This is a genomic window from Shewanella oneidensis MR-1 (assembly GCF_000146165.2).
Taxonomy (GTDB): Bacteria; Pseudomonadota; Gammaproteobacteria; order Enterobacterales; family Shewanellaceae; genus Shewanella; species Shewanella oneidensis.
In genome coordinates this window covers 3229607-3344949 of the sequence record NC_004347.2, presented here as the reverse complement: position 1 = coordinate 3344949, position 115343 = coordinate 3229607, and the positions used below count along the sequence as shown (strand labels likewise).

Annotated in this window: 95 protein-coding genes, 13 tRNA genes, 3 pseudogenes and 1 riboswitch (1 of these 112 cut by a window edge); of the genes and pseudogenes, 69 read left to right on the top strand and 42 right to left on the bottom strand. The window is 43.6% G+C overall.

What is annotated here, in order from left to right:
- Positions 1-2: 2 nt before the first annotated feature.
- The 4 genes from SO_RS14945 (at position 3) to SO_RS14930 (ending at position 2804) form a co-directional block, all read left to right on the top strand.
- Positions 3-794: a ParA family protein gene (locus SO_RS14945; protein ID WP_011073090.1), complete on the top strand. Its 792-nt coding sequence runs from the start codon at positions 3-5 to the stop codon at positions 792-794.
- Positions 778-1758, top strand: coding sequence for a chemotaxis protein CheW (locus SO_RS14940; protein WP_011073089.1), 981 nt, complete (start codon positions 778-780; stop codon positions 1756-1758). Before SO_RS14945 ends, SO_RS14940 begins: the two co-directional genes overlap by 17 nt.
- Before the next feature lie 7 nt (positions 1759-1765).
- Complete coding sequence (locus SO_RS14935; RefSeq protein WP_011073088.1) at positions 1766-2260, top strand: chemotaxis protein CheW; 495 nt, start codon at positions 1766-1768, stop codon at positions 2258-2260.
- Between the two features lie 145 nt (positions 2261-2405).
- Positions 2406-2804 (top strand): DUF2802 domain-containing protein, encoded by a 399-nt coding sequence (locus tag SO_RS14930; protein ID WP_011073087.1) that lies wholly within the window; start codon positions 2406-2408, stop codon positions 2802-2804.
- 220 nt (positions 2805-3024) lie between these two features.
- Here the strand turns inward: SO_RS14930 and SO_RS14925 are convergent, their stop codons facing one another.
- Both SO_RS14925 and SO_RS14920 read right to left on the bottom strand, forming a co-directional pair.
- Complete coding sequence (locus SO_RS14925; RefSeq protein WP_011073086.1) at positions 3025-3333, bottom strand: EscU/YscU/HrcU family type III secretion system export apparatus switch protein; 309 nt, start codon at positions 3331-3333, stop codon at positions 3025-3027.
- Between the two features lie 14 nt (positions 3334-3347).
- Complete coding sequence (locus SO_RS14920; RefSeq protein ID WP_011073085.1) at positions 3348-5186, bottom strand: hypothetical protein; 1839 nt, start codon at positions 5184-5186, stop codon at positions 3348-3350.
- Positions 5187-5404: 218 nt separating this feature from the next.
- On the opposite strand from SO_RS14920, the gene SO_RS14915 reads away from it, so the two are divergent.
- Both SO_RS14915 and SO_RS14910 read left to right on the top strand, forming a co-directional pair.
- Positions 5405-6190 carry an MlaA family lipoprotein gene (locus SO_RS14915; RefSeq protein WP_011073084.1) on the top strand — a complete coding sequence of 262 codons (786 nt, stop codon included), beginning with the start codon at positions 5405-5407 and terminating at the stop codon, positions 6188-6190.
- 120 nt (positions 6191-6310) lie between these two features.
- Entirely contained in the window at positions 6311-7414 is a 1104-nt protein-coding gene (locus tag SO_RS14910) for a response regulator (RefSeq protein ID WP_011073083.1), read from the top strand.
- A 316-nt stretch (positions 7415-7730) separates the two neighbouring features.
- Here SO_RS14910 and SO_RS14905 read toward each other — a convergent pair whose 3' ends face one another.
- A complete protein-coding gene (locus SO_RS14905) occupies positions 7731-9233 on the bottom strand; it encodes a peptide MFS transporter (RefSeq protein WP_011073082.1) in 1503 nt (500 codons plus the stop codon).
- 474 nt (positions 9234-9707) lie between these two features.
- Between SO_RS14905 and rfaH the strand changes: the two genes are divergently transcribed.
- The 29 genes from rfaH (at position 9708) to rfbB (ending at position 42283) form a co-directional block, all read left to right on the top strand.
- On the top strand, positions 9708-10208 hold the full coding sequence (gene rfaH, locus SO_RS14900; protein WP_011073081.1) for a transcription/translation regulatory transformer protein RfaH: 501 nt from the start codon (positions 9708-9710) through the stop codon (positions 10206-10208).
- A gap of 668 nt (positions 10209-10876) precedes the next feature.
- Positions 10877-13642, top strand: a complete 2766-nt coding sequence (locus SO_RS14895) for an SLBB domain-containing protein (RefSeq protein ID WP_011073080.1) — start codon at positions 10877-10879, stop codon at positions 13640-13642.
- Positions 13643-13814: 172 nt separating this feature from the next.
- On the top strand, positions 13815-14168 hold the full coding sequence (locus SO_RS14890; protein WP_011073079.1) for a four helix bundle protein: 354 nt from the start codon (positions 13815-13817) through the stop codon (positions 14166-14168).
- 179 nt (positions 14169-14347) lie between these two features.
- Positions 14348-15337, top strand: coding sequence for a Wzz/FepE/Etk N-terminal domain-containing protein (locus tag SO_RS14885; protein WP_011073078.1), 990 nt, complete (start codon positions 14348-14350; stop codon positions 15335-15337).
- A 176-nt stretch (positions 15338-15513) separates the two neighbouring features.
- Positions 15514-16794 (top strand): Vi polysaccharide biosynthesis UDP-N-acetylglucosamine C-6 dehydrogenase TviB, encoded by a 1281-nt coding sequence (tviB, locus tag SO_RS14880; RefSeq protein ID WP_011073077.1) that lies wholly within the window; start codon positions 15514-15516, stop codon positions 16792-16794.
- Positions 16795-16880: 86 nt separating this feature from the next.
- On the top strand, positions 16881-17903 hold the full coding sequence (locus SO_RS14875; protein WP_011073076.1) for an NAD-dependent epimerase/dehydratase family protein: 1023 nt from the start codon (positions 16881-16883) through the stop codon (positions 17901-17903).
- A gap of 2 nt (positions 17904-17905) precedes the next feature.
- The gene (locus SO_RS14870; RefSeq protein ID WP_011073075.1) at positions 17906-19033 is read left to right on the top strand and encodes a dTDP-glucose 4,6-dehydratase; all 1128 of its coding nucleotides are present in this window, start codon (positions 17906-17908) and stop codon (positions 19031-19033) included.
- Positions 19034-19247: 214 nt separating this feature from the next.
- Positions 19248-19484: a four helix bundle protein gene (locus tag SO_RS23255; protein WP_274544484.1), complete on the top strand. Its 237-nt coding sequence runs from the start codon at positions 19248-19250 to the stop codon at positions 19482-19484.
- Between the two features lie 3 nt (positions 19485-19487).
- The gene (gene rfbA, locus SO_RS14860; RefSeq protein ID WP_011073074.1) at positions 19488-20402 is read left to right on the top strand and encodes a glucose-1-phosphate thymidylyltransferase RfbA; all 915 of its coding nucleotides are present in this window, start codon (positions 19488-19490) and stop codon (positions 20400-20402) included.
- Positions 20399-21475: a DegT/DnrJ/EryC1/StrS aminotransferase family protein gene (locus SO_RS14855; RefSeq protein WP_011073073.1), complete on the top strand. Its 1077-nt coding sequence runs from the start codon at positions 20399-20401 to the stop codon at positions 21473-21475. The genes rfbA and SO_RS14855 overlap by 4 nt, the downstream gene beginning before the upstream one ends.
- Positions 21475-22197, top strand: coding sequence for a WbqC family protein (locus SO_RS14850; RefSeq protein WP_011073072.1), 723 nt, complete (start codon positions 21475-21477; stop codon positions 22195-22197). The genes SO_RS14855 and SO_RS14850 overlap by 1 nt, the downstream gene beginning before the upstream one ends.
- 6 nt (positions 22198-22203) lie before the next feature.
- Positions 22204-23154, top strand: a complete 951-nt coding sequence (locus tag SO_RS14845; RefSeq protein WP_011073071.1) for a DegT/DnrJ/EryC1/StrS family aminotransferase — start codon at positions 22204-22206, stop codon at positions 23152-23154.
- On the top strand, positions 23135-23563 hold the full coding sequence (locus SO_RS14840; protein ID WP_011073070.1) for a GNAT family N-acetyltransferase: 429 nt from the start codon (positions 23135-23137) through the stop codon (positions 23561-23563). Before SO_RS14845 ends, SO_RS14840 begins: the two co-directional genes overlap by 20 nt.
- A 20-nt stretch (positions 23564-23583) precedes the next feature.
- A complete protein-coding gene (locus SO_RS14835; RefSeq protein WP_011073069.1) occupies positions 23584-25089 on the top strand; it encodes an oligosaccharide flippase family protein in 1506 nt (501 codons plus the stop codon).
- A complete protein-coding gene (locus SO_RS14830) occupies positions 25076-25972 on the top strand; it encodes a glycosyltransferase family 2 protein (protein WP_011073068.1) in 897 nt (298 codons plus the stop codon). Before SO_RS14835 ends, SO_RS14830 begins: the two co-directional genes overlap by 14 nt.
- Positions 25973-25980: 8 nt before the next feature.
- Positions 25981-26514 (top strand): serine O-acetyltransferase, encoded by a 534-nt coding sequence (locus SO_RS14825; protein WP_011073067.1) that lies wholly within the window; start codon positions 25981-25983, stop codon positions 26512-26514.
- Positions 26511-27764 (top strand): oligosaccharide repeat unit polymerase, encoded by a 1254-nt coding sequence (gene wzy / locus SO_RS14820; protein WP_011073066.1) that lies wholly within the window; start codon positions 26511-26513, stop codon positions 27762-27764. Before SO_RS14825 ends, wzy begins: the two co-directional genes overlap by 4 nt.
- Positions 27765-27783: 19 nt before the next feature.
- A complete protein-coding gene (locus SO_RS14815; protein ID WP_011073065.1) occupies positions 27784-28761 on the top strand; it encodes a polysaccharide deacetylase family protein in 978 nt (325 codons plus the stop codon).
- The gene (locus SO_RS14810; RefSeq protein ID WP_011073064.1) at positions 28754-29515 is read left to right on the top strand and encodes a formyl transferase; all 762 of its coding nucleotides are present in this window, start codon (positions 28754-28756) and stop codon (positions 29513-29515) included. The genes SO_RS14815 and SO_RS14810 overlap by 8 nt, the downstream gene beginning before the upstream one ends.
- 30 nt (positions 29516-29545) lie before the next feature.
- Entirely contained in the window at positions 29546-30667 is a 1122-nt protein-coding gene (locus SO_RS14805; RefSeq protein ID WP_011073063.1) for a glycosyltransferase family 4 protein, read from the top strand.
- Entirely contained in the window at positions 30668-32599 is a 1932-nt protein-coding gene (gene asnB, locus SO_RS14800) for an asparagine synthase (glutamine-hydrolyzing) (RefSeq protein WP_011073062.1), read from the top strand. It abuts the gene before it with no gap.
- A complete protein-coding gene (locus tag SO_RS14795; RefSeq protein WP_011073061.1) occupies positions 32596-33729 on the top strand; it encodes a glycosyltransferase family 4 protein in 1134 nt (377 codons plus the stop codon). Before asnB ends, SO_RS14795 begins: the two co-directional genes overlap by 4 nt.
- A 35-nt stretch (positions 33730-33764) precedes the next feature.
- Positions 33765-34694: a UDP-glucose 4-epimerase family protein gene (locus SO_RS14790; RefSeq protein ID WP_011073060.1), complete on the top strand. Its 930-nt coding sequence runs from the start codon at positions 33765-33767 to the stop codon at positions 34692-34694.
- A 5-nt stretch (positions 34695-34699) separates the two neighbouring features.
- On the top strand, positions 34700-35254 hold the full coding sequence (locus SO_RS14785) for a sugar transferase (RefSeq protein WP_164925892.1): 555 nt from the start codon (positions 34700-34702) through the stop codon (positions 35252-35254).
- 130 nt (positions 35255-35384) lie between these two features.
- Positions 35385-37325 (top strand): polysaccharide biosynthesis protein, encoded by a 1941-nt coding sequence (locus tag SO_RS14780; RefSeq protein WP_011073058.1) that lies wholly within the window; start codon positions 35385-35387, stop codon positions 37323-37325.
- Positions 37326-37840: 515 nt separating this feature from the next.
- Positions 37841-39208 carry a type II toxin-antitoxin system HipA family toxin gene (locus tag SO_RS14775; protein ID WP_011073057.1) on the top strand — a complete coding sequence of 456 codons (1368 nt, stop codon included), beginning with the start codon at positions 37841-37843 and terminating at the stop codon, positions 39206-39208.
- The gene (locus tag SO_RS14770; RefSeq protein WP_238560490.1) at positions 39205-39585 is read left to right on the top strand and encodes a helix-turn-helix transcriptional regulator; all 381 of its coding nucleotides are present in this window, start codon (positions 39205-39207) and stop codon (positions 39583-39585) included. Before SO_RS14775 ends, SO_RS14770 begins: the two co-directional genes overlap by 4 nt.
- A 194-nt stretch (positions 39586-39779) precedes the next feature.
- Positions 39780-40988, top strand: coding sequence for a molecular chaperone DnaJ (locus tag SO_RS14765; protein WP_011073055.1), 1209 nt, complete (start codon positions 39780-39782; stop codon positions 40986-40988).
- A gap of 263 nt (positions 40989-41251) precedes the next feature.
- Positions 41252-42283, top strand: a complete 1032-nt coding sequence (rfbB, locus tag SO_RS14760) for a dTDP-glucose 4,6-dehydratase (RefSeq protein ID WP_011073054.1) — start codon at positions 41252-41254, stop codon at positions 42281-42283.
- A 193-nt stretch (positions 42284-42476) separates the two neighbouring features.
- On the opposite strand, the gene SO_RS14755 is transcribed toward rfbB, so the two are convergent.
- The 4 genes from SO_RS14755 to SO_RS14740 all read right to left on the bottom strand — a co-directional run bounded on the left by SO_RS14755 (position 42477) and on the right by SO_RS14740 (position 44907).
- Positions 42477-42878, bottom strand: coding sequence for a type II toxin-antitoxin system toxin (locus tag SO_RS14755; protein WP_011073053.1), 402 nt, complete (start codon positions 42876-42878; stop codon positions 42477-42479).
- Positions 42875-43294: a type II toxin-antitoxin system antitoxin gene (locus SO_RS14750; protein WP_011073052.1), complete on the bottom strand. Its 420-nt coding sequence runs from the start codon at positions 43292-43294 to the stop codon at positions 42875-42877. Before SO_RS14750 ends, SO_RS14755 begins: the two co-directional genes overlap by 4 nt.
- A 105-nt stretch (positions 43295-43399) precedes the next feature.
- Positions 43400-44167, bottom strand: a complete 768-nt coding sequence (locus SO_RS14745) for a HutD/Ves family protein (RefSeq protein WP_011073051.1) — start codon at positions 44165-44167, stop codon at positions 43400-43402.
- 293 nt (positions 44168-44460) lie between these two features.
- On the bottom strand, positions 44461-44907 hold the full coding sequence (locus SO_RS14740; RefSeq protein WP_164925739.1) for a copper resistance protein NlpE: 447 nt from the start codon (positions 44905-44907) through the stop codon (positions 44461-44463).
- A 216-nt stretch (positions 44908-45123) separates the two neighbouring features.
- Between SO_RS14740 and SO_RS14735 the strand changes: the two genes are divergently transcribed.
- From SO_RS14735 to rfbC, 3 genes are all read left to right on the top strand, one after another.
- Positions 45124-46485 carry a sensor histidine kinase gene (locus tag SO_RS14735; protein ID WP_011073049.1) on the top strand — a complete coding sequence of 454 codons (1362 nt, stop codon included), beginning with the start codon at positions 45124-45126 and terminating at the stop codon, positions 46483-46485.
- A 192-nt stretch (positions 46486-46677) separates the two neighbouring features.
- Positions 46678-46872, top strand: coding sequence for a hypothetical protein (locus SO_RS14730; RefSeq protein ID WP_238560489.1), 195 nt, complete (start codon positions 46678-46680; stop codon positions 46870-46872).
- Positions 46859-47398 carry a dTDP-4-dehydrorhamnose 3,5-epimerase gene (gene rfbC / locus SO_RS14725; RefSeq protein WP_011073048.1) on the top strand — a complete coding sequence of 180 codons (540 nt, stop codon included), beginning with the start codon at positions 46859-46861 and terminating at the stop codon, positions 47396-47398. Before SO_RS14730 ends, rfbC begins: the two co-directional genes overlap by 14 nt.
- A gap of 19 nt (positions 47399-47417) precedes the next feature.
- On the opposite strand, the gene SO_RS14720 is transcribed toward rfbC, so the two are convergent.
- From SO_RS14720 to SO_RS14660, 13 genes are all read right to left on the bottom strand, one after another.
- The gene (locus SO_RS14720) at positions 47418-49796 is read right to left on the bottom strand and encodes a YjbH domain-containing protein (protein ID WP_011073047.1); all 2379 of its coding nucleotides are present in this window, start codon (positions 49794-49796) and stop codon (positions 47418-47420) included.
- The gene (locus SO_RS14715; protein WP_011073046.1) at positions 49796-50581 is read right to left on the bottom strand and encodes a capsule biosynthesis GfcC family protein; all 786 of its coding nucleotides are present in this window, start codon (positions 50579-50581) and stop codon (positions 49796-49798) included. The genes SO_RS14720 and SO_RS14715 overlap by 1 nt, the downstream gene beginning before the upstream one ends.
- A gap of 10 nt (positions 50582-50591) precedes the next feature.
- Positions 50592-51302 carry a YjbF family lipoprotein gene (locus SO_RS14710; RefSeq protein ID WP_011073045.1) on the bottom strand — a complete coding sequence of 237 codons (711 nt, stop codon included), beginning with the start codon at positions 51300-51302 and terminating at the stop codon, positions 50592-50594.
- Positions 51303-51451: 149 nt separating this feature from the next.
- Positions 51452-51694 (bottom strand): hypothetical protein, encoded by a 243-nt coding sequence (locus tag SO_RS14705; RefSeq protein WP_011073044.1) that lies wholly within the window; start codon positions 51692-51694, stop codon positions 51452-51454.
- Positions 51695-51962: 268 nt separating this feature from the next.
- Positions 51963-53087, bottom strand: coding sequence for a patatin-like phospholipase family protein (locus tag SO_RS14700; RefSeq protein ID WP_011073043.1), 1125 nt, complete (start codon positions 53085-53087; stop codon positions 51963-51965).
- Positions 53088-53362: 275 nt separating this feature from the next.
- Positions 53363-55075 (bottom strand): proline--tRNA ligase, encoded by a 1713-nt coding sequence (locus SO_RS14695; protein WP_011073042.1) that lies wholly within the window; start codon positions 55073-55075, stop codon positions 53363-53365.
- Positions 55076-55159: 84 nt separating this feature from the next.
- Positions 55160-55303: a hypothetical protein gene (locus SO_RS14690; protein ID WP_164925738.1), complete on the bottom strand. Its 144-nt coding sequence runs from the start codon at positions 55301-55303 to the stop codon at positions 55160-55162.
- A 27-nt stretch (positions 55304-55330) separates the two neighbouring features.
- On the bottom strand, positions 55331-55960 hold the full coding sequence (locus tag SO_RS14685; protein ID WP_011073041.1) for an acyltransferase: 630 nt from the start codon (positions 55958-55960) through the stop codon (positions 55331-55333).
- A complete protein-coding gene (gene tsaA / locus SO_RS14680) occupies positions 55961-56695 on the bottom strand; it encodes a tRNA (N6-threonylcarbamoyladenosine(37)-N6)-methyltransferase TrmO (protein ID WP_011073040.1) in 735 nt (244 codons plus the stop codon).
- 100 nt (positions 56696-56795) lie between these two features.
- Entirely contained in the window at positions 56796-57176 is a 381-nt protein-coding gene (rcsF, locus tag SO_RS14675; RefSeq protein ID WP_011073039.1) for an Rcs stress response system protein RcsF, read from the bottom strand.
- Positions 57177-57253: 77 nt separating this feature from the next.
- Positions 57254-58540 (bottom strand): amidohydrolase, encoded by a 1287-nt coding sequence (locus tag SO_RS14670; protein ID WP_011073038.1) that lies wholly within the window; start codon positions 58538-58540, stop codon positions 57254-57256.
- The gene (locus SO_RS14665; RefSeq protein ID WP_011073037.1) at positions 58540-61614 is read right to left on the bottom strand and encodes an amidohydrolase family protein; all 3075 of its coding nucleotides are present in this window, start codon (positions 61612-61614) and stop codon (positions 58540-58542) included. Before SO_RS14665 ends, SO_RS14670 begins: the two co-directional genes overlap by 1 nt.
- 199 nt (positions 61615-61813) lie before the next feature.
- The gene (locus SO_RS14660; protein ID WP_011073036.1) at positions 61814-62206 is read right to left on the bottom strand and encodes an H-NS histone family protein; all 393 of its coding nucleotides are present in this window, start codon (positions 62204-62206) and stop codon (positions 61814-61816) included.
- A gap of 310 nt (positions 62207-62516) precedes the next feature.
- Between SO_RS14660 and SO_RS14655 the strand changes: the two genes are divergently transcribed.
- The 3 genes and pseudogenes from SO_RS14655 to SO_RS14645 all read left to right on the top strand — a co-directional run bounded on the left by SO_RS14655 (position 62517) and on the right by SO_RS14645 (position 66123).
- Positions 62517-63266: an electron transfer flavoprotein subunit beta/FixA family protein gene (locus SO_RS14655; RefSeq protein ID WP_011073035.1), complete on the top strand. Its 750-nt coding sequence runs from the start codon at positions 62517-62519 to the stop codon at positions 63264-63266.
- On the top strand, positions 63267-64193 hold the full coding sequence (locus SO_RS14650; RefSeq protein WP_011073034.1) for an electron transfer flavoprotein subunit alpha/FixB family protein: 927 nt from the start codon (positions 63267-63269) through the stop codon (positions 64191-64193).
- A gap of 95 nt (positions 64194-64288) precedes the next feature.
- A riboswitch (Lysine riboswitch) is annotated at positions 64289-64485 on the top strand.
- Positions 64486-64564: 79 nt separating this feature from the next.
- Positions 64565-66123 (top strand): annotated as a pseudogene (locus SO_RS14645) (Na+/H+ antiporter NhaC family protein).
- 383 nt (positions 66124-66506) lie between these two features.
- On the opposite strand, the gene SO_RS14640 reads toward SO_RS14645, so the two are convergent.
- Both SO_RS14640 and SO_RS14635 read right to left on the bottom strand, forming a co-directional pair.
- Positions 66507-68657 (bottom strand): M3 family metallopeptidase, encoded by a 2151-nt coding sequence (locus tag SO_RS14640; protein ID WP_011073033.1) that lies wholly within the window; start codon positions 68655-68657, stop codon positions 66507-66509.
- A 221-nt stretch (positions 68658-68878) separates the two neighbouring features.
- A pseudogene (locus SO_RS14635) lies at positions 68879-70807 on the bottom strand (multiheme c-type cytochrome).
- Positions 70808-71343: 536 nt separating this feature from the next.
- Here SO_RS14635 and SO_RS14630 point away from each other — a divergent pair.
- Both SO_RS14630 and SO_RS14625 read left to right on the top strand, forming a co-directional pair.
- Positions 71344-71922, top strand: coding sequence for a thymidine kinase (locus tag SO_RS14630; RefSeq protein ID WP_011073032.1), 579 nt, complete (start codon positions 71344-71346; stop codon positions 71920-71922).
- 437 nt (positions 71923-72359) lie between these two features.
- Entirely contained in the window at positions 72360-75431 is a 3072-nt protein-coding gene (locus tag SO_RS14625; RefSeq protein ID WP_011073031.1) for a transglycosylase domain-containing protein, read from the top strand.
- 75 nt (positions 75432-75506) lie between these two features.
- Here SO_RS14625 and SO_RS14620 read toward each other — a convergent pair whose 3' ends face one another.
- From SO_RS14620 to SO_RS14570, 11 genes and pseudogenes are all read right to left on the bottom strand, one after another.
- Positions 75507-76886 (bottom strand): sigma-54-dependent transcriptional regulator, encoded by a 1380-nt coding sequence (locus SO_RS14620; RefSeq protein WP_011073030.1) that lies wholly within the window; start codon positions 76884-76886, stop codon positions 75507-75509.
- Positions 76883-78687 (bottom strand): annotated as a pseudogene (locus SO_RS14615) (sensor histidine kinase). Before SO_RS14615 ends, SO_RS14620 begins: the two are co-directional and overlap by 4 nt.
- Positions 78688-78786: 99 nt before the next feature.
- Positions 78787-80184 carry a TRAP transporter large permease gene (locus SO_RS14610; protein ID WP_011073029.1) on the bottom strand — a complete coding sequence of 466 codons (1398 nt, stop codon included), beginning with the start codon at positions 80182-80184 and terminating at the stop codon, positions 78787-78789.
- The gene (locus SO_RS14605; RefSeq protein WP_011073028.1) at positions 80184-80843 is read right to left on the bottom strand and encodes a TRAP transporter small permease; all 660 of its coding nucleotides are present in this window, start codon (positions 80841-80843) and stop codon (positions 80184-80186) included. The genes SO_RS14610 and SO_RS14605 overlap by 1 nt, the downstream gene beginning before the upstream one ends.
- 63 nt (positions 80844-80906) lie before the next feature.
- Complete coding sequence (locus tag SO_RS14600; RefSeq protein WP_011073027.1) at positions 80907-81926, bottom strand: TRAP transporter substrate-binding protein; 1020 nt, start codon at positions 81924-81926, stop codon at positions 80907-80909.
- 393 nt (positions 81927-82319) lie between these two features.
- Positions 82320-82550 (bottom strand): hypothetical protein, encoded by a 231-nt coding sequence (locus SO_RS14595; RefSeq protein ID WP_011073026.1) that lies wholly within the window; start codon positions 82548-82550, stop codon positions 82320-82322.
- A gap of 151 nt (positions 82551-82701) precedes the next feature.
- Positions 82702-82777, bottom strand: a tRNA-Val gene (locus SO_RS14590).
- Positions 82778-82803: 26 nt separating this feature from the next.
- A tRNA-Val gene (locus tag SO_RS14585) sits at positions 82804-82879 on the bottom strand.
- 45 nt (positions 82880-82924) lie between these two features.
- Positions 82925-83000, bottom strand: a tRNA-Val gene (locus tag SO_RS14580).
- Between the two features lie 27 nt (positions 83001-83027).
- A tRNA-Val gene (locus SO_RS14575) sits at positions 83028-83103 on the bottom strand.
- Positions 83104-83151: 48 nt separating this feature from the next.
- Positions 83152-83227 (bottom strand) — tRNA-Val (locus SO_RS14570).
- Between the two features lie 527 nt (positions 83228-83754).
- On the opposite strand from SO_RS14570, the gene gltX reads away from it, so the two are divergent.
- The 9 genes from gltX (at position 83755) to SO_RS14525 (ending at position 86485) form a co-directional block, all read left to right on the top strand.
- Positions 83755-85164 carry a glutamate--tRNA ligase gene (gene gltX / locus SO_RS14565; RefSeq protein WP_011073025.1) on the top strand — a complete coding sequence of 470 codons (1410 nt, stop codon included), beginning with the start codon at positions 83755-83757 and terminating at the stop codon, positions 85162-85164.
- Positions 85165-85268: 104 nt separating this feature from the next.
- A tRNA-Ala gene (locus SO_RS14560) sits at positions 85269-85344 on the top strand.
- 66 nt (positions 85345-85410) lie between these two features.
- Positions 85411-85486: transfer RNA gene (locus tag SO_RS14555), tRNA-Glu, on the top strand.
- Between the two features lie 107 nt (positions 85487-85593).
- Positions 85594-85669, top strand: a tRNA-Ala gene (locus SO_RS14550).
- A gap of 63 nt (positions 85670-85732) precedes the next feature.
- Positions 85733-85808 (top strand) — tRNA-Glu (locus tag SO_RS14545).
- A gap of 78 nt (positions 85809-85886) precedes the next feature.
- Positions 85887-85962: transfer RNA gene (locus tag SO_RS14540), tRNA-Glu, on the top strand.
- 98 nt (positions 85963-86060) lie between these two features.
- A tRNA-Glu gene (locus SO_RS14535) sits at positions 86061-86136 on the top strand.
- A 99-nt stretch (positions 86137-86235) separates the two neighbouring features.
- Positions 86236-86311 (top strand) — tRNA-Glu (locus SO_RS14530).
- A 98-nt stretch (positions 86312-86409) separates the two neighbouring features.
- Positions 86410-86485 (top strand) — tRNA-Glu (locus SO_RS14525).
- 493 nt (positions 86486-86978) lie between these two features.
- On the opposite strand, the gene SO_RS14520 is transcribed toward SO_RS14525, so the two are convergent.
- Positions 86979-88808: an ABC transporter ATP-binding protein gene (locus SO_RS14520; RefSeq protein WP_011073024.1), complete on the bottom strand. Its 1830-nt coding sequence runs from the start codon at positions 88806-88808 to the stop codon at positions 86979-86981.
- 177 nt (positions 88809-88985) lie between these two features.
- Here SO_RS14520 and SO_RS14515 point away from each other — a divergent pair, with 177 nt between their 5' ends.
- The 7 genes from SO_RS14515 to SO_RS14485 all read left to right on the top strand — a co-directional run bounded on the left by SO_RS14515 (position 88986) and on the right by SO_RS14485 (position 96117).
- Positions 88986-90614 carry a DNA-3-methyladenine glycosylase 2 family protein gene (locus tag SO_RS14515; RefSeq protein WP_011073023.1) on the top strand — a complete coding sequence of 543 codons (1629 nt, stop codon included), beginning with the start codon at positions 88986-88988 and terminating at the stop codon, positions 90612-90614.
- A 42-nt stretch (positions 90615-90656) separates the two neighbouring features.
- Complete coding sequence (locus SO_RS14510; protein WP_011073022.1) at positions 90657-91223, top strand: methylated-DNA--[protein]-cysteine S-methyltransferase; 567 nt, start codon at positions 90657-90659, stop codon at positions 91221-91223.
- Positions 91224-91260: 37 nt separating this feature from the next.
- On the top strand, positions 91261-92544 hold the full coding sequence (locus SO_RS14505) for a DEAD/DEAH box helicase (RefSeq protein WP_011073021.1): 1284 nt from the start codon (positions 91261-91263) through the stop codon (positions 92542-92544).
- Between the two features lie 66 nt (positions 92545-92610).
- Complete coding sequence (locus SO_RS14500; RefSeq protein ID WP_011073020.1) at positions 92611-93081, top strand: phosphatase domain-containing protein; 471 nt, start codon at positions 92611-92613, stop codon at positions 93079-93081.
- Positions 93082-93218: 137 nt separating this feature from the next.
- Positions 93219-94118, top strand: a complete 900-nt coding sequence (locus SO_RS14495) for a chemotaxis protein CheV (RefSeq protein WP_011073019.1) — start codon at positions 93219-93221, stop codon at positions 94116-94118.
- Between the two features lie 171 nt (positions 94119-94289).
- On the top strand, positions 94290-95516 hold the full coding sequence (gene sstT, locus SO_RS14490) for a serine/threonine transporter SstT (RefSeq protein WP_011073018.1): 1227 nt from the start codon (positions 94290-94292) through the stop codon (positions 95514-95516).
- A gap of 76 nt (positions 95517-95592) precedes the next feature.
- Complete coding sequence (locus SO_RS14485) at positions 95593-96117, top strand: CIA30 family protein (RefSeq protein WP_011073017.1); 525 nt, start codon at positions 95593-95595, stop codon at positions 96115-96117.
- 64 nt (positions 96118-96181) lie between these two features.
- Here the strand turns inward: SO_RS14485 and SO_RS14480 are convergent, their stop codons facing one another.
- Positions 96182-97561, bottom strand: a complete 1380-nt coding sequence (locus tag SO_RS14480; protein ID WP_011073016.1) for a Gfo/Idh/MocA family oxidoreductase — start codon at positions 97559-97561, stop codon at positions 96182-96184.
- Between the two features lie 330 nt (positions 97562-97891).
- Here SO_RS14480 and SO_RS14475 point away from each other — a divergent pair, with 330 nt between their 5' ends.
- Positions 97892-98326, top strand: coding sequence for a hypothetical protein (locus SO_RS14475; RefSeq protein WP_011073015.1), 435 nt, complete (start codon positions 97892-97894; stop codon positions 98324-98326).
- 102 nt (positions 98327-98428) lie between these two features.
- Here SO_RS14475 and SO_RS14470 read toward each other — a convergent pair whose 3' ends face one another.
- The 3 genes from SO_RS14470 to SO_RS14460 all read right to left on the bottom strand — a co-directional run bounded on the left by SO_RS14470 (position 98429) and on the right by SO_RS14460 (position 100446).
- Positions 98429-99100: an RluA family pseudouridine synthase gene (locus tag SO_RS14470; RefSeq protein WP_011073014.1), complete on the bottom strand. Its 672-nt coding sequence runs from the start codon at positions 99098-99100 to the stop codon at positions 98429-98431.
- A gap of 79 nt (positions 99101-99179) precedes the next feature.
- Positions 99180-99734: a protein disulfide oxidoreductase gene (locus SO_RS14465; RefSeq protein ID WP_011073013.1), complete on the bottom strand. Its 555-nt coding sequence runs from the start codon at positions 99732-99734 to the stop codon at positions 99180-99182.
- Between the two features lie 97 nt (positions 99735-99831).
- On the bottom strand, positions 99832-100446 hold the full coding sequence (locus tag SO_RS14460; RefSeq protein WP_011073012.1) for an acyl carrier protein phosphodiesterase: 615 nt from the start codon (positions 100444-100446) through the stop codon (positions 99832-99834).
- Between the two features lie 184 nt (positions 100447-100630).
- On the opposite strand from SO_RS14460, the gene SO_RS14455 reads away from it, so the two are divergent.
- From SO_RS14455 to SO_RS14415, 9 genes are all read left to right on the top strand, one after another.
- Positions 100631-100840, top strand: coding sequence for a hypothetical protein (locus SO_RS14455; protein ID WP_011073011.1), 210 nt, complete (start codon positions 100631-100633; stop codon positions 100838-100840).
- 64 nt (positions 100841-100904) lie between these two features.
- The gene (gene queA, locus SO_RS14450) at positions 100905-101942 is read left to right on the top strand and encodes a tRNA preQ1(34) S-adenosylmethionine ribosyltransferase-isomerase QueA (protein WP_011073010.1); all 1038 of its coding nucleotides are present in this window, start codon (positions 100905-100907) and stop codon (positions 101940-101942) included.
- A gap of 161 nt (positions 101943-102103) precedes the next feature.
- Positions 102104-103228, top strand: coding sequence for a tRNA guanosine(34) transglycosylase Tgt (gene tgt, locus SO_RS14445; RefSeq protein ID WP_011073009.1), 1125 nt, complete (start codon positions 102104-102106; stop codon positions 103226-103228).
- 26 nt (positions 103229-103254) lie between these two features.
- Positions 103255-103587, top strand: coding sequence for a preprotein translocase subunit YajC (gene yajC / locus SO_RS14440; protein ID WP_011073008.1), 333 nt, complete (start codon positions 103255-103257; stop codon positions 103585-103587).
- Positions 103588-103604: 17 nt separating this feature from the next.
- The gene (gene secD / locus SO_RS14435; RefSeq protein ID WP_011073007.1) at positions 103605-105455 is read left to right on the top strand and encodes a protein translocase subunit SecD; all 1851 of its coding nucleotides are present in this window, start codon (positions 103605-103607) and stop codon (positions 105453-105455) included.
- Positions 105456-105468: 13 nt separating this feature from the next.
- On the top strand, positions 105469-106416 hold the full coding sequence (secF, locus tag SO_RS14430) for a protein translocase subunit SecF (RefSeq protein ID WP_011073006.1): 948 nt from the start codon (positions 105469-105471) through the stop codon (positions 106414-106416).
- A gap of 261 nt (positions 106417-106677) precedes the next feature.
- Positions 106678-106995 (top strand): putative signal transducing protein, encoded by a 318-nt coding sequence (locus SO_RS14425; RefSeq protein WP_011073005.1) that lies wholly within the window; start codon positions 106678-106680, stop codon positions 106993-106995.
- Positions 106996-107330: 335 nt separating this feature from the next.
- A complete protein-coding gene (locus SO_RS14420) occupies positions 107331-108242 on the top strand; it encodes a precorrin-2 dehydrogenase/sirohydrochlorin ferrochelatase family protein (protein WP_011073004.1) in 912 nt (303 codons plus the stop codon).
- An 85-nt stretch (positions 108243-108327) separates the two neighbouring features.
- Positions 108328-108873, top strand: coding sequence for a YaeQ family protein (locus SO_RS14415; protein WP_011073003.1), 546 nt, complete (start codon positions 108328-108330; stop codon positions 108871-108873).
- Positions 108874-108983: 110 nt separating this feature from the next.
- On the opposite strand, the gene SO_RS14410 is transcribed toward SO_RS14415, so the two are convergent.
- From SO_RS14410 to SO_RS14395, 4 genes are all read right to left on the bottom strand, one after another.
- Positions 108984-111407 (bottom strand): S8 family serine peptidase, encoded by a 2424-nt coding sequence (locus SO_RS14410; RefSeq protein WP_011073002.1) that lies wholly within the window; start codon positions 111405-111407, stop codon positions 108984-108986.
- A 576-nt stretch (positions 111408-111983) separates the two neighbouring features.
- Entirely contained in the window at positions 111984-112382 is a 399-nt protein-coding gene (locus SO_RS14405; RefSeq protein WP_011073001.1) for a rhodanese-like domain-containing protein, read from the bottom strand.
- A gap of 25 nt (positions 112383-112407) precedes the next feature.
- Entirely contained in the window at positions 112408-112620 is a 213-nt protein-coding gene (locus tag SO_RS14400; RefSeq protein WP_011073000.1) for a YgaP family membrane protein, read from the bottom strand.
- Positions 112621-112661: 41 nt separating this feature from the next.
- Positions 112662-115343: the 3' portion of an efflux RND transporter permease subunit gene (locus SO_RS14395; protein ID WP_011072999.1), read on the bottom strand. 582 nt of this gene lie beyond the right edge of the window; only the last 2682 of its 3264 coding nucleotides appear in the window; its start codon lies beyond the right edge, outside the window; its stop codon occupies positions 112662-112664.

Genomic DNA, 115343 nt, shown 5'->3' with positions numbered 1-115343 from the left:
CTTTGAAAGTCTGGACCATTGCGAATCAAAAAGGTGGAGTCGGAAAAACCACTTCAGTAGCCAGTTTAGCGGGAGTGCTCGCTAAGCGGGGTCAGCGCGTCTTGATGATTGATACCGATCCCCACGCTTCACTTGGTTACTACCTTGGCATTGACTCGGAAGAGGTTCCAGGGTCACTTTTTGATGTGTTTATTGCGCACCAAAATCTCACAAAAGAGTTGGTTAAATCACATATAGTACCAACCTTAGTGGATGGCTTAGATTTATTACCAGCGACGATGGCGCTAGCTACTCTTGATAGAGCATTAGGTCATCAAGAAGGTATGGGGCTCGTCTTACGTAATCTACTGGCCCTCGTTGCTGATGAATATGATGTTGCCATTGTTGACTGTCCTCCCGTGTTGGGGGTGCTGATGGTGAATGCACTTGCTGCTAGCCAACATATTGTGATTCCAGTGCAAACCGAGTTCTTGGCTATTAAAGGACTTGAACGTATGGTGAAAACCATGGAAATCATGGGACGTTCTAAAAAGACTCGTTACAGTTATACCGTAGTGCCAACCATGTATGATAAACGTACCAAAGCCTCACCTGCTGCGCTGCAGTTGTTAAGTGAGCAGTATGGTGAGAGTCTATGGCGTGATGTGATCCCTGTCGATACTAAGTTTAGAGACGCAAGTTTAGCGCATTTACCTGCTTCCCATTATGCAAGTGGTTGTCGTGGTGTGAAAGCTTATGAAAGATTATTAGATTTTCTTTTAGCTGGGGAGTTTGGCCATGTCAAAATCGGTTGATGAAACTGTTTTTGATTTTTTTGAATTATTGCTGCACGAAGACGATAGTGCGTTTAGTGCTTCCCCAATTAAATCTCAAGCGAGTGCTACTTCAGCATTCGATGTCAGTATAAAAACGGAAGCTCAGCAGTTAAATGATGCCATTTTGGCTGAACACGAGCGGAGTAAAGTGGATGCTAGGGCCTCGATAGTGCCTGAGGCGCAATTGGCTCGAGCAAAAAGTATTGTTACTGTTTCAACTAAGGAAAATGCTGAGCCGTTGGTGAATAAACAGGCGCTAGAAAGACTTCTCGCGCCTGTGCTAAAAACGCAAGCGCCTGATATTCCTAAGCCCACAGAGCTTAACGAGCAGCCTTTACCGTTGCCAAAGCCTGTAGAAGCAATTGCAGTCACTAATGTTGTAAAGCCTGCAGATGTTGAGTCACAGCAAGTCGAGATCATATCGACTGCCCCAGAAACGCAAGTCGGTTTTGCACCCCCGAGTGTGACAAAAGATTTGCAAGAAGTGCTCGATGATGAGTTTCAAGTACTATTCTTTAAAGTAGCAGGGTTAACGCTGGCTGTCCCTTTAGTCAGTCTCGGTGGTATCGTCAAAGTAGAACGGATCAACCATATCATTGGACGTCCTTCTTGGTTCCTTGGTGTACAAACTCATCGAGAAGAACAGTTAAATCTAGTGGATACCTGTGCGTGGGTGATGCCAGAAAAATACACTGATAAACTGGCGCAATCGGTAAATTATCAATATCTTGTATTATTAGAGGGCAGTAATTGGGGATTAGCTTGTGAGTCTCTTCTTAATGCAGTAAAAATTCATAAATCGCAAGTAAATTGGCGCAGCAAAGCGGGGAAACGTCCCTGGTTAGCTGGTGTGGTTAAAGAACAAATGTGTGGCATTTTGCACGTACAAGCCTTAGTACAAATGCTTGATGCGGGTTTAGGCTGTCAGGACTCCATTGGTTGAGGTAAACATGAAAGATACAAGAAATGTCGCAGCCGTGGCTGCAAGTAAAGATGATGCAGTACTGCAATGGGTTACCTTTAAGTTAGACAACGAAACTTATGGTATCAATGTCATGCAAGTACAAGAAGTGCTGCGTTACACCGAAATAGCCCCTGTACCTGGTGCCCCACACTATGTTTTAGGGATTATCAATTTGCGCGGTAATGTGGTGACAGTCATCGATACCCGCTCACGTTTCGGACTGCAATCAGCAGAAGTTGATGATTCGACACGTATTGTGATCATTGAAGCTGAAAAACAAGTCATTGGTATTTTGGTTGATAGCGTTGCTGAAGTGGTCTATTTACGCCGCTCTGAAATTGATAATGCGCCTAACGTCGGTACAGAAGAGAGTGCTAAGTTTATTCAAGGCGTCAGTAACCGTGATAACGAGCTGTTGATCCTTGTCGATTTAGACAAACTATTATCCGATGAAGAATGGGCAGAGTTAAATCAGCTCTAAGTTTTTATTATTGGCGACAGATAGCTTATCTGTCGCTTTGCTGTTGATAATGCAAACGGTTCATTTAGTCTTTGTTTACTCTTTTTATTGGTCGCCGGATGAGCCGCTGTTGATTTCAGCTTATTGTGATGCGTAAGGATGATTAATGGGCGATGAATTTTTAATCGCAGCCTTGGTTTATGTGATTGCGTGTTTAGGTTTAGTGCTTTACCTTCAAAAACAATTAAGTAAGTTGCGCAGTAGAGTTGAAGCGTTAACCGTGTTAGTCAAAGAAGGCGATCGTCAGCGCGAGACTTTTAAGCGGGAGATGCAGGAGCTTCGCAGCGGTACTATTGGTATGGGGCGCCGTGTGATTGAGCTGGAAAAACGCTTACATCAACAATCTGAACGTATCGAAGAGTCGACCCAACAGGATCCTCAGGCAAAACTTTATACGCGAGCGATGAAGATGGTGGCCTTAGGTGCAGGTGTGGATGAATTAATTAAAGAGTGTGAGTTACCTAAAGCTGAAGCTGAGTTGTTAATTCGTTTGCACCGTAAATAGTCATGTTACAACTGCCTTTGGTCGCACGAATCTAAGACGGCCTTCCATCTCTAGAAAGCAGCAAAAAAACGCTGCAATAGGAAACTACTGCTTGGCTTTAGGGCGCTCCAGAATCGAGATCCTAGAAGTGCAGCGTTCCGTCAACGTTTTTACTGTGGGCACAGCGTTTTGCGGGTGAGCGTTCCGTTGACCTATTACCTAGAATCTATCAACTTTTCCTCTAAGCCTTATCAACAATCTTCTTATGCATATTGTTCCACTGCTCCGGAAATTTACCATCCAACATATACACAAATGCGATTAATTCGGCGATAAGCAGGTATAGCTCTCTTGGAATTTCTTCACCTAATTCAAGCAATCGAAGAAAGTTACTCAGGTGCGGATCTTGATGAATATATACGCCAGAGGCTTTAGCTAGGGCGATAATTTCGTCAGCGACCAGCCCTTCGCCGGATGCAACTACTTTAGGTGCATGCTTTCCGTCATAACTTAAGGCGACTGCTTGCTGGGTTTTGTATTCTTCTGCCATAGGTAGACTCTTAATTATGCTATTGTTTTCACTAGGAAATGATCGCCAGGGAGTAAGGTTGCTGGTACAGGCGCTAGTTGTGTCGACAGCTCTCCCGGTGTAAATCCCAATTGCGATAATTTTTGCCCGAGTGGAGCAAGAAAGTTGTCGACTCGATTGAGCAATGGCCGGCTGTCACCTTTGAATTGAATATCTAATACTTGTTGGTGAAAACGCGCCGATATCAGTAAGGGGCCCTGTGCAAGATTAAATTTCAATTGTAAATTCCAGCCCTTGTGGTTCTGTTGTCCATCGCTATCCGCTTCCCGCTCAAATTTACCTTCTAATTGTTCATGTCGTTGATTGATCCCATAGGGAAGGGCAAAAAACCATACTAAATTGCCATTATTTTCACTACTAGCCTGCTGATAAAGCTGCAGACTTGACGCGAGTTGCCCCATGCTTTCTAAGCCGCCCGCTTTGCTAAATTGACCCAGCTGGTGCTGAGATAATCCGATTTTGGTTTGGAGTTGTTCTAAGTAATCGGCTAATTTTGCACTCATTTTACTGTTAGTCATATTTGCCCTAAATCCTAATAGCAGTTGAAATAACGATGTAATTGCACCTGCATTTAGCAGCGTTGAAGCCTGACTCTGCTGCGGAGTTGAAAGATTTAAGGTCGCTAGCCCAAGGATACTGTCTTTTAATTCACTAGGATCGCTTAATTGGCCTAATGGATGTGGGCTCAAATTGGGTAAATGTTTTAAAAGTTCTGCGGCTAAATTCGCGCTAGTACGGGATTGCATTTGTTCTGTTGGCAGAGCACCTGCTTTGGTAAAGGCTTTTTGAAGTACTTGATTTACAGATATATTAGCCTCGTTTGGCTTGTTATGTTTATCTGAACTTATTGCGTCCTTCGCTTGTGTGTTGAGCTCAGGAGGCGTTGTTTGGAGATTAATCTCTGGAAACTTATTGCTAAGAGTTGCTGTTTGCACTGCAGCAGTCAGCTTTGGTTCAGTACTGGGTTGTAAACTTGAGGCAAGATGAAGATTTGATGGTGAGCTTTTTACACTAGCAACCTCATTGGCAACAGAAGCCGTTTGAGTATGGGGCATTTTTAGGTCTGAAGTTGATCCTCCTTGCGTGGCAGCCGTATTTAATTTGGCTGCAGAATTATCCGCTTGGGGGACTAGGCCTTCAAGTTTTCGCAAAAAACTCGCAATTATTTGAACGGGCTCCATTTTAGTGATAACGACATCGGCTGTTTTTTTATCAATAATGGGAAGTTGAGTTTCATTTATTGGGGCGCCGATTTGAATTTCGAGTTTGCTCAGTATTGGGGTCAACACTAAAATAGCTTTCCCTTGTGATAAGGCTATTTTTGCTTGATATTCACCCGAGTTGAGCCGCGTTCCCGGATCTTGTTGTACGACGGTTCCATTAGCAAATTGGAATTCTTTTGCAGTAACAATGACATTCGGAAGTGGATATCCCTGTGGGCGACCTGCGAGGGCAAATAGCTTTGCTTCAGAAATCCCATTTTGTTTTGCAAGCAATACGATGGCTTCAGGAAGCTTAAGGCTAATAGTATTGCCTAAGGTAATGAGTTGAGAGGGGGGGATTGCACTCGATTCACTTGCTTGATTTGGTACTGGATTGACTAAATATTGGGTAGCAATGATTAACGCCTGTCGTTGCTGAGCATTAGCAAGCTTTAAATTATATTCTGTACCATTTAGAATAATACTATCGCCTTCAGGAGTAAGCTTTACTTCCACGGGAATAGGGCGCGCGTTAGCACTTAGGTCACTGTTTGGTGGCCCAGAGGTGATTAATTGTGCGTTGGTAATCTGACTAGGTGGAATTGACTCCATATTAGACCCTTGTTGGAATATCTTTCGGTACGTTATTTAAAAATTAACAATTGACCAAACTGTTTTGCCAAGTATGCTTATGCGCTTTGTAAAGGCGGAGGCATTTTTCTGTCATACTCAGTGTATGACTCAGAAGACTGATCTTTTATCGTCACTTGTTTATGGTCACTTTAACGAAAACTCGTTAACTAGGCAGTACATTTATTTAAGAGAGCAATATGAAGTTGAAATGGATAGGGGTACTTTTAGGATGTGCATTACTGCCCAAGGTTTATGGTGCAGAGGTTGCTGTACCCGATACCACTCCAAAGGACACTGCTTCAGCTGTAAAAATTACTTACGAAGACCCAAGAGACCCCTTTGAAGGATTTAACCGTGTGATGTGGGATTTTAACTATCTGTATTTAGATAGATATCTATATCGTCCCGTCGCTCATGGTTATAACGATTACATTCCGTTGCCAGCCAAGATGGGGGTTAATAATTTTTTACAAAATTTAGAAGAACCCAGTAGTGTGGTAAACAACCTGTTACAAGGCAAATGGGGATGGGCTGCTAATGCTGGAGGCCGTTTTACGGTTAACACAACCATAGGCTTGCTTGGTGTTATTGATGTGGCAGACATGATGGGGATGACACGTAAACAAGACGAGTTTAACGAAGTATTAGGCTATTACGGTGTCCCCAATGGGCCTTATTTTATGGCGCCATTTGCAGGTCCTTATATCGTGCGTGAACTCGCGTCAGATTGGGTTGATGGTCTATACTTTCCCTTATCTGAACTCACAATGTGGCAATCCGTACTTAAATGGGGTCTCAAAAGCTTGCATGCTAGAGCCTCGGCGATTGACCAAGAAAGGCTTGTTGATAATGCGCTCGATCCCTATGCCTTCGTGAAAGATGCGTACATACAACACATGGACTATAAGGTCTATGATGGCAATGTTCCTCAAAAACAAGAAGATGATGAGTTACTCGATCAATACATGCAAGAACTCGAGTAAGCTCATGCGCTAACTTGGCTGCAGGAGTAATATGCAGCCAAGCCCATGCCGTATTAAATGATTCTTCCCATGTCATGATTGAATATTTGCTGTTGCAGTAAACGTTATGCGGGAATCTTTATGGCGTTAAATGATGTTTCAATTCTGTGGGTTGAAGACGACCCGGTATTTAGGCAAATTGTTGCCACCTTTCTAAGCGGCCGCGGCGCACAAGTAGTGCAGGCTGGTGATGGTGAGCAGGGCCTTATTCATTTCAAGCAGCAACGTTTTGACATTATTCTTGCTGATTTGAGCATGCCAAAGCTGGGTGGCTTAGATATGCTTAAGGAAATGAGCAAGTTAGAGCCGCTAGTGCCTTCAATTGTTATCTCGGGTAACAATGTCATGGCCGATGTTGTTGAGGCTTTGCGTATTGGCGCCTGTGATTATTTAGTCAAACCCGTCGCCGATCTTTTTATTATCGAGCAAGCTATTCAACAAGGGTTGCAACGACATCAGCTTGATGATATTTCGCAGACCGACCTTGATGTCTTATCTCATCAGGAACTGAGCGATAACTTAACCATATTAGAACAGAGCGTTGAAGCTGCGAAGCAAGTTCAGCAGCAACTTTTCCCTGCTTCAAATATCAGTTATCCCGCCGCAAAAGTCGATTACAGCTTGTTTAAAAGTAGTGATATCAGTAGCTATTTTATTGATTCAACGATGGTGGGGAGTGATTACTTAATCATGTATATGGCCCACCTCTATCCCGAGGATAACCGCGCAGCGTTTGCCTGTGTATTGCTACGCAGTTTTGTGAATCAAAAACTTAAGAGTTACCGTAGTGGCCAGAGTAAAACCATTATCGAACCATTCAATATGCTGAGTTACTTGAATGAACGTTTAGTGAAGTCTGGTCTAGATATCACAGTGGATATTGTTTATGTCGCGATTGAGTTAACGCGTTATCGCGCTGCGATTGCCCAAGCAGGGAAGGGGCTTAGATGTTACTTACGTAATGATGAAGGCCTGAGCCCATTAGCACTGTCGGATAGTTTGCAGCTAGGTCTATTGGACTGGGGCAAACCGAGTGTTCAGTTTCGCACTATCTTGCCACAGGAACAGCTTTGCATTGCCACCAATGAGCCGGAACATAAGCAGCTGTTATTGGATAATCAATTTAAAGGATTAGCTTATAACCCGCATTTACCTGCAGGTGGTTTTATACAATTGAGTTTATAAGAAGATAAGATGCTAGGACGCCACTACGTGGCGCTAGAATCTAGGGCGGCCTTTGGCCTCTAGGGCGCAGCAAAAAGCGCTGCTAGAACGCCACTTCTAGATTCTAGATTCTAGATTCTAGGGCCTCGCGCCTAACTCCTAAGGCCAAGTTCCAAAAAGCAAAGATGGCGACACAATAAAAAAACGCTGCATTTCTGCAGCGTTTTTATCGAATATAGGATTATTCGGGATGGTAGAAGCGTTCTAACAGTGCAAAGCTCTAGCAGCGAAGCACCCTAGAGCAGCAATTTTTGCTGCGTCATAGCTTCTAGCAGCGCTATCGTTTAATTGCTTCGTGTTCAGCAGTTACCGCAATTTCTGCTTCTAACGCTTCAGCTTCGTTATGATGTTTGCTTTCCGCGCCGTGCATCCAATCGACTAATTTATCCGCCATAAAGTACAGAATAACGCCTGAGAGAGCTGCGGTAATCGCAATACCAGAGAAAATTGCCATTGCATTAGCAAGTTGTTCTTCTTTTTCTCCGCCGTGGCCGATAAAGGAACCCACCACACCACCAATTTTGTTTGCGGCAGCTACGAATAGGAACCAAGCTCCCATCATTAAAGAGGCAATACGCAGCGGAGCTAGCTTAGTTACCATAGATAAGCCAATAGGTGATAAGCAAAGTTCCCCCATGGTATGGAAGAAATAAGCACCCACTAACCACCACATGCTTGATTTAGCGGAGGCATCACCGCCCATTTCAACAACGGCACCAATCATAAAGAGGAAACCGATAGCTAACAGCACAAGACCTAAAGCAAATTTAACTGGTGAGTTAGGTTCATTTTTACCTAAACGGATCCAAATAGAGGCAACAACAGGAGCAAATAACACAATGAAAATGGCGTTAAGTGATTGGAAGTAAGTTGTTGGTACTTCCCATGTGCCAATGTAACGGTCAGTGAATTCATTGGTAAATAAATTCATTAAGCCGCCAGCTTGTTCGAAACCAGCCCAGAAGATGATGGTAAACAAACCAAGTACCATGATGACCTTAATACGGTCACGTTCAACTTTCGTAAGGGGTTCTTTGCGAACATTGCCTAATTTAGCTTGGCGCTCACGCTCAAGCCTAGCCGCTGGCACAGTACCAATATCACCCAGTAATTTTTGTGCAAACAAAAACTGGATAACCAAGGAAAGTAGCATACCAATCCCGGCACAGAAGAAACCTGCTTGCCAGTTATTGATAAATACTTCTTTACCATTGATAACTTCAGCATGACCAAAGCTGGTATAGGCCCAAGCAACAACGAAGCCAGATAATGCCGCTCCTAAGTTAATCCCCATATAGAAGATGGTAAACGCACCATCGCGTCTATGGTCACCTTCCTCATACAGATCACCCACCATAGTAGAGATATTTGGTTTGAATAAACCGTTACCCAAAATCAGTGTTCCTAAGCCGATATAGAAAACAGTCGTTTCAATACCAGGAAACCATGCATGCGGTGCGGCTAGCATAAACTGGCCTGTTGCCATTAAAGCGCCGCCAAAATAGATAGCTTTACGTTGACCCAGAAAATTATCAGCTAACCAGCCACCGATAAGTGGAGTTAAGTAAACTAAAGCCGTGAAGGTACCATAGAGTGACAGCGCGTCGGCTTGGGTCCAACCTAACCCTCCGCCTTGCTTGCCAACTTGGTCCACCAAATACAGCACCAAAATGGCACGCATTGCATAATAACTAAAACGTTCCCAGAGTTCTGTCGTAAACAGAAGGAACAGCCCCTTGGGATGGCCAAGCATTGTCCCTTGTGGTTTTGCTACGCTCATGAAGTTTCCACCTTAAGCTCGTGATTGCCTGTGGCGCCCCTGAAACAGGATGATGTCACCACAGAAAAATGGTTGTTGCTCTGCTCATTTATCCTTAGTCAATTCATGATTTAGCTCTAGCTTAACGGCAAAGGTAAATTGTTGAATTGCTACGATTTAAGTATGAGTTATTGTTACGTTCTTATAATAAAAGTAATATTTTAAGCGTTAAATTGGATATTTTCGCTAAAAACCCATCTTATATACCCTTTAAAAGTAACTAAAGTCAATTTTGACTTGCTAACTGGTGAGATTATCTGCAACTCGCCGCTAATGCCGATTAATATTGATTTTTCTAATATATTGTGACTTTGTTTAGATACCGAGCGGCTATGCTTTAGCGGCCAAAAAACTGCTTCCATCTGTCTTCACTACTTTGTTATGATTGCGAGCCGTGAATGGACGTCACTTAACATAGGGTAGTGAGATTAATAGATGAAGGCATGGTACCTTTTGTACTGTAAACCTCGTAGTGAAGTGAGGGCACAACAGAACTTAGCACTTCAAAATTTAGAGACGTATTTACCCATGGTCTCTGAAGAAAAATCTCAACGCGGTCAGAAGCGGATCTGCCGTGTGCCTTTATTCCCAAACTACTTGTTTATCAATTTTGACCCAAGCCAAACCAGTGTTAAGCAGGTCCACTCTACTCGCGGTGTGAGTCGTATCGTTAATTGTCAGGAAAAAATGACACCCATAGACGATCGCATTATTCACGCTATTCGCATGAAAGAATTAACCCCTTCCCAATCGGTTTTAGATACTCCGTTAGAGCTAAAAACAGGGGAAAAAATTCGTTTCAAAGACGGCCCGTTTGCTGACTTAGAAGCTATTTTTCAAGAGAAATGCCCAAACAAACGTTGCCACGTTTTATTTAATATTATGGGACAGATCAATATCTTAACTGTGCCAGAACAGTCTGTGGAACGAGTGTGAGTTGTGAACTATTTCACTATGTTGATTAAGACTTTAGCTTAGAGTTTTGTAAGACATTTGCCATAGGTTGAGTTATTTCATTTCAAACGATAGTGAGCCTGAAATGAAAAGTATAAAAATTTCAGTATCTTATGTTTATTCATGTGTTGGAGTTGTATCACAAAACTAAATTTGCACCATAAAAAGTTAAACATAATTTGTATGCACATTTTTTAAACAAACGACGTAGTGGTTTAGCTGTACAATTTTTGTGGCTGATTTAAGTGGTAAAATTGTTGTGTGCAACTAAAGTTTTACTTGTTTTTTACACTGTAGCAATATGAGACTCGCGGGCTTAATCTGTCAGTCAGTCTTAGCTTTTTTGAAGATGGTAGCGAAACTAAAGATGCTTAACTGATCAGTTTGGGACTTCGGAAAAGCAACAGTTAAATCGCATTATCGCAAGCAGTAATCGCTAAGTTTTTGAAAAAATATATTTTTCGCTGTGCGAAGGGCAATATAGAGGCCGCAATCTATGGGCGGTAGCGTGCCTGAAAGCAAAGAAGGACGTTGCTTTGCAACTGCTAGAACGCAGCAAAGAGCGCTGCTCTAGGACCTAGAATCTAGAAGGGCGTAGCCCGCACTGCTTTATCATTGTTTTTCATCTTTAACCCAATCGGAGATATCTGGTGTTACAACAACTTAAAAAATACATCAAAGCGGCCAATCGAGTCGCGATATTCGCAGGCATGAGTGCTGCAATATTGATGGGCGCTCAGGCGCAAGCCGTTACGCCCTCTCCGCAGATGATTGAACAATTCAAACAATTACCCAAAGCTGAACAACAGCGCTTAGCAAGACAATACGGAATTGATCCCAGTATGATTTCCGGTAGTCAAGCACAGCCGCAGATAGCAAATCCGCAGGTTGTTTCTGAGCGTGACATGCAATCTGAACGCTCCGATGCAACAACCGATAAAAAAGAAAAGGCAGAATTAGATTTCTCTGTGGATTCTTCCAACCTCAAGCTTCGTCGTTTTGGTTATGAAATGTTTGCGGGTGAGCCAAGTACATTTGCACCAGTGTCTGATGTGCCTGTACCTGGGGAATATCTTGTTGGTCCAGGCGATAACATCAAAATACAGCTTTATGGGAAAGAGAATAAAGAATACGACCTAGTGATTAATCGCGAAGGAGTGATTCAATTCCCTGAGTTAGGCCCTATCCCTGTAAATGGTTTAACGTTTTCAGAGTTAAGAGAAACGCTGGCGCAGCGTATTCAACAACAAATGATTGGAATTGAGTCCAATATCACCATGGGTGAATTGCGCTCTATTCGTATATTTGTGGCGGGTGATGCTTACAAACCTGGTTCATACACCGTTTCTAGCTTATCGACTATCACCCAAGCGTTATTTGTTGCAGGTGGCGTTAACGAAATCGGCTCACTGCGTAATGTGCAATTGAAACGTAATGGCAAGCTTGTTGGCACCTTGGACTTATATGACCTGCTGCTAAAAGGTGACGCATCAGGCGATCAACGCTTACGTTCTGGTGATGTCGTCTTTATTCCTTCAATTGGTGGCCTCGTTAGCGTTTCTGGCGAAGTAAGACGCCCAGCCATTTATGAGTTAAAAAATAATGAATCCATGGCTGATGTTATTGCTATGGCTGCGGGGTTAAATCCTGGCGCGTATCCAAAAAGCAGTTCAGTCGAGCGTTATAACAGCAAATCGTTAAAAACAGTCATCAACGTCGACCTCACTAGCGAACAGGGCAAAATGACATTGGCCAAGGCGGGTGATGTTATTCATGTTAAAAACGCTTCTGAGCAGTTTGAAAGTGCTGTAACTGTAGTCGGTGCCGTTGTGCGCCCTGGTAAATATCAATGGTTTGCGGGGCAAAAAATCAGTGATGTTTTTCCCTCAATTTGGGGTGATTTAGCCATTTCAGCTGATTTAGATTATGGCTTAGTGGTTCGCGAAGTGAACCAATATGGTGATATTGAAGTTCGTCAGTTTTCACCGGGTAAAGCGATTAGCAATAAAAACAGTGACCAAGATATTGAGCTAAAAGCCCGTGATAAAGTCATCGTGTTTAATTTTTCTGACGATGTACAAAATCGTTTCGAGCTGAATAAGTTAGTTAAACAGCGCGTTGAGAAGGTGACTTCCTTAAATACCAATACGCTGATCAGTTCTGATTTATTCAAAGCGGGATTTGTCCAGCTTGATAAGAGCAGATTAACCCAGCGTACACAGTTGGCTGGTGTTGTTGTAACCGACAAAACCGAGTCAGAAGATGTTGCTGTGGTTAAAGGTGTCGTCAACAAAATGCTGGCGAATTTATTTGATGATGCAGAGTTACTCAAGCTGAGTAATCAAATGGCACGCCAAGAATTGCTCTATCCGGTGATGGTTAAGCTTAATAATCAGGGCCGAGCAGGGGCAGGGATTCAAGTTGTCGGAGTCGATGGTCAGGTACGTTTACCAGGTCTTTATCCACTAACCTCTGGTGCGAAAGTTAATGACTTAATTGTTGCGGCAGGCGGCTTAAAAGAAGGCGCCTACACAACCAGAGCCGAATTAACATCAACGGTAGTTGATAATTCAGGCTCAAAAACTGAGCACAAAAATATCGACCTTGCTCTAGCACTGCAAAATAACTCAAGTGCCAATTTAATGTTATCCGGCAGAGATATTCTTACCGTGATGACCACGCCTGATTGGCAAGAGACCAAAGTGGTTGAGGTAAGAGGCGAGGTTAAATTCCCTGGTCGTTACAATATTCGCCGTGGTGAAACTTTAAGCGACTTAATCACCCGAGTGGGTGGTTTTACCGACTATGCTGCATTACCTTCAGCAGTCTTTGTGCGTGAATCTGTGCGTCAACAAGAACAGATTGAAATCAAAAAGCTGGCAGACCAACTGCGTCGCGATATCGCTACCCGTGGGATTTCAAAGGATGGTACGGTGGTTAATTATGCCGATGCGCAATTAATGCTAGCTGACCTTGAAAATATTAAAGCGGTTGGCCGTTTAGTTGTCGATTTACCCGCAATTTCACTCGGTATTACTCAGGCGGATTTGCAGTTAGAAGATGCTGACATTTTATATGTCCCTTCAACTAAGCAAACAATTGCGGTAATGGGTGAAGTTCAACATCCCGCCACCCACAGATTTAAAGACGGATTAACGATAGACCAGTATCTAGCAATGTCAGGCGGTGCAAGAGAGCGTGCTGATGCCGGTCGAACTTACGTTATTCAAGCAAATGGTTCGGTATTGATGCCATCACGCTCAAGCTGGTTTAGCAGTGGTGAACAATTACAACCGGGTGATACTGTGATTGTGCCATTAGATACCGAATATAAAGATAATCTAACTCTTTGGACGCAAGTGACAGGCATTATCTATAACACCGCTGTCGCTATCTCAGCCATCGCAGGCTTGTAAAACGAAGATGATAGGTCGCTGCTTCGCCGCTGCTAGAACGCTTCACTCTAGGACGCAGCAAAAAACGCTGCTCTAGGACGCTTCGCGCTAGAACGCCACTATGTGGCTCTAGAATCTAGCAGGGCGCAGACCGCTCTGTTTTCCTCGATTCTCGCGACTGAAAGGAGCTCTCATGCGATTCGAACAACTGGATGTTTGGAAAAGAGCTTCGAGATTATCTTGTCAAATATATCAAGTGACAGAATCAGTAAGTAATTGGGGTTTTAAAGATCAAATAACCCGTTCAGGATTATCTATCCCTTCAAATATTGCTGAGGGTGAAGAGCGTGAAACACTAAAAGATCAAATTCGCTTTTTGTACTATGCCAAAGGCTCTCTAGGAGAACTAGTCACCCAACTTTATATAGGTATTGAAGTTGGATATTTGGCAAAGGAACCCGCGTTACTTATGGTTCAAGAAGCAAAAGAATTAGCCAAAATCTTAGGTGCAATTATCAAACAAAAGCAAAGTAAGAGTAAAAGCTAAGAATAACTCGGCTTCGCAGCGGCTAGAACGCCACTACGAGGCTCTAGAATCTAGAAGTCGCGAAGCGACGCTCTGCTCTTTCTATAAGGGCTCAGCCCGCTCTGCTTTTAGCTTTTGCCCTTATAGAAGCGCAGCGCTCTCGCCGCGCAGCGTACTAGAATCTAGAATCTGAAGAACCAATGAATACACAAATTACTCAAAATCCAAACACATACCAATCCGACGCCAGATTTCCTCAAGTGCAAGACGACGAAATCGATCTTCGTGAGCTTTTTGCTGTCATCTGGCGCGGTAAATGGATTATTTTGGCTGTTACTGCTTTATTTGCCGTTGGTGCAGTGGTCTTTGCCATAAAGCAACCGAATATCTATAAATCTGAAGCCCTGCTTGCGCCTGCATCTGAGGAACAAGGCGGTGGTTTAAGTGCGTTAGCTTCTCAATTTGGTGGTTTAGCAAGCCTTGCAGGTGTAAATCTCGGTGGTAAAGGTGGTACTGATAAAACTGAATTGGCAATTCAAGTATTAAAGTCTCGCCAATTTACCAGCGAGTTTATTCAAAAGCACAATATCCTTGCCGATTTAATGGCGGCAGAAAAATGGGACAGAGATGCAGATAAACTTATCTATGATCCTGAGCTATTTAACGAACAAACTAATACTTGGGTGCGCGAAGTTAAAGCGCCATTTAAACCTGAGCCATCAATGCAAGAGGCCTATAAAGCCTTTAGTAAAATGATTGTGGTCAATAAAGCCAAAGATACCGGTATGGTGACTTTATCAGTTGAGCATTTATCCCCGACAGTTGCGCAGCAATGGGTCACTTGGTTAATTCAAGATATTAATAAAGTAATGAAGGAGCGTGACGTTGCTGAAGCGCACCGCAGTACTGAGTTTTTAAATAAACAAATCGCTTCAACCAATGTTGCCGACATCAAAACCGTGCTTTACAAATTGATTGAAGAGCAGGCAAAAACCATTATGTTTGCCGAAGTGCGCGATGAATACGTATTTAAAACTATTGACCCTGCATTAGCGCCTGAAGAAAAAGCTAAGCCCAAACGCGCATTAATTTGTGCATTAGGCACAATGCTCGGCGGCATGTTAGGCGTTATGTTAGTGCTGGTAAGGCATTTTATGAGAAAAGAGCAGAATCTAGAGTCTAGAGTCTAGCACCAGCTTTTATTTTTAAGGGCCTATTGGGACAGTTTGAAGAAAAGCAGTAAAACCTAGGGTTTACGAGGGATGGCGAAGATGCTGCTGTCTCAAAATGGATAAAAAGTGTCTCAGCTTGGTTTGGATGGCTGAGATGAAAAAGTGAAAATTTTAATCGTTTAAGGAATTTAGCAATGATGTTTGATGTAGTAAATGCCAAAATTGGCATTATTGGTTTAGGCTATGTAGGATTGCCGCTAGCAGTTGAATTTGGTAAACAGCGTTTGACAATTGGGTTTGATATCAATCAAGCTCGAATCAATGAACTCAGTGCTGGCCACGATAGTACGTTAGAGTGTTCTGATACTGAGTTAGCTGAAGCAAAAAAACTAGTTTATACAACATCACTAGAAGCGCTCAAAGAATGTAATGTCTTTATTGTTACTGTTCCAACGCCGATTGATGAGCATAAGCAGCCTGATTTAACACCCTTGATCAAAGCTTCAGAAACCTTAGGTAAAGTCATCAAACACGGCGATGTAATCATCTATGAATCTACCGTTTACCCAGGTGCGACTGAAGAAGAATGTATCCCGGTTGTAGAGCAGGTATCAGGCCTTAAGTTTAATCAGGACTTTTTCGCGGGGTACTCGCCAGAGCGTATTAACCCTGGTGATAAAGAGCATCGTGTCACTAATATTTTAAAAGTGACTAGTGGATCCACGCCTGAAGTAGCTGAATATGTAGACCAGTTATACAAATCTATTATTGTAGCTGGCACCCATAAGGCATCAAGTATCAAGGTGGCCGAAGCAGCTAAAGTGATTGAAAACACTCAGCGAGATGTCAATATTGCGCTGATTAATGAGCTATCTATCATCTTTAACAAGCTTGGTATAGATACGCTTGAAGTGCTTGAAGCAGCTGGCACCAAGTGGAACTTTTTGCCATTTCGTCCTGGCTTGGTTGGTGGCCACTGTATCGGTGTAGATCCTTACTATTTAACTCATAAAGCGCAAAGCGTGGGTTATCACCCGGAGATGATCTTAGCCGGTCGCCGCCTTAACGACGGTATGGGCCAGTATGTGGTGTCTCAATTGGTTAAGAAAATGCTTAAAAAGCGTATTCACGTAGAAGGCGCAAACGTTCTTGTGATGGGCTTGACCTTTAAAGAAAACTGCCCGGATCTACGCAACACCAAAGTAGTGGATATTGTCCGTGAGCTTAAGGAATACAATATTAATGTGGATATTGTTGACCCTTGGTGTGAAAGCCATGAAGCAGAACAAGAATATGGATTAACTTTGTGCGGTCAACCTAAAGTGAACCATTATGATGCGATTATTATAGCTGTTTCCCATAACGAGTTTCGTGCAATGGGCGCTGAGGCAATACGTGCATTAGGTAAACCAGAACATGTGTTATACGACCTGAAATACGTGCTAAATAAAGAAAGTGTAGATATGCGTTTATAGTTAGCCAAAATGAAAAGTGATAATGGTATTTGAAATTCTGAGTACCTTGGTCTTATAGCTTAATCTTGCTTCTGATTGGATTTCACATGACACGTTACGAACAAATTAAACAAGAACTGCTAAATTCTCCCAAAACTTGGCTAATAACAGGTGTTGCAGGTTTTATCGGTTCAAATTTATTAGAACAATTGCTTAAATTAAATCAAACTGTTATTGGATTGGATAATTTTGCAACTGGCCGTCAACATAATCTCGACGAAGTGCAATCACTTGTCACATCAGAACAATGGATGCGTTTTAGCTTCATAAATGGAGATATTCGCGATTATGCTATTTGTGAAGCTGTAGTAAATGGCGTTGATTATGTGCTTCATCAAGCTGCTCTGGGATCTGTACCACGCTCAATCGCTGATCCAATTACCACTAATGCTGCAAATATCACTGGCTTTCTTAACATGCTTCAAGCTGCAAAAGAGGCTGAAGTAAAAAGCTTTACTTATGCTGCTTCCAGTTCAACTTATGGTGATCATCCTGCTTTGCCCAAAGTTGAACAGAATATTGGTAATCCGCTTTCTCCTTATGCTGTAACGAAATATGTGAATGAGCTCTATGCTAGTGTATATGCTCGTACTTATGGATTTGAAACGATAGGGTTAAGATATTTTAATGTGTTTGGTCGGCGTCAAGATCCTAATGGTGCCTATGCAGCCGTAATTCCTAAGTGGACATCTTCTATGATAAAAGGGGAAGACGTTTTTATTAATGGGGATGGCGAAACGAGTCGAGATTTTTGTTATATCGATAACGTAGTACAAATGAACATATTAGCTGCAACAGCAGCGTCAGAAGCTAAAAATGAAGTTTATAATGTCGCAGTTGGTGATAGAACAACCTTGAATGATCTTTACTTTGCTATAAAGGATTCATTAAATGCGAATGGCATTAATGTTAATCAAAACCCAAACTATCGTGATTTTAGAGCTGGGGATGTGAGACATTCACAAGCTGATGTAAGTAAAGCCGTTACTAGACTAGGTTATCAATATACACATAAGATACTTGAAGGTATCTCAGAAGCGATGCCTTGGTACAAGGAGTTTTTGGCATAATTATGAAAATTTTAGTAACTGGTGGGGCGGGCTTTATTGGTTCTGCAGTCGTACGCCATATCATTGGGAATACCCAAGACTGCGTGGTTAACGTAGACAAACTTACCTACGCCGGCAACTTAGAATCACTTACTAGCGTTGCTGATAGTCCGCGCTACACATTCGAAAAAGTAGATATTTGTGATCGTACTGAGCTTGAACGAGTGTTTTCACTGCATCAACCGGATGCTGTTATGCACCTTGCTGCAGAGTCTCATGTTGATCGCTCAATTACCGGCTCAGCAGATTTTATTCAAACGAATATTGTGGGTACTTACACGCTACTTGAAGCTGCACGCCATTACTGGATGCAACTTAATACTGAGCGTAAATCAGCTTTCCGTTTCCACCATATATCTACAGATGAAGTGTATGGTGATTTACCACACCCAGATGAAATCAATGTTGAATGCTCAATGTTGAATGATGAATGTAAAGACCACTCAACACTTAACATTCAACACTCAACATTGCCTCTTTTTACTGAGACCACACCTTATACGCCTAGCAGTCCCTATTCAGCCTCTAAAGCTTCAAGCGACCACCTAGTACGCGCATGGCTACGTACCTATGGTTTCCCGACGATTGTAACCAACTGCTCCAATAACTATGGTCCTTATCACTTTCCTGAAAAGTTGATTCCATTGGTTATCCTGAATGCACTCGAAGGCAAGCCATTACCTATTTATGGTAAGGGCGATCAGATTCGTGATTGGCTATATGTCGAAGACCATGCTCGCGCACTTTTTAAAGTTGTTACTGAGGGAAAAGTTGGAGAAACATATAATATTGGTGGGCATAACGAAAAGCGGAACTTAGAAGTAGTACAAACTATTTGCAGCATCTTAGATTCATTAGTGCCTAAAAACACGCCTTATGCTGAGCAAATTGCCTATGTCGCAGATAGACCTGGCCATGATCGCCGATATGCCATTGATGCAACAAAAATGAGTGCTGAGCTTGATTGGCAGCCACAAGAGACTTTTGAAACGGGTCTACGTAAAACCGTCGAATGGTATTTAGCAAACCAAGAATGGTGCCAGCATGTTCAAGATGGAACTTATCAGCGTGAGCGCTTAGGCGAACTTTAGTGGTGAGTTGTGAATGGTGAGTGTGAATGCATCACTAAGCATTAATCACTCAGCATTTAATATTGCTTAATAATTAGGCGCGAAAAATGAGTAAAATAATATACTCAACAAAGCTTTTCAGTCCGCCATTCGCATTGTTAAATTACAGCAGTATTTAGTAAACACGCACAGGGAACTTGTGCTTTCTAAGCAATTATTGTGAAGTGGTACATCAATTGGCGCTAATATTAATGAAGCTCAAGCTGCTCAAAGCCACGCTGATTTTATTGCAAAAATGGCTATTGCCAGTAAAGAGTCAAGAGAAACTTACTATTGGTTGCGTCTTCTATGTGCAACGGACTATCTAAACTCACAAGATGAACACATTAAAAGTCTATTAGTTCAGAGTGAAGAACTAATTAAAATTCTTACAAGCATTGTGAAAACTGCACAGCAGAATCAAAAGAAGTAAAAAATGGAATTAAACACTCAACACTCAACACTTAAAACTCATAATACCAAGGGTATTATTCTCGCTGGTGGCTCTGGTACGCGTTTATATCCCATTACTAAAGGCGTATCTAAGCAATTATTGCCTGTCTACGACAAGCCAATGATTTACTACCCTATTTCAGTACTAATGCTTGCAGGTATCCGAGATATTCTGATTATTACTACGCCAGAGGATCAATCTTCTTTTCAACGTCTTCTCGGTGACGGTAGTGACTTTGGTATCAGTTTGCAATATGCAGTTCAAGTAACACCAGATGGCTTAGCGCAAGCTTTTATTATCGGTGAAGAGTTTATCGGCAATGATAATGTGTGTTTAGCACTTGGAGATAATATCTTTTGGGGCCAAGGTTTTTCACCAATACTCAAAAAAGCCGCCGCAAGACCGACCGGTGCATCTGTATTTGGTTATCAAGTTAAAGATCCTGAACGTTTTGGTGTGGTGGAATTCGATCAAGATCTAAAAGCTATTTCGATTGAAGAAAAACCCCTAAAACCTAAATCTAATTTTGCGGTTACAGGCCTATATTTTTACGATAACCGAGTTGTGAATATCGCTAAAAATGTCAAACCCTCAGAGCGCGGTGAGTTAGAAATCACCAGTATTAATCAAGCCTATCTTGAAATGGGGAAGTTAAATGTTGAGCTACTAGGTCGTGGTTTTGCTTGGTTAGATACTGGTACCTATGAGAGTCTGTTAGAAGCCGCATCATTTGTTGAAACGATCGAAAAAAGACAGGGCTATAAGATAGCTTGTTTAGAGGAAATTGCATGGCGTAATCATTGGCTAAGTAATGAGCAAATACTTAAAGTTGCAAATGAAATGTCTAAGAATAGTTATGGACAATATTTATTAGGTTTAGTCGAGATTAAAAAATGATTTTGTTAAATAAGCCTGTTGCGCCAAATTTACAAAAATTGAATAGCTACCTAGAGCGCGTTCACGATACTGGTTGGTACACAAATTTCGGACCACTACATAATGAACTAACAGAAAAGCTGGAAGAGTATTTAGGTGTAAGTAATCTGCTTCTGGTAAGTAATGGAACGTTGGCCATTCAATTAGCTGCCAAAGTATTCAATGTCAAACAAACGATTACAACGCCATTTTCATTCGTAGCAACGTCTTCTTCGCTCCTTTGGCAAGGAATAGATCTTGCGTACAGCGACATTGAAAGGTCTTCACTCAATATTTGCCCTGAGGAGTTAGAAAAGAATTGGAAATCGAATGATTCTTATGACTCTTTACTGGCTACACATGTATATGGTAATCCGTGTGACGTGCAAAAAATTGATGAAATTGCAAAGAAATATAATAAAAAAATAATGTATGATGCTGCACATGCATTTGGAATAAAAGTTGGAAATAAGTCTGTTCTAAGTTTTGGTGATGCAAGTACTTTAAGCTTTCATGCGACAAAAGTATTTCATACTGTTGAAGGTGGAGCTGTTATTTTTAAAGATAGAAATCACTTTGATGAAGCAAAAAGTCTGATAAATTTTGGTATTCAAAATGATGGTACACTTGGTACTCCGGGAATAAATGCCAAACTAAATGAGTATCAAGCCGCTGTTGGTCTATGTTTGCTAGAAAGTATTGATGACATTATTTGCCACCGTTCAAATCTCTTTGAAATTTACAGAAAAGAATTAAGTAATGTTATTGAACTACCATTGTGGCATAGAGATTCAAATTATAACGGAGCATATATGCCAATTTTGCCTTCAACAGAAGTTGAAAGGTTAAAAATTGGCGAGCAATTGAAAGCGAACAATATTCAATTCCGTAGATATTTTTACCCTTCATTGGATAAAGCTTATCTTAGAGTGAAAAGCTTTAACTGCCCTGTGAGTAATTATATTGCTGAAAATGCACTGTGCCTACCACTACATATGTACATGACAAAAGAAGACGTACTAAAAATAACAGCAACTATCAAAGAGATCTACTGATGAAAATTGCAATAATGCAGCCTTATTTTTTTCCTTATATCGGTTACTTTAGTTTAATAATGCAATCTGATTCATTCATTATTTTTGATACACCTCAGTTTATGAGAAAAGGGTGGATAGAAAGAAATAGAATTGGGAAATTAACAGGTGGTAGTGTTTACATCAAGGTCCCGCTTAATAAAGCAGATTTGAGTACAAATATTAAAGACATGACTATTGATGATAGTAGTGATTGGCGAGAAAAAATTATATCACAGTTAGAGATATATAAAAAAAGAGCCCCATTCTACAATAAAGTAGTTGAACTGGTAACTGATGTATTGAAAACTGATACTAAAAGTATTGTAACGCTGAATAAAGTTGCACTTGAAAAAGTCTGTGAATATCTCGGCCTAGAAAAGACTTTTAAAGTTTTTTCTGAAATGAATTTAGATATTGAAGAGCCCAAGGCTGCGGATGAATGGGCATTAAATATTTGTAAGGCTCTAGGTGTGAATAGCTATGTAAATGCTGCTGGTGGAGAGAGTTTTTTTAATGTAAATAAATATAAAAAAAATAACATTGACCTGTTTTTTATAAATCAACCTATTGAGGAATACAAGCAGTTTGATGATGTTTTTGAACCTGGCCTGTCGATAGTTGATGTGATGATGTTTAATAGCCCAGAAAAAATTATTGAAATGTTATCTAAGGGTTCACTAAAAAAATTAATCGAGGAATAGTTTGAAATGATCACCAAGTCAGCTTCAGATGTGTCTAACTGTAAATATTCATATTTATTTACAAAAAATGCCAGAACCTCTTGGTTTAAAACGCTAGATGCACTTAGTGTTTATAAAAATAAAAAATTAACTTTACTTTTACCGGCGTATATTGGTATTAATGAGAAAGAAGGCTCTGGTGTTTTTGATGCGGTTATAAAAAATGGAGCTGACGTAGTATTTTATAGGGTTACCGATAATTTACAGGTTGATATCAGTGATTTTAATAATAAATTAAAGAGTAATGATATTGATGTTGTGCTTGTGATTCATTATTTTGGGTTTTCTAGAGTTGATATGGACTCAATTCGTACCATATGTGAAAAACTCAATGCTATTTTGGTCGAAGACTGTGCGCACGCTTTCTATATAAACGCTGATAACAGTAAAATTGGTAATTACGGTGATTACAGCTTTTATTCATTACATAAATATTTAGCAACCTCGACAGGTGGAATGTTAAAAATAAACAATACTTCATTACCTAATCCTGTTCTAGACATAAATGACAAAATAGATTTTGATGCACTAGAAAAATTTGCAAGTTCAGATTTCAAAAAAATAGCTACTATAAGGCACCGTAATTATTTAGCTTACGAAGAACATCTCGCAACCGATAAAAACATTGATGTGCTTTTTAAGTTAGAAAGTACAGATATACCGCAGACATTTGCTATAAGAGTAAAAAATGGATTAAGAGAGAAACTTTATTTTTACTTACTGGAAAAAGATGTGCCAACAGTCGCACTGTACTACAGATTGATCCCGCAAATTACAGAAAATGAATTCCCAAATTCACTTTTAATTTCAAATGAGATTCTGAATCTACCGGTTCACCAAGACACGAAAATAAGTGAAGTTGTGTACATATGTGAAAAAATAAAAGAATTCTTTTCAAATGAACAAAATAGAAATTAATCCCTCTTTAATTAAAGAGCTATTAGAAAAAGTAGATAATGAGTTTCAACCTCGATTGAGCTCAAAGGTTAATTTAACTGAATATGCTTGTAAGTTAAATGATAAAGCTGTACTTTTCGTAGAACTAGACAAAGAAATTTTAATTGGTTTATGTGCTGTCTACATGTCAGATCGGATACAGTTGCAGGCCTATTTATCGATGCTAGCAGTAGACCCTGAATACAGAGGAAAAGGTTTTGCCAAAAAACTTATTCTCGATATGGAATCTACAGTCAGAGACAATGGTTTTAAAACAATTAGACTTGAGGTATATAAGACTAATGAGGGGGCGCTCTCAATGTATCTTAAATTAAATTACATCATAATTGATTCAACTGAAAATTCAATTTTCTTGCAAAAAGAATTTTAATCTTAAAATAAGATACTCAAATGTTACGTCAAAATATAGTAGCTAGTTATTTTAGTCAAGCTTATGTGACACTCATCGGCATCGTTATTCTCCCGTTGTACATCAAATTTATGGGAGCTGAGGCATACGGATTGATTGGATTCTTCACACTTTTGCAAGCTTGGTTTTCACTACTAGATCTCGGTTTAACTCCGACAATTGCTAGAGAAACATCGAGATTTCAAAGTGGAGTATTATCCAAGCTGAAATTTAAGCAGCTATATCGAGCACTTAGTGCCATTTTTCTTATAATTGCCTTAATTGGTGGGCTTTGTTTATTTTATCTCTCTGATTTAATTACAAATAAATGGCTAAATTTTAATGAATTAGACGATAATATTGTACAAATTTGTGTTCAAATTATGGCAATAAGTGTAGCTTTTCGATGGATGGGGGGGGTATATCGAGGTGTAATCACTGGTTCTGAGTCCATTGTCTGGCTTAGTTCGTTTAACGCTATAATTGCAACAATTAGGTTTATCGGTGTTTTCGTAAGTATGTATATATTTGGTTTTACTGCTTACGTGTTTTTCGTACATCAACTTGCAGTAGCAATTTTAGAATTTATTATTTTATTTTTTAAAGCAGAAAAGATTATCCCACGTCGAAAAGATTTTACTGAAGATATAGGTTGGTCGTTTGAACCCATAAGATCGATTCTTAGCTTTGCCTTGACTATTGCTTTCACTTCTTCTGTTTGGGTATTTGTTACTCAAACAGATAAGTTATTACTGTCTGGCCTCTTACCATTAGCAGAATATGGTTACTTCACGCTTGCAGTTCTAGTTGCAAGTGCGATTATGGTTGCTAGTGGGCCCATAAGTAATGCTTTAATGCCCCGAATGGTAAAATTATATGCTGAAGATAAAAAAGATGAAATGCTAGATATTTATCGAAAAGCAACACAAGTCGTAACTGTAATAGCAATACCAGTAACTACAACTTTTGTTTTTTCTGCAAAGCCGCTGTTGATCGCATGGACAGGGGATGTATTAATTGCTGAAAAAGCATCACCAATCTTACAACTTTATGCAATCGGAAATGGTTTTCTTGTCTTGGCCGCATTTCCATTTTATCTGCAATATGCGATAGGTAGTTTAAAATATCATTTTTTGGGCAACATTTTAATATTCGTAATATTAATGCCATCGATTTATTTTGCTGCATCTAATTATGGTGGTATCGGTGCAGCTTGGGTATGGTTACTCCTAAATGCATTTATGTTCTTTTTTTGGGTTAGCTACGTCCATCAAAAATTGTTTAAAGGTTTACATATTATATGGTTATTAAGAGATGTATTGAGTATTGCATTACCAACATTAATGGTTTGCTACTTAGTTTCATTGACCTCAGTAGATTTAATAACCAAATTTCATAATTTAGTGTATACCATCTCTTTTGCATTCATTGGTTTTGTTGTGGCATTACTAGCTTCTTCAAATGCCAGGAACTTTATAATGTCAAGGGTAAAAAATGACCTCGAATGATGCAGATATCAAGGCTACGGTTTGTGTTGTTACTTATAATCAAGTTGAATATATAGAACAATGCTTACAAAGCCTGATAGATCAAATTACAAATTTTGAATTTGAGATAATAGTTGGTGATGATTTTTCGACAGACGGCACTAGAAGAATTGTTGAGGATTTTCAAAGAAAATACCCTCATGTAATAAAACCAATATTTCATAGTAGAAATGTTGGTGCGGCTGTCAATTTTAACGCTGTACATGGTAGTGCAAGAGGCAAGTTTGTTGCTCATGTTGATGGTGATGATTACATGTTGCCTAATAAGCTACGATCACAAGTAGATTTTATGGAAAGAAATCCTAATTGCAATATATCCTGGCATAGAATGTATGTTAGTTATGGTTCAAATATTAAGGAAGATTTGTTGGATTTAAACAATTTTAGACAATTGTGTTTCACAAGAGCGGATATTTTAAAATTTATTACTATTGGTATGAATAGTTCAAAAATGTACCGTGCTGAAACAATGAATTTTCAAAGACCAGATTTTCCGATGCTTGATTATTTTGCAAATGTTGAACAAATTGGTGATGGGCAAGCTTGTTTTATAAGTTCTGAACCTTTGGGTGTATATAGAGCTGGTATAGGAATTGCGAAAAATGATTTTAGGGTAAAAGAAGCCTTAAACTCGTCTTTTTTATATTTCTTGTCTAAATATCCCAAGTTATCAAATGAGATTAATCAATCGGTACTGTTGCTACTTTTAATGGCATTCAAAAATCGAAGGTATACAGAGCTTTCATTATTTCTTAAAGTTTACCTTAAAAGCTTTAGTTTCTTTACTCCTTGGAAATTATATAAAGATTACGAATTCATAAAAATGCTTAGATTGCCGAAGTAGGATAATAAATGAGTATCAGATATTTTAAAGATGACTTGGCTTTTTCAGCGCAAACAAACCGCTCTATCATTTTACTAAAACATGCTCTTGTTTCTCATACAATTCATTTGACTTTTTTATTTAGAGCTGGTCAATCGCTTTGTAAGATCCCATATTTAGGTGTTGTTGCACGTATTATCATCGAATACTTAATTAGGGTTATTTATTCAAGTGATATTTCATGTAGGGCCAAGATTGGACCTGGCTTGTCTATAGTTCATGGACATGACATCGTTATTGGTGCCGATGTGGTAATAGGACGTAATACCAAAATTTTTAATGGTGTTACTTTTGGTAATAAAGATATATCTCAAACTAGTTTTGGTAATCAACCTACCGTCGGGGATGGTTGTATATTTTGTACAGGGGCGAAAGTACTTGGTCCTGTTAAAATTGGCAATAATGTAATAGTTGGTGCAAATTCTGTTCTTTTACAGGATTGCGATGATCATGACATTGTTGCTGGTGTGCCTGCAAAATTTATAAAGAAATCGAAATTATGAGTCTTGCGAAGGAATATATTCCATGGTTGCTTGGTTTTATTTTTGTAAATATAATCGCAACCTTTATTATGCTAGATAGTAATGAGTTAATCGGAGATCTAAAAGGAACCGTTGTCTCAAACCCATATATATTACTTCTGTCTTTAATTCTTATTGTTATTACATATTTTTTTCTAATGTGGCCATTTTTTATTAGTGTTTTTTCAATAAAAATTAAAAAGTTAAAATTTAATAGGGATGAAAATGTCATATCATTAAGACTGGGTTTTTTTATTCTTTTTATGCAGGTTTGCTTTTTTTTGTTTAATAGTTATTACGGGGTTAATGTTGCTGGTACAAATAATAAAACAGCTGATACGCCACTCGCACTCATCTGGGTTATAATACCTGCTGATGCTTTATTTGTTGTGTATTATGCTTTTTATCGTGACAGCAAGTTTTTCAAAGTAAATTTAATTTTCTGGTTATTCTCAAATATTATACGTGGCTGGGCTGGTGTAATATTGTTTGTTATTTTTTTTGAATGGTGTCGTTTAGTTAGAAAAAATGCATTGAGCTTCACTAAAATATTTATCGCAGTTCTGCTCGTGCTTATACTTTATCCACTGTTAACAATTGCGAAATGGGTTATAAGAGCAAGTGGAGGTAGAGATTTTTCGTTTGAAGTTCTATATGATGCTGTTTTTAAAAATTTAAATGAACAAAGTTATCTTGATTTAATTTATTTTGGGCTCGAGCATATAATAGGCAGGCTACAGCTGACCTCAATATTGAATGAAATTATAAATATGAAAGATAAACTTCAGTTTTTATATCAGAAAAATGATTTTCAACCTTTTTGGATGGAAGGTCTTCATGGTATATTTATTGAAAGGTTATTCTACGGAGAAAAAACCCGTAATCTTGGGGTTGCATTTACCGAATATGCAAATTTTAACTGGATTTTCGAGGTTGGTGATTGGAATATAAATGTTTCTTTACCGGCCTGGTTTTTTATCAGTCCATGGTTTTCTATTTTATATTTATTATACATTTTTTCCCTGTGTTTTTTTTCAGTTTTCCTTGTCAAATTAATAGGTCAAACAAACAGTGCTAGAGACCTTATCTGGCTTAGTTGGCTTGTGTATTTGGTTCCTCTATGGCTGGGAACTTTTGTTGCTCTAATTTATACACTTTTTGTTTTTTTATTGCTGAAGTGTTTTTTCGCGACTAAGGTTCATCAAAATGCTAGTAGTACATTATTGCAATAATTCGGGCAGGAGCATGTAAATGGCTATTAATTATGGTGTTTTCACCATATCCTTAGATTTTGAAATGTATTGGGGTGTTCGTGATAAGAGAGCTATTTCTGATTATGCAGTAAATTTAGAAGGTATTCGACCTGCTATTGCTGGTATGTTGGATATATTTACAGAGTTCAATGTTCACGCTACTTGGGCTACTGTTGGCTTTCTTTTCTTTAGGAATTCTGAACATTTGTCAGCGAATTTACCTAAAGCTATTCCAACATACACGGACATTAATCTATCTCCCTATGAATACATAAAAAATAAAAAGCTCGATGACCGTTATCATTTTGCACCTGATTTAATTCAAAAGATAATTTCTACAAGTGGACAAGAAGTTGCGTCACACACTTTTTCACATTATTACTGTCTTGAAGATGGTCAGACGATTGACCAGTTTGAAAGTGATTTGGCTTTGGCCGTAGATACCGCGTCGCGACTTGGCTATAAGCTTTCAAGCTTAGTGTTCCCACGTAATCAATGGAATTCAGAATATCTTTCAGTTTTAAATAAATACAATATAAAATCATTTCGCGGCAATGAATTAAACTGGATGAATTCAGCATCTGGGCAAGAGGGGCAAAGTTACTTTAAAAGAGCTGCTCGTCTATTAGATTCATATATTAATATTTCTGGTTTCAACACTCATGATATTTCTACATGTTTAGAAAATAAGCCATTTAATTTCCCGTCAAGTAGATTTTTAAGGCCATATAATAAGAAATTATCTTTTTTCGATTGTCTTAAATTGCGTCGTATAAAAAAAGCGATGACTCATGCTGCAAAAAATAATGAGTTATTTCATTTGTGGTGGCATCCCCATAATTTTGGAGCTGAAACATCGAAAAACTTAGATATGCTAAGAGAAATACTAGACCATTATCAGTATTTAAATAAAAATTTCGGCATGCGTTCTCTTAATATGGAAGAATTAAGTTTTTTGGAAAAAGCATATGATTAAAGTTTTACTTCTTTGTGGTAACAGTCAGTCTTCCAGAATTGTCTATAACAGCTTAAAGGATGTGTTTTTATTTGAGCTTGTCATTATTGAAAAAAAGCCTTCTAGCAAATTAATGATAAAACGAAGAATTAAAAAATTGGGCTTTTTAAGAACTTTCGGCCAGGTTTGTTTTATATTTTTCAATAAACTCCTTTCGAACATCGACAAAGGTAAGATTGTTAAACTGCTTGATAAATATCAGCTGAGCGATGAATATTTTCCCAATGCTAATATCAAAAATGTTTCGAGTATTAATGAACCTGATGTTGTTGCTTTGATAAAATCTGTAGCTCCAGATGTAATTATTGTAAACGGAACGAGGATCATCAGTAATAAGTTAATTAATTCAGTTGGTGTGCCAATGATTAATACGCACATGGGTATTACACCCAAATACCGTGGAGTTCATGGTGGCTATTGGGCACTTGCTAATGACGACACCCAGAATTGTGGTGTTACTGTGCATTTAGTCGATGAAGGTGTGGATACAGGCGGTGTGCTTTATCAAGATACAATTAAACCTTCCTCAGAGGATACCTTTAATACGTACCCTTTGCATCAAATCGCAGCGGCTATACCACTCATAAAGAAAGCTATCGTTGATATATATAACCGCGATGTAAAAACACAACCAGGTATTGAACCTTCTATATTGTGGTATCATCCAACGTTATACCAGTATTTTTATAACCGGATGATTAAAGGTGTTAAATAACTATTTTTGTCGCTGTTATTAAGGTTTTTAATGAATATTATACATGTTATTGTAGGTTTGCCTGCTAGCGGTGCGGAATTATTTCTACAGCGATTATCTTTTGAACAACGTAATGCAAATTACCATATCACCGTTATCAGTTTAACAACTGAAGGCACCCTTGGCGAAGCACTCAGGTCTCGTGGTGTAAACGTATTGTTCTTAGGTTTAAGCGGTGTTCTATCTGTTCCCCTAGTTGTTTACAAATTAAGAAAGCACATATCGAACATTCGGCCGGATATAATACAAAGTTGGATGTATCATGCAGATTTTTTCAGCAGCCTTGCAATGTTCGGTCTAAACAAAAAACTTATCTGGTCTGTTCGTTGCTCTAATATTCCTGCAGGAAGTTACTTTACATTAGCCCTAATGAAAATTTGCTCTCTCTTGTCCTATGTGTCTCCTGCGAGAGTTTGTTATGTTGCTGAAGCATCGAAAGTTTTTCATCAGTCTCAAGGATATTCTCCAAAAAAATCCATAACCATCGCAAATGGTTATGACTTTAGTAGTCTTGTTTATAGCGAAAAAAAGAGAAACTCTTTTAGAGAAAGTCTTTCATTAGATAAGCATGTAACAGTTTTCGGTCTTGTTGGCCGGTTTCATAAAGATAAAGGTCAAGATATTCTGTTAGAAGCTTTTTCAAAACTGAAAGCGGATATTAGTAATTACAAGATTTTACTTGTTGGTCGAGAGTGCAATAATGATAATCATCAGCTTGTTAACTTAATTAATAGTTATGGATTAGATGAAAATGTTATCCTCCTTGGCGAACAGAATGATATATCTGGTTTGTTAAGTGCAATGGATATTTATGTTATGGGTTCTCGTACTGAAGGCTTTCCAAACGCATTAGCAGAGGCAATGTCTATCGGTTTACCATGTATTGCAACGAATGTTGGAGATGCTGCATTACTTGCTGATAAATACGCGGTTTTGTCGGAAGCCAATTCTAATTCTTTAGCTGATGCTATTCTAGCAGTGGTCAAGATGCCTGTCGAACAGCGTAAAATGCTTGGTATTCATGCTGCTGACCACGTGAGAAAATCATTTTCTATAGTTGAAATCAAAAAACTTTACGATCAGCTATATCATTCTTTGTTGGAGAAAAAATAAGTGTGTGGTTTTGCCGGATTTTTTAATACTTCAAATTTAACAGACCATGCGCGAATTCTTGAGTGTATGGGTCTGGAGTTATTTAATCGTGGACCAGATAGTTTTGGTATTTGGTTCAATTCCGATGACCGTATTGGTCTTGTACATCGTAGGTTGGCAATTGTTGACTTGTCCGCAGCGGGTCATCAGCCAATGACTTCCGATTCTGGCCGTTACATTATCTCTTATAATGGTGAAATATATAACCATCAAGAATTACGTGATGAATTAGAAAGTATTCGCCAGTATAACTGGCGCGGTCATTCTGATACCGAGACTCTTTTGGCTGCTATTGAGCAATGGGGTTTAAAGATCACACTGCAAAAGGCTACTGGTATGTTTGGTATTGCTCTTTGGGATACTTTAAATAAAGAACTTTATCTTGCACGAGATCGATTCGGTGAAAAACCTGTATATTATGGGTTACACAAAGATGCATTTATTTTTGCTTCACAATTAAATGCCTTCAGAGCTTATCCTGATTTTAAACCGGAAATAAATCGGGATTCTATAACATTGCTCTTAAGACACAACTATATCCCAGCACCATATTCTATATATAGTGATATACATAAACTTTTGCCAGCTACCATTTTGAAACTGGATTCAAACAATAATATTTCGTTAGAAACTTACTGGTCAGCAAAAGATATAATGTCAAATGCTAGTTCTACTGAAACAGATTTACCTGTTGGAAAGCAAGTAGAAGCTTTAGAAAATACTTTGAAAAAAGCAGTTGCCTTACAAATGTCTGCTGACGTCCCTCTGGGAGCTTTTTTATCAGGAGGTGTTGATTCATCCCTTATTGTTTCTTTGATGCAAGCTCAATCAAACAAACCAGTTAAAACATTTTCAATTGGATTTGATGATCCTAGGTTTAATGAAGCAGTATTTGCCAAAGAGGTTGCTAAACACTTAGGCACTGAGCACACTGAGTTGTATTTGACAGCAGAAGATGCCCTAGAAGTTATACCTAAACTTGCTGAGATTTATGATGAACCTTTTTCGGATTCATCACAGATTCCCACTTTTCTTGTATCAAAAATTGCGCGTCAATATGTAACTGTATCTTTGTCTGGAGATGCTGGCGATGAACTATTTTGTGGTTATAACAGGTACTTGATGACTTCTAAAGTTTGGAAAAGATTATCTGTACTGCCAGTTTTTTTACGTTCTTTTTTAGCAAATGTATTCACCTTTGTCCCAGTTAATGTCTGGAATCTGTTCGGTAAATTGCTACCCTCTCGCCTACAGCTAAGTAATTTGGGTGATAAATTACATAAAGCCGCAGCTGTGCTAGCGTGCCGTGATGTTGAGCAATTATATTTGGGGTTGGTTTCTCATTGGCAAAATCCAGAGCAGGTTGTGCTTGGGAGTAAAGAACCTCTTACCGTCTTGACAGATCCTAAGCGTAAAGCCAACTTTTCTGATCCTATTTTGCAAATGATGGCGCAAGATACCTTGAGTTACTTGACAGATGATATTCTTGTGAAGGTTGATCGGGCTGCAATGGCTGTATCGCTTGAAACTCGAGTGCCTTTCTTGGATCATTCTGTATTAGAACACGCGTGGCGTTTGTCGTTAGATTTAAAGCTGAGAGATGGCAAAACAAAATGGTGCTTGCGTGAAATATTGTACAAATATGTCCCCAAAGATTTAATTGAACGCCCCAAAATGGGTTTTGCGGTACCACTTGATGCATGGTTGCGTGGGCCTTTGAAGGTTTGGGCAGACAACCTACTCGCCGCGGAGCGTTTGCGCCAAGAAGGCTTTTTTGATGCAGAGCTAATTGACCGGATGTGGCAAGAACATAAAAGTGGTAAACGTAATTGGCAATATCAGTTATGGGATATTTTAATGTTCCAGTCATGGTATGAGAAATATCATAAATGAGACCCAAAATTCTCTTTGTTGTAAATGTGGATTGGTTTTTTGTCTCGCACCGTTTGCCTATTGCCGTTGCAGCACAAAACGTTGGCTATGATGTTCATATCGCTTGTCAGGTAACCGATAAAAAACAGGAGCTTGAGGGTTATGGTTTTACAGTTCACTCAATAAGTCTTGATCGAAGCGGCACCTCGGTATTGAAAGAATTTCAGACCATGTTATCCATATATCGTCTGATAAAAAAAATTTCGCCCGCGTTAATGCATATGATTACTGTCAAACCCGTCATATACGCCGGTATTGCCGCGCGCATTTTGGGTGTATCTAAAGTTGCATCCATATCCGGTTTGGGTTTTATTTTTATAGCTGAAGGTTTCAAGAGTAAACTGTTAAAATCGTTAATTACCATATTGTACAAATTAGCGTTAAATGACGGTAAGTCACGTGTCATTTTTCAAAATGATTCAGATAAAGGCTTGTTCATTAGGCGGGGTATTATCAGTGATTCAAATACATTACTTGTCCGTGGGTCAGGTGTTGATCTGGATAAATATCAGGTTAAACCTGAACCAGAATCCTACCCTGTTATTGTATTACTTGCACGTTTACTGATTGATAAAGGCGTTTTGGAGTTTGTTCAAGCTGCTGAAATTTTAAAGTCAAAAGGTGTTCCCTGTAAAATGGTGCTTGCAGGTGATACTGATGAAAACCCCAAATCAGTGAGCAAAAATCAGATAACTGATTGGGTTAATAAAGGGATTGTAGAATATTGGGGATATTCAAAAGATGTTAATTCAACTTATGCAAATTGCCATATTGCTGTACTTCCTAGCTATCGAGAAGGTTTACCGAAATCTTTGATTGAAGCTGCTGCTTGTGGACGAGCCGTTATAACTACTGATGTCCCAGGATGCCGTGACGCTATAACACCTAATAAAACTGGCTTATTAGTTCCTGTGAAATCGAGTTTAGAGTTGGCATTAGCGATCGAAACCTTATGTAACGATTCAAAATTGCGGCAAAGTTTAGGTCAAGAAGGGCGTCAGTTAGCTGAGCAAGCTTTTGATATTAAATCGGTGATACAAATACACCTCAATCTTTATGCAGATTTATTAAAAGGGAAGCCTTCTGTCTAACTTCTGATCGTTGTTAGCAAGGCCGGAAGATGATCATGCCTACACAATCGATATTACTCACAGGGGCTACTGGCTTTGTGGGCCAACAAATTTTGCGGCAATTACCGCAGGACACTCGCGTGTTTGGTCGCACAAAACCGGCGCGAGATTGCCATTTTTTTGCAGGCGAACTGACAGCAAATACTGATTACAGATCTGCGTTGAGCGGAGTTGATGTTGTCATCCACTGCGCAGCGAGAGCGCATGTCATGAATGAAACTGCAAATAATGCGGCGCAGTTATATCAAGAGGTGAATACCCTCGTGACCTTAGCTCTGGCCGAACAAGCCGCTGCAGCCGGCGTTAAGCGATTTATTTTTATCAGCACCATAAAAGTCAATGGTGAAGCAACGATTGCAGGTCAGTTATTTCGCGCAAGTGACGCACGGCAGCCGTTGGATCATTATGGTGAATCCAAAGCCAAAGCAGAAATTGGCTTATTCGATATTGCGCGAAAAACTGAGATCGAAGTAGTTATCATTCGGCCGCCGTTAGTTTACGGCCCAAACGTTAAAGCCAACTTTGCCACAATGTTGAACTTGGCGAAGAAGAACCTTCCTCTGCCATTCGGTGCTATTCATAATAAGCGTAGCATGGTCGCATTGGATAATCTTGTTGATTTAATCGTGACTTGTATTGAACATCCCAATGCTGCTAATCAAATTTTTTTGGTCAGCGACGATCAGGATGTTTCCACCACTGAGTTGCTTAAACTGATGACCGGTGCTGCAGGCAAAAAGCCTCGCCTGCTGCCTGTGCCCATGGCGTGGTTGATACTCGCTGGAAAGGTAACCGGCAATCAGGCGATTATTGACAGGTTATGCGGCAATTTGCAGGTGGATATAACCCACACCAAAAATACACTCAGTTGGCAGCCACCAATTACCGTTGAAGAAGGTGTCAGGCGCTGTTTTGTAAAGGAATAATCATGTTGATTCGTTTAATTGATTTTCTCGCAGCCTTCTTTGGGTTGTTATTGCTATGGCCAATATTGCTCATCGTCACCATCATTGGTCTGTTTGATACTGGCTCACCGATTTTTATTCAAACTCGAGTAGGTAAACATAAAAAGCCATTTAACTTGGTTAAGTTTCGTACTATGAGTAAGGATACCGCATCGGTTGCTAGCCATCTTGCCAGTAATGCAGCTATCACAAAGTTTGGTGGTTTTTTGCGTAAAACTAAAATAGATGAATTACCACAACTGATTAACGTACTTAAAGGTGAAATGAGTTTGGTTGGCCCACGGCCTAACTTATTTAATCAAGAAGAATTGATCGCTGAACGTGATGCATTAGGTGTATATAACGTTCTGCCTGGTGTTACAGGGTTAGCGCAAGTGCAAAATATTGATATGTCTACGCCTAAATTGCTTGCTCAAACCGATAAGCAAATGATCGATACCTTAACATTGCGTAGTTATTTTAAATACATTCTTATGACGGCTACAGGAAGTGGCAGCGGTGATGCTGTTAAACCAAGTTAGATATGCATTTGAGTTTAGCTGTAACTCGTTATCTCATGTATACTCATCTGCTCTAAAGACTTGATGCCTGTTGCTAATGCATAAGCAGTTACTTAACCTCATGAATTACTTAATTAAGCTGGAGCAAAAGATGGATTTTTTGCATTTTTTATTCTCATTAAAGCGGTCACAGAAGCGTTTGGTCAGCGTAGCGATAGACTCAGTTTTTTTGCTTTTTGCCTTTTGGTTTGCGTTGCTGGTGCGCTTGGACTCGGTAGATGTATTGTTTAAATCGCAATATTGGGGATTGATTGTGTTAACTATCCCTATGAGTATTGCTGGGTTTATAAGGTTGGGGCTTTATCGCGCAGTGCTGCGTTATATTGGCTCGCAGGCATTTACTGCAATCGTGGCTGGTGTCGGTATTTCTACCATAGCTCTTGTTTTACTAGCCTATTATGGCGGGGTGGATTTACCTCGCACAGTGCCATTTATCTATGCTGCTTTTGCTCTCGTTTTTGTGGGTGGCGCGCGCGCACTTATGCGTTCATTAGTCGGTGCAGGTATTAACCGCCGTGGTGAGCCAGTTATTATTTACGGTGCGGGCGTGAGCGGACGGCAAACGGCGATTGCACTTGCACAAAGTCATGAATACCATCCGGTTGCTTTTGTTGATGATGACGAGAGTTTGCACAATACATCGATACAAGGCTTGCATGTTTATGCGTCGAATCAATTAAGTAAGCTTATAAAACAGCGACCTACAACTCGTGTTTTGCTGGCAATGCCGAGTGCATCACGTTCACGTCGTCAAGAAATTATTAATCAACTTGAGCCGCTTACTGTCAAGGTGATGACCTTGCCCGCCATGGCGGACTTAGTGAGTGGTGATAAGTTATTTAGTGATGTGAAAGAAGTCGAAATCGAAGATTTATTGGGTCGAGATTCTGTTGCGCCAAGACAACATTTATTGACTGCCAATATTAAAAACAAAGTAGTTATGGTTACTGGGGCTGGTGGTTCAATCGGTTCAGAGTTATGTCGCCAGATTTTAAAACAGCTACCTAAGCAGTTAGTTTTATTTGAGTTATCGGAGTTCGCACTTTATTCGATTGAGCGTGAACTTTCTGCGACTGCCACTGAGCTGGGTATTGATGTTGAAATCGTCCCTATCATGGGCTCTGTACAACGTGAAAACCGTGTGCAAGCGGTGATGCAGGCGTTTAAAGTGCAGACGGTTTACCATGCCGCAGCCTATAAGCATGTGCCTTTAGTTGAGCATAACGTGGTTGAAGGTGTGCGCAATAACGTATTTGGTACTTTATATACCGCGAGAGCGGCCATTGCGGCAAAAGTAGAAACCTTTGTTTTGGTTTCAACTGATAAAGCAGTACGCCCTACAAATGTGATGGGTACCACTAAACGTATGGCAGAACTGGCATTGCAAGCATTAGCAAAAGAGAACCATCACACCCGTTTTTGCATGGTGCGTTTTGGTAATGTGCTGGGGTCTTCTGGTTCGGTTGTGCCATTATTTCGTAAACAGATTGCTAACGGCGGCCCAGTTACTGTTACTCACCCTGAAATCACGCGCTTTTTTATGACAATCCCTGAAGCATCACAGTTGGTTATTCAAGCAGGTGCTATGGGTAAGGGCGGTGATGTCTTTGTGCTTGATATGGGTAAATCGGTCAAAATCATTGATCTTGCAGCGAAAATGATCCGCTTAAGTGGTTATGATGTGAAGGATGAAGCGAACCCTAACGGTGATATCGCGATTGAATTTACTGGCCTTCGCCCCGGTGAAAAACTGTATGAAGAGTTACTGATTGGCGATGATGTAACTGGTACAGACCATGAGCGAATTATGACCGCGAATGAAATTTACCTGCCATGGGTTGAATTAGAGTTAATTCTTAATCGTTTGGATAAAGCATGCCATGAGTTTAACCATGAGGCTATTCGTGAGATTTTACTTGCGGCGCCTACCGGATTTGCCCCAACTGACGGTATTTGTGATCTAGTTTGGCAGCAAAGGAAATTATTTAAACCAGCTGATACAAAAGCGAAAGTGGTGACGTTAGTATCTTGATTCAATGTCTTATATGATTTAAATGTTGAAAAGTTGAATTTTTTTAAAGCCAAATCCTCACGGATTTGGCTTTTTGTCTTTTAGCGTTTTAAGGATTTTGTATATCTAAACCTCTGTTTGACGCAGGTTCGCCATTGGTCGCGAGATATAGGAAGGCCTTTGGCCTCTAGGAACAGTATAAGGTGCTTAGGACGCTCACAACCTCGCTCTAGAACGCCACTACGTGACTCTAGCAGCAAAGCGCTCTAGCTTCTACGAACGCCGCTTTGCGGCTACGGATGACGACATAAGTGCAAAGTGCTTCACTTCTTCCGTTATCACAGCGTTTCGTCAATCGTCAACGTCTTTGCTTGTCCTCCCATCTTATTTTAGATGGCTATTTTTGCGTTTTATAGGTGTCATTAATTGGGTTTTTTCTTGATTTTTGAGTGCGGAAGGTTGCATTAATTGACTTTTTTATCTATTTTTGAGTGCTATAGTGTTCATTAATTGTCGTCTGCTTTTGGGGCTAGGTAATGCAAATTTTAACGGTGCAGATGAACATTGCCGGAGAATGGCGTGATGTTGCTGTGGTGGGGTTTTATGCGCCCGAGAAGGGCACTGGCGGGCCATGTGTATTAAATTATGATATCGAACATGTCACGTCTTACTTCCATCAATTTGCGCAAACTGCAGTGAGTGTATCGTTACCCGTTGATAATATCCCGTTGCGAAGCCCTCACTGGCATCGTTTTTTAGAAGATATTATGCCGGCAGGCTCCAGTCGGGATTATTGGGTTAAGCGGCTTGGATTACAGGATATGCCTAATTTGGAACGGGATTTCCAATTGTTGAAATATGGAACTATCGCGCCAATTGGCAACTTACGTATAAAAGAATCGGTGCCTGAAAAGGCTAAAAAGTCATTGCCTGTTACCTTTAGCATCGCTGATGTTAGTGAGTTGCAGATTGATTTTATTGAGTATGCACAGTCTCGCGGTGCTGCTGCAGGTGGCGCTTCCGGTGCAGGCGGAGCTGCACCTAAGTTATTAGTGCGATTAAATGAGCAGCAAGGTGTTTGGATTGATACCTTTCAAGATGATCCGCGTAATCTCGATCAGCCTTATTTAGTTAAGTTCCCAAGGGGTAAAACCACTCTGGATAGCGATATTTTGCGAGCAGAGTATCATTTTTATCATGAGCTTACACAATTGGGTTTTGAGACTATTTCCGTTGAGTCGATGAAGCTTATTGAAGTAGAACGTGGTCCTTCTTTATGGTTGCCACGCTTTGATTATGGTGTTGAGGCTGGAGCAATGGTGAGTTATGGCATGGAGTCAGTTTATGCCATTTTAGGTGAGCCGACAGCAAAGCCTTTGCTGCATGCTGATGTGATTAGACGGCTTTTGGCCGAGTTTAATAAAAAAGAAAACTACGGTAATACCAGGACGCCACTTGACGTTGAGGCTGGGCTTGAAGGCAAGAGTGGCATTGAGGCGTTTGTGGTTGAATGGGTGCGAAGAGATTTATTAAATATTGCCTTTGGAAATTCAGATAATCATGGCCGAAATACCTCTTTTATCAAGCATGGAAACCGCGTCCAGTTGGCACCCATTTATGATTTTGCGCCCATGAAAGCAGATTATGAGATGATCACTCGTACCTTTACCTGGGGTGAGGGAATGGAGTTAGGTGGCGTGTATAACTTTCCTGCAATTGCAGAACATTTATCCGATTTACTGTCGCCTAATGATTTAATGAGCGCTTTGAATGAAACCGCCGTGCGTTTGCTTGGTCTTGAGTTGCGTTTACGTCAGCGGGGTGTGCCTGAATCGATTCTTGCACATTCGGGAATTGGTTTTGCGACGTTAGAAGCGAGAATGCAGCAGTGGGGGCTATTATGATGGTTTCATCTAATGTTGCAACGGATTCGATTGAAACAAAAGGCAGAGGTGGTCGAAAAAAAATTTCGGTTAATCGAAAGCCTTTGACCCTTAAAGATAGGGAGGATTTAGTCTTTGCCGCTACATTGGATCTCTTTTCGGGTAAAAAGACTCAAGGTCAAGTACTTAAATGGCTGAGAGTTGAGTTGTTATCACTGAGCCAGGACCAATATGCCAAAATGGTGGGCGTTAGCCGTAAAGCATTGTCTGATATCGAAAGTGATAAAGGTAAAAACGGTGTTGAGTTGATTAATCGGGTTTTTAGCGGCGTCGGGTTTCGTATTGCATTAATGCCAAAGGATTGTGTAGTACTTAAAATGGCGGTAGAGGCGATTTAGACGCTAAGATCTAGAATGCCGCAAAGCGACGACTGCATGGGGGTCAGATGCAAGAGGTAGATTGCTTTAATTTGCAAGAGTGCAGGCGCTGTTATTGAGCGTTCCGTCAACCGTCTACGTTTGTAGCAACTTTGTCGAGTTTCTGCATTTTTGGTCATTTGGGTTTGTAAACATTTCATCAGAAGAAAATATTTATGTCATTAATGAACATCATCAATACTTCGGCTTCAAGTCAATCCCGTAACCGCTCGCATACACTCGAAAAATTGTGGCAAGACTACGAAAAAAAACAATTAAGAAATAAACGCTATCGAACAAAATTAGAGGTTTTTTATCACGAGTTTACCTCTCAATTACTTGAAAAAGAGCAGGCCATATGTGATGCCTCAGCCCAATGGGTGCGTCATTTATTGACTTTTGTGCCGCGTAAATCCATCAAAGGTCGCCAACGTGAGGCGTTGCTAGAATGGATTGAAGAAGAATTAAGCATTCTTGAATCTAATCCGTTTAATCCTATCAATACTCACGAAATACGCGATAGCTTCACTAGCCTGCTCATAGCTTATCAAGCAACGTTGCCTGAGCAAGACATTTATCAGCACGAGCTTGATGCTGTTCGTGAAGAGTTAGAATCTATGTTTGGCTTTGAGTTGGATATAGACGATGCGCAGTTGTCTGAACTTATTGATGAACCGGTGAAGTTCCACGCATTTTTTGAGCAAATATTGGCTGAGCAGCACAATAAGGCTTTTGATGACGGCGACGCTGACAATGCGTTTGAGCAAGATGAGACTGAGTATGGTGCCGACGATGATGATTTTTTCTTTGAATCGACTCAACCAGAGCAAGCGTTAAGCCTTGAGTTATTTAGCGATAAAACCATGAGCAAATTGTATCGACAATTGGCGAATCAATTTCATCCTGATAAAGAGCCTGAACCAGCTAAAAAGGCGCTGAAAAAAGAGTTGATGCAGCAACTATCTCAAGCCAAGAAAAGCAAGGATGCTGTCGCCTTGCTGATGTTGGCCCTTGAATATCTGCCAGAGTATAAGCTTGAGGCCGATGCAGATCTAATTAAACGTATTGAGGCTGCGTTGCAGGTTAAAATTGGTTTGTTAAATCGAGATTATCAATCAATGCAGAATGGCAATGATATTAAAAGTATGATTTGGCAACGTTTTGGGAGTGGTTCAAAAGCGTCACGTGCTAAGGAGTTAGCACAATATGGAGATGATCTCACGATTGAAACTGAAGAGTTACTCGAAAAAGTCAGTAAGATAAAAACAGTACAAGCGGTACAAAAGGAATTGAACCAACGTAGCCGACGGGGGAGTTTAAACGACATTTTTGATCTGGCTATGTTTAATAACGAAACTTTTGATGAATTTTGGCAATACAAATAGCGCAAAGATGATGCTTCGTAACGGCTAGGACGGCCTTCGGCCGCAAGCACGCTCGCAAGCTCGCTCTAGAACGCCACTACGTCGCTTTAGACTCTGGCAGCGAAGCGATCTAGCTTCTACGAATGCCGCTTTACGGCTACGGAATGTGCGAGCGTTTCGTAATCCGTCAGCGATATGTTCGGCTTTTCGAAGCCCACCCTATTTTTTGTTGTATACTTGCTGGCTTTTTTGCTTTCTGGCCTTTGTTTGCAGAGATAGGTGATATGCGAATTCTTGTTACGGGTGGTGCGGGTTTTATTGGATCGGCTTTGGTCCGTATGTTGATTGAGCAAACGGAGTCAGTGGTGCTCAACTTCGATAAGCTGACCTATGCGAGCCATCCTGAATCTCTGGCGGGTGTTGCTGATAATGAGCGCTATCATTTTGTGCAGGCAGATATTTGCGATAGGGCAAGGTTAGAGCAGGTGTTGCAGCAATTCCAACCCGATCTTATGATGCATTTAGCGGCCGAAAGCCATGTGGACCGTTCAATAGATGGGCCCGCGGAGTTTATTCAAACCAATATCGTGGGAACTTACACATTGCTCGAGGCATGCCGTAGTTATTATCAAACTTTAGGGCAAGCACAACAGCGCCGTTTTCGATTGCACCATATTTCCACCGATGAGGTTTTTGGTTCTCTGACAGAAACTGGATTGTTTAGCGAAACCTCTGCTTATGATCCGAGCTCGCCTTATTCAGCAAGTAAAGCTTCAGCGGATCATTTGGTTCGTGCTTGGCATCGAACTTATGCTTTACCAATAGTTATTACCAACTGCTCCAATAACTATGGCCCTTTTCAATACCCTGAAAAGCTCATTCCCTTAATGGTCTCCAATGCGTTGCAGAGTAAACCGTTACCAATTTATGGTAATGGTCAGCAAGTTCGCGATTGGTTGTATGTGGATGATCACGTTAAGGCGCTCTATTTAGTCGCGACTCAAGGCCAGCTTGGACAAACCTATAATATTGGTGGCTCCTGCGAGCAAACTAATTTGACGGTTGTGCGGCACATTTGCTCCTTATTAGAGGAGTTAGTGCCTACTCATCCGCAATCCCTTGCAATGGGTAATGCGGGTTTTGCTGATTTAATTCAGTATGTTGTTGACCGGCCTGGCCATGATGTTCGCTATGCAATTGATGCCAGTAAAATTCAACGTGAATTAGGTTGGCGACCACAAGAATCTTTTGAGTCAGGCCTCAGAAAAACGGTCGAGTGGATCATTAATCAACAATATCCTAAAACGAGCGACTAGTACTCGCGCAAGCGCACCCTAGAACAGCACTATGTAGCTCTAGAATCTAGGTACGCCGCAAGCAGCTACAGAATGTCACTACGTGACTTACGGATAACGGAACGGGCTTCGCTCTCACGTTAAGCGAAGCGTTCTGTGAGTGAGCTTGCGAACGTTCCGTCAACCTTCAACGTTTCTTGTTCTGTCAACATCTTCACTCTGCTTTTATCACATCAATAAATTGCTCAAAATCCTCAAGATGATGCTGTACAACATGCACAACGATATCGAGGTTGAGTTCTTGGTAGTCATGTACTGCGATGTTTCGCAGGCCGACCATTTTCTTTAAGTTATCCGAGAGTGGCTGAGTAATAAGGTTATTTTGTGCGAGTAATGTAAAGCTATCACGGCTACTTTGGGGGATGCCTAGTTGTTGTTGGCGGTTAATATGATTGGCTATGTCGATACAGGCTTCGCAGCAGCGTTGTAAATTGAGGATAACGCTATCTTGCAAGGTGAAGTCTTGTTTGAACTGGCTGCCATCACCATAGACTTGTTGGATGCGCTTTATACAGCGTTTGATGGTGGCTATTTTATTGATAATAATGTCATTCAAAGTGACTCCCCCCTATGAGCTTTGGCTGCGGTGTTGGCCATTACATCATCAATAATTGCCTGTCTTTCGGCTTGTAGATGTTGGTACATTGAGATGGTCTTTACGGCAAAAAGTTCATCATCTTGTTGTGTTCCCCAAAGTTGCTTCCCTTGAGTGACTACCTGTTGGCATAACACGGTGGATGCTGAGCGTAAATCAACCAGATCAACATCTGAGTCCAACGCCGAAGCGAGTTTTTGGGCAAGTTCCCAGCGTGCAATATTGTCTAAAGTGTCAGCGGCGAGTACCGCGATATCGATATCGCTGTTGCGGTGTTGTGTTCCCTGCGAATAAGAGCCAAACAGGTAGATTAATTGCAACTTTGGGATGTTGTCTCGCAGTAACTTTATGATTTTATTTTCATTTAGTTGTTGCATAGGTCCATTGCACGATTTGATGAATACGGGATGAGTATATAGCATATTAAGGCGGAGCCAAAAGGACGGACACAGGTTTTGAAGACGCCACTGTGTGGCTCTAATCTAGAACTTTTTAGTGCATTCTATAACGATACGCAGTACCTGACATTGTTTATGGTATAGTAGGGACGGGTTTTCTATATGTGTGTGCTTAAGTATTGGTAGTTCAGCGTCTGAAGAGGTTGCATCGGAAGTTTCAACTTCTTCTAATCGCTGCATTTCTGACGGCTGCGCTTTTAAATTCTGGCCTCGTAGGCATTGCACCATATCATAACGCTTAAGTTGAATAATTTGGCCTTGGTAAACTAAGTTCAGCGGTTCAAGGCACAATAACCACTGTTGCAACTCGTTATTGTGTACATTTGGTGTTTGATGAGCATCGTCAATATGGCTGGTTTCACTAGACTCAGGGTTTAACGAGCCATTCAACTCAAGCCGCTCAATATACGCGCGGTACTTGCCGCGTTTAGTCATTACATTAAAGTCGATAATTTGCTTATCTAAGAGTTTGCTTTCGATCTGAGTCTCGCCGCTAAAACAAAATGCCGGCTCATTGGGGCGAAGGATTAATTGATTTGGCTCAGCCAAATCATCAGACATCATCTTAAGTTTTACGCCTGCACCTTCTAATATACACAGCTGCCTATCTATGCCGGGAAATGGTGAGAAGGGGCCATCGCTCGAAATGGTGGCAATGCTAATCCTATAATCAAAGTTAGTTAGGTCAGCATCCTTTGGCGATATTAACAGTTGTTTAGTGCTGCCGCCGCCATTTTTCCATAAGCTCGATTCGCATTCTTGATAGCGGATAATCTGGATATTGGCGCTCATGTGTTGGTTGCTCTTTTCATTTTGAGGATAGCCGATGCGCGAAGCTAGGACGCTGATAAGCTTGCTCTAGAATCTAGAATCGCAGTATTCTAGCATCTACGGACGCCAATTTGCGGCTACGGAACGTCACTGCGTGACTCTCTGTTTACGGAATGGACTTTGCCCTGATGATAAGCGAATCATATTTCTTTTACCATTATCTGTAAGCGGAGCGTTCGGTGAGTGGGCTTGCGAACGTTCCGTGTTCTAACAGCAAAGTGTTCAGCTTCTCTCTGTCACGTGGGCTTTCTCTTCTACATGCCTTTCTTTTTCAAGATATAATGCTCAGCTAGTCCGCCAGTAATTCTGTTGCCTTCTGTATCAAGCATCAATAGCTGGTTTTCACCGACGAGATATTTGCTGCCATCGGATAAGGTGATTTTTGAGCCGTTACTATCCCAGTCAAATTTTCCTGCCACCTTGAAGATACTTTCATCTTTACCCAAATAAATGCTTTTTAATTCAAAGCTGTTATCTGCCTGTAGTGTTAGCGTGGTTTGAATACCTTCGCAGCTCGCACAGGGTAAAACACCTTCATACACGCCAGGCCAATCGAGAGCATTTTGACTGGTATCACCAAGGGGGATGGTTGTTTGAGTTTCTGCATTTGCTGTGGCGCCTTGGCTTGGTGCATTTTGGGGATCGTTACAAGCGGTAGTCAAGATTGCCACCAAGGCGATAGTAAAGAGTGGACGTTTCATGTTCATCTCAAACCTCTGATTTATTAACCTTAGGGATAATACCCGCCATCATCGCTGGCTCCAAACTTATTTATCCTGTTGCGAGCTGTTTAGTCATCCCCCTAGTCAGTTTGCAGATTGTATCTATACTAAAGACTATTACTTCAGGCTATTACTTAAGAATGTGTTGCTAAGGTAATTGTCTGATCCCAAAGCTTGGCGGGGAATAGCATCGTTATGACGCGCATGTTAGATAGGATTTTATTTGATGTAAGTCGTTCATCCATTATTGATGGTGGCGATTTAATTGAAACATCACAACTGATAGTTGCTTCTGTGTGCCAAGGCTTAAAAATCAGCCGTGCCGGTATTTGGTTATGGGCTGACGATCATCAAAGTATGTGTTGCTTTTACCTGCTTGATAATATGCAAAGACAGGAAGCTTTTATCTTAACGCGTGAGCAATATCCCCATTATTTCAGCTTATTAGATAATGAAAGGGCGATAGTGGCTAATCAGGCCCAAACCGATCGTGCGACCCATGAGTTTGTAAAGACTTACTTAGTGCCTCATGGCATTACCTCGATGTTAGATAGCCCCATACGTCATCGCGGCATGATGGTGGGCATTATCTGTTCTGAACATCAAGGAGATCCGAGGGAATGGACTCGCGATGAAAAAGCCTTTGCCTCTGCATTGGCTGATTTATTTGGTCGAGCAATGAGTGCAAAGGAAATTTTAGATTATCAGCAGCAATTAAAAGCCATTAATGCGGACTTGGAGGCGCAAGTTGAATTAAGAACCCAAGAACTGGAAACCGCATTATCGGATTTACGTTCGACACAACATCATTTGATTGAGAATGAGAAAATGGCGGCGTTAGGAAGTTTAGTGGCTGGGGTGGCCCATGAGGTCAACACGCCTTTGGGGATTGCCGTAACGTCAGTAACCCATTGCTTAGATGAAGTCGCCTTGTTAAAAGCTGCATTTGAACAAAATGAACTAGATGAAGATAAATTCTTAACCTTTATTAATACCATGCAAGATGGTTTAGGACTGATAGAGCGAAATTTGACGCGGGCAGCGGAGTTAGTCCATAACTTTAAGCGCACGGCGGCGGATCAATCGGTTCTTGAGCGTGAACGATTTAATTTAAAGGCTTATCTTTTCCAGATTTTTAGTTCATTAAGGCCATTAATGCGTAAAAAGAATATCGCATTGACCGTCGAGCTTGATGAGCAGATTTTTATCGAGTCTTACCCAGGCGCGATTGCGCAAATTTTTACCAATCTGGTTGCCAATAGCTTTCGGCATGGTTTTCCTGAGCATTTTACGGGTGATAAAAAAATCACTATCCGAGTCGAAAAACAAGGCTCGAACATTTGCATGCAATATCAAGATAATGGTGTTGGCATGACAGATGAGGTCAAAATTAAAGCCTTTGAACCTTTTTTTACCACTGCACGTAAAGATGGCGGCACAGGCCTAGGGATGTCGATTATTTATAATCTGGTGACTCAAAAGCTCCATGGCAGCATTCTGCTGACTTCCCAGCCTAATCAAGGCGTAACAATCGATATACAACTTCCGGAGCAATAAACCAGAATTTAGAAAGCTCGCAAGCTTGCTCTAGCACCTAGAAGTCGCATAGCGACATTCTGCTTTTTCTCGTAAGCCATTGGCCGCGCTGCGCTTAGCTTGCATTTATATGCTACAATCTGCGCCTTGATTCAATTCACAAATCCTCGATATATCAATGATAAAAGGCATTTTGAATGCTGGATTTGATGGTTGGTAAGGTCATTTATTGCCGCTATTGAGAAACTACAGGGCTTGAAAGTGAATTTCTCTGAGGAAGTGGTATTCCATTGTGGTTGGATTAATGCCCCGCAGTTTTCTGTCTTAGCTCAACCTTTACTCAAAATTGGTTATGGTGAGTATCTTTTAGGCTTATTAAATAAACAGGTGTTTAATGAAGTGCATTGAAACCGAGCTGGCTGAAGTACTTATCTTTGAACCTAAGGTATTTGGCGATGAGCGTGGTTTTTTTATGGAAACCTTTCGGCAAGCGTATTTTACTGAGTGCTTGCTGAGTCGCGGATTTGAAGCCCCTGCGTTAGTACAAGATAACTACAGTCGCTCGCAGCAGCATGTGTTGCGTGGATTGCATTATCAACTCCGGCATCCGCAGGGCAAATTGGTCCGCGTATGTGCCGGCAGTATTTTTGATGTTGCCGTCGATATTCGGCCGCAATCTGCGACCTATGGAAAATGGGTTGGCAGGATTCTTTCTGCTGATAACCATTTACAAATGTGGATCCCGCCAGGATTTGCCCATGGGTTTTATGTGTTGAGTGAATACGCTGATGTGCTGTATCGCTGCAGCGATTATTATGCGCCGAATGATGAATATGTGTTGCCTTGGAATAGTGTGCAGTTTGCAATTGACTGGCCGCTGTTAAATGAAACACCCATTCTTTCCGCAAGGGATGCAAACGCCGTTAGCGCCTAAACGCTAACGGCGGCATTGGTTATTTTACTGACTTAGTTTGAGTGCTGAGACGAGTGAACCAAGGTGAGCGAGCATCAGTATTATCAAAGAGATAATATTTACGGCCGACCATTTGGCCACCATCGCGGGTGAGTGGCATCCAACTGATCGTCGCTCGGCTATGGGTTGATTTTACGGTCATTAAATCAAATGGGATAGAGATGTAGAAGCCCTTGGTAAAGCTGCCTTCACCATATTCCTCCGCAGAAAGGTTAGTCTTAGTCGCAAAGGCGCCAACAATTACGCCGCTATCGAATTGTTTGGAGAAATCAACTGTTACACCTTTATCTTCAGTCAAATATTGGCCTGCACTTACCCTTAATAAAGTATTGGGGAACCAGTCGGGTTGATAGTAGAAAGTCGCATTACCTGTGACTGTACCTGTCTGTACTCTGTAGTTGCTGTTTGTAATTGGATCATATTGATGCTCATCTTCAAAGAAGCCAAACACGCTATCGGGATCGCGCTGCTTAACATAATTCACATCAATACCAAAAGCCCATTGGCTATTAAGTGGTCGGTAGAGGAACTCTGTCCCCACACCGCCATACATCATTTCTAGATAGCCACCATAGGCTTGGTAGGAGATATTATCGGTTAAATTATCCATCCAAGTTAGTTGTAGGCTATTCACCCTTACTGGATTTTCATGAACATATTGACGGATAAGTGTACGAACACGTTTTAAGTCTGTTCCATCGGGTGGCACATCGTATAAAAACTTATCGTAGTTATCGTAAAGATTCAGATAAAGGGAACCTGAAAAATCAAAATTATCGGTAAAGCGATAATTTGCACTGCCTGTCACCCCAATGTTGAACATATAAAAACCTTCGGAACCACCAAAGGATTGGGCCATGGTCGGCGAAACATCAAAACTAAGCTTATCCAGCCAATCCTTATCAGTACTATTGACCAGTTGTCCCTGAGGTAAGCTGGGAACTCTTACAACACTGGCGTCAGTTATTTTGGCATTGAGATAACTATAGCTTGCAATTTGGGCAAACTTTTGTGTATCGATTAGAGTTTCGGTTATCGGCTGGTTATAACGGGTTTCAATTAGCCGATACTCTTTGATATGAGTTGCATCAGTGTTATTAGCAAGGATAGTGGCTGCTCTTTGATGCGCTTCATTTCTATCGCGGAATGTCGTTTGTTCACCTACTACGGTAATGCTGTCATGAGCCAGATAAATTTTGGCGTTTGCATAACCTGCGATAGTTTGTAAGTCATGAGTGACCTTGTTCCAATCTACTTGGGTATTCGTAACAGCCTGATTGGATGCGTTTACAGGTTCTAGATTTGCTACTTCTGCATTTTGAACTTCTGATTTATGCGTTTCGGAAGTATCAGCACTAACAGTCACTTGTGCGACTGTTGGTATGTTTACCGGCGTGGAGGATTCTGTTTGTGTAGGTGTTAATGGCGCAGCTGGAAGCGGCTTATATTTAGTGGCAGCAGGATCGGTTTTAATCTGCGATAGGGTATTAAAATTGGTTTGCAGACTAAAGCCGAGCGTCCAAGTATTACCACGCTCATAACTTAAATGCAGATCGCCCCAATCACCAAACCGATAGAGCAGTCCGTAGTTAAATTTACTGTCCTGTGGCATAGTGCTTTCGCCACGAATAACAGGGTAGTCGGATTGATAGTCGTTACCGTCATATTCGACTTTCAAGCGTAACGGTTCCCAAGGGGTTTGATATTCAACGCCGCCAAAGAGGGCGGCGCAGCCCTTAAACCAGCGCTGGTAATCAACGGTGCCACCCGAACCACCAAAAGAGGTATCTCTGTCACAGTTGTAATTAAGATCTTTTTTATCCGAGGTAAGATTACCGCTATTGCCAATATAACCCCAGCCAATGCCGAGGGTAAAATCCAGTGGGCCAACTCGTTTCGTCGCGGCAATAAATTCGCCATCAAATAAACCTGTGCCGCCAAAGTCCCGTACCCCAATGGAGGTTTCGGGTAGCCAATTGCTTTCTTCGAGTAGACGAACCTTAAAATCAATGCCTTTGTCTGTGTATTTAGAGTTACCGCTAAAGCTTGGGTCATCGCTATAAAGCAAATCTTGTACTTGGGTATAGCGAATGGTGGTCTCAAACCACGGAAATAACTGTACCGAAGCACTAAAGTGCTGATAGTCATCGTTATAAGTGGTGGCAAAGTTAAATTCACCTTCGGGCGCCATACGGCCCGTTGGCATTTGCATGAGACCAACGCCACCGAAATCTGACTGTGAAGGTAAGAGTGTGGGATAAGAAAATTCATCGGCGTTAACATGTAATAAAGGTAGCAATGCTAATGACAGCGCAGATAAACGCCCGAATGCATGCAAAGTGGGAGTTGACTTTTTCATTACAGAGCCCGATTTTTGAGTAATTCAATAATATTGTTATTTAATTCGGTATGGTCATCAAACAGTGCCGTAAACTCCACAAAGAGTATTGCACCAGGGGCGATATCTTGAGCTTGATGATTCCAATAGGCGATAGGCTGTTTTATCGCATTGCCATCGGGTTGAATAATCCACACAAAGCTATTTTCGGCATTATCGAGTAAACCCGCTTGGTTTATGTAATCTTTACTGCTTGCCTGGGATAGCCATGTTTGCTCACCCGTTTGCGCGACTGCGCCAACGACTGAAACTGTAGTAGGTCGAGGCGGTAGCACCAGTAAAAAATCACCATCAATAACCGGATTATAAGCATCGGTAATCCGAATTAAATCGAGGTCTAATGGCTGGTTAACTCGCTGGCCTAGTTTGATGTTACGTAAAAATTGGGCAAATTTTGCAAGTTTAGCAATATATTGACTATTATCGACCTGCTCTCCCATGTCAGCTAATTGTTGCAATACTTGCTGGCGAGTGACTTCTAACACAGCGGTATTTTTTGTATCTAATAGGGCTGCTCCTAGCCAATAAATTGAAACCGCCTCATTTTTTATCGTTTGATTATAAAAAGGAAGCTGGGTTAACCCATCCTGGACCGCTTGCCCTACTCGAATCGCAGTCGGATAGGTAATTTGTAGCTGCGGCGTGTTAGACGCTGAGGTACTGACAGAAAGCTGGGTATTGGCTTCTACGGTGGGCAAAAACAGTGAACCTACTAGCAGTGCCAATGGGGTAAAATAAGATCTCATAATGGCTCCACTAAGCAGCAAAAGGCTTAAGTAAGGTGATATCAATAAATGGCAGATTAGGCGCAATTTTTTGATGACTCTTAATAACACTGCCAGTTTGTGGATCTAGCCAAAACTCATTTTGGTATTGAATATTGAGAGCATCCACAGAGACGCTTTCACTAAAATGCAAAGCTTGTGTGGGAGTGCCATTAATTAGAATATTGTCGTCGCTAATCAGTTTAAACTCTGATTTTACTTTGTAACTATAATGATAACCGGGTTGCCAATCGAGCATTCGAGTCCACGTTTTTGGGGTGGAGCTTAAGTGCAATCCTAATAACAGTGGATCTGGCTCATCACTTTCTACTGCCGCTAAATTACCTGTGAGCAGATTATGGGTTTTGACTAGGCGGCCGTTAACTGTCACTAACATGCCTTTATCTGCTGATAACCATTTAAGCTCGAGTTCTTCGGGCGAGTTTTTTACTGAAGATAGGCTGATTTTAGGCTCTGCAAAGGCTAATACCACAAATGCCTGGGCCGTATCTTCAATTTTTACATAGATACTCGCATAAGGATTAGCTGATACTTGCTCAGGTGAGAGCACTATATCTTCATTCCCCCAAAAGGCGAGTTTAACCGTATCGTTTAATGCGCTTATGCGTTGGCTACAGCCCGAAAGGCTCAGACATACTGCCGAAGCAGCGATAAAGGGAAAAAGTCTTTTATATATACGCATCCGAGTTGCTTATTCTCAATAATGGTAGATAACCAATGTAGATATATGTCGAAGTGATTTCAAGCTAGATTGAGCAGGCTTTCACTCGTAAAAAGCTCAAAAAAAACAACCGCCCATAAGGCGGTCATTTAGATGTACTCACTAACAGATTACTTAGTGCCAGTAGTTGTGCCAGTACCTGTACCAGTCGCTGCTGGGCTACCATCAGAACTGTTAGCCGCTACTAAAACACCAGCAGCAACTGCACCAGCGCCGATAGCACCAGCAACGATACCACCAGTTGCGCCACCCGCACCCGCACCACCAGTAGTTGTACCTGTTGTGTTAGCGTTAGCAGCAACTGAACCTAACATTGACATAGCAGCGATAAGTGCTAATGAAGTTTTTTTCATCGTGATTCCCTTTTAGAAAAAATTAACCTAATTTTTAGCTAATCTAGTACAGCATGATAGGTGATTCAACTTAAATGATCAATGTTAAATCTATTCCGCCATTCAGACTTTAGACTGATTTACAGTTTAGCTGCTACTGAATAATCCTTAATTTTGAATGAGTTTCGCACATCTTGGTTAAGGAATTATGTCATCGGTTATTTTATAGCATGGCAAGACTCAGGCATCAATTTGATTTTAGTAAGCCTTTTTATTGTGAGCCATCGCATTAGGTTAAATTGAAAAATGCTTTTAGCTCATTCAGTTGTGCCATGCCGTCTTTATAACCTAAATCGATCAGTGCACTGGTGTAGGACTTTTCAAACAAGAGATAAGACACAATACTGGAGTCAGACTGCCTATCGATACCCAAAAATCCCAGTAAGGTTTTAATTGCCCAAGGCATATCATCATAGAAGCGAGCGGCAATTTTGCTTAAATCTTCACTGGGTTTTATCACTAAGGTTTTTATCGGATGCAATGCTAATTGAGCTCGGCTTGCTTCAGGGATAAGGGAAAGCGTGTGATTTATTCGCTCCAAGCGTTCTAAGTCACTATTTAGGGTATCGGAAAAAATCGTATCCAGCAGATGGCCCGCAATCGTGGCCGTTTTGGGATGAAATTCTAACTCCATCGGATAATGCTTATGGGGACTATCCAAATTTATCACTAATAACTTAGTGGCGCCTAAGTGAATAGGGCTTGAGAGTGGCGCAAGCTGGTGGACTGAACCATCGCCATAGTAGGCTTGATTAAGTTTAATGGATGGAAATACCATGGGGATGGCTGAGCTTGCTAATAAGTGCTCGGTATTTAACATGCGCCGTTCGCCACTGCGTCTGGCGCGAGTCCAGTTTTCAATATCTCTTGCTGCTTGAAAAAACGTCACCGAGCGTGAATTGTTATAACAGGATGTATCTACACTGAGAGCGGTTAATGCTCCGTTGCGGATATTGCGATCAATTCTTTTAAAATCAATAAGCTCATTCAATAAATGCCGTAAAGGCTCATTATCGAGCAGGCTGCCAGCGTCGGTATTGACCTTATCATCCTGTAGACCTTTTAGTGCCATTTTTGATAGGTGCTTTAACACGCCAGGAAGGGAAGCTCGGTAAACTTTTCTGGTTTCAAAATGGCGCCATACCCACTCGAGCTTTTTGACTCCCAAATGAAAACATGACGCATGGGTGGCAATTGACGTGCCATTAATCGCGCCTGCTGAGGTACCACAAATGATTTTAAAGGGGATGCCATGGTTGCGCGGATAAAGCTGGACTAGTGCTTTAAGCACTCCCACTTGATAGGCGGCTCGTGCGCCACCGCCACCGAGGACTAAAGCTGTTGATGTTGGCAATCTTCAGACTCTTGAATTGTTATTATGAGTTTATTAAAGCAATCACTACTCTAAAAAAGCAAGTCGGAGCAGTTAGTTGAATGAAGTTTATTTAGTGCTGGTAGAAAAGCGAATCGCTGGTGATAGGCTGAAGCGTCAAACTTAAATGATTACTTGAGAAGATAGACACAAAAAACGCACTTAAGTCGGACTTAAGTGCGTTTATGTTTTTAGAGGTTAATGGCTAGCCATTAGCTCAAACTGGCTGAATGCGCATTCAGCGCAAAAGACAGTGCTTAAGCTTGCAGATTCTTTAAAAAATCGACGATTTGGTCGAATGGTACGTCTTGCTTCTCACCGGTGCGGCGGTTTTTGTATTCGAATACGCCAGCGTCGATATTGCGATCACCAATCACCACAGTGTGAGGAATACCAATCAGCTCCATATCGGCGAACATCACGCCAGGGCGCTCTTTACGATCGTCCAGTAGCACATCAATACCCGCAGCGCTTAAGTCTTTGTATAACTGCTCGGCGATATCGGTGACGCGGTGCGACTTGTGCATATTCATTGGCAGAATGCCAACGCTAAATGGGGCAATCGCTTCTGGCCATACAATGCCGCGGTCATCAAAGTTTTGCTCAATCGCAGCAGCCACGATACGGCTCACGCCAACACCGTAACAACCCATCAGCAGCACTTGTGATTTACCGTTCTCGTCAAGAACAGTCGCGTTCATGGATTTAGAGTAGTTAGTGCCGAGTTGGAAGATATGACCCACTTCGATACCACGAGCCATAGCATAAGTACCTAAACCATCAGGCGTTGGCTCACCTTCAACCACGTTACGGATATCGGCAGCTTGCGCCAGTGGCAGATCGCGTTCCCAGTTAATGCCAAAATAATGTTTATCGTCCACGTTGGCGCCGGCAGCAAAATCGCTCATCACGCTAACACTGTGGTCGATAATGATCGGCATATTCAGGCCAACAGGACCTAATGAACCAGGGCCTGCACCAATGGCGTCACGAATAAGGGCTTCTGGGGCGAATTCAAGTGGTGATGCCACTAAATCTAATTTGTCTGCCTTGATTTCGTTTAGTTCATGGTCGCCACGAACAATCAGCGCAACCAGTGGTGCTTCTTCCGTCGCACCTTTAACGATTAAGGTTTTCACAGTCTTAGTGATATCCAAACCGAATTGCTCAACTAACTCGGCAATCGTTTTTGCATTGGGGGTATCGACTAAACGTAATTCTTTAGTCGCCGCGCCGCGTGTTTCGGTCGGCATTGGTGATTCTGCTTTCTCAATGTTAGCGGCATAGTCGCTACCCGTAGAGTAGGCGATTAAGTCTTCACCGCTTTGAGCCAGTACGTGGAATTCGTGTGACATGCTGCCACCGATAGAACCGGTATCGGCTAATACTGGACGGAAGGCTAAACCCATACGTGACAGAATGTTGCTATAGGCCTGGTACATGGCCTCATAGGTTTCATTCAGGGTGTCCATGTCCAGATGGAAAGAATACGCATCTTTCATCAGGAATTCGCGTGAACGCATAACGCCAAAGCGTGGGCGAACTTCGTCGCGGAATTTGGTTTGAATTTGATAAAGATTCAGCGGTAATTGTTTGTAAGAGCTGACTTCTTTACGGATTAAGTCGGTGATCACTTCTTCGTGGGTCGGTCCCAGAACGAAGTCACGGTTATGGCGGTCTTTAAAGCGCAGTAACTCAGGGCCAAACTTATCCCAGCGACCCGTTTCTACCCACAAATCAGCCGGTTGCACCATAGGCATTAGAATTTCAATCGCGCCCGCTTTGTTCATTTCTTCACGAACAATGGCCTCGACTTTACGCAATACTCGCAGGCCCGAGGGCAGATAGCTGTATAGACCCGAAGCGTTACGACGGATCATGCCCGCACGTAGCATTAATTGATGGCTGATGACTTCTGCATTTGCAGGTGTTTCTTTTTGAGTAGAAAGTAGGTATTTGCTAACGCGCATTACCGATGTCCAAATTTGAGTTGAATGGGCGCCATTTTATCACCTGCTTTGATGATGTCACCTATGGATTTAGGTTAAATTCAACTAGCTGGGAGACAAATAGCATTTTTTGATGCTGGATAACGGATAACGGATAACGGATAACGGATAACGGATAACGGATAACGGATAACGGATAACGGATAACGGAAGGAAGAGTGCTGTGCTGTTAGAGCGTGACTGCGTCATTACTCGTATCTAGATTCTCGTTTCTGCTTACTTATCTCGCCTATCGCCAATCACTCGTGCAGGATTACCAGCGACGATGGCCCATGCGGGGACATCTTTAGTGACGATACAGCCCATGCCAATCACCGCATGGTCGCCAATGGTGACGCCATCGACTATCCCTGCCTGGGCGCCAATCCACACATCTTTACCAATCACGATCCCTTTAGAATGGGAGGCTTGTTGGTAAATTGGGGTGTCGGGCGCCATGCCATGATTAAAGGCATAGATGGTCACATGGTTTGCAATGCGGGTTTGATCGCCAATCTGGATCCCCACTCGACCGCCATCGAGGGAGCAGCCATGATTGATGGCGACTTCATTACCAAGGGTGATGGGGCCATGTAAAAAACAGTCAGCAGCAATCATACAGTGATTGCCGATGTTGATATCGCGGTTTGGCTCGGCAAATAATTGTGCCTCGGGGGCGATAAAACAATTATCACCAATGGTGACGGTTTCGAGGGCGCAAAGGTTGGTTTGCACTTCATTTTGCCAAGGTTTGGCCCAGGTTAAATGTTTTTCTTTTAACGAGAAATACAGCCAAGGCATCCAAGACAGACGCTTTTTGTGTTGGCTTTGATAATCTGGCAAAGCGGTTGTGATTGGCGTGTGCATTTAACCGCATTTCCCCGGTTTGAGTTCGAGCACTTGAATGTATTCCCGATCATCCCCATCGACCGCCATCCGCCAAAAGATATCTAAATCATACAAAGCCACTTGATATAACTTGGGGTCATCCTTGGCTTTTTTGTACGCCGGACGCGGATCTTGCCCAAGTACGCCACAGATAAGCACGGCTAAATCCGTATAGGCTTCTTGTTTGCTGTAGGTGTTTATTTGTTCATCGGCAAGGTCACTGAACTCAACGCTAATCAGTTTCGGGGCCTCTTGGGCCATGCCGCCAACGGCACCTTCAATCGAATCTGAAAAGGGGATATAGGGCTTAATATCGATAATCGGTGTGCCATCAACGAGATCCATGCCTGAAATCTCAAGACACACTTTGCCTTTGCGTTGCACCACCCCATGGAGTTTGACCACGGATTGGCCAATGCCATTAGGACGAAAAGTGGAACGAGTGGCGAATACGCCGAGTTTTTCATTGCCGCCTAAGCGCGGCGGGCGAACCGTGGTTTTCCAGCCTTGGGCGAGATTTTCATGGAAACAAAACAGCAACCAAAGGTGGGAATATTGCTCGATACCGCGCACAGCATCGAGATGATTAACATGGCCTTCCAGCTCAACATAACCGCGTGCTTTCACCAAACCTGGCTGTCTCGGAATGCCAAATTTTTGTTTATAGGGCGTGCGGCAGGTTGCCACTGCGGTAATTTGGTTGGTAAATGTCATGCAAAAACACCTAAAGAACGGCAAAACAACCCAAACTCAGATTGTTTAGGTTGTTAGATACGCGCTAATCATTAAAGGCGCGCAGTATACACACTTTACACTAATCGGCAGAGGCCATTTTAATCGCTTGGCCGACGCATAACGCGCGGCTGATGCAACCTTGTGCAGCTTCTTCCATTAACACGCATTGTTTGATGATAATGCCGTTGGCACCTTTGTCTGCCGCAGCACGGCGGGCTTCTGTTCTCGCTTCGCTTAAGGATGCTGGTACACCATTCACATCGGCTTGGCAGGATTCACCTTGCACTAGGCCTTTTAATTCATAGTGGCCTTTAGGCAAACTATCACCTTCAAACAGTGTGACATCGCCCGCTTTGAAATAGTCATTAATCGCCTCGCCGTCTAAATTGCTATTAAAACTGTAGTCGCTGACACAGGCGCTAAGCAGTAACACTAATGCACTTGAGAGGATGATTTTCATGGTTTGACCTGAGATTTAGGGGAAAGAGGCGCAGTCCTATGGACTGCGCAGTGCTGTGCGATTTATCTCAGCAAATTCTATCGCTTAAGATACTTTTGATAAAGCTGCTGGTGGCGATTATTCAGATCTATTTGCCGCCCCTCTATCCAAATCGCATCAATTTTGCTGCTCATGGGATCGAGAATATCTCCGTCACTGAGGACAACGCTGCCCTGATAACCTACGGCAATGGCGCCTAAATCGGCAATCCCTAACAGCTTTGCCGCATCTAGGGTGACTGATTTCAACGCTTGCTCGGGCGTAACGCCATAAGCGGCACTGTAACCAGCGGCGTAGGGGAGGTTACGGCTGTTCCAATCCGATGAAAAACCAAGGGCATAGGGAATGCCAGCATTTGCTAGCAACGAAGGGATTTTAAACGGCAAATCCACGGGTTCATCTTTACGTTTAGGCAGGCTTAAGGTGTGCGGATAAATCACACTGGCGTTCACTTCCCTTAAACTTGAAGCCAATCGCCATGCATCATAACCACCGACAATCACCAATTTAAATTGATATTTTTTTGTCAGGGCAATCACTTGCTCGATTTGGCTGACGCTGTCCGCATGGGCAAAAAGTGTGGCTTTACCTTGATACAGTGGCAGCATGGCCTGCCAACGCAGATTAGGCCAGTTATCCGTATCCTGTGCATTTTGGCTTAAGAAATAGCGGTAGCCATCCTCAAAGGCGGTGATGAGTTTATCGATAGCTTGCTGATTTTTCTCAATGGCTTTGGCTTTTTCCTTTTCATCCTCGGGCATACGCTTTATTTGCGGCCAGTAGACATGGAATTGCCCTTCATTGGGTTGAAGGGCGTCTTCAATTGTCCACGCATCAAGGTCAACTACCACGGATTGCCCCGCTAGCCCATCGCCACTGGGGACGATTTGTGCATGGGTGATGCCATTGTAGCGAATGGTCGGCAGTAGCTCTGAGTCTGGGTTATAGGCACTCGCCGCACTTATTTGCGGATTAACATCACCCACTTCAGCGTTATCGACGGTTGGACGCACCATCTCGATTTCCACTAAACCAAGACTGGTATCCAGTGCAATAAGGCCGGGATATAAGTGTTTACCGCTGGCATCAACAACTTGAGTTGATGCAGTCGTATTAGTGCTTAACTGTGGCCCCAGCGCACTGATTTTACCGTTTTCAATCAACACATCGGTATTGGTTAATACCCCTTGGATGACCGTATGCACAGTGGCGTTTTTAATCAGTACACTCTGGGTTTGTTTGGGGGCCGGGACCAAGTTATGCGCCTGCGCTGATAAAGTGATGGCCAGCGTAGACAGTAGCAAGGTGGTGGGTAAGTGCTTCATTATTTCGCTCCCTGATGATGTTGGCCCCAAGCTTGATAATGGGTATCGCAATGCCATTGTGGCTCGTTAAGTGGGGTCACTTTTTCGCCTGCTTTAGCGTTATCATCACTACTGAGAATTTTTTGGATAAGGGCTGCGCGCTCTGTGACCACTTGCTGCTGGGCGAGTTGATCCTGTTCGCGGTCGAAATAGCGTTTGCCTTCGACCCAAGCGTGCGTCACCTTGGCGTAAATCGACAGCGGCTCAGCATTCCACAGTACGATGTCGGCCATCTTGCCTGGGGTGAGCGAGCCTACATATTCATCGACCCTGAGTTGTTTTGCTGGGTAGATGGTCACCATATTCCAGGCATCTTCTTTTGACATTCCGCAATACATCATCGACTTAGCCGCTTCTTGGTTAAGTCTGCGCTGCATTTCATAGTCGTCGGAGTTGATACTGGTGAGCACGCCTTGTTTTTGCATCAGGCACGCGTTTTGCGGGATCGCATCATAGACTTCGAACTTATAGGCCCACCAATCGGCAAAGGTCGATGCGCCTGCGCCATGGGCGGCGAGTTCACTGGCAACCTTGTAACCTTCGAGTACGTGGGTAAAGGTTTGCACCTTAAAGCGGTAAGCCTCAGCTAAGCGCAGGAACATTAAGATTTCCGACTGCACATAAGAGTGAATATGCACATCGCGTTGCTGTTTTAATACTTCGGCCACCGCCTGTAGGCGATAGCTTGGGCGTGGCGCGAGGGTTTTCTTCTTCTCACTGCTGCGTAAATCATCATAATCCTTCAGCGCATTTTCATAGGCGAGTGCTGCATCGAAGGTTTCTTCAAATAAGGCTTTTACGCCCATGCGCGTCTGCGGGAAGCGCTGCACAAATTTCTCGCCCCAGTTACTCTGTTTGACGTTTTCACCTAAGGCAAATTTGATGCTCGCTGGCGCATTGGCAAACTTTAGCTGCTCGGCGCTTTCTCCCCATTTCATTTTGATCAATTGTGATTGACCGCCAATAGGATTAGCGCTGCCGTGAAGCAGTTGAGCACTGGTCACGCCGCCAGCAAGCGCTCGGTAGATGGAGACATCTTCAGGATTGATCACATCGCCTATACGCACTTCAGCAGTAACGGCATCCGTGCCTTCATTGGTGCCGCCGTTGATAGCAATATGAGAATGCTCATCGACAATACCCGCGGTTACATGCTTGCCCGTTGCATCGAGGACTTGGTAACCCGAAGGGGTCGTAAGTTGTTGGCCGATTTTTTCGATCCGGCCATTGGCCATTAACAGATCTGCATTCTCTAGGATGCCTTGTTTATCCGAAGTCCACAGGGTGGCATTTTTAATGTGGAGTTTCTCGACGTTAGGCGCGTCACTCAAGCCGTAGGCCACATTGGGGTAGGTGAGTAGGCTCACTAAGGCTTGTTTTGCATCGGCTTTTTGAGTGCTGGGTTGTGTGGCTGTTGGGGCTGGAGCAATCGTAACGCCGGAAACATTATTGCTACGACTTTGAGCATCGACCATGCGACCTTGAATGCCATCTTTGGCCAGCCATAGAATAAAACGGCTGATGCCTTGAATACCTGCCTCGCTTAAATCGGCATTAAAGCTGACTCGGCCATCGTCTTCGAGGGTGAGGTGAGTGAGTGGAATAGTCTTCTCACCACTACTGAGGTTGCCCTCAAATATGGTTTTGCCCGCTTTACCCGTTTCTTCAAGGCTCAAATCTAAGGTTAAATTATTCAGCGTCAGCTGATAGTCACCCAACATCTTGGCCTGTGACAGCGAGCGAAGACGTTGTTCTTGTCCCAGCAGCCAGACACTGTAAATCTGCCCGTCTTTAAAGATATTGCCCTTCGTTATCACAAAGTCCGCCATATAGCCTGGGGCGAGCTTACCAGTAAAGTCGGCTGTTCCCGCCATTTCGGCGGCTTGGGTGGTGAGGGCTGCAAGGGCCTTATCTTCACTGAGCCCTTGCGTAATGGCTTGACGAAGGCGAGGCCAAAAGGCATCGGTCTTAATACCAAATTGCGTGAAAGCAAACGGAATGCCCGCATTAGCGACCGCTGCGGGGTTTGTTGGCGCGCGCTCCCAATGTCTTAGTTCTGCAAGTGAGACTTCGCGGTCAGCATCATCTGTACCAACATCTGGTGCCTGTGGGTAATTAAGAGGAAGAATTAAAGAGTAATTCAGGGCCTTTAATTCGTTTAGACGCGCATATTCTTGGCCACTTGCGAGTAAGTTGGCCGGCTGCTTATGTTCTTTTAGTAGGTTAGCGGCACGCAGCAAATCGTTGAGATTTTTTGTTTCAAATACGATTTGTTTCTCGGCTAGGTTATCTAAACGTTCGAAGGCGATATTAAATTCAATCTGGGGTGATGTTGAGCTATTAACAGGCTTGCTCTTATTTTGGTTATACCAGTTAGCATCGGCAAAGGTTTGCCTGATAAGCGCGATACTGCCCATTAAGGATTCGGGATAGTCTTGCTCCGAAGTGCCTTTATCAAACGCCATAAATGGTTGACTACGTGCGCGGTAAATCACCTCGTTAGCCGTTTTATCCGCTAATGAAAGGCTGACACCTGTGCCGCGGAAAATACCATCAAGCTTACTGCTTTGCACACTGGTAAAGCCGTTATTGATCCAATCCTTTGCCCGTTCTTTATTGGGGTAAACATAATTAAACCATTCTTTTTCAGCGTGAATTGCACCATTTTCAGCATTACCCCCAATACGCTTAATATCATATACCGGACGCTTCAGCCCAAGTTTGGGATATTCAAACTCGATACCATAATCGGTAAAGGGATCGATAAAACCAGGATAGATAGTATAACCACTGAGATTGATCTTTAATGCCGCAGCTGGGATATCATCTTCTTCAATAATGGCTTTGATACGATTGTTTTCAACTAACAATGTGGCATTTGATAGTCGTTTTCCTGGTGCAATAATTAATTCTGCATTAGTAAATGCGGTTAACTTATTGACGGGGGCAATGGGATTGGCCTCGGCAAAAATGGGATGGGATACCAAACTACTTATTATGCCGCAGCTTATTATTATCTTGTTGTTTATCAGCATTTTTTATTCACTAAGATGGAGGGGAATAAAGAGTAACCTAAAGCAGATGTAAATACTAAAGCTGAATTGTAACGCAATTTAAGCATTTGCTTGAATGCCAACGGCGGGTTTCGTAGACAATAAAAAAGCCCGCATTGCGCGAGCTTTTTTTAGTTACTTAGTGTTAATAGCAAACAGCTGTTACCAACACAGTTCTGGATTAGATTAAGAAATCATCCATAGAACGGCCTTTATTGACTTCGTTCTTAAATACCGTTGGCATACGACCTTGACCAGTCCACTGGATCACTTCGCCGTCAACTTCAATTTGGTATTTCGCTGGACGAGGAGCGCGTTTTTTGCTCGAAGCTTTAACCGCAACACCGCCTAAGTCGTCGATTGATAAACCAACAGCTTCCATTTGTTGACGGATTTCTTCAATCTTGGCATTACGAGCTGCAATAGCTTGCAGCTCTTCTGCTTCCATTGACTCACGCTCAACTAAGATTTTATCTAGCTTAGCCGCTAAATCACGCAGTTCTTCAACGCTGAGATCTTTTACAGCAGCTTTAAAACGACGACCGTGAGTTAATATTTCTAAAAATTCGCTCATATCTATTTTCGTCCCACTCTATTTTTAATACAGGATAATGGTGAACAACAGCTAAATGATAGAAACTAATATTGCTCGAATCAAATAAAATTATGCAATAAACAGAAATTAAATATTATTTAAGTTTTGAACTTTTTATATGTGGCAAATAACTGTTCAAAAATGTGGCCAATACCACAGTCTTAAAAAATGCAAACAGGCGTTTGACTTTGATTGACGTTAACGTTAACAGGACGTAAAGTGGCGCTATCCTGCATTGGTGATGACCAATGTTTTGTCCATGTACATGAAAGTGTAGGAAGGAAACCCTATGAAAGTATTGGTGCCTGTTAAGCGCGTAGTTGATGCCAATGTGAAGGTCAGGGTAAAAGCTGACAACACCAGCGTTGATACCGCAAACCTCAAAATGGCGTTGAACCCTTTTTGTGAAATTGCAGTAGAAGAAGCGGTTCGTTTAAAAGAAGCGGGCAGTGCTACAGAAGTAGTGGTCGTTAGTATCGGCAATAAAGCCGTTCAAGAACAATTACGTACCGCGTTAGCCCTAGGTGCTGACCGTGCTATCCATATTGATACTGAAGAAGAGTTAGCGCCAGTATCCATTGCTAAATTACTTAAAGCCGTACAAGAAAAAGAACAAGCGCAATTAGTACTGTTTGGTAAGCAATCCATTGATGGTGATAACAACCAAACGGGCCAAATGTTTGCGGCATTAACCGATATGCCACAGGCAACTTTTGCTTCAGCAATCAAAGTTGAAGGTAATTCAATCCAAGTGGCCCGTGAAATCGACGGTGGTATGCAAACCCTGAGTCTGCCATTACCTGCGGTAGTGACAGCCGATTTACGTTTAAACGAGCCACGTTATGCTTCATTACCGAACATCATGAAAGCCAAACGTAAGCCATTAGATGTGCTGACGGTAGCGGATTTAGGTGTGACGCTAAAAGCCCATCAAACTGTAGTCAAGGTGACGCCACCTGCTGAACGTAAGGCCGGTATCATGGTTGCGTCGGTAGCAGAGCTGGTTGAAAAGTTAAAGAATGAAGCGAAGGTGATCTAAATGGCCATTTTAGTATTAGCTGAACACGATAATGCGGCTCTTAAACTGGATACCGCTAAGGTTGTCACCGCAGCGCGCGCAATTGGTGATGATATCCATGTATTGGTCGTCGGCCATCAATGTGGCGCAGTGGTTCAAGCGGCGCAAGCATTACAGGGCGTCGCCCAAGTCTTAGTCGCCGATAACAGCGTTTATGAAGCGCATTTAGCGGAAAACGTGGCTAAATTGCTGGTGGATTTAGCGCCAAGCTATAGCCATATCCTCGCAGCGGCATCAAGTGCGGGCAAAGATACTTTGCCACGAGCAGCCGCCTTGTTAGATGTTGCTCAAATTTCTGAAGTGATTGCTGTGGTGAGCAGTGATACCTTTGTGCGTCCGATTTATGCGGGTAACGCTTTAGCGACAGTACAAAGCCACGACGCTGTTAAAGTGATGACAGTGCGTGCCAGTGCCTTCGATGCGGCAGCGCAGGGCAACAGTGCCGCCGTGACCACCTTGGATAAAGTGTTTGCAGCCAAAACTCAGTTTGTTTCTCAATCTTTAACGGTATCAGCGCGTCCAGAGTTAGGCAATGCGGGCATTATCGTGTCCGGTGGTCGCGGCATGGGTAGCGGTGAAAACTTCGGCATGTTAGAGCAATTAGCCGACAAGCTTGGTGCCGCAGTTGGTGCATCACGGGCTGCGGTTGACGCAGGTTTTGTGCCTAACGATCTGCAAGTCGGTCAAACAGGTAAGATTGTCGCACCTAATCTCTATATTGCTGTCGGTATTTCGGGCGCTATCCAACATCTAGCAGGGATGAAAGACGCTAAGGTAATTGTGGCTATCAACAAAGATCCTGAAGCGCCTATCTTCCAAGTGGCCGATTATGGTCTCGAAGCCGACTTGTTTGAAGCTGTTCCTGAGTTGATTGCATGCCTAAGTTGATTTTATTCGTGATCTAAATCAGAGTAAGCGGCTTTGCGGTGGTAACTGCTTAGCCGCTTATGTTTTTATGTGCCTCACGCCCATGCATGGGCGTTCTTAGAAGTAGAGACGCACCAAATATCAGTAGTGATCAGTAGGGTGATTCCATTGATCGATCACGAAAGGATTTGGTACCGAAGTGGTTTGATTTATCACGATCAACTGCTGGGGTTGTGCTGAATAGGTACAATACTGCCGTAGTATTTCCTGATATGGATATTCGGAATCGTTACTATGGAGTGCTACTGATAGGACAGGTGATCTTGGGTAGCAATTGCCTTTTCCAACCAGTTCAGTCGCCCTCCATTCGTTCTTTGACGAAGAAATGATCAATGACTGTAATTAGTTATGCCGATTCGGCACTTTCTTTGTTGCCGCCTGTGGTGGCAATTGTATTGGCGATTGTTACTCGCCGAGTTCTCTTTTCCCTCGATTTAGGTATTGTGATTGGGGTGTTATTACTCTATCAATTTTTGGCACTGGCTAGCGCTGAGTTTTTATTTAACAACGTAAAAAGACTTTTTGGGTCGGAAGCTGGGGTAAATTCTTGGAATTTATACATTCTCGGTTTCTTAATTGTATTGGGGATGATCACTGCTCTTATTACCGTGAGTGGAAGTGCGCGGGCGTTTGCCGATTGGGCGCGCTTGCACATTCGTAATAAACGCGACGCCAAACTACTGACCATGTTTTAGGGTTGTGTTGTATTTATTGACTATCATTTCAATAGCTTATTCGTTGGTTTCGTCGCCAGGCCCGTGACCGACCGCTACCATATTTCCCGTGCTAAGTTAGCTTATTTATTAGATTCTACCGCTGCGCCGGTTTGTGTTCTTTCGCCAGTATCAAGTTGGGGCGCTCATATTATTGCGCTGATTGGCGGCATATTAACGGCCCACGGCGTTGCGGATTCAGGGCATTTAACTGTCTTTATTCAAATGATCCCTATGAATTTTTACGCTATTTTCTCTTTATTATTACTGCTTTGTGTCTCCTTTATGGGGTTAGATATTGGCCCGATACGCGAACATGAATTAAATGCTATGCGCGGTAATTTATACGATGAAACTAAAGGTTTACCGCCAGGCGCAAATGCCGATTTACCCGAAGCTGATACAGGTAAAATCCTCGGATTATTTTTACCTATAACAGATTTGCCACTCTGTATTTTATGATCGACAGTGGTGCTCAAGTGTTAGCGAAAGAAGGTATTGAATTTAATGTTATTTCAGCCTTTGAGAAAACCGATGTCAGTTCATCCCTGTTCTTTGGGGCTTTAATTGGTTTAGCGGTTGCGCTGGTGCTTAATCTAGTACAAGGCGTTGAAAAGTCCATGGTGGTCAAAGGAGTGGTGCAGGGCGCTCGCTCTATGCTACCTGCTATTTATATCCTATTGTTTGCTTGGACTATTGCAGGTGTGATTGGTCAGCTAGAAACCAGTAAGTTTATGGCGAGCCTCGCGACGGGTAATATTCCCTTTGCCTTTTTACCGGGGTTGATGTTTGTGTTAGCGGGCATAACAGCATTCTCCACGGGAACCAGTTGGGGGACATTCGGGATTATGCTGCCGATTGCGGCGGATATGGCGATGGGGAGTCATACTGCCATGATGCTGCCTATGTTGGCGTCGGTATTGGCTGGAGCGGTATTTGGTGACCATTGCTCACCGATTTCTGATACCACGATTTTGTCGTCAACCGGAGCGAGTTGTCATCATATTGATCATGTAGTGACTCAGCTTCCCTATGCTGTGATTGTCGCGCTTATTAGCTTGGTGGGCTATGTGGCACTTGGCGTGACGGAATCGGTCAATGCGGGACTTGTCACTTGTAGCGTATTGTTTGTGTTGACGATTATAGGCTTACGGATAAAGTCAAAAAGCGTTGTTTAATCGGTGTGTGATTTAACATCTTTGTTATACCAATCACATTAAATATCTAATCAGTTCAGAGCCTCACAGGCATCTCAATCCAAGGCGCATTGACGAAGAAATGGTTATTCCCTTTTAAGTCAATGTAACACGGGAGTGAGATGCCAGTGAGGCTCCCGAAGGGCGGGGTTGAACGTGCTTTATACTGCGTTTAAGGCTTTCGACAGAGCACCACTATGCCTTCAAGCCTTCGCCTTGTCTAAAGCCCGTTTAACTCCCGCTGAATGAACAGATATTTAATACGATTGGTATTAAACCTCTCTTAGGCATCATTTTATTGAGAAGTTTAAACAAATCAGCCAGCAACTATGCTGGCTGATTTTTTATCTATCAATCATCCCAGATTATTTGGTCTGATTGAGTCCGCGGCGGTTGAGTAAACCCTCGGTGGTGGGTTCTTGTCCGCGGAAGTTTTTGTAAGCTTCCATTGGCGCAATACTGTTGCCCACTTCGCGAATGGTCTTGCGGTATTTCATGCCGATGTCACGGTTTAAGCCACCTTGAGTTTGCACATAGGCAAAGGCATCGGCCGCTAAAATCTCACTCCACATATATGCGTAGTAACTTGCTGAGTAGCCACCGGGGAAAGCGTGGGCAAAGTAAGTCGACTTATAACGTGGTGGTACAGCGGTGATATTTAAGCCGTGTTTTTTCAGCGCATTGGCTTCAAATGTTGCTACATCTTGCAGTGGCGCATCAGGGCTTAATGAGTGCCATTCCATATCAACGAGGGCGGCAGCCATATACTCTAACGTATCGAAGCCTTGGTTGAAACTACCTGATTTTAAAAGTTTTTGCAGTAACTCATCAGGGATAGGTTTGCCCGTTTCGTAGTGTTTAGCGTAATTTGCTAACACTTTAGGGTGAGCTGCCCAATCTTCTTCGAAAGTCGATGGGAATTCCACAAAGTCACGGGATACTGAAGTCCCTGAAAGACTTGGATAAGTCACTTTGGAAAACATACCGTGAGTGCCGTGACCCATTTCGTGGAACATAGTGGTGACTTCATTGTAGCTAACGAAGGTCGGTTGACCTTCTGGCGCTTTTTTAATGTTCATCACGTTAACCACGACAGGCTTTGTGCCTTCGAGGAAGGATTGACCCACAAACGAACTCATCCATGCGCCACCGCGTTTGCCTTCACGGGCAAAGTAGTCAGCATAGAAAATCGCCATGCTTGAGCCATCGGCATCAAACATTTCGTAGGCTTTCACATCTGGGTGGTATACAGGCAAATCTGGGCGTGGCTTTAAGGTAACGCCATACAGCTCTTTAAGGGTATAAAACACACCATCTTCAAGTACGCGGTTAAATTCGAAGTAGGGGCGGATGCTATTGGCATCGAGGGCGTATTTTTCTTGGCGAACTTTCTCGGCGTAGAATTCCCAGTCCCATGGTGCGAGTTCAAACTTGCCACCGGTCTTGTTGATCATCGCTTGAATATCGGCGGCTTCTTTCTCAGTATTGGCAACAACGGCTGGCACCATTGAGCCGAACATGCTGTAAACCGCTTCAGGGGTTTTAGCCATTTGCGGTGCAAGGCGATAGCTGGCCCAGTTTTCATAACCAAGCAGTGCTGCACGTTCGGCACGTAATTGGGCTAAGCGAGACACTAAGGATGCGGTTTCGTTTTCACCCTTTAACCCACGGTTTGCCGAGGCTTCCCAAATGCGTTGGCGCAATTCACGGTTCTCTAATGAGGCCAGAACTGGTTGGCGAGTGGTGTTAGTGATGTTGATTAAGTATTTACCATCGTGGCCTGCGGCTTTGGCATCGTTTGCTGCTGAGGTGATTTCACTGTCAGAGAGGCCAGCGAGTTGCTCTTTGTTATCGACAACAATGGCGATGTCTTTGGTTAAGCGCAGTAAGCGTTGGGAGAATTCATTGGTAAGTGTAGATTGCTCTTCGTTTAAGGCACGGATCTTTACTTTTTGCTCATCGGTCAGTTTTGCGCCTGCCATGATGAAGCGTTGATGGTACATCTCGACCAAACGCACTGCTTCAGGGGTTAAGCCTAAGTTATTGCGATTGTTATAAATCGTTTCAATACGGGCAAACAGCGCTGGGTTGAGGTTGATATTGTCCGAGTGGGCTGCCATTTTGGGGGCCATTTCACCCTGGATTTTGCGCAGGGTTGGATTGCTGTTTGAACCTGCTAGATTGTAGAACACACTTGATGCGCGATTGAGTAGGGCTCCACTTTTTTCCATGGCGACAATAGTGTTATCGAAGGTAGGCGCAGCTGGATTATTCGCAATGGTCAATATTTCTTGGTATTGCTCTTTAATGCCTTGTTCAAGTGCAGGCTGAAAATGCTCATCTTTAATGGCATTGAAATCAGGTGCTTGATATTGCAGCGTGCTGGCTTGGAACAAGGGGTTTTGTGTTTGCACTGCGGTGACATTTGTGGCTTTGGTATCTTGAGAACTGCAGCCTGTCATTGCTCCGGTCATCAGTGTGGCGCCAATGGCGATTGCAATAAAACTTTTACGCATAGTCGAGTGATTTCCTTAGAATTGTAGTTTTAGAATTGTAGTTATTCGTGACTCTAGTGTTATTAACTTAAATAGGACTGAAAACCTATAGTGTGAATTGTAAGAAAAAGTAAACAAAAAGCGCCCCAAGGGTTTTGGGGCGCTTTGAACTATTTTATTGCAGAGAAAATAGGCTTCCGCTTTTTACTGCCTAGTCAGTCATGCGATGATTAAATGACTAATTAGCGAGTAAACTTATGGTATTTATCAATACCTGTGCTTCTTCCTGTATCGTGACATACTGCGCAAGATTCGGCAGTCGGCTGTTTAAACCAATCAGGCACGCTAAGCACACTGATTTCACCACCATTGCTTTCCATGTGAGCCTTAGCAGCATCACCAGTGTGGCAGGCGTAACAGTTTGCTGTTACAGGGCTGGTCATTTTACTACCGGGTTCAAGAATGTACTGGTTAGGTATTTTCTCAAGTTCAATCGCTGTTTCGTGACAAGCAACACAGCTTGTTGCCGCTTCAATTGCGCTTGCTCCGTTAACGGTTCATCGGCTTTCACTTCACCCACTTTAGCACCTTCACCCCAGTGCCAGCTGTGAACCATTGGACCAAAACCAGCACCTAATGTTGCTGAAGTACGTTCCATGCCGTTGTCATGGCAAGCGATACAAGCCTTACCACCTTCATTGAAGGCACCATTTTTGTGGAATGCTGTGGCATCATTGTGGCATGTGGTACAGCTGTTATCACTGACGACGGTGCGACGTTCAAAGGCAGAGACTTTGGCTGTGGTCACAGGATCAACAACGTCAGAGTAAGCGGTAAAGAATACGCCCATGGCGCCATCATATCCGTTAATAAATGACAGATATTTTTAGTGCCGTCAGCGTTGTAACCATAATAATATTTAGCGCGCTGACCTGGACGACCCACTAAGCTGCCATTTTCATAGGAATGTAAATAAGCGGCCGCATAAACTACGGGTTTCTTAGCGTCATATACTAGCGGGCTAGAATAGTTGAAGTTGTCTTTAATGCTAAAGACGTTACCATCGGTGTCTTTCACTGTCAGCGTGGTACACCAACTGGGTTCAACTTTAGAAATAGCCGTTCCATCAATATAGTGGTCAGTTTTAGTTGAAATATCATCTACTTTAACAGGTGTTGATAGACTCAATTTATACTTAGCACAAATCGCTTGGCGTTCTGTTATACCCGCTTTGCTTTCGTGCATAATGCGTAAATCTGCACCATTACTTGGGATCACAACGCCTGGTACACCACCACTGTTATGGCAGTCAATACAACCTGGGCCAGATACGTTGATATTGTTAGGTGCTTCAACGTGGCAAGAGGTACAGTTCATCACACTGAAATCTTTAGTAAATTTCTGGTGATTGATGTGACCAATTTTTGATAGTGTGTTAGTCGCGTAGCTACCAGTAGAGAAACCTTCGGCATTGACAACTGCGCGGCTGACAGAACCGTGACAGACTAAACAGCCTTCTACGAAGGCGACTTCGCTGTCCATTCCGCTTGCAACATAGCTAGGATGTTTAAGTGGGCTAGTGGAGTAGTCGATATGGCAAGAGTAGCAGCTATCGGTTGTGGTTGAATGTGTGCCTTCTGGTTTGTTAACGATTAAAGGTTTAGACGTTGCAATGCCATCGTTTCCACCGACACGTAACCAAACGATACCTTCAGTGGCAGGATTTACCCCTTTCATTGGTACTTTAAACTGGTAGTGGCCATCAGCTAAAGCCGTTAACTCTGCACCTGCAGTTGCTTGAGTTGCTTCACCGCCAATATGGACGTTATCTGCGACACCATTTTTATCAGCTTCGGTGCGGTGTTAGTGATGAAGCCTTTATCTGTTAGTGCAGCCACTTTGGCTTGAGCATTTAACAGTCCGTTGATTAGGTTATTGTTTTTATCTGTAATTTCAAATTCGTAAGTGATACTGCCTTCGCCAAAGCTATAGTTGATCACTTTGACGTTAGTCATAGTAGAACTGGTGACAGGGGGCGGTGTTCCAGGGATACCGGGCGTTCCTGGTGCTCCATCCACACCATCTTTACCATCATCCCCACAACCTACCAAGGCGCCTGTAAGGACTAAGGCAACAATATAAGCCAGTTTTTTAGAGGTGAATATTCTCATCATAATCTCCATTTAATCCAATACGCATTTAAAGGCACGGATTGCAGCACTAACGTTTGCAGGGGAGATTAGTGCTTTGAACCGCTGATTTCATTTGCAAGCATCGAATACTTTTATTTTTTTAATTGAGTACTTTTAGTCTCGAATGAAATATTACTGTTATTAATGTGTTTGTTTTTTAATCCAAACCGCATTTAAGCCTATATCTTTGGAAGTAGATCTCATTTCTAAACATTTGTTAATGTGATTTTTCTTATGTAAAACAATATTTAAGGCTCAATTAAGCTTGTTGTAACAATTATTGATTTGTGTTGACATCTTTATCCATATTCAGAGGAGGGGACGGAAAGACGAACAGTGAACCTAAGAGTGAAACCGAGGCGAACGTGGTTAAAATAATCATTTGTGGCATCTAGAGTGGGATTTCATCGTAAAAGCTGAGGCAGGACTAGTGTGCTCATGCTGGGCGCAATGCTAAACTAAGCACCACTCTGGTGACAGAGATATGACAAATCAGTTTGATAAAGGGATTCATTTTGGCGCAATTGTATTTTTACTATTCAGCAATGAATGCAGGTAAATCCACCTCACTATTACAATCCTCCTATAACTACCGCGAGCGCGGTATGAATACCTTAGTGATGACGGCCTCTATCGATGATAGATACGGAAAAGGCAAAGTTGCTTCGCGCATTGGCATTGAAAGCGATGCCCAGGTTTTTAGCAGTCATGACAACTTAATCGAAATGATTACCGCTGCCCACCAAGAGAATCATTTGAGTTGTGTTCTGGTGGACGAATGCCAGTTCTTAAGTAAAGAACAAGTCAAGCAGCTTACATATATTGTTGATAAAATTGATATTCCAGTATTGTGCTATGGTTTGCGTACTGACTTTCAAGGTGAGCTCTTTAGTGGCAGCCATTATTTATTAGCCTGGGCTGATAAATTAGTGGAACTTAAAACTATTTGTCATTGTGGACGTAAAGCCAATATGGTGGTTCGTCTTGATGGCGAGGGTAAAGTGATGCGCGAGGGTGAGCAGGTCGCGATTGGTGGTAATGAAAGTTACGAATCGGTGTGCCGTAAGCATTTTCGTGAGTTTATTTGGGATTAACACAAGTTTGGTTAACGTTGAATATATAATCTCAACTCGGGTTATAGGAATGAATAAACACAATCAACATCGCAAAAATAGTATTAGTTAGCCTCAAGTTTGCACTTTTGCACTGGTAACAAGGCGAATTCATGCGTCAATAGCGAACCTATGCAAGTGAACTCAACGTTGTTTGAGGCGTATTTATTATGCCGAGCTGAGGATATATAGCCTAAGTATTTTTGTGCTAACCACTTTGAGGCTTGCTACCAAGTCATTAAAATACGGTGAGATCTCACTAGGAAAGTGAGATCTCACTCGAGCAACGCATAGGAATGTATAGCTGCGTTCGTTATGGACAAACTTAAGTGTAAGTTTTGCCATACCTAATGTGTTGCGCATAGGTTGGGAAGAACCCCACGTAGAAAGGATTTGTTAAGTGATTTTTTGGAGCCGTTTTGCCTAATTCTACACAAGAAATGCAATTCGAAAATTATCGTCCTCGTCCGCCACAACCTGAGCCGAAGGCAAAGCGTCAGCGCAAGCCTAGATCTAAAGGGCGCGCTTGGTTTTTGTTATTTATTCTTGTTTTTTGTTTAGCGATTTTGATTGGGCAGGAGATTAAAACTTCTTATTACCAATCTAAGTATATACATCAATACGCTAAGACACTGACCTATAAGCTGAAAAACGAGCCAACTCAGTCGGTTATCTATCCAAGTTATGGCCCCTTCGATGAGCGCCACGGCTATAGTAAGCTGCCACAATATATCGATAGGTTACTGCAGCGTAATTTCCAAGTGACTCAGCAGGTGGCGTTTTCGCCAGCGCTGCAGGAATATGCGCAAATGGGCTTCTTTCCGCCATATCATGAGAAAGCCCAATCCGGTTTGACCTTACTCGACTGTCGTAATACCGACCTCTACGAGTTCACGTATCCAAAACGTGTCTATCAGGATGACGATAAAATTCCCAATGAAATCGTCAATACTTTGCTGTTTATTGAAAACCGTGAGTTGTGGACCACAGAACCCAAACTCAATCCGGTGATTGACTGGCCACGTTTTGTTGTGGCTGGGATGAGCCAAATCGCTGAAATGGTTGGGATGAATGTCTCTACTGCGGGTGGCAGTACCTTGGCGACGCAAATTGAAAAGTTCCGCCATTCTTCCCAAGGCTTAACCTTAAGTATCAAAGATAAATTACTGCAAATTGGCTCGGCCACCGTGCGGGTGTATCAGCAGGGAGAAATCACCGAACCTGCACGCAAACGTATTATTCAAGATTATTTAAATACGGTGCCGTTATCCTCAGCACCCAATCACGGTGAAGTGCATGGCATAGGTGATGGCCTATGGGCTTGGTTTGGCACGGATTTCGATACGGCAAATCAGTTGCTATCTTCTCCCCAAATAAAAGCCAATGCGGCTAAACGTGGTCAAGTGTTCCGTCAAGTGGTGGCACTGATGATCGCCCAGCGTCGACCTTCTTATTACCTATTACAGGGACATGATGATTTAGAAACGCTGGTCGATAGCCATATCCGTTTACTCGGCCAATATTATCTGATTGACCGTAAGCTCAGGGATGCCGCCCTAGGGCAAAAATTACAGTTTAAAGTTGCCAAACCCCAACGTAATACTCAATCGGGTTCGGACAAGGGCGTTAATACCATCCGTATTCGTACTGCGGGTATGTTGAATGTCGGCTTATATGATTTAGATCGACTCGATTTAACTGTAAACAGCAGCCTACACAGTGAATTACAGCAGCAGGTGAGTAACTACTTACGTAGCCTTGGGCAGGCTTCAATGGCTGAAAAAGTTGGACTCTTAGGTGAGCGTTTACTCGAGCCAAGTCAGCTGCAAAATGTGCTCTACAGTTTTACGCTGTACGAAAAAACCGAGACGGCTAACCGCGTGCGGGTACAAACCGATAGTACTGACCAACCTTTTGATATTAACGAAGGCAGTAAGTTAGAGCTTGGTTCGACGGCAAAACTTAGGGTGCTCACGACTTACCTTGAGATCATTGCCGAAATCCATGACAAGTATTCCAAAAAGCACGGTATTGAGTTGGAGTCGATAGTGATTGAACCTCGCGATCATTTGACGCGCTGGGCGATTGACTATTTGATTGTTAATCCCGATAGACGCCTTGATCGTATGCTCGACGCCGCGCTGCAGCGGGAATATTCTGCCTCGCCTAATGAGCAGTTCTTTACTGGCGGTGGTTTGCATGTGTTTAATAACTTTAAGAAAACAGAAGATCTTAAAGTACCAACCATGTACCAAGCGCTGCAGGACTCGATTAACTTACCTTTTGTACGTTTGATGCGTGACATCGTCAACTATAGCAGCAGTATGCAAAACGAAGGCAATATGGCGCGTTTGCTACGCAATGATAAAGATCCACGCCGCGAAGAGTATTTGCGGGTCTTCGCCGACCGCGAGGGCAATACCTTCGTGACTAAGTTTTACCGTAAATACAAGAAAGTGGCGCCCAATGAACGTTTAGAGCTATTTTTTGATGGTCAAACTCAGGCGGAGCAACAACTCACTGCGGCTTATCGTTATTTGCAACCCAATGAGTCAATCGCCGCCTTTAAGGCCTTTTTACAGCAGCGTCTACCGCAAAATAACTACACAGATAAGCGCATCAAAGATCTTTACAACAAGTACGGCCCAGAGAAATATAACCTCCCAGATCAAGGTTATATTGCGCGGGTGCATCCGCTTGAGCTGTGGGTGCTCGATTACTTGAACCAACATCCTGAAGCGAACCTCAACGATATGAAAGAGGCGAGTAAAGATGAGCGTCAAGAAGTGTATCGCTGGCTGTTTAGAACGCGGCATAAAAACGCGCGGGATGTGCGAGTACAAGTGATGCTAGAGGTTGAGGCCTTCCTCGATATTCATCAACGTTGGGCGCGTTTAGGTTATCCCTTTGAATCTATGGTGCCCTCTTTAGGGTCGGCGCTCGGTAGCTCGGGCGACAGGCCTGCCGCTCTTGCAGAGTTGATGGGAATTATCCAAAACGATGGTTATCGTTTGCCTACAGTGCGGATTAATCAACTGCACTTTGCTGAAAATACCCCCTATGAAGTGCGGCTTGAAAACCAAAACACCCAAGGAGAGCGGGTGATGCGCCATGAAGTGGCACAGGCCTTAAAGGCGGCCCTTGGTAACGTAGTTCAAAATGGTACAGCAAGACGTCTAAAGGGTATCTTTACCAATGATAATGGTGCCATGCTGGCCATTGGTGGTAAAACTGGTACGGGCGATAACCGCATTGTGACGCAAATGCAGCAGGGCCGAAAAGTGGCCACCACGGCGATGAACCGCACTGCGACCTTTGTGTTCTATTTGGGCGATAACTACTTTGGCACGCTAACCGCTTTTGTGCCGGGCAGTAAGTCGGATGATTTTAGTTTTACCTCGGCACTGCCACTGCAAGTGATGAAGGGCATGATGCCTATCCTTGCGCCCTATGTGAAATCCTCAAAAGGCATGTGTGTACTGCAAGAATAACTCAGCACGTCTTGGATAGATAAAACCCCGCAACCGTGAACACGATTGCGGGGTTTTTGTTTGAGATAAAGACGGCTATTCGTCGGCGTTAATATATTGCTTGCGGTCTAAATCGTATTTACGCATCTTGTCATACAAGGTTTTACGCGGCAGTTCGAGTTGTTCCATGGTCAGCTTAATGCTGCCCTTATTATGGCTTAGCGCCTCTTCAATCAGCACTCGCTCAAAAAACTCGACCCGTTGTAGCAAGGACATACTGGTATGCAAACTGGGCGCATTGCCTAAGGTGCCCGCAAAAGCGGCTTCGCCGCCGAGTAGCACATAACGCTCGGCAAGGTTTCTAAGTTCGCGCACATTGCCAGGCCAATCGTGGGAGGTGAGAATGGCATTCTGCTCGGCATTCAGGGCAATTAACGCCTTGTGATAACGCGCCGAGGCCATACGGGCAAAATGTAAGAATAATAAGGGAATATCTTCGCGGCGATCCCTAAGTGGAGGGATGGGCACTGTGACCAAATTTAAGCGATAGAGTAAATCTTGACGAAATTGTCCGGTATCACACAGGGACTTTAAATCTACCTTAGTGGCGGCGATCACTCGAATATCCAAGTGAATACTTTTATTGGAGCCTAGGCGCTCGACTTTACGATCTTCCAATACTCGCAGTAATTTAACCTGTAACGACAGCGGCGTACTTTCAATTTCATCTAAAAATAGGGTGCCGCCATTGGCATATTCAAACTTACCGATACGTAGCTTATCGACGCCAGTAAACGCGCCCGCTTCGGCACCAAATAACTCGCTCTCAATCAAGTTTTCAGGAATGGCACCGCAGTTAATGGCGACGAAGTTGGCTTGGTTGCGATTGCTGTGGTCGTGTAAGTAGCGGGCGACTAATTCTTTACCTGTGCCGGTTTCACCTTCGATTAGCACATCGGCTGGTGTGTCGATCACTTGGTCGATAATATGGCGCATACGTTGAATACCAACACTGTGGCCTAATATCCGCGGCCCCGGCACATTATGGCTTTCTAACTCTTTCTTTAACTTACGGTTCTCGAGGGTAAGGCTGCGTTTATCTAGGGCGCGTTTTACCACATCTAACATATGTTCGTTGTTAAAGGGTTTTTCGAGAAAGTCGTAGGCGCCTTGCTTTAGGGCATTGACTGCCATGGCGATATCGCCAAAGCCGGTAAGTAGTACGACAGGTAAATCGGCATCTTGCTCACGGATCTGCTGCATCAGACTGATGCCATCAAGTTGTGGCATATTGACATCAGAAATCACCACCCCAGCCCAGTCTCTGTCGAGTAGTTTGGCAATGCCTTTGGGATCTGTGGCTGCGAAGGCTTTAATACCTTCCAGTTCAAAAAGTTGGACTAGGACTGTGCCTATATGGGGCTCATCGTCGATGATGAGTACGCTATAGTCTTGAATTGAATTGGGCACACTCATAATGACTGGCGTTCCTCGGCTAAATAAATTGGTAAAATAATCTGGAAAATGGCGCCACCGTCTTCTGCATTGGCGACGTTAATCTGACCCTGCATCGACTCGATAATGCGTTGGGAGATGGATAAACCTAGGCCTAAGCCAGTGCGCTCGCTGGTAGTGAAATAAGGCTCGAATATTTTCTCCATTTGGCTTTCGCGCACGCCAGGGCCTGAATCCTGATACAGAACTTGTCTTGGCAGTTTACCCTAATACTCAGCTTACGTATTACCGATTGCTGCATGGCGACAATGGCGTTGCTCATAATATTGACAAACACTTGCTGCAATCGCACCTTGTCGCCCCAGACCTGATATTGTCCTTCGGGCAAAAGCACATCGAGCTCAACCCCTTGTTTGTCGATTTCGGGTTGGACTATGGTTAGTGCTTGTTTGATGCAGCCCTTAAGATCGGTCGCGCTATCCGTGCCTTGGCTCTTACGAGTAAAGCTTTTAAATTGGCCAACAATATCGGCTAAGCGGTCGGTTAGCTCGATAATAATCTTCAAATTATCCAATGCCTTATCTTGCATATTGCGGGCAAGGAAGGTTTGGGTATTTTGCGCGTAGCTGCGAAGGGCCGCCAAGGGCTGGTTAAGCTCGTGGTTGATGCTGGCGGATAAACTACCGATGACGGTTAATTTGGCAGCTTGGATCAATTCATCTTGGGTATCTTTTAGGCGGTCATTGGCTTGCTGCAGATCGTAAGTTCGTTCCTCAACTCGTTGCTCCAGCAAACTTTGGGCTAATTGCATGCGCTGCAAGTTACGGCGCCGCTCACTGCTAAAGAGCAAACCTAAGGCTAGCAGCAAGTAGATTGATGCCGATAACAGCATGAGGGCAGGCATTGACTCGTGAAGCGGTTTCAGTGGCGCAAGAATATGCACCCGCCAACCGGCTTTGGTCATCAAATGATGGGTATCCATATATTGCGCCTGACTGTTGCCTTCGCGGATGTGATAGATATGACCGCTGCTGGTGCTATCGTCTTGATATTGTGGTTTTATTATAAGTTCGCCAATGGGGCGCTCAGCGTAACGTTTTGAGGCATTTAAGGCATATTGTTTGGCTTGGGTTAGCGGTGTCAGTGAGGTTAAACGCCATTCATCCACACTGGAAATAAACACAATATCGTCGGGATCGCTGATTAAAAATTGGTATTGGCCTGCCATCGCTATACTGGTGCTTTGCTGCTCAATATCGGCGATATCCACTTTCACAATAATGGCGCCCAGAATGCCTTTTCCACCTTGCTGATAAATGGGATAAGAAAAGTAAAAGCCGCGTTTATCCGAGCTGGTGCCCACCGCATAGTAGCGACCTAAATTGCCTGAAATTGCATCGGTGTAATAGGGTCTAAAAGAGTAGTCTTTGCCGATAAATGAAAAAGGCTGTTGCCAGTTGCTGGCTGCAATCGCAATTCCTAGCGCATCAATTAGGTAAATATCAGAAGCCTCGGTGACATGCTGAATTTCTTCTAAATAGAGGTTGAGCTCTTGTACCTTTTGCGGATTTTGTTGGTCGTTGAGCACATTGGCAAGCATAGGATTGGTAGAGAGCACATGGGGAATACTCTCATACCGCGACAGGGCACCATCTAAAAAGCTCACTAGTTCTTTGAGTTGTTTCTCTGATTGTTGTTGGATGTCGATTTTGCCCTGATAAAAATGCACCCAGTAAGTTAATTTTAAGATGGCAAATAAACCTGCAAGTAGCACTATGGTCATAAACAGACGTTGTTTGGCTTTTGGCGTCATGGGCAACATAGCAGGCGATCCTGATCCACACTGAATAAAACAAAGCGAGCCTGAGTAGGCTCGCTTAAAAACTATCTAGAATCAAGGAATAATCTTTATTCCTGAAGATTAATATCCGTTGAGCTTGTCCAGTAATTCTGGCAAGAACAGGGAAATTTGTGGTACATAGGTGATCAACATCAAGAAGGCGAGCATAAATACTAGCCATGGCAATACCGACTGGATCACCCAACCAATATTACGGCCAGTAATACCTGAGGTCACAAATAGATTGAGTCCTACCGGCGGCGTGAGCATACCGATTTCCATGTTGACCACCATAATGATACCTAAGTGAATAGGGTCAATGCCCAATTGTGTGGCAATGGGGAATAGGATAGGTGCCATAATCAATACGATGGCAGATGGTTCCATAAAGTTACCGGCGGCTAACAGCAGTAAGTTAACAATGATTAAGAAGCCCCAAGCCGGTAGGCCCATGCCCACAATGTACTCGGCAATAATATGTGGAATACGTTCAGTGGTGAGCACGTGTGCAAACAACATGGCGTTGGCAATAATAAACAGCAGCATTATGCTGACCTTGGCACCATCACGCACTACATGGCGGATCTCTTTGTCGATAGGGGTTTTAATCAGCCCAAGCACCATATGACCTAAGTTACGAGCGATAGCGCTTGGAATGGCTTCATTAGGGTTACGCCATGCGACATTTTTCAATGGACCAATATCACGATAGCCAAATACCGCAATAAAGTATGCGTACACACAGGCAACGGCCGAGGCTTCTGTTGGGCTAGCCACGCCACCGTAAATTGATCCTAAGACGATGAAAATGAGTGCTAAACCGCCAATGGCTTTGGCACTGGATACCCCTAATTTTTTAAAGCCTGGGAAGGGGATAGAGGGGAGATTTTTAATTCTCGCGACAATGTAGATCACGACCATGATTAAAAATCCCAGCAGTAAACCGGGAACTAAACCCGCCATAAATATTTTAGCAACTGAAACCTCGGTGGCTGCGGCATAAACCAGCATCACAATCGAGGGGGGGATTAGAATACCGAGGGTGCCGGAGGTTGTGATCACGCCAGAGGCAAATTTTTCGGGGTAACCAGCTTTTACCATGCCGACAATCACGATAGAACCAATGGCAGCGACGGTCGCGGGGGAAGAACCTGACACGGCGGCAAAGAGCATACAGGCCATTACCGATGCCATGGCTAAGCCACCACGAATATGGCCAACGCAATCCATCGCAAAATCGATGATCCGTCTGGCTACGCCGCCGGTAGATAAAAAGGCCGATGACAAAATAAAGAAGGGGATCGCCAGCAGCGTATAATGCTCAGACGATGACTCATAAAGTTTTAATGCCACAGAAGCAAGTGAATCATTGGAGAAAAATAAAATGGTCAGCATGCTGGAAAAGCCTAATGCTATCGCGATGGGCATACCTAAAAACATGCAAATGAATAAGACGCAAAATAGTGTTGCAATGGCCATTATGGTAATTCCTTGTGGGCAGCGCCAGTAGTGTGCTGCGGGCCTTGAGACTGTATAGCGGTGTCATCGATTAAATGCATACTTTCTTTGGCTTCATCGGCAAAACTTAAACCAGTCACCTGGTTACGTAAAATGGCGACAAAAAGCTCTATAAAACGCCAAGTGAGCATACTAAAGCCAATCAAGAGGATACTCTGCGATATCCAAATGGGTACTGCGCCATCTTCTATATCAATTTTGAGTACATTCCAAGCCCAATCAGGATCCAGACGCGCCAACAGCCAAGCGGGGAAATGGATATCTTCCATTGGCACCCCGATTTGGTACATTTGTGACAGATAGGACCAACTACCTTTTAAAAACAGTATGCAGTAAGTCAAGCAAATCAAAGTGGTGATTAAGGAGGTGATTTTTTTGGCGTTAGGGGGGAGTTTTTTTACTAAGGCGTCCACCCCAATATGGGCACCAACCTTTACACCATAGGACATGCCAAATAACACAAACCAACCACACAGGGTTAAGGTGAGTTCTTGGATCCATAAAAAACCGGTATCGAAAAAAAAGCGGGCGACCACTTCGGTAAACACCAATAGTGTCATCAAGGTGATCAATAGGTTAAGTACACCTTCTTCAAAGTAACCAAAAATTCGCGCTATCACAGTTAGGCTCCCTATCTTCAATACCGCTCAACCTAAAATGAGGCTAAGCGGTTTATTTTTTTATTATTTATTTGCGGCAACAGCGGCTTCAATCACGTCTTTACCGACTTGATCTTCAAATTTCGACCACACTGGCTTCATCACATCAACCCACTGTTGACGCTCTGCGGGGCTGAGTGTAACTAACTGAGAGAGTTTTGAATCAAGAATAAGTTGCTTATCTTCATTATCCTTTTCAGCAGCAATTTTATTACCTAAAGCGATTGATTCATCTAACGCTTCTTTGATCACTTTGCGTTTATCGGCTGGTAAGCTTTTCCAGAAGGCGTCAGAGGTCACGACCATGTAGTCCAACACGCCGTGGTTACTTTCAGTAATATGGCTTTGCACTTCATAGAATTTTTGTGAGTAGGTGTTTGACCAGGTATTTTCTTGGCCATCGATCGCACGGGTTTGCAGTAGGGTGAATACTTCAGAGAAAGGTTTTTTCACCGGAATGGCACCAACAGCATCAAACTGTGCGGCTAATACGTCAGATGCCATTACGCGGAATTTTAAACCTTTAGCATCGGAAGGTTGCTTCAGTGGAGTGTTGGCTGTGAACTGCTTCATACCATTATGTAAATAGCCCAGACCCACAATCCCTTTGCGGCTCATTGAGTTGAGCAGTGCTTGACCTGCTTCGCCCTGTTGGAAACGGTTTACTGCATCCATGTCATTGAACAGGAAAGGTAAGTCGAAAACTTGTAAGCGTTTAGTGTAACGTTCAAATTTAGAGAGTGAAGGTGCAACAAATTGCACATCGTTTAACAGTAATGCCGCTAACTCGTTGTTATCCCCAAATAACTGAGAGTTAGGGAATACGCTGACGGTATATTCACCGGGTAAGCGTTGTTCGACTAATTCTTTAAATTTTAAGGCCATTTGACCTTTTGGCGTGTTTTCTGCCACTACGTGGGAGAATTTAATTTCGACCGGTGCTGCAAAAACGTTGAAGCTGGTAGCAAACACTGAGGCCAGTGCCAGCATCTTAGCAACGGTTTTTAATGGACGAGTGATACCCATCTGTTGATTCAATGTCATTTTTCAGTTCCTTTTTCTGTTGTTAGGATTTGTCCTCAGCCTTGGTTAGTTTGTTACCAAGTGTGAGTAGGAATACAGCCTTGATTTCCCTGAGGTCTGTCTTAATAAAGGCAAATACCACGCCAACTTACGACATGCTCTGTAAGTGTTTGGTTAATAAAGTGTAGTTGATTTGATGCTCGTCACACCTTGAGTTTTATGGGTGAGATCTCGCTCACATTTATTTTGGGTTTGGGTGGAAATCCACCCATAGCGAGCTGATGGCGTTAAGGGCTTGGTTTTAAGTTTGGTGTTTAACTGAGCAAAATACGTTGTTTTTAGATCAAAAGCGGTTTGAAAAAAGACTGTGACGTAAGGAAATAGGGGAGAAGGATGCGGAAAATGTTATGAGCGCTAACCATGGTCTTCGCCAATCCGCTTAAGAATTTCATCACTCGGGAGTAATTCCAAATGCCCTCGCTCATCGAAGTACCAGCCGGTAATAAAGCCCTTTTGGCGCATGCTCACGAGATTTTGCATCACTTCACGGGCTTCTCTCAGAGCGGTTTGCTCGTCACAGGCATGGGTATGTTTAAGATAAGCTGCAATATTGGTTAGGGATGCAGATTGACTGACACTGGCCATAGTACTGATCTCCAAATAGCCTAATACAATAAATCAGCGCGATTTTAGCGAGAAATAGGCAGGATTCTGTGTAACAGAGCCACTTAAGTACATGCTGATTTAGATCAAGCATAGTTGAGATGCAGTTAGGGTAAAGATTATGAGGTAAATATGGTGGTCGCTACTGGGATCGAACCAGTGACCCCCTCCTTGTAAGGGAGGTGCTCTCCCAGCTGAGCTAAGCGACCTGGGCATTATTGGATACTGTAGAATATGGTGGTCGCTACTGGGATCGAACCAGTGACCCCCTCCTTGTAAGGGAGGTGCTCTCCCGGCTGAGCTAAGCGACCGGAATTCTTACAATATACAATTTTTAATGTCATTCTCGAATGATATGGTGGTCGCTACTGGGATCGAACCAGTGACCCCCTCCTTGTAAGGGAGGTGCTCTCCCAGCTGAGCTAAGCGACCTGGGAATGACTACACAGTGAGGTTATATGGTGGTCGCTACTGGGATCGAACCAGTGACCCCCTCCTTGTAAGGGAGGTGCTCTCCCGGCTGAGCTAAGCGACCCGGGTATATAACAACGTTTAAACCATGATTAAATTTGAATTTAACACATGGTGGTCGCTACTGGGATCGAATCACTGACCCCCTCCTTGTAAGGGAGGTGCTCTCCCAGCTGAGCTAAGCGACCTCTGCTGTGTGGAGCCGTATTATAGGGAGGTTCGATCGGGTGTCAACGCTTTTTAATGAAAAAAGCATTGGTCGCGCTATTTTTGTTCGCATTGACTTAATGTTAATCACCACCTCATTCAAAGTGTTACTTTATTAGGCAATTTAAGATTGGGCCATTTAAGCAAGTTTTGTTTATCTGCCAATGGTGAATAGTGCAAAGGTCATAACAGCTAATCTTTCTAAGCTATTTTTACCAACGGGATGACGGATGTTTAAGTTGGTCATGGGGTATTGGTTCTAAGAGATTGATCGAAATCGCTACTTGGGTTTATTCAGCCTGCCACGTAGTCAATGCGCTCACTTGTTATAGTGACAGCTATGCCTACAATCGGCATCTCTATCTGAACTTGAGCAATGACTTTTAGGGTATCTGTAATACCTGCTGATATGTTCCATTTGCAGTGCTGACTTAGGCTGCTAGAATAAGCCCACTTTTTATCGTGATTGTCTTTATCTAGACGACTTTATATAGGTTAGTGTCCCACTATGACAACTAAGACGCGTTTTGCCCCAAGCCCAACAGGCTTTTTGCACGTGGGCGGTGCCCGTACTGCACTTTATTCTTGGTTACAAGCCCGTGCCAATAATGGTGAGTTTGTTTTACGTATTGAAGATACAGATATTGAGCGTTCTACTCAGGCCGCTTGTGATGCCATTTTAGAGGGCATGAACTGGTTAGGATTAACTTGGGATGAGGGTCCGTACTATCAAACTAAGCGTTTTGATCGTTATAACGAGATCATCGCGCAAATGTTAGAGCAGGGCACAGCTTATAAATGTTACTGCTCGCGTGAACGTATCGATGCTTTAAGAGAAGCACAAGCGGCAAATGGCGAAGCGCAAAAATACGATGGTTGCTGCCGTAACTTGCCCGCGCGTGACACTGATGAACCTTTTGTGGTGCGTTTTAAAAACCCTATCGGTGGTTCAGTGGTATTTGATGATCACGTCCGTGGCCGTATCGAATTCTCAAACGATGCACTAGATGACCTGATCATCGCCCGTACCGACGGCGTGCATACCTATAACTTCTGTGTAGTTGTAGACGATTGGGATATGGGGATTACCTGTGTGGTGCGTGGTGAAGACCATATTAACAACACGCCACGTCAAATCAACATTCTTAAAGCATTGGGCGCACCAATTCCTGAATATGCTCATGTGTCGATGATTTTAGGGGATGATGGTGCCAAGCTGTCTAAGCGTCACGGTGCAGTCAGTGTTATGCAGTACCGTGATGATGGTTATTTACCCGAAGCGTTACTCAACTATTTAGTGCGTTTAGGTTGGTCACACGGTGATCAAGAGGTTTTCTCTTTAGAGGAAATGAAGCAGTACTTTAAGTTAGATGACATTAACAAAGCACCTTCTGCCTTTAATACCGAAAAACTGGTTTGGTTAAACCAACACTATATTAAGACGCTCGATCCTGAATATGTGGCTTCCCACCTACAGTGGCATATGGACGATCAAAAGATTGATACCTCAAATGGTCCAGCCTTATCTGCGGTTGTCACTGCATTAGCTGAGCGCGCGAAGACTTTAAAAGAGTTAGCTGCTTCTAGCCGCTACTTCTATGAAGATTTTGCCGAGTTTGATGCTGAGCAGGCGAAAAAGCATTTGCGCGGTGTTGCGCTTGAGCCATTACAATTAGTGCAACAAAAGTTAGCGGCATTACCTGAGTGGACGGTTGAGGCTATTCATCAGGCGATTGAAGCTACTGCTGCAGAATTAGAAGTCGGTATGGGCAAAGTCGGTATGCCATTGCGTGTCGCTGTGACCGGAGCAGGGCAGTCTCCAGGCCTTGATATCACGTTATTTTTAATCGGAAGAGCCCGTTCTGAGCAAAGAATATCCAAAGCGATTGAATTTGTAGCAGATAGAATAAATTCCTAAAAAACGAGTTGACACATTTAGGTGTGCTGCATAGAATGCGCCTCGCAGTTGAGACACAGATGAGCGAATGCTTGTAGTGCACTTAAATGTAACTTGATAAGTTTGGGGGTATAGCTCAGCTGGGAGAGCGCTTGCATGGCATGCAAGAGGTCGACGGTTCGATCCCGTCTAGCTCCACCAAACTTACCGCAGATATTAAGCGGAATGGCATTAGTAATAATGCGAGTTAAATTAATATGTCCTTGTGTCCCCTTCGTCTAGAGGCCTAGGACACCGCCCTTTCACGGCGGTAACAGGGGTTCGAATCCCCTAGGGGATACCACTATGTTTTACGACATAGTGCTCCTACCAAATAGCTAACGAGTTGTCTGGTAAGAACAAATCTAAATTTCTGCGATATACTGAGTTTCAGTTTTGTCGAAAGAGTTTGGGGCTATAGCTCAGCTGGGAGAGCGCTTGCATGGCATGCAAGAGGTCGACGGTTCGATCCCGTCTAGCTCCACCAATTTCGCCATATTAAGCGAGAGCACTGTTAGTCATAATAGTTGTCAAATTAATATGTCCTTGTGTCCCCTTCGTCTAGAGGCCTAGGACACCGCCCTTTCACGGCGGTAACAGGGGTTCGAATCCCCTAGGGGATACCACTTTCATCCCAAATGACTAACGAGTTGTTTGAGATAAATAGCAAGACCTCAGTTATGAGGTAAAATATAAGTCCTTGTGTCCCCTTCGTCTAGAGGCCTAGGACACCGCCCTTTCACGGCGGTAACAGGGGTTCGAATCCCCTAGGGGATACCACTCTATCCCTAATAAGATAGAGTGCATCCCAAATGACTAACGAGTTGTTTGAGATAAATAGCAAGACCTCAGTTATGAGGAAAAACATAAGTCCTTGTGTCCCCTTCGTCTAGAGGCCTAGGACACCGCCCTTTCACGGCGGTAACAGGGGTTCGAATCCCCTAGGGGATACCACTCTATCCCTAATGAAGATAGAGTRCATCCCAAATRACTAACGAGTTGTTTGAGATAAATAGCAAGACCTCAGTTATGAGGAAAAACATAAGTCCTTGTGTCCCCTTCGTCTAGAGGCCTAGGACACCGCCCTTTCACGGCGGTAACAGGGGTTCGAATCCCCTAGGGGATACCACTCTATCCCTAATAAGATAGAGTGCATCCCAAATAACTAACGAGTTGTTTGAGATAAATAGCAAGACCTCAGTTATGAGGAAAAACATAAGTCCTTGTGTCCCCTTCGTCTAGAGGCCTAGGACACCGCCCTTTCACGGCGGTAACAGGGGTTCGAATCCCCTAGGGGATACCACCTCAACTAATGTTAATCGCTAATGTTAGTTGAACACAATAAACCACCTAAAGGTGGTTTTTTTGTATCTAAAAATATTTATCGTCCCACAAGCCACAAGCCACAAGCCACAAGGCAACTTTTATCGGTTTTCTCAGTTTGTAATGGGTATTTGACTTGCCTAATGCACATTGGAATAGCAGTCTTGAAATGGTGGTTCGCTGTTTGGATGCAAGGGGGAGTTTACAACGCTTACATCGCCAAACTAACAGCGTCAGCAAACCTTGGATACCTTATCTTGTGCCTGCTTATAAGATACGCCCACCGTTTCCACTTGGCGTGTAATCTCCAATTAAGAGGCGAGGGAATAATCGTCTTGTGTATTTAATGATTGAAGCCATTACACGCTTCCAAATGTGTTTGAAAAGTATCAACGTAATTTAGTGCGATATTGTTTAAAAAAAGGCGACTTAGTGTCGCCTTCAAAATCAAAGAGCTAAGTTACAATTCAGAACTATTCAACCCCTAAAAATCCGCCGGTTTGGTGAGCCCATAGCTGGGCATAAATACCGCCTGCGGCAATCAACTCCTGATGCGTACCTTGCTCGACGATACGACCTTGATCGAGCACGATTAATCTGTCCATTGCAGCAATAGTCGATAATCGATGGGCGATAGCAATCACCGTTTTGCCTTGCATTAATTCGTACAAGCTTTCTTGAATGGCGGCTTCCACTTCGGAGTCCAATGCTGAGGTGGCCTCATCAAGCAGTAAAATCGGGGCATTTTTTAATAGCACCCTGGCAATGGCTACACGCTGTCTCTGTCCGCCGGAGAGTTTTACCCCACGTTCCCCAACTTGAGCATCCAAACCATGATTGCCATTAGGATCAGTCAGTTCATTAATAAAATCATGTGCCTGTGCCTGTTTTATCGCATGTTCGAGTTGGATTTCACTTGCCCCAGGGTTACCGTAAAGAATATTCTCCCGAATGGTGCGATGGAGTAGGGAGGTATCCTGGGTGACCATACCAATCTGTGAACGTAGCGAATCCTGTTTGACCGCCTTAATGTCTTGTCCATCAATACAAATATGGCCTTTCTCAACATCGTAAAAGCGCATTAACAGATTGACTAGGGTGGATTTACCCGCGCCCGAGCGGCCGACAAGGCCGACCTTCTCACCCGCTTTGATATTGAGGTTGAGTTCGTCGATCACGCCAGCGTCTTCGCCATAATGAAAGCTCACCTGATTAAAATCGATCTGGCCTTGCTTCACGACTAAGGTATTTGCATCCGGCGAGTCTTGGATGAGTGTGGTCTTGGAAAGGGTGTTCATCCCGTCGGTAACCGTACCGATATTTTCAAATAATGAACTGATTTCCCACATGATCCACTGCGACATCCCATTAAGGCGCAGCGCTAAACTCACGGCAATTGCAATTGCACCGACCGAGATGGCATTGTCACTCCACAGCGCGATTGACACGGCGGCAATGCTGAAGGCGAGCATGTAGTTAATGATTTGTACACTGACGCTGATCCCCGTGACGAGGCGCATTTGGCGATAAACCGTATCGAGGAAACTGCGCATACTTGCTTTGGCGTAATCAGCTTCTTTATCCGTATGGGCAAAGAGCTTCACCGTGGTGATATTGGTGTAACTGTCGACAATCCGCCCTGTCATCGTCGAGCGGGCATCGGCCTGCTCGGTTGAAACCGTTTTAAGACGCGGCACAAAATACCATTGCAAGCCAATATAGAGCGCCAACCAAATCAACATTGGGATCACTAGACGCACATCGGCACTGGCCACCATGACCAGCATTGAGGTGAAGTACACGAGGATATACACCAATACATCGAGTAATTTCATCACGGTTTCACGCACCGCAAGTGAAGTTTGCATCACCTTAGTGGCAATACGGCCCGCAAAATCATTCTGATAGAAGGACACGCTTTGCTTGAGTAAATAACGGTGCGCAAGCCAGCGGATCGACATGGGATAATTGCCCAGTAAGGTTTGATGCATGATTAGCGCATGAAATAACACTAGCAATGGCATCACCACTAAGACCATAACGCCCATTAAGATCAGCGTTGAACCTTCATCTTGATAGAGCGTCTCTGGGCTTTTTTTCACTAACCAATCGACTAATTGTCCCATAAAGCCAAAGAGTGAAACTTCGAGCATGGCGATGAAAGCCGTTAACACTGACATCAAGATAAGTGGTAATTCATAACCCTTAGTGTAGTGTCGGCAAAATGCATAGACCCCCGTAGGAGGTTTAGTTGGTTCGCCATCCGGTAGGGCTTCCACCCAAGATTCAAATCGTTTAAACATGAATTGGCTCTTTATAGATTAAAAAAATTGAGGAAAAACGTTGATGAGTCTAGCAGGATCTTGAGCTTTAAAAGCACTTGCAATGATCCAGTTCCGTTTTCCGCGAGTGTGCTAGCATAGGGTGACTTAATCTAACCGACAAGTACAAAATGGTGAGTCAGCGAGTCGAGCATACAAATGAAGCAAATATCCGTGAGCCTAAATTCAGCCGCTAAACCGCCACACGAGCAAGTATCAGCAGCATTAGAGGATTGTCATTTATCCGCGAGCGTTTGCCGCGAAGCCCGTACCAGCCGTGATCCACGCTTTGACGGTAAGTTTTTTGTCGGCGTTCTCACTACAGGAATTTATTGCCGAACCGTATGTCCCGCCGTTGCACCTAAAGAAGAAAACGTGCGTTATTTCGATTCAGCTATCAAAGCCGCACAGGCGGGACTGCGACCTTGTCTTCGTTGCCGGCCAGATAGTGCGCCGGGCTCTAATCCATGGAAAGGCACTGGCACTACCTTAGATAGGGCTATTGGTTTGATTGAAGCGGGCGCCTTATCTGGCGAGCACGGATTAACGGTCGAGGCGTTGGCGGACAAACTAGGTATCAGTAGCCGCTATTTAAATAAGTTGTTTACTTCTGGATTTGGCACTTCACCCAAGCAATATGCGCTCTATCGACAACTGTTATTTGCCAAACAATTATTGCATCAAACTCAATTACCGATCACGCAAATAGCGCTTGCTGCCGGATTCAATAGTATTCGTCGTTTCAATGAAGCTTTTCAGCAGGCGCTGCAATTAACGCCTACACAGTTAAGAAAATCCAGCCAGAAGTCGGCAGCAAAGATAGACGAAGGGGAGGGTTCCGATACCGCTTGTCCGCAGGCGATGCCGGCCCATAGTTTAAGTTTGTATCAGTATTATCGTCCGCCGCTCGATTGGCAGGCGCAGCTGGCCTTTTATCGCCTGCGCGCTGTTGCTGGAATGGAATGGTTTAGCAATACAGATAATGACTGCCTCGAAAAGATAGCACAGGATAAACAAGCGCTTGAGTATGGCCGCACCCTGCAGATCGACGATATACGTGCGGTGGTGCATATCATCCATGAGGCGCATTTACATCGCTTTAAACTCACGCTGACATTCACGCCAGACTCGCCCATAGCGGGCCTACAAAAACTCATTACCCAAGTGCGGCGCATTTTAGATCTCGATGCCGATATGCAGCAGATTGAGCATAACTTACAGCGTTTGACCGATCTTAAGCTAATCCCTAAATCAGGGCTTAGGATCCCTGGCGCCGGCTCTTTGTTCGAGGCGGGCTGCCGAGCCATTTTAGGACAGCAGGTGACTGTGGTGCAGGCCACTAAGTTACTCAATTTATTGGTCGACGCCTATGGTGAACGCTTTAGTTTAAATGGGCGAGAATATCGCTTGTTTCCCATACCGCAGGCGATTCGCGGTGCTAGTTTGGATGAATTGAAAATGCCCGGCGCGCGCAAGCTGGCGCTCAATGCGCTCGCGGCGTTTATCTGTGAGCGCCCTAATGCGAGTGTTGATGATTGGCTTGAGGTCAAAGGTATCGGCCCTTGGACGATTGCCTATGCAAAATTACGTGGGCTTGGCGAGCCGAATATTTTCCTTCACACTGATCTTATTGTGAAAAAACAATTACTGGTGAGTGTGGCTGAGCAGAATGGATTGGATGCACAAGCGTTGAAACAACTCGATTATCTAACGCTTTGTCAACGTATTAGCGCGGATATTGCTCCTTGGGGGAGTTATTTGACCTTCCAACTCTGGTCGAATGCGTAAGATGCATTTAGTCACTTTAATCATTAAAAGGTGAGATTTACGATGAGTCCGATGTTATCACAATTGTTGAGCGCACCAACGGCCATGGATTACCAACCCTGTGCTATGGCGACACTCGTAACGCCAGTGGGCGAGTTACAACTTAATGCCAATGCTTACGGATTAAGCCATTTAACCGTGATGGGATCGAGTCGTACGGAGATCCTTCTTCGGCATGCGAGCGAAGCGGAATACGCGCTGGCGAGCGAGCATATTGAGCAAGCTAAAGCGCAGCTGGCGCGTTACTTTAATGGTGACTTAACCCAGTTCAACTTGAGTTTGGCACCTAAGGGTACCGAGTTTCAGCGTCAGGTTTGGCAGGCACTTATTGCAGTAGACTATGGGCAATGTTGCAGCTATGCCGATATTGCCGAGCGCATCGCAAGACCCAAAGCAGTTCGTGCGGTGGGTGCTGCCAATGGCGCTAATCCCATCGCGATTATTGTGCCTTGTCATCGTATTATCGGTAAAAATGGCCAATTAACCGGTTATGCCTATGGACTTGGGATGAAACAGCAACTGTTAATGCTGGAATCGACAAGCAAGGGCGCACATTTTACGTTAGAATAGCCGTCATATTTGTTATTGATGAGCCATGTACTTTTTTATGACCCAAGCTTCTTCCTCCGTCGCCAGCTTTGCCGAACTTGGCATTATTGCACCGCTAGGTAATCGACTAACCGAGCTCGGTTATGTTTCACCCACCCCTGTACAAGCGGCCACGATTCCAGCCGTGCTGAGTGGGCGGGACGTATTAGCGGGGGCAAATACCGGCTCAGGAAAAACCGCCGCTTTTGCACTGCCCTTATTGCAGCGTTTGAGTGAAGCAAAAAGTGCTGATAAGTCGGCCGGTGTTGTACGTTGTTTGGTGCTCGTGCCTACGCGCGAATTGGCACAGCAAGTTGCCGATAGCTTTTTATCCTATGCATCCCACTTCAATGGCCAACTTAAGATTGTCGCCGCTTTTGGTGGTGTGTCTGTCAATCTGCAAATGCAAAGCCTACGCGCTGGCGCGGATGTTCTGGTTGCAACGCCTGGGCGTTTACTGGATTTATTAGCAAGCAACGCGCTTAAGTTAACTCAAGTGTCTGCATTCGTCCTCGATGAAGCGGATCGCATGTTAAGCCTTGGCTTTACCGAAGAGTTAGAACAAGTGCTTGCAGCGTTACCGCGTCAAAAGCAAACCCTATTGTTTTCGGCGACCTTCCCCGAAGAAGTGCGTGCACTGACAACCAAATTACTCCATCAACCGCTTGAATATCATCTGCAAAGTGAGCAAGAAAGTACCATTGAGCAGCGTGTGATAACCGTGAACCGTGAACAAAAAACGGCGTTGTTGGCCCACTTGATTAAACAGCATCAATGGTCACAGGCATTGATTTTTGTCAGTGCTAAAAATACCTGTAATCATCTTGCACAAAAGCTCTCAAAACGTGGGATTAGCGCTGAAGTATTCCATGGCGATAAAGCCCAAGGTGCACGAACTCGCGTGCTCGATGGTTTTAAAAATGGTGAAATTAGTGTGCTGATTGCGACCGATATCGCAGCTCGTGGTATTGATATTGATAAACTCCCCGTCGTGATTAACTTTGATTTGCCAAGAAGCCCGGCAGATTATATGCACCGTATTGGTCGTAGTGGCCGTGCGGGGGAGGCGGGTCTTGCGGTGACCTTAATTTCCCATGAGGAATATCATCACTTTGGCGTGATTGAAAAGAAAAACAAAATCAAACTTGTACGTGAACAAATCCCCGGATTTGAAGCCAATGCCGAAATACCGCTTGAAGTGTTAGCGCAGGAAAAACCTCAGGCCAAGCCTGAAGGCACTGGCAAGAAAAAACGTAAGCAGTTACCCGCAGCGAATGTTGAATTTTGGGGTAAAAAGTCTTAATTCTTTAGGCGTGAGTTATGTTTAGCGTATCTTCACGTTCCTTCGCATTGGTTTTGTAGGGGCAGTATGCAGCATTTATTTTGGTTAGTTGAAGGTAAAATTGCAGGTCGAAGTGGTCCGAATAAGGACCCTTGGGATTTAGCCGAACTCAAGGCGGCGGGGATCCGCGCTGTGTTGTCTGTTAATGGCGGAGAGGGCTGTGAACCTGGCAGCTTTCAGCATCATGGATTGCGTTATGAATGTATTCCCTTTTCCCGTAATGTGCCGCCTCAGGATGGGGATATCGCCGTTTGTGTCGCCCAATTACCGAAGGCATTAGCTTTTATTCAACAATGTGAAGCCGATAATTTACCCGTGTTAGTTCATTGTCGTTCTGGCAAAGATCGCACCGGGCTTATCATGGCCTACTATCTGATGGTCAATGGCGCTGCGCCTTTGCATGCTGTAAGCCAAGTTCGCAGTATTCGCGACATTGCTTTTAGCGCTGAGGGGTGGGATCAGTTTGCCTTCGACGTGCTCTATGCGTTGCAAGATTAGTTCCGCTGTCTGGATGATTGCTGCAAAAGGGTTTAGTAAATAACTGATTTCATCTCATTTGACCTTAGTCATCACTTTTAAGTCATGCTAAGGTTAAGATATTGGCAGTTGAATTTGAATGAGTTCTGCGTTTTATTATGAAAAGTAAGGCAAATCAGTCACAAGGTTTACTCCTTTTTAGGTTATCTCAACATCAGATATTTGCCTTAGGCACACTTAAAATTCGTGAGTTAGTGCCATATACGCCGCTGAGTAAAATTCCTCAATCCCATCCCACCATCCTTGGTGCGGCAACCATTCGTGGTCATACCATTCCTGTGGTGGATATGGCTGCGGCAATTGGTTATCGTCCTGTCAGCGATGAAGAGCGCCAACATTGCTATATCATCATCACCGATTGTCAGCGGATGATTATCGGATTTTTAGTGCGCGCCATTGATAAGATTATCGAATGCAATTGGCGCGACATTGAGGCTCCATCGGCAAATTTAGGCAAAAATGCCTTTTTAACCGGGGTGACGCGCTACGATAATCAGTTAGTGCAGTTACTTGATGTTGAGCTGTTGCTGTCTAAGGTATTCCCCGATGCACCCGAGGCGAATCGCGCGATCTTAACGGATGTACAGAGGGAGAAGTTAAAACCTAGGCGCATTCTGTTGGTCGATGATTCCAAGGTGGCCCGCAAGCAGCTCTCCGATGCGCTCGATAGTATTAATATTCCCTATTTTGTGACGCCGGATGGCAGAGAAGCGTTGTCTATTATGGAGCAGGCTGCGGCCGAGCATCATCCGATTGATATTCTTGTCAGCGATATTGAAATGCCGGGGCTCGATGGCTATGAGCTGGCATTTGAAGTCCGTGATAATCCACTGCTGGCGAACGCTTATATTATTTTGCATACCTCGCTGTCGAGTGAGATCAGTGTCAGCCAAGCCCATCAAGTGGGGGCAAATGAGGCATTGACTAAGTTTGATGCCCATGAGCTGGTGGAAGCCATGTTACGGGGCGCCGAGTTAGCGGCTAAGCGAGCAAATTAGTTCCTTGTTGGAATTTTGTAAGGGTTTTGCATGTGCTGGGTAATTTAATCAGCTTATTTCCCTGCAAAGCTAGACAAGTTAAGTCACATCCTATAAAAACCTAATTGGCCTCAATTTTGAAGGTGTGGGATGGGGAAACTCAGCCGAAATATAATAACGATAGGTTAAATAATGAAACAGGAATCATCTTTTTTAGCCAAGTTGGCTAATGGCAGTTTGGTACTGCAAATTCTCGTGGGGATTATCGCTGGTGTTGCTTTAGCCAGTTTTTCACATGAATGGGCCAAGCAAGTCGCGTTTTTAGGCAGTTTATTCGTTGGTGCATTAAAGGCTATCGCGCCAATTTTAGTTTTTATTCTCGTGGCGTCTTCTATCGCCAATCAAAAGAAAAATACTCAAACCAATATGCGCCCGATCGTGGTGCTGTACTTATTGGGTACCTTCGCTGCCGCATTAACTGCGGTGATTTTAAGTATGATGTTCCCGACGACTCTCGTGTTGGCCGCGGGTGTTGAAGGCACCAGTCCACCGCAAGGGATTAGTGAGGTGATCAGTACCCTGTTGTTCAAACTGGTTGATAACCCAGTTAACGCGCTAATGACGGGTAACTATATTGGTATTTTGGCTTGGGGTGTGGGTCTTGGTTTGGCTCTACATCATTCGAGCGACTCAACCAAACAAGTGTTTGCGGATGTCAGCCATGGTATTTCGCAAATGGTACATTTTATTATTCGTTTAGCACCTATTGGTATTTTTGGCCTCGTTGCCGCCACCTTTGCCGAAACAGGTTTTGCTGCAATTGCGGGCTACGCGCAGTTATTAGCCGTATTACTCGGTGCGATGGCTTTCATTGCTTTAATTATTAACCCATTGATTGTTTATGTGAAAATTAAACGTAATCCTTATCCACTTGTGATTCGTTGTCTGCGTGAAAGTGGTATGACAGCATTTTTTACTCGTTCAAGTGCGGCCAATATTCCGGTCAACATGGCATTGTGTGAAAAGTTAAAGCTGCATGAAGATACTTACGCTGTCTCTATCCCTTTAGGGGCGACTATCAACATGGGCGGCGCGGCGATTACTATTACCGTATTGACGTTAGCCGCGGCTCATACTTTAGGCATTCAAGTCGATTTGTTAACGGCTTTGCTGCTCAGCGTAGTGGCAGCAATTTCTGCCTGTGGTGCATCGGGCGTTGCAGGCGGTTCTTTACTGCTGATCCCGCTAGCCTGTAGTTTGTTTGGTATTTCTAACGATGTTGCCATGCAAGTCGTTGCGGTAGGCTTTATTATCGGTGTGATTCAAGATGCTGCCGAAACCGCACTGAATAGCTCTACAGACGTGATTTTTACCGCTGCCGCTTGTGAAGCCGCTGAAAACAAAGCTAAACTTGGATAAAGTGCGCTGTTGTTAGTGTAGAAGAAAGTATCATAAGAGCAGTCACTCCGGTGGCTGCTTTTTTATGGGAGTAGTTATGATCCTTTTCGATTTTAAAGACTTAAGTGCGGCAACGTCTTGGTATGGCGTTAATGATACAGTGATGGGCGGTTTGTCGCGCAGTAAGCTCACCATTTCCCCTTTAGGTTATGGGATTTTTAGTGGCCATGTATCGCTTGCTAATGGAGGCGGGTTTGCGTCGGTGCGTTGTGAGTTTGAACACGTCAATGTAGCTGAGTTTACGGGGATTTATCTCGACCTTGATAGTGACAGGAGCAAGCAATACAAAGTGAATCTAAAAGATGCTGATACCCCACAAAGTACTGTCTATCAAGCAATTATGCCAGCGCCAACCCATCAAACCTTTGGGTTGAGTGGCGCGAGTGCGATTCATTGGCAACGAATCGAAATCCCATTTACGAACTTTCATCCCCAGTGCCGTGGTAAACCGATAGCGGGTGCAGCGATTGACCTTCGGCGATTAACCAGCATAGGGCTGGTGATTGGTGCGCAGCAAAGTGGTGATTTTGCATTAAAAATCAAATCAATAGGTTGTTACTGAGTCAAAAAATAGGGGAATAAGCCAAAGCTTGTCCCCTTAATCAAAGCTCTCATCCTCACGAGATTTAGGCGCCGACAATCCCTAGGGGTTTAGCATGTTCCCATGCACCGCGGGTAAAGTCGGGGAAATTTACTGAGTTACTGCGGTTATTCAGTGATTGCTCACTTAAAATATTGACCACAGACCAGGATGCGCCATCATAGACGTCCTGATCGAGCGCCTCGCCATTACGTAGGCAATAGACCATTCGCCAAAGCATCACAAAATCCATACCGCCGTGGCCACCGTTGATTTCAGCTTCTTTTCCAATGCGTTGCCAGAGTGGATGATCGTATTTGTCATACCACTTTTGCATGTCCGTGTCCCATTTGTGGTAGCTCGTTCCAAAACCGTCATTTTCGACCGCAATACGATTCGGGAAGCCTGCAAATACACCATTGGTACCTTGGATCAGATTATGGCGGCTGTAAGGTCTTGGGGTGGTGGTATCGTGCTGAACCATAATGGTTCGACCCTTAACAGTTTTGATAAGACTTGTACTCATATCGCCATTAATGTATTTGAGCTGATTACGTTCATGATCGGCTGGGAATTCTCGCTTAGCGTACAAGGCGCGGCCTAAGGCTGGCGAGCTCATGGAGGTCAGATAATCGAATCTGTCGCCACGGTTGATATTCATATACTGGGAAACAGGGCCCAAACCGTGGGTGGGGTACAAGTTACCATTGCGCTTGGTATGCCAGTAAGTACGCCATGAACCGGTTTTATGGTTAATTTCCTTCATTTGCCAACGCAGCTCATGGATATAAGCTGCTTCACCATGGAGTAATTCGCCAAACAACCCTTGGCGCACCATGTTAAGCACCATGAGTTCTTCACGGCCGTAGTTGACGTTTTCCATCATCATACAGTTTTTCTGGGTACGCTCGGCGGTATCGATAATTTGCCAGCATTCTTCGACCGTGAGGGCGAGTGGCACTTCAACAAAGGCGTGTTTGCCACTTTCCATGGTGTCGATTGCCATTGGAGCATGCCATTCCCACGGAGTAGAAATAATGACAATATCAATATCATCACGGTTTAATAGCTCACGATAGCTAAGATCATTACCTGTATAGACCGCAGGTTTTGGACGCTTTTGCTTAACGATATGCTCCACAGCTCTATCAACAACGGCTTGGTGTGTATCACAAATGGCTTTTAGTTCCACGCCTTCTAAGTGACAAAACTGCTCGACATGGCTAAATCCACGCTCTCCCACACCGATAAATCCGACTCGAACGACCTCCATTTTGGGGGCGATAAGTCCGATGACGGACTTTCCACTACTGGGTTTGGGAGCAACGCTGCTGGCGTTAGCGTTGAGGGCAATATTGGCCGTAACAAGGCCTGCAGTGACGGCGCCTGCGGCTTTCAGAAAATGGCGGCGATGAATATTGTGCATAGGCTTCCTGCATTATTGTTGTTTATTTGTAGGGCGATCTAACGCGTCTTGTTATATCAGAATCTTGCTGAGAGTGGACAATAAAAAATGTAACAATCTCATTCATAGGTGATGAATTTAACTGCAATGCAATAGAGTATTTCGCTTTACTTTAGCAATCGGTAAATAGTGATAAAGATCGCGTTTTTATTTTCTAATTAAGCTACACTGCCGATTAATTAATCAAGCGAAATTATCTTTTATTTTTTAAATGTTTAGCAAATTTTATTTAACCAGTTATTTACATTTTTAGGGTTGGGTGGAATTTGTGCTCGGGGAGTAAAGCGTTAAATGGGTTCTATGCTTAATGTACTACCACAACTGACGTTCACTTTAGGTGATTGGGTATTGCATAAGGATATCAGGATGTCTGGGATTGAAAAACGCCGTCGCCTTCATTGGCGGGAGACAGATATGCAAAATCGTGAAATTATTGGTCGTTGGTTAGACGAACGTCCGCTGCTTGGTGACAAAATCACGCTCTACAAAGAAGCGGATAAGTATTATTTAGAAACTTGGTTTAGTGATGGCTGCCATAGTTTGGATGAAGTGAATTTAACCGAGACGCCGCAGGGCCAAAAAGTGGAAGACGTAGGCGGTAATTTCTTCGGTGAGTATTTTATGATAACGCCTTCTATGCAACTGCAATTCTGTAATGAGCAGGGCAGTTATTTTCAGGTTGATAAATTAATTGCAGATATCGATTTTAATCAGCGCGTAGCCTAATGAATATGTAAGTTCATCAAGCTAATCAGTTGGTAGGCGGACAGATACTCAGTCTGCCTAAAGTAGAGGTCGCTTAGGGCGGCCTCTTGTATTTGGCGCCGATTATTCAGTGAATGGATGCTTACTGTAAAAATGCATAGTTTTACCCGAATAGGGATGGGTAAAACGTAAGCTTTGTGCGTGCAGGCATAATCTCGCTCTTGCCTTAATCACTTTGGCATCACCGTAAAATTCATCTCCCAAAATGGGATGCCCTAGGGCTAACATATGCACCCTAAGCTGGTGGGTACGGCCGGTTTCTGGGGTTAATTCCACTAAGGTGCTGTTTGCTCGCCTTGCTAACACGCGGTAATGAGTGAGTGCGCTTTTGGCGTTAGTTGTTCCTGCAGGTTGAGTCTTTTGATAGGGCGGATGCTCAGGATCGGGTGCAATGGCTAAATCAATAATACCTGCCTCCTGCTCGACCAGTCCCATGACCTCTGCAATGTACACTTTCTCGTTTTGCCTATCTTGGAATTGGGTTTTTAAGTGGGATTCCGCTTTTTTATTGCGCGCAAAAACCATAATGCCTGAGGTGGCGCAGTCGAGTCTGTGCACCAGAATGGTTTCGGGATACAAGCTTTGTAGCCGAGTGAGGGCACAATCGAAGGTATGTGCGGCCCTGCCGGGATTAGACAATAAGCCCGAAGGTTTATTAATAATGATCACATCTCTATCTTGATAGCGAAGATCTAACCAAGGGACTGAAGGGGGCTGGTAATCAAATATCTGCATCGTATCCTCATCTTTTGCGCGGCCATACTAGCAAAATATCAGTCACTAAGCAGCATATTCTCAAACAATGTCATTGGCATTAAAACTGCGCTAACCATAATCTGAACTTCATCCCCCAAGTGGATGTGATTCCCGAGGTGACATACCGAATATCCCCTTGCGTATCGACAATATAAATAGCTGGGAATGCCATCGCTCCCCACTTAGCACTTTGCTCGCCACTGTCATCGTTCAGTACCGGAAAATGATATTGATGCTCGTCCATATAGGTTTGAATGTTGCTATCACTGCCCGAAGCAACGGCGACTGAAATCACTCTATGGTCTTGGTTGATGGTTTCAACCATAGGCGAAGTTACGCGGCATACTGGACACCAAGTCCCCCAGAAATACACTAAGGTGGGCTTGGTTTGCGCTGTATCTAGCGCAAGATGATTGCCATCAATGGCGATGCCGTTGAGTGTTGGGGCTTCTCCGGTGACCATATCCCGTTGCAAATAGAGGCTTACCCCATAGAGTAGTAGCGCCATAATGGCCAGATCCCTAAGCTGCTTTAGCCAAAATCTAGGGCTTTGAAGTGTTTGTCTCCACCCCTTTGATTGAGATGACGTAGCCGTTGGCTTTACACGTGTCACAGTGAGTTTATCCTAGGTTTTATGAATTATCGCAAAGAGGTTCGCTCAAACTTGCAGGCCTAATGTTCGTATAGTGAAGCTAAATCCTTTGGTTAAATTACTCGGGTAAGTAGTCAATTGGAGTTTTACGGCTCCAAATACGGGTATAGGCCATCAGTTGGGGATAAAAGGTGCGAAATGCTGTTTCCGTTTCAATTTGCATTTTAGCTAAAATCTTATCCGCTCCGCTAAATAAGGCACTTTGTGGGTGACCTTTTGCCCTTTGCGCTAATGCCTGTTGGATGCCTTTAGGCGTCGCATAATTGTTTAACCAATCTTCTCGGTGCATATCCGTGATGATATTTAGGTATGGCTGAGGGTGATATTCATCGGCTTTTGCGGCATATTGAGCCAGTTCAGCATAGGCCTTTTGGCTAAACTCTGGCAGTGGAAGGTGATGATATTCTTCCCAGTAGAAGGCTAAATAATGATCGAAACTGACGAACATTAAATCGGTTGCTATGCTTGTTAACTGAGTTGGAAAGAGTGCCATGAGTTCTTGAGTCAGCTCATGGGTTGCGCATAGCTGATTGATTTCATTGTTTAACCATAGGCCTTGGCGTAGTGCTCGTGGAGCATTTTCTATCGGCGCGGTGATAAAATTGCCTGCCAAATTGGCACCAAGGTGAGTTTTACTGATCTCAGCCAGATGTAAGTGTGTAAGAATGTTCATTTTTTGTGCTTGGTTAATCGCGTTAGTTCACGTTATCATGGGCAGGCGCGCTGAGGAAAGTGCAAATCGGCAAAAATAGAAGGCTTTTGTTAGGTAGCGCTTAAGTTGGTATTTTAATCGCTGGGTAAATATTGACGCTAGCGCCTGCAAATGTGCTAATCAATTAACCTGTTAAGGATCATGGATGATGTGGAACTGGTTCACCAAAATGCTCGGAAAAGACGAGCGCCCTAAACGTAAAAAAGTCCTTGTCGATATTCCCTACGAACAACACAGCTTCAGCATGGATCATTTTGCCCGCACTCGAGCCCAATATGATGTGGATGGGGCATTGGCCTCAAATACACTCAATGAGCCAGAGACTGTGGTAGAGATGGATATAGCGAACAAGTAATCTTGATCTTATGGGCCTCTAACCATAGACTAGCCGCCGTTCTAAGCTATCTAGAGGCCATTGCATGCGCGTAACAGACTTTTCCTTCGATCTTCCTGACGAACTTATCGCTCGTTATCCTATGGCGCAGCGTAATGCGTCACGTCTGTTAACCTTAGATGGCAACACGGGTACGCTGGTGGATAAACAGTTTACCGATCTACTCGGAATGATTAATCCCGGTGACTTAATGGTATTTAACAATACCCGCGTGATCCCCGCGCGCTTATTCGGCCAAAAGGCCAGTGGTGGCAAACTGGAGATTTTGGTTGAGCGTATGCTCGATGATAAGCGTATTCTCGCCCATGTTCGCAGTTCAAAATCCCCCAAGGTGGATAGCATTATTCATCTCGATGGCGGTTATGAGATGAAGATGATGGCGCGCCACGATGCTTTATTTGAACTTCAACTCTTATCCGAACTCTCAATTTTAGAAGTGCTTGAGGCGGTAGGGCATATGCCTCTGCCACCTTATATCGACCGTCCCGATGAGGATGCTGATAAAGAGCGCTATCAAACCGTGTATAACCAAAACCCCGGTGCGGTGGCTGCGCCAACGGCGGGCCTTCATTTTGACGATGCAATGCTTGAAGCCTTAAAGGCAAAGGGCGTCAATATTGCATTTGTGACTTTGCATGTGGGCGCGGGGACTTTCCAGCCTGTGCGCGTGGATAATGTGCTTGAGCATAAAATGCATTCTGAGTGGGCAAATGTGCCACAGGATGTTGTGGATTTAATTGCCAGAACCAAAGCCGCGGGTAATCGCGTGGTGGCTGTTGGCACAACATCGGTACGTTCATTAGAAAGTGCAGCCCGCGCGAGTGCTGGTCAACTCAACGCTTTTAGTGGTGATACGGATATTTTTATCTACCCCGGTTACCAGTTCCAAGTGGTCGATGCCATGGTGACTAACTTCCACTTGCCTGAATCTACCTTAATCATGTTGGTCAGTGCCTTTGCTGGCTATGAACATGTTATGGCGGCGTATCAACATGCTATCAAGCAAAAATATCGCTTCTTTAGCTATGGCGATGCCATGTTTGTGACGAAAAAAGCTCACTAGACCAAGATTTTGTTTTAAAATAGCCGCCCACATTGAGTGTGGGCGGATATTTTTTTCAGCCAAAGGTTGAACCTTTTAGATCTGTCCCTATCTCTATTGTTAATCAAAATGGCGCTTGCCATTACAAATGTAGTCAGACTGTTTATCTGGCGAGGTGAAATATGAAATTTGAACTTGACACTACCGACGGCCGTGCGCGCCGTGGCCGGTTGATTTTTGATCGTGGTACGGTAGAAACGCCAGCATTTATGCCCGTCGGGACTTACGGTACCGTGAAAGGCATGACGCCTGAAGAAGTTCGTGCGACTGGCGCCGATATTCTGCTCGGTAACACCTTCCATTTATGGTTGCGTCCCGGCGAAGAAATCATGCGTAAGCACGGTGACCTGCACGACTTTATGAACTGGCAGCGTCCAATTCTCACCGATTCCGGCGGTTTTCAAGTGTTCAGCTTGGGTGATATTCGTAAAATTACCGAAGAAGGGGTGCATTTCCGCTCGCCAATTAATGGTGAGAAAATCTTCTTAGATCCTGAAAAATCAATGCAAATTCAACATGCGTTGGGCAGTGATGTGGTGATGATTTTTGACGAATGTACCCCGTATCCAGCGACAGAAGATGAAGCGCGCAAGTCAATGCAGATGTCACTGCGTTGGGCTAAGCGTTCACGCGACGAGTTCGACCGTCTGGAAAACCCCAATTCATTATTTGGGATTATCCAAGGCAGTGTTTATGAAGATTTACGCGACGAAAGCTTAAAAGGCTTAGTCGAAATTGGTTTCGACGGTTATGCCGTCGGCGGTTTGGCCGTAGGTGAGCCTAAGGAAGATATGCATCGCATTCTTGAGCATGTCTGCCCACAAATTCTTGCGGACAAGCCACGCTATCTGATGGGGGTCGGTAAGCCAGAGGATTTAGTTGAAGGTGTGCGTCGTGGTATCGATATGTTTGACTGTGTGATGCCAACCCGTAACGCCCGTAACGGTCACCTGTTTACCAGTGAAGGTGTGATTAAGATCCGCAATGCGCGTCATCGTGATGACACTTCACCACTTGATCCTAAGTGTGATTGTTATACCTGTAAAAACTATTCACGGGCATACCTTTACCACTTAGATCGTTGTAATGAGATTCTGGGTGCGCGTTTAAACACCATTCACAACTTGAGATACTATCAAATGTTAATGGAAGGTTTGCGCGGTGCGATTGAGACAGGTACATTAGACGCCTTTGTGAAGGACTTCTATACCAGTCAAGGTCGTGAAGTACCAGAGTTAGTCGATTGATTTTTTGCTAATAAGAAGAGAAAACTATGTTTATTTCAAATGCATATGCAAATGCCGCTGGCACTCCACAGGGTGGTGGCACAATGGAATTGATTTTCATGCTGGTGATTTTCGGCCTGATTTTCTATTTCATGATTTTCCGTCCGCAATCAAAGCGCGTTAAAGAGCACAAAAATCTGATGTCATCCCTCGGCAAAGGTGACGAAGTCCTGACCAGCGGCGGTATCTTAGGCAAGATTGCAAAGATCAGCGATGACAATGACTACGTGTTACTGAGCTTGAATGACACAACTCAAATTACAATTAAAAAAGATTACATTGCAGCTGTATTGCCTAAGGGCTCTATCCAGTCGTTGTAAGCCAAGAGGGCTCAGGCGTGTTAAATAAATACCCAATGTGGAAGAACATTATGGTGGTGCTTATCATCGCCATAGGTTGTTTCTATGCCGTACCTAACCTGTTCGGTGAAGATCATGCGGTGCAAGTAGTGGCGACTCGAGGTGCTGAAGTCACAGCATCTACCCAAGCCAGAGTGAACGAACTGTTAGCCAGTAAGGGCATTGCGGTAAAGCGCTCTGAGCTTGAAAAAGGTCAATTGTTGGTCCGTGTACAAAACGCGGATCAACAATTACTTGCAAAAGAAGTGATTGCCGAAGCGTTAGGTGACAAATTTACCGTGGCACTTAACCTTGCTCCAGCAACCCCAAAGTGGCTCGAGTCTATGGGTGGTAGCCCAATGAAACTCGGCCTCGATCTTCGTGGTGGAGTACACTTCCTGATGGAAGTGGATATGGGCGAAGCCATTCGTAAGATGGAAGAGGCCAAAGTGGCCGATTTCCGCTCACAATTACGTGAAGAAAAAATCCGTTACGCTGGCATTCGCATTAATGCTCAAGGGATTGAAATCAAATTCCGTGATGCAGAAAGTTTAGCCAGTGCAGAACGTTTCTTAAAATCCCGCAGCAACGATATGGTGTTCTCCGATGTAAGCAAAGGCGAAGATTTCGCCCTGCAAGCCGTGATGAGCGAAACCTATCTTAAGCAGGTGAAAGAGGAAGCGTTGCAGCAAAACATTACCACAATCCGTAACCGTGTTAACGAGTTAGGGGTATCTGAGCCTGTGGTGCAACGTCAAGGTGCTGAGCGTATTATCGTCGAGCTGCCTGGGGTTCAAGATACTGCTCGTGCGAAAGAAATTCTAGGTGCAACAGCATCGATTGAATTCCATATGGTCGATGACAAAGCTGACGCTAATGCGGCGCAAGCGGGTCGCGTTCCTGCTGGTTCTGAGGTGTATCAACGCCGTGAAGGTGGTCAAGTAGTGCTCAAGAAGGAAGTGATGCTAACGGGTGATCATATCACTGGCGCACAACCTAGTTTTGACCAATACAGCCGTCCTCAGGTGAGCATTAACCTCGATGCTAAAGGCGGTACCATTTTCTCTAACGTGACAAAGGACAATATCGGTAAACCGATGGCGACCTTGTTCATTGAATATAAAGACAGTGGTGAACGTAACGCTGATGGCAGCGTTAAGATGCTGAAAATCGAAGAGGTGATTTCAGTAGCGACCATTCAAGCGCGTTTAGGCCGTAACTTTGTTATCACAGGTTTAAGCCATGGTGAAGCACAGAACCTCGCATTATTGCTGCGTGCGGGTGCTTTGATCGCGCCAGTATCGATTGTAGAAGAACGTACTATTGGTCCAAGCCTCGGTGCGGAAAACATCGCAAGCGGTATCAATGCCATGCTCTGGAGTATGGGGGCGGTCGTGCTATTTATGCTGATTTACTACCGTGCCTTTGGCTTGATTGCCAATATCGCCTTGACCATGAACCTAGTGATGATCGTAGGCGTGATGTCAATGATCCCTGGTGCTGTTCTTACCTTACCGGGTATTGCCGGTATGGTATTAACCATTGGTATGGCAGTTGACGGCAACGTACTAATTTATGAGCGTATTCGAGATGAGATCCGCGCAGGACGTAGTGTGCAGCAGGCGATTCAAGAGGGGTATGCCAATGCCTTTTCATCCATTGCCGATTCGAACATCACCACCTTTATCACCGCATTGATTCTCTTTGCCGTGGGTTCTGGCGCAGTAAAAGGTTTTGCTGTGACCCTGATGATAGGTATTGCAACCTCGATGTTTACTGCAATCGTCGGAACCCGAGCCATAGTGAACGCGGTTTGGGGTGGTAAGCGCATTCAGACTCTGTCGATATAAGGGAGCTTTAATCATGTTAGAGATTTTATCTTTAAAACGGACGGTAAACTTCCTTAAGCATGCCTTGCCGGTCAGTATTATGTCAGCCGTTCTTGTGCTTGGCTCCATCGTGCTATTGGCGACTAAAGGCTTGAATTGGGGACTGGATTTTACAGGTGGTACAGTGGTGGAAATGTCATTTTCGACCCCTGTCGACTTAAACCAGTTTCGTTCACAACTAACAACACCTGAAACCAGTAGTGCCGTGGTGCAAAATTACGGTTCGAGCCGTGATGTTTTAGTGCGCCTCCCGGTCAAAGAAGGTATCAGTAGTGATGTCCAAGTGGTGGAGATTGTTAAATTTGCCCAGCAACTAGATCCTAATGTTGTGCAAAAACGAGTTGAGTTTGTTGGCCCACAAGTGGGTAAAGAACTTGCCGAACAAGGCGGTTTAGCAGTTCTGGTTGCATTAATCTGCATCATGATCTATATCGCATTTCGCTTTGAGTGGCGCCTTGCCACCGGTGCAGTTGCGGCGTTAGCCCATGACGTGATGGTAACTTTAGGCGTATTTTCACTCACGCAAATGGAGTTTGATTTAACCGTGTTAGCAGGGGTATTAACAGTGGTTGGTTACTCCCTAAACGATACCATTGTGGTATTTGATAGGGTGCGTGAAAACTTCTTGAAAATGAGAAAAAGTGAGCCAGAAGAAGTGGTTAACGTCTCTATTACCCAAACTATGAGTCGAACCATCATTACTATGGGAACCACTTTAGTCGTAGTGGTGGCGCTGTTCTTAAGCGGTGGTTCCATGATCCACGGCTTTGCGGCCGCGCTATTACTTGGGATAAGTGTGGGGACTTACTCTTCAGTTTATGTAGCGACCTATTTAGCCATTAAACTTGGGGTGAATCGCGAGTCGATGATGCCAGCTGAGATAGAAAAAGAAGGCGCTGATCAACCATCAATGATGCCGTAAGTTTTATTAAAGGTACTGAGTTTTAGGTACCAATATTGTTGAGGAAAATGCCACTTTTTGAGTGGCATTTTTTTCGTCTAAATTTTTATCTTTCTATAATCTGCTAGCAAACTCACACCTTTATAGTCACTAATGCTGTAAAGGTAAATGTTAAATGGATTAACATCTGATGCAAAAAACAGCACTCGACAGGCAAAGTTATTTCACAGTAGCATGTCGGCAGCCTCTATTTTTTTTAAGATAAATGCAGTAGGAAGTCGCATGGAAGAACGTAAGACGTTAATTGCTGATGGAAACCTGTTACAGGCCCATACATGGAAAGGATTATTAGAAGCCTGTGGCATTCATGTTGAATTACGTGGTGAGGCTTTATTGGGGGGCGTGGGTGAGTTACCTGCCGCTCTACACAATGTGGAGCTTTGGGTACGAGAGTCGCAACTGGCTAAAGCGCAAGCACAGCTAAGCGCCTTAGATGTGATTAGCCCGCAATGGCAATGTCTACAGTGCCATGAGATCAACGAGGGCAGTTTTGAATTGTGTTGGCATTGCAGTGCCGAGCGTAGCGAGAGCCATAATTAACTTATGAATCAATTAGCCTGCACATTTAGGCTAGCAACTCCCTCCATCACTGCGCAAAGCGCTTAGATAAAAATTGTCTAACATATTCATATTATTGAGTATTCATTGTAGATTATCATGATAATCTACAATGAATAGCAGTTTCTCAACACTATCACATACACCTAAGCATTTTCCCTAAGATAATGTTTCTACTCATGTTATGGGGTTGATTGTGCGGCATAACTCGAGCTAGTCGAGCCGAATGTTGAGATAAGTTAGAACAGGGAGTAACTCTGGTACTTCTGTTAAATGATTTAAGCTTGTTTTTACGCAATATTTTGTAGGCCTAAGCGATGCAATATTTCCCGTTATTTATTGATACCGTTAATCTCAATGTCCTACTTGTTGGGGCTGGGGATGTCGCGAGTCGTAAACTCGCTTTGTTGACGCGTACCGAAGCGAATATCCATGTTATTGCGCCAGAGGTGAATACAGAGGTGCAAGCCTATGCTGATAAAGGGCGAATATTATTGTCTCAACGGTCCGTCGTACAGGCGGACATTCAAAATTACGATCTTATTTATCTCGCAACGGCTGACGATAAACTCAATAGTGAATTAGCAACCTTAGCCACAGAACGTGGAATTTGGGTCAATGCCGTTGATAATCCTGCTTTTTGTCGTTTTATCACCCCATCCATAGTGGATAGAGGGCGCCTTGTGGTGGCGATCAGCACCGCGGGGGCCGCGCCTGTGTTTGCCCGAACCATTAGATCAAGGTTAGAAACCAGCCTGCCACAATCCCTAAAACCCTTATTTGATTTCGTGGCGGATAAACGCATCGAAGTGCAACAAAGACTGACCAAAACTGCCACCCGTCGGTTATTTTGGGAACGATTTTTCGATACTAATGGCGATAGGTTTGACGCGCGCACGCTAGAACATTATCAAAATGCCTTTAATCATATCGTCAGCCGCGGAGAAATCTTATTACTGGATGAGGCTACTCCAGTCGAATTATTGCCGCTGGCGGCCATGCCCTTATTGCAACGCCTTGATTGGATTTACAGCCAAGAGAGCCTAACGAATGAATTGTCAGAATTTGTTCGCCGTGATGCTAACCGAGGCGGATTACCAACGCTGAGTGAAATTAGCCATGAATATGAGCAGGGCACAAGGATGCTGATTGTTGCAGATACGCAAAAAATTAATCAGCTAAAGGCGCACTTCCCAGTTGCGAAGCATTTGCGCCCTGGTGCGATTTAAGTATTTTCAATCGACTTTGTTTGAGCTGGCGGCGAGTCTTAGGTAGACTCGCCGTAATTTTTTGTCGTTAACGTTAGGACTTACTATGGCGCTTAAAGCGACGGTGTTTAAGGTCAACCTTCAGATAGCCGATATGGACCGGGGTTATTATCAAGATCATCAGCTGACATTGGCGCAGCATCCCTCGGAAACGGATGGGCGCATGATGGTTCGCCTGTTGGCATTTATCCTCAATGCCTCTGAGACCTTAAGTTTTACTAAGGGCCTGTGCGTCGACGATGAACCCGAACTATGGGACAAGAGCCTCTCTGGAGAAGTTGACCTATGGATTGAGTTTGGCCAAGCGGATGAAAAATGGCTGCGAAAAGCCAGTGGTCGCGCGAAAGCGGTGCAGCTGTTTACCTACGGTGGTCGTAGTGTCCCCATTTGGTGGAAACAGAATCAAGCAGCATTAGAGCGCTATAAAAATTTGAAAGTATGGAATATTGCCGAAGAGTCGGTGACTGCGATGGAGGCGTTAGTGAGCCGGACTATGTCGCTGCAAGTGTCCATCAGTGAAGGGCAGGTTTGGCTATCTGACAATGAGCACAGTGTGTTGATTGAGCCTGAAATACTTAAAGATTATCAATAAGCAAAGAGCCTGCAATTGCAGGCTCTTGTGTTCGAGCTATGGTTAGACAGAGCAACGTAAAGAGGCCCGAAAAGATGCCTATTCAGCGGCTCAGGTTATTTAGGCCGTGATTATTGGAATTTCAGTTCCCAGCTATCGATATAACCGGCGTCACCACGGCCGCTATCTACCGCTTTAAGTTTCCACACACCGCTTGACTCAACACCCGTCATATCAACGGTGTAGCTCTTATTGATATTGTCGGTGCCAGCACCTGTTCTATTGTGCAATGTTGATATTTGGCCGCTTGGGCTAATGAGCTGCACTTTTAAATCGCCGATATAGGGATGAACAATATTGACTACGGCTGTAACAGTACCTGAGTTACCCGTGCGGGTCACGGTAATGGGACTGCTGATCCCCGCTGTTTTGTTGTCTGGAATATTGTAGTTATCGGTATTGCTATAGTTTGATGGCGCTGTTGGCGGTGTTCCACCCGCAGTATAACTGGCCGTTAACGATACCCCACTAAACGCGGTATAACCTTTAACCATCACATAATAAGTACCTGATTGGACGTTGCTGATAGGGCAAGACTCGCTATTACCCCCTTTGTATGGACGGCAATCATAGTTTGAGGTTGTTGGTGCAGCACCGTATTGCACGTACAGATCCGCATCTCCTGTTCCACCGTTCATGACAAAACCTAAGTTGGTTGCACCCTGTGGCACTTCAAACGAGAAATGCAGTTCTTCACTGGCAGCGCCAGCTAACCCTGTCTTAGGTACGCCATTGACCAGTACACCATCTGTAGGAGGTGGATCGACAGGATCTATAGGGCCATTACACGAAGCATCTAAGAAGGCTTTAGCTGCCATGGCATTGACTAAACCATAGCCCGTTTTATCGTCGCGACCAGCAGTACCTAAGTCTTCCGCGGTTTGTTTGAGCGCATTACGTATTTGCGCCGCGCTACATTGTGGATGGTAGCTCCATACTAATGTCGCTACACCTGACACGTGTGGAGTCGCCATTGAGGTGCCGTTGTAGTACTCATAGTCCTTATTGCCTTGGTTGCTGACGGTTACTGTCGCACCTAATTGATTGCGAAGTGCTAAACCGGTTGTGCGGTCAACAGAGACGGACACCATATTGATTTCACTATTGGCATCAACGAGGAAAGGATTCTGTAATCCAGGTAAGGCGCTGTTACTGTAAACAATAACGGCGCTCGCTCCCGCAGTTTTACAGGCTTTAACAGCATTAATTTCTGGGTAGGCAGTACCTTGGTTACCTACACGCTCAACTAAACACACTTTGTTGGTCATGTTGCCGCAGTTAAAGGTTGAACCGCTGACTGTACACTCGGCTAAGGTCGCCGTTGCCGTGCCATTGTAAGGATTTGGTGCATAGTTGCTGCCCGATGGCGTAAAGCGATTATGCGGTACTACGCCTGAGTTAAAGTAAGACTGACCACCGATAGTGATATCCGCCAAACGGCCTTCTCCGCGGGTCACTGTTGAGAGGATGGCTTCTCCGGGGCCAGATATTTCAACTTGGTTAGTGTATTGAGAGAAAGCAGAATGGTCTTTGTTGCTATCGACAGACGCCACTGACATGACAGAATCGTAGGAGGCTGGATAGCTATGGGTATTGTTACCATCGTTACCAGCAGCGGCAATAAGAAGTACGCCATTATTGTAATGGGCTGCTAGAGCATTGCGCTCGGTTGTACTTGAGCCAGCACCGCCTAAACTCATGGTGACCACATTGGCGCCGTTATTTACGCAGGTATCGACTGCTGATACTAGCGAAGACGAGTAACCCCAACCTGCCTCGTTAAATACTTTAATCACATGGATATTGGTATTTTGATTGGGCATCACGCCTATCACCCCATCATTGTTCGCAATTGCTGCAATGGTTCCGGCAACGTGAGTGCCGTGAGCGTTATTATTACCGGGTTCAAACCAGTTACCCGTACCAGAGTTATTGGTTCCTGTGACATTGTTACCGCTTAAATCTGGATGTGCGCGATCATAGCCTGAGTCAATAATACAGATAGTACGATTACCCGCTTGGCTATCACTTAATTGAGTCGCCCCAACATAGGTTTGTCCCCAAGGTGTCGTTTCAGTTAAAAAGCGGCGTGGGGCGTCTTCTTCAACATACTCCACATCAGTACGTGCTTTTAATGCCTTAAGACTGGTGTTATCCAGTTTGACCGAGTAGCTATTGCTGCGGCCTATTCGTTTCATTTCTCTGGCGTTGGCTTTATTGAGCACGCTGTGCTGCGCGCTGATTTCTGCCACCTGAGGTTGGTAATTCATGGTGGTAGGAAGTTGATCGCTTGCTTGAACATTTTCAGCAGAAATTTGTACTGCAGCATCGGCGTTTTTAAATTTAACGATATAGCGTTTAGGCAATGGTGAGGTCTGTGATTGCATTGCAGCGGCAAAACCAAGTGCTTCTGGTGCCGCATTCACACCAGCCGAGATTGCAATCGCTAAGCTGGATAAACTTAGCGCTATCTTTGTGGTTTTATCGATTCTCATATTTTTCTTCCATGTTAGATTTAGTGTTAATCATTATTATTTTTTGCTTTTAAAGAATAACTACAACATAGATGCCATTCATTTAGTGAATCTATCTTTGACTAAGGGTATTGTAAATTAATTGTTAACGGTATGGTGACTCGTAAGGTGAGGGCGTGTTTATGCGGTAATGTGGAATAAATAATCATGTGTAACAAGTTGTAACGCATGTTTTTTGATATTTATGTGATAATAATGAATAAGGTTAAGAGAATTTTTATTTTCAAAAGTATCCTACTGATGGGTTTTTGATTGTTTACTTGTTGAAAATAAAGATTATACCCTTTTGGAATTAAATATATCTAAATTAGTCTTTTGTTTAGTGTTAAAAAATAGACTTTTATTCAAGTGATTGATTATGCGGTTTTATTGAATTTAGGTGTCAGAGGTTTGTCGTTTGCCAATTTTTTGGCTTCATCATGATGAGTGAACAGTATTATTGGCTGAATGGTGTGTAGTATAAAAATGTGGGTAACAAGCTGATAAATAAAAAGCGCCAAACGGCGCTTTTTATAATGGCAGCAGTATAACAATAGTTTATTCTGTTTTGGGCTGGGTCTCGGCTAAGGTTTGATAGCCTCCACCGTTGTAGGTTTTGGTATAACCTGCTGCAACTAAGGCGTCGGTGGCAATACCACTGCGTCTGCCACTGCGGCAATACAAGACTACGGGTGTATCCTTGGCTATCCCACGTTTAGCAAACTCTGCGGCCACTTGTTCAAAGGGTATATTGACAGCATTAACTAAATGTCCCGCTGCAAATTCCTCTGGCGTTCTGACATCGAGCACCATCGCGCCTGAGGCGATTTTTTCCCATGCAACTTGAGGTTGTTGATCGGCTGCATTTGCCTCATGAGGTACTATCGAGAGTGAGAATAGACTCAATAGGGCGACTCCAAGTAATTTTTTACTGCCAAACAGTAACTTGTTGAACACTGACGTTCTCCTTTGCGAATGTGGATTAACCTTGTTTAGCAATTTCAGCTTCGGATCTGACGCCTAATTTGCGTAATACCATGGCGGCAGGGCAAAAACCAGTGAAAGCGCTTTGGAATAGGTTAGCGCCAACGAAGGCGGTTAACCACATAAAGTTGTGGTGTACAAAAGCAGTTAATACCAAAGACACTAACACCATAAATCCAGCAAAAGCCATAATGCTACGTTCGAGTGACATACCTTGCTCCTAGCGGCAGCACAAAGGCTGCCTATTGTGAGTTAATCGATTGTTTGAGTTAAGTTTATGCGATTTTTCATTGCTGAGTAGTAAAACACTGGGATGACGATTAAGGTTAATAATGTCGAGATAAAAATCCCGAAAATTAGACTGATCGCAAGCCCATTGAAAATCGGATCATCCAGAATAAACAGGGCGCCAATCATGGCAGCAAGTGCGGTAAGCATAATTGGTTTAGCACGCACTGCACCTGAGTGGATTACTGCGCGCTCGAAGGGCACACCAGCAGCGGTTTCTTGGTTGATAAAATCCACTAATAATATTGAGTTACGCACGATGATCCCCGCTAAGGCAATCATGCCTATCATCGAGGTTGCGGTAAATTGCGCACCGAGCAGCGCATGCCCTGGCATAACACCAATCACGGTTAAGGGGATCGGCGCCATAATGATCAGTGGCACGAGATAGGATCTAAATTGGGCGACCACCAATAAGTAAATCGCAATCATCCCTACGCCATAGGCTATGCCCATGTCTCTGAAGGTTTCATAGGTGATTTTCCACTCTCCATCCCACAGCACGGCCACTGAGTCCAGCCCCGTTGGTTGATGGATATAATGTTGATCGAAGCCTAAACCTCCTTCGCCGTCGATTTTGCTCGCCATATCGAACATACCATAGAGTGGGCTGTCCAGCGGGCCAGCCATATCGGCGACAACCATAATCATTGGGACCATATTTTTATGGATAATAGGTGCATCAATGTTGCCACGCTTAATGGTCACCAGCTCAGACACGGGCACGGATTGCCCGGTTTGGCTTTGTAACTTCATGTTTAGCACTTGTTCTAAATCGATTTTAGCGCCTTCTTGCAACTGAAGTCGGATAGGCGCGGGTTGTTTTTGCTGAGCAATATGCAAGTAGCTTACATCTTTGCCACCAACCGAAGTCGCAATTAAATCAACGATATTGCTATAGGGGACTGCCATGAGGCTAGCTTTCGAGCGGTCGATCATCACTTGCCACTTTTGCTGTGCGGCGGGTAAAAAGATATCGATATCGACGACATCCTTGGTTTCGCGAAATAGTGACTGCATTTCATAGGCGGCCTGCTCGCGGATAGCAGGGCTTGGGCCATACACTTCAGCCACAATCGGTGACCAGACTGGAGGGCCTGGTGGCACTTCAACCACTTTAATATTGGCTTGATATGGGGCACCTATTTGCTGTAGCTCTTCTCTCACGGAGATCGCAATGCTATGGCTATCGCGTTTGCGGTGCTTTTTATCGACTAAATTGACTTGAATATCGCCTAGCTCTTGGCTATTTCGCAGGAAATAATGACGGACTAAGCCGTTGAAGTTCATTGGTGCATTGGTGCCTGCATAGAGTTGTAAATGCTCAACTTCTGGCACAGTAGCAAGATAACGACTCAGTTCCTGAAGCACGCGTTGGGTTTGTTCCACCGGTGTGCCTTCTGGCATGTCCACCATCACTTGAAACTCTGATTTGTTGTCGAATGGCAGCATTTTTAACACCACGAGCTGAGCGACTGGCAAGGCGACAGCGATACCGATAAGCACAAATATACCCGCAGCGAGTCCAATACGAGCTTTACGGCCACCTTTATCCTGCAAAAATGGGCCGATCAAGCGGGTAAACAAACGGATCATTTTGTTCTCGGTTTCATTTGCCCCAGCTTCTTGATGGTGGCTTTTATCTGTCGAAGAAGCATCATGGTGTTTTAGCAGTTTTCGGCTTAACCATGGCGTGACTACGAATGCCACCACGAGGGAGATCAGCATGCCCATACTGGCATTGATGGGGATCGGGCTCATATAAGGCCCCATTAATCCTGACACAAAGGCCATCGGTAATAGTGCTGCAATCACGGTAAAGGTGGCGAGAATCGTCGGTCCGCCAACTTCATCTACAGCAACAGGAATGAGCTCACTAAAGGATTTTCTACCCAGCGCCATATGCCGATGGATGTTCTCCACCACCACAATGGCATCGTCGACCAAGATCCCGATAGAGAAAATCAGCGCGAATAGCGACACACGGTTTAGGGTAAATCCCCACGCCCAAGAGGCAAACAAAGTGATCGCCAAGGTGATGATAATGGCAACGCCTACCACCAATGACTCGCGGGCACCCATGGTCAAAAATACCAGCACGACAACGGCAGTGGTAGCAAAAATAAGCTTAAGAATAAGTGTATTAGATTTATCTGCCGCAGTTTCGCCATAGTTGCGCGACACTGTCACTTCAACATTATTGGGGATAAGCACGTTATCCACTTTAGCGATGCGTGCGAGCACTGCATCGGCAATATCGACGGCGTTTTGCCCCGGTTGTTTACCAATGGCTATGGTCACCGCGGGGTAAATATCAGTCTTGTCGCTATGCCAAACGCTTTGGCTAGGAATATCACTCTTTAAACTGATGTCAGCAATATCAGCCAAATAAACGGGGATGGGTTTACCCTGTTTATCCTGCGAAATACTCACTACCAGCTGTTTAACATCATCAATGGATTGTAAAAATTGCCCAGCTTGAACCTTAATTTCTTGATTACCCTGCACTAAAGAGGCTGGCATCGAGATATGGTTATTATCATTCAGGCTTTGTCTTAATTTGTCATAGGTCAGATTAAAGCTATTCATTTTAGCGGGATCGATCCGCACGTTAGCTACCATCTCATGTTGGCCAACGGTGTAAAT

Excerpts from the sequence above, each read along its gene's own strand:
- SO_RS14660 (WP_011073036.1), bottom strand. The coding sequence starts at position 62,206 with ATGAGCGAATTTTTAGAAATATTAACTCACGGTCGTCGTTTTAAAGCT.
- SO_RS14400 (WP_011073000.1), bottom strand. The coding sequence starts at position 112,620 with ATGTCACTCGAACGTAGCATTATGGCTTTTGCTGGATTTATGGTGTTA.
- SO_RS14425 (WP_011073005.1), top strand. The coding sequence starts at position 106,678 with ATGGAAGAACGTAAGACGTTAATTGCTGATGGAAACCTGTTACAGGCC.
- SO_RS14690 (WP_164925738.1), bottom strand. The coding sequence starts at position 55,303 with ATGACGCAGTCACGCTCTAACAGCACAGCACTCTTCCTTCCGTTATCC.
- SO_RS14665 (WP_011073037.1), bottom strand. The coding sequence starts at position 61,614 with ATGCTGATAAACAACAAGATAATAATAAGCTGCGGCATAATAAGTAGT.
- SO_RS14835 (WP_011073069.1), top strand. The coding sequence starts at position 23,584 with ATGTTACGTCAAAATATAGTAGCTAGTTATTTTAGTCAAGCTTATGTG.
- wzy (WP_011073066.1), top strand. The coding sequence starts at position 26,511 with ATGAGTCTTGCGAAGGAATATATTCCATGGTTGCTTGGTTTTATTTTT.
- SO_RS14925 (WP_011073086.1), bottom strand. The coding sequence starts at position 3,333 with ATGGCAGAAGAATACAAAACCCAGCAAGCAGTCGCCTTAAGTTATGAC.
- SO_RS14790 (WP_011073060.1), top strand. The coding sequence starts at position 33,765 with ATGCCTACACAATCGATATTACTCACAGGGGCTACTGGCTTTGTGGGC.
- SO_RS14640 (WP_011073033.1), bottom strand. The coding sequence starts at position 68,657 with ATGCGTAAAAGTTTTATTGCAATCGCCATTGGCGCCACACTGATGACC.
- SO_RS14620 (WP_011073030.1), bottom strand. The coding sequence starts at position 76,886 with ATGAGTGTGCCCAATTCAATTCAAGACTATAGCGTACTCATCATCGAC.
- rcsF (WP_011073039.1), bottom strand. The coding sequence starts at position 57,176 with ATGAAAATCATCCTCTCAAGTGCATTAGTGTTACTGCTTAGCGCCTGT.
- SO_RS14740 (WP_164925739.1), bottom strand. The coding sequence starts at position 44,907 with ATGAAACGTCCACTCTTTACTATCGCCTTGGTGGCAATCTTGACTACC.
- SO_RS14460 (WP_011073012.1), bottom strand. The coding sequence starts at position 100,446 with ATGAACATTCTTACACACTTACATCTGGCTGAGATCAGTAAAACTCAC.
- SO_RS14710 (WP_011073045.1), bottom strand. The coding sequence starts at position 51,302 with ATGCGTATATATAAAAGACTTTTTCCCTTTATCGCTGCTTCGGCAGTA.
- SO_RS14480 (WP_011073016.1), bottom strand. The coding sequence starts at position 97,561 with ATGCACAATATTCATCGCCGCCATTTTCTGAAAGCCGCAGGCGCCGTC.
- SO_RS14685 (WP_011073041.1), bottom strand. The coding sequence starts at position 55,960 with ATGCACACGCCAATCACAACCGCTTTGCCAGATTATCAAAGCCAACAC.
- SO_RS14695 (WP_011073042.1), bottom strand. The coding sequence starts at position 55,075 with ATGCGCGTTAGCAAATACCTACTTTCTACTCAAAAAGAAACACCTGCA.
- SO_RS14795 (WP_011073061.1), top strand. The coding sequence starts at position 32,596 with ATGAGACCCAAAATTCTCTTTGTTGTAAATGTGGATTGGTTTTTTGTC.
- SO_RS14845 (WP_011073071.1), top strand. The coding sequence starts at position 22,204 with ATGATCACCAAGTCAGCTTCAGATGTGTCTAACTGTAAATATTCATAT.
- rfbC (WP_011073048.1), top strand. The coding sequence starts at position 46,859 with ATGAAGTGCATTGAAACCGAGCTGGCTGAAGTACTTATCTTTGAACCT.
- SO_RS14500 (WP_011073020.1), top strand. The coding sequence starts at position 92,611 with ATGCAGCATTTATTTTGGTTAGTTGAAGGTAAAATTGCAGGTCGAAGT.
- rfaH (WP_011073081.1), top strand. The coding sequence starts at position 9,708 with ATGAAGGCATGGTACCTTTTGTACTGTAAACCTCGTAGTGAAGTGAGG.
- SO_RS14415 (WP_011073003.1), top strand. The coding sequence starts at position 108,328 with ATGGCGCTTAAAGCGACGGTGTTTAAGGTCAACCTTCAGATAGCCGAT.
- SO_RS14910 (WP_011073083.1), top strand. The coding sequence starts at position 6,311 with ATGGCGTTAAATGATGTTTCAATTCTGTGGGTTGAAGACGACCCGGTA.
- SO_RS14775 (WP_011073057.1), top strand. The coding sequence starts at position 37,841 with ATGCAAATTTTAACGGTGCAGATGAACATTGCCGGAGAATGGCGTGAT.
- tviB (WP_011073077.1), top strand. The coding sequence starts at position 15,514 with ATGATGTTTGATGTAGTAAATGCCAAAATTGGCATTATTGGTTTAGGC.
- SO_RS14420 (WP_011073004.1), top strand. The coding sequence starts at position 107,331 with ATGCAATATTTCCCGTTATTTATTGATACCGTTAATCTCAATGTCCTA.
- SO_RS14840 (WP_011073070.1), top strand. The coding sequence starts at position 23,135 with ATGAACAAAATAGAAATTAATCCCTCTTTAATTAAAGAGCTATTAGAA.
- SO_RS14850 (WP_011073072.1), top strand. The coding sequence starts at position 21,475 with ATGAAAATTGCAATAATGCAGCCTTATTTTTTTCCTTATATCGGTTAC.
- SO_RS14705 (WP_011073044.1), bottom strand. The coding sequence starts at position 51,694 with ATGAAAAAAACTTCATTAGCACTTATCGCTGCTATGTCAATGTTAGGT.
- SO_RS14735 (WP_011073049.1), top strand. The coding sequence starts at position 45,124 with ATGACGCGCATGTTAGATAGGATTTTATTTGATGTAAGTCGTTCATCC.
- SO_RS14890 (WP_011073079.1), top strand. The coding sequence starts at position 13,815 with ATGCGATTCGAACAACTGGATGTTTGGAAAAGAGCTTCGAGATTATCT.
- SO_RS14410 (WP_011073002.1), bottom strand. The coding sequence starts at position 111,407 with ATGAGAATCGATAAAACCACAAAGATAGCGCTAAGTTTATCCAGCTTA.
- SO_RS14750 (WP_011073052.1), bottom strand. The coding sequence starts at position 43,294 with ATGCAACAACTAAATGAAAATAAAATCATAAAGTTACTGCGAGACAAC.
- SO_RS14855 (WP_011073073.1), top strand. The coding sequence starts at position 20,399 with ATGATTTTGTTAAATAAGCCTGTTGCGCCAAATTTACAAAAATTGAAT.
- SO_RS14485 (WP_011073017.1), top strand. The coding sequence starts at position 95,593 with ATGATCCTTTTCGATTTTAAAGACTTAAGTGCGGCAACGTCTTGGTAT.
- SO_RS14940 (WP_011073089.1), top strand. The coding sequence starts at position 778 with ATGTCAAAATCGGTTGATGAAACTGTTTTTGATTTTTTTGAATTATTG.
- SO_RS14930 (WP_011073087.1), top strand. The coding sequence starts at position 2,406 with ATGGGCGATGAATTTTTAATCGCAGCCTTGGTTTATGTGATTGCGTGT.
- rfbA (WP_011073074.1), top strand. The coding sequence starts at position 19,488 with ATGGAATTAAACACTCAACACTCAACACTTAAAACTCATAATACCAAG.
- tsaA (WP_011073040.1), bottom strand. The coding sequence starts at position 56,695 with ATGACATTTACCAACCAAATTACCGCAGTGGCAACCTGCCGCACGCCC.
- SO_RS14935 (WP_011073088.1), top strand. The coding sequence starts at position 1,766 with ATGAAAGATACAAGAAATGTCGCAGCCGTGGCTGCAAGTAAAGATGAT.
- SO_RS14920 (WP_011073085.1), bottom strand. The coding sequence starts at position 5,186 with ATGGAGTCAATTCCACCTAGTCAGATTACCAACGCACAATTAATCACC.
- SO_RS14670 (WP_011073038.1), bottom strand. The coding sequence starts at position 58,540 with ATGAAGCACTTACCCACCACCTTGCTACTGTCTACGCTGGCCATCACT.
- rfbB (WP_011073054.1), top strand. The coding sequence starts at position 41,252 with ATGCGAATTCTTGTTACGGGTGGTGCGGGTTTTATTGGATCGGCTTTG.
- SO_RS14475 (WP_011073015.1), top strand. The coding sequence starts at position 97,892 with ATGGGTTCTATGCTTAATGTACTACCACAACTGACGTTCACTTTAGGT.
- SO_RS14600 (WP_011073027.1), bottom strand. The coding sequence starts at position 81,926 with ATGACATTGAATCAACAGATGGGTATCACTCGTCCATTAAAAACCGTT.
- SO_RS14495 (WP_011073019.1), top strand. The coding sequence starts at position 93,219 with ATGAAAAGTAAGGCAAATCAGTCACAAGGTTTACTCCTTTTTAGGTTA.
- gltX (WP_011073025.1), top strand. The coding sequence starts at position 83,755 with ATGACAACTAAGACGCGTTTTGCCCCAAGCCCAACAGGCTTTTTGCAC.
- queA (WP_011073010.1), top strand. The coding sequence starts at position 100,905 with ATGCGCGTAACAGACTTTTCCTTCGATCTTCCTGACGAACTTATCGCT.
- SO_RS14780 (WP_011073058.1), top strand. The coding sequence starts at position 35,385 with ATGGATTTTTTGCATTTTTTATTCTCATTAAAGCGGTCACAGAAGCGT.
- SO_RS14805 (WP_011073063.1), top strand. The coding sequence starts at position 29,546 with ATGAATATTATACATGTTATTGTAGGTTTGCCTGCTAGCGGTGCGGAA.
- SO_RS14745 (WP_011073051.1), bottom strand. The coding sequence starts at position 44,167 with ATGAGCGCCAATATCCAGATTATCCGCTATCAAGAATGCGAATCGAGC.
- SO_RS14875 (WP_011073076.1), top strand. The coding sequence starts at position 16,881 with ATGACACGTTACGAACAAATTAAACAAGAACTGCTAAATTCTCCCAAA.
- SO_RS14905 (WP_011073082.1), bottom strand. The coding sequence starts at position 9,233 with ATGAGCGTAGCAAAACCACAAGGGACAATGCTTGGCCATCCCAAGGGG.
- SO_RS14770 (WP_238560490.1), top strand. The coding sequence starts at position 39,205 with ATGATGGTTTCATCTAATGTTGCAACGGATTCGATTGAAACAAAAGGC.
- SO_RS14720 (WP_011073047.1), bottom strand. The coding sequence starts at position 49,796 with ATGAAAAAGTCAACTCCCACTTTGCATGCATTCGGGCGTTTATCTGCG.
- sstT (WP_011073018.1), top strand. The coding sequence starts at position 94,290 with ATGAAACAGGAATCATCTTTTTTAGCCAAGTTGGCTAATGGCAGTTTG.
- SO_RS14870 (WP_011073075.1), top strand. The coding sequence starts at position 17,906 with ATGAAAATTTTAGTAACTGGTGGGGCGGGCTTTATTGGTTCTGCAGTC.
- SO_RS14810 (WP_011073064.1), top strand. The coding sequence starts at position 28,754 with ATGATTAAAGTTTTACTTCTTTGTGGTAACAGTCAGTCTTCCAGAATT.
- SO_RS14505 (WP_011073021.1), top strand. The coding sequence starts at position 91,261 with ATGACCCAAGCTTCTTCCTCCGTCGCCAGCTTTGCCGAACTTGGCATT.
- SO_RS14470 (WP_011073014.1), bottom strand. The coding sequence starts at position 99,100 with ATGCAGATATTTGATTACCAGCCCCCTTCAGTCCCTTGGTTAGATCTT.
- SO_RS14815 (WP_011073065.1), top strand. The coding sequence starts at position 27,784 with ATGGCTATTAATTATGGTGTTTTCACCATATCCTTAGATTTTGAAATG.
- yajC (WP_011073008.1), top strand. The coding sequence starts at position 103,255 with ATGTTTATTTCAAATGCATATGCAAATGCCGCTGGCACTCCACAGGGT.
- SO_RS14455 (WP_011073011.1), top strand. The coding sequence starts at position 100,631 with ATGATGTGGAACTGGTTCACCAAAATGCTCGGAAAAGACGAGCGCCCT.
- SO_RS14915 (WP_011073084.1), top strand. The coding sequence starts at position 5,405 with ATGAAGTTGAAATGGATAGGGGTACTTTTAGGATGTGCATTACTGCCC.
- secF (WP_011073006.1), top strand. The coding sequence starts at position 105,469 with ATGTTAGAGATTTTATCTTTAAAACGGACGGTAAACTTCCTTAAGCAT.
- SO_RS14765 (WP_011073055.1), top strand. The coding sequence starts at position 39,780 with ATGTCATTAATGAACATCATCAATACTTCGGCTTCAAGTCAATCCCGT.
- SO_RS14655 (WP_011073035.1), top strand. The coding sequence starts at position 62,517 with ATGAAAGTATTGGTGCCTGTTAAGCGCGTAGTTGATGCCAATGTGAAG.
- tgt (WP_011073009.1), top strand. The coding sequence starts at position 102,104 with ATGAAATTTGAACTTGACACTACCGACGGCCGTGCGCGCCGTGGCCGG.
- SO_RS14520 (WP_011073024.1), bottom strand. The coding sequence starts at position 88,808 with ATGTTTAAACGATTTGAATCTTGGGTGGAAGCCCTACCGGATGGCGAA.
- SO_RS14650 (WP_011073034.1), top strand. The coding sequence starts at position 63,267 with ATGGCCATTTTAGTATTAGCTGAACACGATAATGCGGCTCTTAAACTG.
- SO_RS14515 (WP_011073023.1), top strand. The coding sequence starts at position 88,986 with ATGAAGCAAATATCCGTGAGCCTAAATTCAGCCGCTAAACCGCCACAC.
- SO_RS14830 (WP_011073068.1), top strand. The coding sequence starts at position 25,076 with ATGACCTCGAATGATGCAGATATCAAGGCTACGGTTTGTGTTGTTACT.
- SO_RS14510 (WP_011073022.1), top strand. The coding sequence starts at position 90,657 with ATGAGTCCGATGTTATCACAATTGTTGAGCGCACCAACGGCCATGGAT.
- SO_RS14610 (WP_011073029.1), bottom strand. The coding sequence starts at position 80,184 with ATGGCCATTGCAACACTATTTTGCGTCTTATTCATTTGCATGTTTTTA.
- SO_RS14885 (WP_011073078.1), top strand. The coding sequence starts at position 14,348 with ATGAATACACAAATTACTCAAAATCCAAACACATACCAATCCGACGCC.
- SO_RS14715 (WP_011073046.1), bottom strand. The coding sequence starts at position 50,581 with ATGAGATCTTATTTTACCCCATTGGCACTGCTAGTAGGTTCACTGTTT.
- SO_RS14825 (WP_011073067.1), top strand. The coding sequence starts at position 25,981 with ATGAGTATCAGATATTTTAAAGATGACTTGGCTTTTTCAGCGCAAACA.
- SO_RS14595 (WP_011073026.1), bottom strand. The coding sequence starts at position 82,550 with ATGGCCAGTGTCAGTCAATCTGCATCCCTAACCAATATTGCAGCTTAT.